The sequence below is a fragment of the Streptomyces sp. NPDC016640 genome (assembly GCF_043076215.1).
Lineage (GTDB): Bacteria > Actinomycetota > Actinomycetes > Streptomycetales > Streptomycetaceae > Streptomyces.
Map to the genome: position 1 here is coordinate 1 of NZ_JBIBRG010000004.1, position 112,316 is coordinate 112,316.

Below are 112,316 nucleotides of genomic sequence, written 5' to 3' on the forward strand. Positions count from 1 at the left end.
GGCGCCGACCGCACCGCCCCCTGGATCCGCAGCCACGTCACCGCCCCCCTGCGCGCCCTGCGCCGCCCGGCCGCCCGCGTCGGCCTGCAGGACGGCACCGACCTGGGCGCCCTGCACCGCGCGGCCGCCGACGCCGCCCGCGCCGCGGGCCTGCCCGACACCTGGATACTGCGCTCAGCCGGCACCACCCCACCCCACGACCCCACACACCCCGGCGAGGACCCCCACCACCTGGAAAACCGCCTCGCCCAGGTGTGGTGCACCGTCCTGGACCGCGACCGGGTGGACCGGGACGAGAACTTCTTCGACCTGGGCGGCAACTCCCTGCTGCTCATCACCGCCCAGAACGCCGTCAACACCGCCTTCGGCACCGACCTCACGGTCGTCGACCTGTTCGCACACCCCACCGTGCGGGACCTGGCCCGCCACCTGTCCACGCGGACCGGCCCCACGCCGGGAACCGAGCCGTCGCCGGGCCCGGCACCGGCCGGGGCACCCCCGGAGCCCACCGGACAGGGGGCCGCCGGCCCCGCGCGACGGTCCGCCGAGTCCGCGCCGAACGGCATGGACCGAGCCAAGGAACAAGCACAGCGGCAGCGCGCGGCCCGCGCCCGCCGCACCGCACGGCACGAGAGGGGCCCACGCCATGCATGACACCACCGAGCCGCAGGACGAGCAGGCACCCGCCGTCGCAGTGATCGGCATGGCGGGCCGCTTCCCCGGCGCCGACGACCTGGACGCCTTCTGGGACAACCTGGCGGCCGGCCGGGAGTCGATGCGACCGATCACCGACGAGGAGTTCCTCGCCGCGGGCGGCCACCCCCGCGACCTCGACGACCCCTCGCTCATCCGCGTGGCGTCGGTCGTCGAGGGGATGGACCGCTTCGACGCCGGCTTCTTCGGGTACAGCCCCGCCGAGGCCGCCGTCGTCGACCCGCAGCAGCGGCTGCTGCTGGAGACGGCCTACCACGCCCTGGAGGACGCCGGCTGCCTGGGCGAGTCCGGCACGAACGGCACGTTCGGCGTGTACGCGGGCAGCGGCGACAGCCGCTACTACCCCGCCCACGTGTACCCGCGCCACGCCGGGCAGCCCGGCTCGGTGGCTCTCGTCCACGCGGCCACCGCCAACTCCCTGGGCACCCTCGCCACCCGTATCTCCTACGAACTGGGCCTCACCGGCCCCAGCGTGTCCCTGCAGACGGCCTGCTCCACCGCGCTCGTCGCCGTGCACACCGCCTGCCAGGACCTGCTGGACTACCGGTGCGACACCGCGCTCGCCGCCGCCGTCTCCCTCAACCCCTCGGCCATGCTGGGCTACCGGCACGTGCCCGACGGGCCCTTCTCGCCCGACGGGCACTGCCGGGCGTTCTCGGCCGACGCCGCCGGCACCTCCTCCGGCGACGGCGTCGGGGCCGTGGTGCTCAAGCGCCTGGAGGACGCCCTCGAGGACGGCGACCACATCCGCGCCGTCATCCGCGGCAGCGCCGTCAACAACGACGGGCGGCGCAAGGTCGGCTTCAGCGCGCCCAGCGCCGCCGGGCAGACCGAGGTCATCCTCGCCGCGCAGGCCCAGGCCATGGTCGACGCCGAAACCATCGGCCTGATCGAGGCGCACGGGACCGCCACCAAGCTCGGCGACCCCATCGAAGTGGCCGCGCTGACCGAGGCGTTCCGGCAGAGCACCGGACGGCGCGGCTTCTGCGCCCTCGGCTCGGTGAAGACCAACATCGGCCACCTGGGGGCGGCCGCCGGCATCGCCGGACTCATCAAGGCGGTCCTGACCCTGGAGCACCGGCAGATCCCGCCGAGCCTCCACTTCGACCGGCCCAACCCGCTCATCGACTTCGCCTCCGGCCCGTTCCGCGTACCCACCGCACTGGAGGACTGGCCCGAGGGCGGCCACCCCCGCAGGGCCGCCGTCAGCGCCTTCGGCATCGGGGGCACCAACGCCCACGTCATCCTCGAGGAGGCACCGCCCACCGCCCCCGCGGCCCCCCGCCCGGCGGCGGAGGGCCGCCGTCTGGTGCTGCCGCTGTCCGCGCGCACGGCCGGCGCGCTGCGCGGCCAGGCCGAAGCCCTCGCCCGCCACCTCGAGCGGCGGCCGGAACTGCGCCTGGACGACGTCGCCCACTCGCTGCGCACGGACCGGCCCGCGCTGCGCCACCGCCTCACCGTCACGGCGGCCTCGCGCGAGGAGGCCCTGGACGCCCTGCGTGCCGCCGCCCCCGGTACACCGCCGGCCGACGGCGAACCCGCCCGCGTGGCGTTCCTGCTGCCGGGCGGCGGCACCCAGTACGCCGGCATGGGCGCCGAGCTCTACCGCGACCACGCCGTCTACCGGGACACCGTCGACGAGTGCGCCCGCATCCTGCGTCCCGCGCTCGGCGCCGACGTGCGCACCGCCCTCTTCGAGGAGCGACACCCCGACGACACCGCCGCGTTCCTCGGCCTGGTGGTCACCGAGTACGCCCTGGCCCGCACGCTCATGGAGGCGGGTGTACGCCCGGACGCGCTCATCGGCCACTCGCTCGGCGAGTACACGGCGGCCTGCCTGGCCGGCGTCATCGACCTGGAGGACATGCTGCCCCTGGTCACCGAACGCATCCGGCTGATCAGCTCCGCGGGCGGCGCCACCGTCGGTGTGGCCGCCCCCGCCGAGGACGTGAGCGGGCTGCTCGGCGACGACCTGTCCCTGGCCGCCGTCAACGGCCCCACCGCGTGCACCGTCGCCGGACACCTCGACGCGGTCGAGCGTCTGGAGGCCGAACTCACCCGCCGCGGCGTCCCGTTCCGCCGGCTGCGCATCCCCGTCGCCGCGCACTCCCACGTCCTGGACCCGGTCCTGGACACCTTCGAGGGCCATCTGCGCACGGTGACGCTGCGCCCGCCGCGCATCCCGTACGTCACCAACGTCACCGGCACCTGGGTCACCGACGCGCAGGCCACCTCCGTACGGCACTGGATCGACCACACCAGGAACACCGTGCGGTTCGCCGACGGCATCGCCGCGCTGTGGGAGCGCACGCGCCCCGTCCTCGTGGAGATCGGGCCGGGGGACACGCTCACCAAGCTGGCCACCGGCCGGCTCGCCGACGAGACGCCGGTGACGGTGACCACGATGCGGCACGCCAAGGCCGAGGCGTCCGACGGCTTCGTCCTCGCCGAGGCGCTCGGCCGGCTGTGGAGCGCGGGCGTGGACGCCGCCCTCCCGCCGGTGCCGGGCACGCCCGGGCGGGTCCCGCTCCCGCCGTACGCCTTCGAGCGGCACCGCCACTGGATCGACGCCCCCGGCGCCCGCACCGACCCCGCCGCGCCGGACACCCCGGCCGCCACGGCACCGGTCGCGGCCCTCGCCCCGCGGCCCCGGCTGACCACGGAGCTCGTGCCGCCGCGCACCGCACGCGAGCAGGCGGTGGCCGGCCTGTGGGAGGAGACCCTCGGCATCGGCGGCATCGGCGTGCACGACAACTTCTTCGACCTCGGCGGCGACTCGATGCGCGCCGTGCTGCTGGCCGGCCGGCTGCGCCAGGCCGGCGTCCTCGACGTACCGGCCGCGAAGCTGCTGGCCGCGCCCACGGTGGCCGGGATCCTCGCGGCGGCCGAGGCGGAGGACCCGGGAGCGCCGGGCGCCGCCCCCACCGCGCTCGGCCCGCTGCTGCCGCTGCGCGCCGAGGGCACCGCCACCCCCCTGTTCTGCGTCCACCCCGGGGCGGGCGTGTCCTGGCGCTACACGGGCCTGCTGCCCCACCTGGGCGGCGACCAGCCCGTCTACGGCATCCAGGCCGTCGGCCTCGACGGCACCCGGCCGCCCGCCGCGGACGCCGACGCCATGGTCACCGCGTACCTGGACCTGCTGCGGCAGGTGCAGCCGCACGGACCGTACCGGCTGCTGGGCTGGTCGTACGGCGGATTCGTGGCGCACGCCATGGCCTGCGCGCTGCAGGAGAACGGCGAGCGGGTCGAACTCCTCGCCATGCTCGACGCCCCCCAGCCGCACGGCACCCCGCACGACCCGGAAGCGGTCGAACGCCAGGTGGCGGCCCTGCTGTCGCGGGTGGCCGGTCTGCAGCCCGAGCCCGGGGCGGCGGACGTGGACTCCGTCCTCGACCGCATCGGCGCCCGGGTCGCCGCCGACCCCGCCTCCTCGCCGGTCACCCGCGAGGAAGCGGCCGCCATCGCCGCCGTCATGCGCAACAACCTGCGCATCGCACCGCAGTTCGCGCCCGGCGTCTTCCGCGGTGACGTGCTGTTCTTCAGCGCGGCCCAGGAGGAGGCCACGGACTTCCCGGGTGACCTGGCGGTGCTGCCGGACAAGGCCGACGCCTGGCGGCCGCACGTCGACGGCACCCTCCACGACCACCGGGTGCCCTGCGGCCACTACGAGATGACCGAACCCGAGCCGATCGCCCGCATCGGCGCGGCGGTCGCCAAGGCCCTGCGTGGACGCGTCGGCTGACCCGTCGCGGCGAACCGCCCCGTTCCGCCTCCCCCCGGCCCACCGAGTACGCCCCGACCGTTCAGGAGACGCCACGTGACCGCGACCGAGGACCTCTACGAGCTCGGCGACGCGCCCGAGCTCGGCACCGTCCCGAAGAAGATGTACGCCTCGCTCATCCGGCAGGAGCGCTACGGGCAGCCCGTCGACGCCTTCCGCACCGAGGTCGTCGACGTCCCACCGGTCGGCCGCGGACAGGTCGCCGTGAAGGTGATGGCGGCCGGCATCAACTACAACAACGTCTGGGCGGCCCTGGGTTCACCGCTCGACGTGATCGCCGCACGCCGGAAGGCGGGCGCCACCGAGGACTTCCACATCGGCGGCTCCGACCTGTCCGGCATCGTGTGGGCGGTCGGCGAGGACGTGCGCGGGGTGCGGCTCGGTGACGAGGTCGTCGTCCTCGCCAGCCGCTGGGACGAGTCGGCCGAGGACATCCGCCTCGGCGCCGACCCCGCCTTCTCCACCAGCCAGCGGGTGTGGGGCTACGAGGAGAACTACGGCTCCTTCGCGCAGTTCGCGGTCGTCGACGACTACATGCTGCACCCGAAACCGGCCCGGCTGTCCTGGGCCGAGGCGGCCTGCTACATGGCGACCGCCGCCACCGCCTACCGGCAGCTGTTCGGCTGGGAGCCGCACACGGTGCGCCCCGGGGACCCGGTGCTGATCTGGGGCGGTGCCGGCGGACTGGGCTGCATCGCCATCCAGCTCGTCCGGCACGTGGGCGGCATCCCGGTGGCGGTCGTCTCCAGCGAGGAGCGCGGCGAGTTCTGCCTCAAGCTCGGCGCCGAGGGCTGGATCGACCGCCGGGAGTTCGACCACTGGGGACGCATGCCGGACACCTCCGACGACGCGGCGATGCGCCGCTGGCTGACCGGCGCCCGGGCCTTCGGCCGGCGCTTCTGGGAGGTGCTCGGCGAGCGCCGCAGCCCGCGCATCGTGCTGGAGCACTCGGGCGCGGACACCATCCCGACCTCGATGTACCTGTGCGACAACGGCGGCATGGTCGTCATCTGCGGCGGCACCACCGGCTACAACGGCGACGTCGACCTGCGCTTCCTGTGGATGCGGCAGAAGCGACTGCAGGGCTCGCACGTCGCCTCCGCCCGCGAGGCGCGGGAGGTGACCCGGCTGATCGACCAGGGGGTCGTCGACCCGTGCCTGTCACGGACGTTCGCCTTCGACGAGATCGGCCTGGCCCACCAGCTCATCCACGACAACCGCCACCCGGCGGGCAACATGGCGGCGCTGGTCAACGCGCGGGCGTGAGCAGCGCGCGGCGGCGAAGGGGGGTGGGGCCGGGCGCCCCGCCCCCCTTCGCGCCGGGCGCCGGGAGAAAGACGGAACCGGCCGTCGCATCGGGCCGCCGGGAGAAGAAACGGAACCGGCCGGCCGCCGTGGGGACACGGCGGCCGGCCGGTTCGCGCGGGGGGCCGGCCGGCCGCCGGCCCCCCGTATCCCGCACCGCCGGGCGGCGTCAGACGCGCAGCAGCTTCTTGACGATCTTGCCGGCCGGGTTGCGCGGCACCTGCTCGATGAACTCCACCCGGCGCGGGCGCTTGTACGGCGCGAGCAGTCCCGCGACGTGCCCCAGCAGCTCCCGCGCACCCGTGTCGGTGTCCGGCTCCAGGGTGACGTACGCCAGGGGCACCTCGCCGTAGTCCTCGTCGGGCATCCCGACGACCGCGGCGTCCCGGACCGCCGGATGGCTCATCAGGGCGCGCTCGATCTCCGAGGGGTAGACGTTCTGGCCCGCCCGGATGATGACGTCCTTGGTGCGGTCCACGAGGTGGATGCGCCCCTCGTCGTCGACGAACCCCAGGTCACCCGTTCTGATCCAGCCGTCGAGGGTGATCTCGCGGGTGGCCTCCGGGTCGTTCCAGTAGCCCTGCATGACACCCGGTCCGCGCACCACGATCTCGCCGATCTCACCGCACGGCAGCTCCCGGCCGCCCTCGCCCACCGCGCGGGCGGACATGCCCGGCACCACACGCCCGCAGGGGATGCGGGCGGCGACGTCCCCGGGCGCGGGGTGTTCGTCGGGGCCGAGCGTGACGAAGGGCCCGCCGACCTCGGTCATCCCGTACACCTGGCGGAAACCGCAGCCGAGCCGCTCCACCGCCTCCGCGTACACGTCGAGCGGCATCGGGGCGGCGCCGTACAGGATCTCCCGCAGCGAGGACAGGTCGGTGCGGTGCGAGCCCTTCGCCTGGAGCATGAACCGCAGCATCTGCGGCACCATCCACAGGTGCGTCGCACGGTGCCGCTCCACCGCGGACAGCGCACGCTGCGGGGTGAAGCCCGGCATCAGCACCACCGTGGCGCCGGCCGCCATGTAGGTCAGCGACACCACCATGCTGCCGTGGTACAGCGGGCAGCAGTTGACCAGGACGATGTCGTCGGTGGGCCGGGCCATCACCAGCCAGCCCAGGGCGATGGCCCGGAACGAGCCGCTGTCGACGGTGACGCCCTTGGCCTGCCCGGTGGTCGCCGAGGTGTGCAGCACGGCGATCGGGTCGGTGTCGGCCACGCGGGGCAGCTCCCGCTCGCCGGCCGTGGTGCCGAGCGCCCGGAAGGCGGGCTTGTCCAGCGCCACCCGGGTGCGCACCGAGGCCGGCAGCTCGGGGTGCCGGTCCAGCAGTTCCGACTCGCCGAGGACGGCCACCGCCCCGACGCGCTCGACGATCCCGGCGACCTCGGGCACGGCCAGACTGTGGTTCAGCGGCACGAACAGCGCGCCGAGCCGGGCGAGCGCGAAGTAGCTCTCCATGACCTCGATGCGGTCCTTGGAGAGCACGGCGACCCGGTCACCCCGCTCGATGCCCAGCTCGGCCAGTCCCCGCGCCAGCTCGACCGTACGGTCGTGGAACTCGGCCCAGGTCACCGACCGTGCCTCGTCCACCAGCGCGGTCCGGCCGGGGAAGCACTGGCGGTTGCGCTCCAGCAGCTGGGTCAGCCACATCACGCACCACCGGTGGCACCGGCGACGGAGCGTTCGGCCACGAAGCGCTCGTAGTCGGCGATGGTGTGCAGGTGCTCCATGTCCTCGGCGCTGATCTCCACCCCGAGCCGCTGCTCCACGAGCAGGACGAGGCGCACCAGGTCGCCCGAGTCGATACCGCTGGCGGCGAGGTCGACGTCGTCGCCGACGCCGTCCGCGTACTCGGCCGTGCCGGTGAGCTCGACCAGCAACTCCCGGATGGTGCTCATGGTTTCCCCTTTCGTCCCGGCGCGTGCCGGCCGCGGTGCGGGTCTCGACTGTCACCCCACAAGAGGCGGGCGGCGCCGGTCGCACTCCCCGGGGCACCGCGTGAGCTTTGTCACGCGGACGGGCCGCCGCGGCGGGGATAGCCGGGGCCCGCGCCCGGCCTCTTACCGCAACGAGAACACCCGCTGACGAGAGGACCCGCTCCGCAGCGCCCCGCCACGAGCCGGGCGCGGACGGGCCGAAGCCGAAGGAGTGATGCGAGTGCCCAGGCATCCGGTACGGGTCCGGACAGCGGGACGCCGCCCGCTCGGCCGCACCGCCGCACGGGACACCGGTCGTACGGACGGTGCCGCGTGAGCGCACCGGCCACCACCGCCGCGCCCGCGGACGGCGACGGGCTGCTCGCGCACTTCGACGCGCTCCTCGCCGAGGGCGGGACGGTCGAACCGCGCGACTGGATGCCCGACGGGTACCGGCGCATGCTGATCCGTCAGATCGCCCAGCACGCCCACTCCGAGATCATCGGCATGCAGCCGGAGGGCGCCTGGCTCACCAGGGCCCCCTCGCTGCACCGCAAGTCGGTGCTCATCGCCAAGGTCCAGGACGAGGCCGGCCACGGCCTGTACCTGTACTCCGCCGCCGAGACCCTCGGCGTGGACCGCGCGGACCTGCTCGACGCCCTGCACCGCGGACAGCAGCGCGCCTCGGCCACCTTCAACCACCCCGCGCTGACCTGGGCGGACACCGGAGCCATCGCCTGGCTGACGGACGGCGCCGCCGTCATCAACCAGGCGCCCCTGTGCCGCACCTCCTACGGGCCGTACGCCCGCGCGATGCGCCGCGTCTGCCAGGAGGAGGCCTTCCACGTGCGGCAGGGCTACGACCTGATGCGCGCGTTGTGCGAGGGGACGCCGGAGCAGAAGGCGATGGCGCAGGACGCGGTGAACCGCTGGTGGCTGCCGGCCGTGGCGCTGATGTTCGGCCCGCCCGACACCGAGGCGGGCGGCGCCGACGCGCGGACCGCCGCGCTGGGCGCCGCGGTCTCCCGCCGCGCGATGGCCTGGGGGATCAAGCGCCACACCAACGACGAGCTGCGGCAGCGCTTCGTCGACCAGTGCGTGCCGCAGGCCGAACGCCTCGGCCTGACGCTGCCCGACCCGGCCATCCGCTGGAACGAGGAGCGCGGCCACTACGACTTCACCCCGGTCGACTGGGAGGTGTACCGCGAGGCGCTGGGCGACGAGACGCACTGGGCGCGGCAGCGGCTCGCGCACCGCCGGGCCGCGCACGAGGACGGCGCCTGGGTGCGGGCGGCGGCCACCGCGTACGCCGCCCGTGCGGACGAGGTTCCGGAGGCGGCCGCCGCGTACGCCGCGCCTGCGGACGACGCCTCGGAGGTGGCCGCGTGAGCCGGGCACGAGAGGGCGCGCCGGCGTCCTGGGAGGTGTTCCTGCGGGCCCGCCGCGGCCTGTCCCACCAGCACGTCGGTTCGGTGCGCGCGGCCGACCCGGACGGGGCGCTGGCCCTGGCCCGGGACCTGTACGCGCGCCGGGGCGATCCGCTGTCGCTGTGGGTGGTCCGCTCCGACGCCGTGCACGCGGCCTCCCCGGACGAACGCGACCCGTACTTCGCGGGCGCCCGCCACAAGCCGTACCGGTACCCGGAGCACTTCGCGCCGCTGACCGAGAAAGGCACCGAAGGTGACGACCACGAGTGACGCCCCGGCGCGCGCCGTGACGGGCGAACCGCCCGCGGCGGACGCGGCCGGCGGCGGCGCACCCGCCCCGGGCGACGCCGATCTCGCCGCCCTCCTGCTGCGCCTCGGCGACGACGCCCTCGTCCTCGGGCAGCGGCTGTGCCAGTGGATCACGCGCGCGCCGACCATCGAGGAGGACCTGGCGCTGTCCAACATCGCCCTCGACCTGATCGGCCACGCCCGCGCCCTGCTCACCCGCGGCGGTCTGCTGGACGGAACCGGCCGCACCGAGGACGACCTCGCCTTCACCCGCCCGGACCGCGAGTTCACCAACGCCCTGCTGACGGAACTGCCGAACGGTGACTTCGCGGTGACCGTCGCCCGGCAGCTCGCGTACACCCACTACGCGGTCCTCCGCTACGAGGCGCTGGCCGGCTGCGCCGACGCCGAACTCGCCGCCTTCGGCACGCGCGCCGCCAAGGAGGTCGCCTTCCACCGGCTGCACGCCGACCGCTGGACCCTGCGGCTGGGCCTCGGCACGGCGGAGAGCGCCCGCCGGATGCAGCAGGGCCTGGAGCGGGTCTGGCCGTACACCGGCGAACTGTTCGACGAGGACGACGTGGTGCGGCGCCTGGCCGCGTCGGGCACGGTGCCCTCGCCGGCCCCGCTGCGCCCGGAGTGGGAACGCCGCGTCGCCGACGTGGTGACCCGCGCCGGACTCACCGTGCCCGCCCCCTCCTGGCGGGCCCGGGGCGGTCGCGACGGCCTGCACACCGAGGAGTTCGGCCCGCTGATCGCCGAACTGCAGTCGGTGCACCGCCAGTTCCCCGGAGGCACCTGGTGACCGGGTCCACGCCGACCGCCGCCCGCCGCTCCGTGGAGGAGGTGCGGGAGCGGGTGGCGGCCGTCCCGGACCCGGAGCTGCCGGTGATCGGCCTGGGCGATCTCGGTGTGGTGCGCTCGGTCGCCGCGGGCGCCGACGGGGTCATCGAGGTGGAGATCACCCCCACCTATCTGGGCTGCCCCGGCATGGCCGCGATCACCTCGGCGGTGCGGGACGTCCTGGCCGCCTGCGGTCACCCCGACGGCCGCGTACGGCAGGTCCTGTCCCCGCCCTGGACGACGGACCGCATCACCCCCGAGGGCCGGCGCACGCTCCTCGCGCACGGCATCGCCCCGCCCGTGTCCCCGGCCCCGGACGGCCCGGTCGCCGTCGAGGTGGGCGGGGTGCCCTGCCCGCACTGCGGCTCGCGCGCCACCCGGCCGCACAGCCCCTTCGGGCCGTCCCGCTGCCAGTCGATGCTGTGGTGCACGGCGTGCCGCGAGCCCTTCCCCCACCTGACCGCGCTGTGAGGCAGACCGTGAACACCGCCGCCACCCCGCCCGCCGCCCTCCGCCCGCCGCGCACCGACCGCCCCCGGCGGACCGGCTGGCACGCGCTGGAGGTCACCGAGGTGCGCCGCCTCACCGCCGACGCCGTGGCCGTCGGCCTGGCCGTGCCCGACGCACTGCGCGAGGTCTTCACGCACCGGCCCGGCCGGCACGTCGTCGTCCGGCACCGCCGCCCCGAGGGGGAACTGCGCCGCAGCTACTCCGTGTGCCCGCCGCCGCACGACCCGACGGCGCTGCGCCTGGTGATCAAGCGCGGCGCACCCGACGGCTTCGGCGCCCACGCCACGACCTCCCTCGCGGTCGGCGACCGCCTCGAACTCTCCCCGCCCACCGGTTCGTTCGCCCTGCCGGAACTGCCCGGCGCCCACCACGTCCTGCTCGCGGGCGGCTCCGGCATCACCCCGCTCGCCGCGATGGCCGCCGACGCGCTGCGCCGGGACCCGGCCTGCCGGGTCTCCCTCGTCCACTCGGTGCCCACCTCTGCGGACGCCCTGCTGGCCGACGAACTGGCCGAGCTGAAGGACGCGTTCGTCGACCGGTTCACCATCTCGTACGTGATCACCCGGGAGGACCACGGACACGGGGACGGCCCCTTCGGCGGACGGCTCGACGCCGCGAGCCTGCCCCGCCTGCTCACCGCCCTGGACGCCCGGCCCGCACCGGACACCGCCTACGCCCTGTGCGGTCCCCCCGGTCTGGTCGCCACCGCCCGGGCGGTCCTGGCGGACGGGGGAGCCGACCCCGCGCTGGTCCGCTGGGAGCTGTTCACCTCGGCCGCCCCGCCGCAGGCGACACCGGGGGCGGCCGGACCGTCCCCGGCGCCGTCGTCACCGCCCGAGGGGACCCGCGTCACCGCGCTGCTCGCCGGGCGCCGCCGCGTCGCCACGGTCCTGCCGCAGGACCCGTCGGTCCTCGACGCGCTGCTGCGGGCCGACCCCGACGTGCCGTACGCCTGCCGCGAGGGCGTGTGCGGCAGCTGCCGCGCCAAGGTCCTGTCCGGGCAGGTGACGGCGAGCGGCCAGCACGCCCTCGACCGGCAGGACCGCGCCGCCGGCTACACCCTCGTCTGCCGCGCCCGGCCGAGCACCGCCGAACTCGCCCTCGACTTCGACGCGTGACCCGCCCCCCCCGCGGCCACGCACCCCCACGCACCCCACCCACCCACGCAGCGATCCCGCTAAGGAGACCGACGTTGAGCACCACCGCGCGCCACGAGGGGAAGACCGCCCTGGTCACCGGAGGCAGCCGAGGCATCGGCAGGGCCATCAGCCGCCGTCTCGCCCGTGAGGGCGCCCTGGTGGCCGTCCACTACGGACACAACCAGGAGGCCGCCGAACAGACGGTCAAGGAGATCGAGGCCGACGGCGGCCGCGCGTTCGCCGTCCACGCCGAACTCGGCGTGCCCGGCGACGCCGACACCCTGTGGTCGGCCTTCGACCGCGCCCTGGCCGCCGAGGGTGCGGAAGCCGGCCTGGACATCCTCGTCAACAACGCGGGCATCACCGTCCCGCGCACCATCGCCGACGTGACCGAGGCCGACTTCGACCGGGTGTTCGCCATCAACACCAAGGCGCCGTTCTTCATCATCCAGCGAGGCCTGGGCCGGCTGCGCGACGGCGGCAGGATCGTCAACATCTCCTCCGTCGCGACCCGCGTCGCCTTCCCGGCGATCGTCTCCTACACCATGACCAAGGCCGCCCTCGACTACCTCTCCCTGTCCCTGGCCCAGGAGCTGGGTCCCCGGGGCATCACGGTGAACACCGTCGCGCCCGGTTACACCGAGACGGAGATCAACCCCACGCTCGCCGTCCCGGAGATCCGCCGGAGGTACTCCGAGGCCTCCGTGTTCGGCCGGCTCGGAGCCCCGGCGGACATCGCCGACGTCGTCTCCTTCGTCGCGAGCGACGACGCCCGCTGGGTGACCGGCCAGTGGATCGACGCCTCCGGCGGTGTCCACCTCGGCGTGTGACGCCCGCCTCCCGGCCGCAGCACTAGGAGATGCGATGAACAACAGCACGTCCGCTCTCGCCGATCCGGTGACGGACGACTCCCTGACCCAGCCCTTCCAGGGCGCGAGCCCCTACGACACGTACGTGCACGCGTCCGTCCTGAACTCCCTGCAGCACCCGCTCACCGAGGCCCCGGACGAGATGGGGTTCCTCGTCACCACCCAGGTGATGGAGCTGTGGTTCACCCTGATCGTGCACGAATGGCGCACGGCACGGACGGCCTTCGTGAAGGACGAGCCGCACGCGGCGATGGACGCGCTGGTCCGCAGCCGCCGGGCGCTGACCGCGCTCAACGGCGCCTGGGCGCCCATCGCCGCGCTGACGCCCGCCCAGTTCAACGGCTTCCGCGCCGCGTTCGGCCAGGCGTCGGGGTTCCAGTCGGCGATGTACCGGCACCTGGAGTTCCTCCTCGGCGACAAGTCCGCCCGGCTCCTGCGCGGCCACCGGGGCGACCGGGCCGTCCACGAGGCCCTCGCCGAGACCTACCGCGAACCCTCCCTGTACGACGAGGTGCTGGCCTATCTGCACCGGCAGGGACTGCCCGTCCCGGAGCACGTCCGGGAACGGGACGTCACGAGCCCGTACACCTCCGACCCCGGGGTGGTGGAGGTCTGGCGGCGCGTCTACGCCGGACCGCAGCACCACCCGCACCTGGCGCTGGGCGAACTGCTCACCGACATCGCCGAACTCGTCACCCGATGGCGTTTCGAGCACGTCCTGGTGGTGCGCCGCGCCATGGGGTCCAAGCCCGGCAGCGCCGGCTCGGCGGGCCTCGCCTGGCTGGAGCAGCGGGCGGCCCGTCCGGTCTTCCCGGAACTGTGGGAGGTGCGCGGTGACGTCTAGGACCATTTCGGCCTTCGCGGCCGAGGAGGAGAAGCGCGTCCTGAGCCTGAAGCCGGTGCTGGCACCGGTGCACGGCCGCTACGGGGACCACCCCCACCAGGCCTACGACGCCTGGCCGGCCGGGGAGCCGGACGCCCCGCTGGTGATCCTGCTGCACGGCGGCTACTGGCGCTACGACCGGATGCACCTGACGCCGTTCGCGGCCTGGCTCTCCCGGCAGGGCTTCGACGTCCTGCTGCCCGGTTTCCGCCGCTCCGGCGGCGCGGGCGGCTACCCCGAGACCTTCGACGACGTCGCCCGGATCGTGGACACCCTGCCCGAGGGGCGGCCTTACGTGCTCGCGGGCCACTGCTCCGGCGGCCACCTGGCACTGTGGTGCGCCGCCCGGGCCCTGCTGCCGCCCGGCTCGCGCTGGCACACCTCCGCCCTGCCGACGGGCGTGCTGGCCCTCGCGCCGATCACCGACCTCACCGCCACCCGGCGGGACGACCTCAGCGACGGCGCTGCCCTCCAGCTCCTGGGCGGGCAGGAACCGTTCGAGCGGCGGCTGCCCGAGGTCGACCCGCTGACCCTGCTCCGCGGCGCCGGCACCACCGGGGTGCCCACCGTGCTGCTGCACGGGGCCGTCGACGAGGAGGTCCCGCTCACCCAGTTCACCGACTACGCGGCCGTCCACCGGGACCTCAGGACGGTCGTCCTGCCCGGCACCGGCCACTACACCCTGATCGAACCGGACGCGCCCGGCGCCCGCGCGGTCGCCGACACCCTGCGGGAGATGTCGGCCGCCTTCGCCCCGGCGCGGACCGGCCGTCCGGACGAGGAGACCGCGCGCCGATGACCACCGCCCCGTCCGTACGGACCGCGTACACCACGGACAGCGCGTCGACCGCACTGCGGGAACGGGCCGCACGGCTCGACGCCGACGACGCCCTGGCCCCGCTCCGGGAGAGGTTCCTGCTCCCGGAGGGCGTCGTCTACCTCGACGGCAACTCCCTCGGCCCGCTGCCCGCCGCCGTGCCCCCGGCCCTCACCGACGCGGTGCACCGCCAGTGGGGCACCGATCTGATCGGTTCGTGGAACGGCAACGGCTGGTGGGAGGCGCCCCTGCGGGTGGGCGACGCCGTCGGCGCGCTCATCGGGGCCGCGCCGGGGCAGACGGTGGCGGGGGACTCCACCAGCGTGCAGCTGTTCACCGCGCTCAGCGCCGCCGCCGCGCTCCGCCCGGACCGGCCGCTGCTGGTCACCGACCCCGGGCACTTCCCCACCGACCGGTACCTGGCCGACGCGGTCGCCGGGCAGCGGGGCCTCGAGGTGCGGCGGGTGCCGCCGGACGGCCTGACGGCGTTCCTGGAGGCCGAGGGGGACCGGGTCGCCGTCGTCAGCTACTCGCCCGTCGACTTCCGCACCGGCGAGCTGTACGACATGGAGGCGCTGACCCGGGCCGCCCACCGCGCCGGCGCCCTCGTCCTGTGGGACCTGTGCCACGCCGCCGGGGCGCTGCCCCTGCGCGTCGACGACCTCGGCGTGGACCTCGCCGTCGGCTGCGGCTACAAGTTCCTCTCCGGCGGGCCCGGCGCCCCCGCCTACCTGTACGTGGCCCGGCGCCACCACGCCTCGCTCAAGACACCGCTGACCGGCTGGAACGGCCACGCCGACCCGTTCGGCCTGAGCCGCGACTACACCCCCGCCCCCGGCATCTCCCGCGCCCGCATCGGCACCCCGCCGATCCTGTCCCTGCTCGCCCTCGAAGCGGCGCTCACCGCCTTCGACGGCGTCGACCTGACCCGGGTCCGGGCCAAGAGCCTCTCCCTGACCGCGTTCTTCCTGCGCTGTGCGGACGACCTGCTGACGCCCCTGGGCTTCACCTCGGTGACCCCGGCCGACCCGGACCGGCGCGGCAGCCAGGTCGCGCTGCGCCACCCCCATGCCCACGGACTCGCGCACGCCCTCACGGAACGCGGCGTGATCGCGGACATGCGGGCACCCGATCTCCTGCGCTTCGGCGTCAACGCCCTCTACACCACCCACCACGACGTGTTCACCGCCGCGGTGTGCCTGCGCGACATCACGCGGGACGGCGCCTACGACCCGTCACCTCCCGTCTCGGGACCGGTGACCTGAGCCGACGGCTCCGGGCGCGGCGGGCCCGGCCGCACGGCGACGGACGGGCTCCCCGCATGGGCGTGCGTGTGGACATCGCCGGGGAAACGACCCGGGAACTCGTCGACGCCTCCGGCCGGCCGCGACGGCCGTTGTGCAGGCCCGGGACTCTCAGTCCCGGGCCGTTGACAGGAGATCCGCGGCCGTGACGCGACGGAGGTGCACCAGTACGTCGAAATGGCGCCCGAGCGAGATCTGGTAGGGGTGCTCCGGCCAGGCGTTCCCGATGGAGCGGGTCGGCCGCTTCGCCATGAGCCAGTCCCGCGCCGGCCCCGGCACGGCCCGCAGATCGATGTAGTAGTCCCGGCGCGAGACCCGCTCCAGCACTTCCTCGTTGCTGCCCGCGCCCAGCGGCTCCACGGAGAAGCGGCGGTAGGGCTGCTCAGGATCCGTCAGATCCATCGCGTTGAACGAGCCCCGCCCGAAGGAGAAGCCGATGTTCACGTACTCGGCCCCGACCGCCCGGCGTATGAACTCCCCCTGGGTCTTCGGATACTGCTCAGGGTTGTCGGACTCGTAGGAGACATGGCCGTTGTGGGCCGACAACAGCATCCGGTGGCCGGTGTGCCGCTGCCACCACACAGTGTTTTCCGCCATGACGCGGTCGCGGTAGAGCATGGCCCGAGCGATCCTCTCCGGGTCGGAGAAGTCGTAGTACGAGTAGAGGGTGCCGGTCTGGGAGATGGCCCGGGCGTGCTGGAGGACCCACTCGTACGCCTGCCGGTCCCCGTCCGGTCCCTGCGTCCGGAGCAGTTCGTAGGCGCGCCGCACGTCCGCGGCCGTCCGCTTGCGCTCGGCGACGGGCCTGGCCAGGTTCTCGGCGACGGTCTCCTCCACGCTCCCCGTCGGCCGGAGCCCGCGGTAAAGGCGGTGGAACTCCGGCAGCAACTCCGGGTGGTGTGCGGACACATAGTCCGTGACCTCGTCGAAGAGCCCAGGTCCCGCGTAGCCGTTGTCCTCACCCATGAACTGCACGGGGCGGTCGGGGTGGCGGATGTTGTGGGCGCGCATCCACCTCAGCAGATCGAGGTACTCGCGGGTGTTCCATATCCGGTACGAGCTCTGGAGTTCCTCCCGCATGAGCTTCTCCGGGTCGCCCTTCCCGTACAGCACGTACTCGTTGAGGACCAGGCCGGTGGACCAGGGCGCCTCCAGCGCGAAGGTGGTGAAGCCCTTCTCCTCGACGAGGTACCGGAAGACGCGGTGCTTCATCGTGAAGAACTGCCGGGAGCTGTGCGTGGCCTCACCCAGCCCGACGATCCTCGCCGAGCCGATCATGCGGCCGAGCGGGCGCAGATCGCCGTCGAGGGCGCCGGCCCGCGTGGAGCGCAGCGGCTCCGTGACGCGCGCCAGTTCGCGCACCGGACCGGTGGTGGTCATCGCGTTCGCGTGCGCCGGCGGGGCGGCGGCCGGCAGCGTGCAGACCGCGAGCGTCAGCCCCAGCAGGAGCAGCAGTGACCGATGCGATCGATGTGATCTGTGGAATACGGGCATGGACCAAGGCTGCCGGTGGGCGGCGGGTCCCGGACAGCCTGCCCCCTTCAGTTCTCCTCCTGGGGAAAACCACAGGTCCGCCGTGGAGCAGGTGCCACTCCGGGTCCTGCCGCCTGTCCGCGCCGCCCCCTGGAGACCCGCTCCGGTCCGGGCTGGTCCCTTCCCGGCGTCACCAGTCCTCTCCAGGTGCCCCGCGTCCTGGACCCGTTCCGCGGACAGGGGGTCAATGGTCGAGGCGGGAGTGCCTGTCGGCCGCCCAGACGGCCAGCGCGCAGGCCGCGAATCCGGCCCCGAGGAGACTGGAGCCGGCCCAGCCGCAGGCGGTGAAGACCGCGGTGGTCGCGGTCGCGCCGAGGGCGGAGCCGAGTGAGTAGAAGACCATGTAGCCGCCGATGACGCTGCTGACGCGATCCGGACGCGCGGCGGTGAGCAGGTGCTGGTTGCTGACGTGGACGGCCTGGACCGCGAAGTCGAGAACCACGATTCCGGCGACGAGGAGCCACAGTGACCACGGCAGCTGCGCGATCGCCGCCCACGAGAGGACGAGCAGGGTGAGCGCGAGGCCGGTGACCGGGGCCGCCCGTCCTGTGTCCGCCCACCGTCCCGCGCGTGCCGCGCCGAGTGCGCCGGCGAGTCCGGCGAGGCCGAACAGTCCGATCAGGCTCTCGCTCAGCCGCCACGGCGTGTCCGCCAGCGGCAGGGACAGTCCGCTCCACAGGGTTCCGAACGAGGCGAACGAGAAGAACGCGATGAGCCCGCGCGTCAGGAAGACGCGCTGCCCGAACAGTCCGCCGAGTGAGACGACGACCTGTCCGTACCCCGCAGGCGGGTCGGGGCGCTCCTCCGGCGGCAGTGCCACGAGGACGAGGGCTGCGAGGGCGAGTGAGAGCACCGCGAGCACGGCGTAGACGCTCCGCCAGCCCCACACCTCGGCGAGCGTGCCGGTGACGACCCGCGCGCCCAGGATGCCGGCCACGACGCCCGAGGTCACGACGCCGATGTTCCGTCCGCGTTCGGCAGGCGGCGAGACCGAGGCGGCGTAGGCCACCGTGGTCTGCACCACGACCGCGAACACCCCGGCCGCCGCGAGCCCCACGAACGCCATCCAGGCGGCTGACGCCGAGGCCGTCAGGATCATGCCCGCTGCGGTGATCACCAGGTGCACGGCGACGAGTCGGGGCCTGTCGGCCACATCGCCGAGCGGCACCAGCAGCACCAGCCCCGCCAGATAGCCGAACTGGCCGGTCGCGACGATCCACCCCGTGAGGTCCGCCGGCACACCGAGATCGCGTCCCATCGGGCCCAGAACCGGCTGCGCGGCATAGATGCTCGCCACAGCGACACCGCACACCACCGCGAGCAGTAATCGCCGCCATGCGTCCATCGCACCCCAACCCCAATCAGTAGCAGATTGCAACCAATTCGCACCGTACGGCATGCTGGTTTCAATCCGCAACTCATCAGGAGGTGTCATGTCCCGCATCACCATGGGCGCCCCGGACCCCGACTGGACCGACCCCGACTGTCCCGTCGCCCGCACGCTCGACCTCGTCGGCGACAGGTGGAGCCTTCTCGTCGTCCGCGACGCGATGGACGGGGCACGATCGTTCACCGAGTTCCAGCGGCGCACCGGCATCGCCCGCAACATCCTCACCGACCGCCTCCGCAAGCTCACCGCTCACGGGCTCCTCGCCCAGCGCACCGCGCCATCGGGCCGCCGCCGGGAATACGTGCTCACCGACGCCGGCCGCGCCCTCTTCCCCGTCATCCTCACCCTGCGGCAGTGGGGAGAACGGCATGCCTTCGCCCCCGGCGAGACCCACTCCACCCTCGTCGACCGGCACGGCACCCCTGTGCCGGAGATGGTGCCGGCCGGCGCCGACGGCGCCCCCCTGGACGCCGGCACCACCCAGGTGCGCAAGGCCCGCCAGGGAGCAGGTCCCCGGCACGAAGGGGACTCCCGCTCGAAGGCGCCGCGCGCCGTGCGCGAGGGAACACCCTGATCTCCTTCGCAAGGAGGAGATTCCGGCCCGGGGCGTCCACTTCCCGTGGGACGCCGAGATGCTCCCCGGCGGGGATGCCCCGGGCCGCCGTGACTGATGGGGTGGGGACGTGCAACCCCGTATCCCCCGGCAGTCGGCCCAGGAGCTGCCGGAGCAGGGCATCCGCCGCGCGGACGGCGATGCCGGGCTCGGCGACGAACTGGCAGCGGTGGTCACCGGTGCCCGGCGAAGGGCGGTCCGGGACGGGGACCGCCAGATCGACACCGTCCACCTGCTGCACTCACTGCTGGAATCCGACGAGGACGTGAGGGCCGTCTTCGGTGACGGCCCGGGGCTCGCGCGCCTGCTCGGCTATCTGGTGCAGCGCAGCATCGGCTACGGCCTGCGCTGGCAGAGCACGGTCGAGGACTCCGGCAGTGTCCCCGCGGGGACGAGGGCGGCGGGTTTCTCACCGCTGGCCGCGGGCTGCATGGAGCACGCCCGCGAGCGCGCCGCCCGCCGCGGCCGCGGACCGGCCCGCGGCACCGACCTGCTCGCAGCCATCCTCGCGGACCCGCAGGCGCGCGCCGCCGAGGTGCTCGAACGGGCCGGGTTCGATCCGCGCGACCTGTTCGCCCGGCTCGGTGCCCCGGCCCGTGAGTACGCCGCCGGGCACGGCGATCCGCTCACCGGGGCACCGGTGGCGGAGGGGGGCGCCGTCCAGCCGGTGAGACAGGTGCCATAAGGGGTGACGCTCCTGTCGGCGCCTGTCATCATGTGCCGGTGCCTACCTCTGTCACTACCCGGAGCGACCGTCGCAAGGGCGTGGGTCTCGGTCTCGCGCTGCTGTCCGCGATGGCCTTCGGGGGATCCGGTGTCGCGGCGAAGCCGCTGATCGAGGCGGGTCTCGACCCGCTCCACGTCGTGTGGCTGCGCGTGGCGGGCGCCGCGCTCGTCATGCTGCCGCTGGCGGTGCGCCACCGGGGACTGCTGCGCCGCAGGCCGGGGCTGCTCGCCGGCTTCGGCCTGCTCGCCGTGGCCGGCGTCCAGGCCTGCTACTTCGCCGCGCTCTCCCGCATCCCCGTCGGGGTCGCGCTGCTGGTGGAGTACCTGGCACCCGCGCTCGTCCTCGGCTGGGTGCGGTTCGTGCAGCGGAGGCCGGTGACCCGTGCCGCCGCGGTCGGCGTGGTCCTGGCGGTCGGCGGGCTCGCCTGCGTCGTGGAGGTGTGGTCGGGCCTCGGCTTCGACGCCCTGGGACTGCTGCTCGCCCTCGGCGCCGCCTGCTGCCAGGTCGGCTACTTCGTCCTCTCCGACCAGGGCGGCGACGGCGACGAGGCGCCCGACCCGCTCGGCGTGATCGCCTACGGACTGCTGATCGGCGCCGCCGTCCTGACCGTCGTCGCCCGCCCCTGGTCCATGGACCGGACCGTGCTCACGGGCAGTGCCGAGATGGACGGCACCCCGGTCGCCGCCCTCGCCCTGCTGGCCTGGATCGTCCTCGTCGCCACGGTCGTCGCGTACGTCAGCGGGGTGATCGCGGTCCGCCGGCTCTCACCCCAGGTCGCGGGTGTCGTGGCCTGTCTCGAGGCGGTCATCGCCACCGTGCTGGCCTGGGTCCTGCTCGGCGAGCGTCTGTCGGCGCCGCAGATCGTGGGCGGCGTGGTCGTCCTGGCGGGCGCCTTCATCGCCCAGTCCTCGGCGCCGGCCAAGGGCTTGGAGGAGCCGGTGGCGAGCGGCGGCCCCGAACGGGAGCTGTCCACGCCGGGAACGGCCGCATAGGGTGCCGGTCATGCACGCGCGCGCACTCGTTCTTCCGCCTCCGGCCGCCTGAGGCGGGCCTTCCGGTCATCCGCCCGGCACGTCGCCGGGCGTAACGGTGCTGCCCGCGGACGAAGTCCGCGGCTCCCGTCGATCCGGCCCCGCCCGGGCCCGGTCCGGGGTCCCTTCCCACACTTCCGCACCCGCGCGAGCGCGCGTGGTGCGTGCATCTGCGGAGAGAACACGTGTCGAATGCCGTCTCGGCGCGGCCGTGCGGGGCCCTTCCGCGGGGAGGGGCCCCGTCACCGGCCGGTGCGCGTCCGTCACCTCGTGGCGTGGCCCGCGCGCCGCCCGCGGTGGAGCACGGCCGGCCGCCGCAGCAGGTCCTCACGGGGCGCGTTCCCGGGTCCCCGGGGGCGTACCGGCGTCACAGGGCCGCCAGATAGCCGGGGAACGCGGTGCCGGGGGCCAGGCCGGGGTCGGGGAGCGGGGCGTCGTAGCCCTTGCGCAGCGGGAGGACGCCCGCCCAGTGGGGCAGGGACAGGTCTTCGGGTTCGTCGTTGACCCCGCCGGTGCGGAGCTTGGCGGAGACCTCGTTCAGGTCGAGGCGGATCACCGCGGTGGCGGCCAGTTCCTTCTTGTCGGCCGGCCGTGAGTCGGCGGCGCGCCCCGGCACGACATGGTCGACCAGCGCGTCCAGCGCCCGCCGCTTCTCCCCGGGGTCGGTCACGTCGTACGCCGGGCCGTGCACCACCACGGAGCGGTAGTTCACCGAGTGGTGGAAGGCGGAGCGGGCCAGCACCAGCCCGTCGACGTGGGTGACGGTCAGGCAGACCGGGAGGCCCGGGGCGGCCCGGCCTGCCGCCCGCAGCGGCCGCGAGCCGGTGGAACCGTGCACGTAGAGACGCTCGCCGACCCGGCCGTACAGCGTGGGCAGCACCACCGGGGCGCCGTCCCGGACGAAGCCGAGGTGGCAGACGTAGCCCTCGTCGAGTATCGCGTGCACCAGTTCCCTGTCGTACGAGGCCCGGCCGGGGGAGCGGGTGGGGACGGTGCGCGCGGTGGGCGGGTAGGTGGCGGCGGTCCGCTGCTGCGGTGACGGGGTCCCCTGCATGGCACTCTCCATTGCACTAGTGCATAATAGGCTTTGTGCTAGGAGAGTATCGGATCAGTGGACGGCGCGCAGCGGACATTTCCGCGAGCATCGAGCGCGCGGTGGGCGAAGGGGCGCTGCGGCCGGGTGAACTGCTGCCTCCGCTGCGGGAGCTGGCGGACCGGCTCGGGGTGAACCCGAACACCGTGGCGGCCGCGTACCGGACCCTGCGCGAGCGCGGGGTCATCGAGACCGCGGGCCGGCGGGGGAGCCGGGTGCGGCCCAAACCGGCGACGACCGCACGCGAACTCGTCCGGGTCGAGGTCCCGCCGGGCGTACGGAACCTGTCCGAGGGCAATCCGGATCCGGCGCTGCTGCCCGCCCTGGCGGGCGCGTTCGCGGCGGCGGCCGGTCAGGGCGACCGGGAACCGGTCCTCTACGGGCACGCGCCCGTGGAACCGGAGCTGGCGCGCCTGGCCCGCGCCGGACTGGACGCCGACGGCGTGCCGGAGGGCCCCGTCGCCGTCACCTCGGGTGCGCTGGACGCCCTGGAACGGGTGCTCGCGGCGCATCTGAGGCCCGGGGACGCGGTCGCGGTGGAGGACCCCGGGTGGGGCAGTCTGCTGGACCTCGTCCCGGCGCTCGGCCTGCGAACCGTTCCCGTCGGTGTCGACGACGAGGGGCCGCTCCCCGACGACGTGCGCGCCGCGCTCGCGGGCGGCGCACGGGCCCTGATCGTCACGGACCGCGCGCAGAACCCGACCGGCGCCGCGCTGGGCGCCGCACGCGCGCGTGCCCTGCGGTCGGTGCTGGCCGGCCACCCGGGGACGCTGCTCATCGAGGACGACCACGGCCATCACATCGTCGACCTCCCCCTGCACCCCCTCGCCGGTTCCACCCGCAGCTGGGCCTTCGTGCGCTCGGCGGCCAAGGCGTACGGCCCCGACCTGAGACTCGCGGTGCTCACCGGTGACGCGGTCACCCTCGACCGGGTGCGCGGACGGCAGCGGCTCGGGCCGGGCTGGGTCAGCAGGATCGTCCAGCGCGCGGTGGTGCGGCTGTGGAGCGACGGCGCGGTGGACCCGTCGGCCGTGGCGGCGCGGTACGGGCGGCGCCGGGAGGCCCTGATCGGGGCGCTGGCCCGGCGCGGCATCCAGGCGCACGGGCGCAGCGGCATGAACGTGTGGGTGCCGGTCCCGGACGAGACCGGCGCCGTCGCCCGGCTGCTGCACGCCGGCTGGGCGGTGGCACCCGGCGCCCGCTTCCGGATGAGCGCGCCGCCGGGCATCCGGGTCACCGTCTCGACGCTCACGGAGGACGAGATCGAGCCCCTGGCCGAGGCGGTGGCCTCGGCCGTCGGGCCCGCGGGGGACCCGTTGCGGACGTACGTCTGAGACGCGGGGCGGCGCGGGGCGGCGCACGCGGTCGTTCCGGCAACGGCCGCGCGGGGGCCGTCGTGCCGTGCCCACCCGGCGACCGGCCTCGTGGGAGGCCCGGTGCACGGGACGGCGCGGTGGCGGAGTGCGCCGTGGCCGCCGGGTGTCATGGACTCCACCGCCGGGCGACCGCCGGCACCCCCCGCCGCCAGGAGCCGTTTCGGCGTCCCGGCGCGCCCGGTGGGGCTAGGGGGCCCGCTTCGGGCGGATCTGGGTGAGTGCCGCGCCCGCCAGCACGATCACCGCGCCCACCGGTGTCGACCAGGTCAAGGTCTCGCCGAGGAGCACGATGCCGGCCGCGGCGGCGATCACCGGGACGAAGTAGGTGACCATCTGACCGGTCGTCGGACCGACCTCGGCGACCAGGCCGTACTGGACGAGTACGGCCAGTCCGGTGCCCAGCGTGCCCAGCGCGGCGACCGCCAGCAGCGGGCCGATGGCGAAGGTGGTCGGCAGGCTGGTGAACAGCGGCGTCACGACAGCCAGTTGAACCGTGGCGAGCAGCAACTGGCCGCCGGTCAGGGACAGGTTCGAGTGGCCGCTGCCCGCCAGGGTGCGGCGGACGTAGATCCAGCCCACGGGGTAGCTCAGCGAGGCCAGCAGGGCCAGCGCGGTACCGCGGGCGTCCAGGCCCTCGAACCCCTGCCAGGCGCCCAGCACGGTCAGCACTCCGAGGAAGCCCACGCCGAGCCCGGCCACCCGGACCCGGGTCGGCCGGTCCTCGGACAGGGCCACCAGCGACAGCGCCATGCCCCACAGCGGCGAGGTCGCGTTGCAGATGCCGGCCAGCGTGGAGGGGATGGTCAGCTCCGCGAAGGCGAACAGCGAGAAGGGCAGGGCGTTCAGCAGGAACCCGGCGACCGCGAGATGGCCCCAGGTGCGCGCACCCCGCGGCAGCCCCTCCCGCCGTACCGCCATGGCGACCGCGAGGACGGCGGTCCCGAAGGCCAGCCGGCCGAGGGTGACCTGGAAGGGGGCGTAACCCTGGGTGCCGACCTTGATGAGGAGGAAGCTGAAGCCCCAGATCAGGGACAGAGCGCCGAAACGCAGGCGCCAGTCCAGGCGGGGCCGGGCGCGTTCCGGGGCGGGGGGAGCCGGACTCGGCGTGGTGGTGGGTGCGGTGACGCTGGTCATGGACGCAACACTGCTGCACAGCCATCTCGTAGCACAATCGAGATTTCGCACGCGGTATCTCGTAGCATCGCTTACATGTTGAACCTGGAGCGCCTGCGCACCCTCGACGCCCTCGCCCGGCACGGCTCGGTCAGCGGCGCGGCCGCGGGCCTGCACATCACCACCTCGGCCGTCTCGCAGCAGATGGCCAAGCTGGAGCGCGAGGTCGGGCAGCGGCTGCTCGCCAAGAACGGGCGCGGTGTCCGGCTCACGGACGCCGGCCGGCTGCTCGCCGAGCACGCCACGCGCATCCTCTCCCAGGTCGAACTCGCCCAGGCCGACCTGGAGGCACAGCGCGGCCAGGTCGCCGGCGAACTGCGCGTGTCGGCGTTCCCGACCGCGGCGCGCGGACTGTTCCCGGCCGCGCTCGGTCACCTGCGCGAGCGGCATCCCGCGCTGCGTGTGCGCTCGCGCGAGCTGGAACCGGAGCAGGGCATCCGGGGAGTGGTGCGCGGGGATCTCGACCTCGCGGTCGTGCTCGACTGGTACAACAAGCCGATGCCGCTGCCCGACGGCCTGGTCAAGGCCCCCCTGCTGGACGACCCGGCCGATGTGGCGCTTCCGGCCGGGCACCGGCTCGCCGGCCGTGACGAGGTGGGCCTCGACGAGTTGGCCGAGGAGGAGTGGATCACCTGGGGCGAGGGCGAGTTCTGCCACGAGTGGCTGATGTTCACGCTGCGGTCCAAGGGCGTCGAACCGGTCATCGGCCACCGCGCCGCCGAGAGCCACACCCAGCTCGGCCTGGTCGCCGCCGGGCTGGGCGTCTGCGTCGCGCCGCTGCTGGGCCGCAACCCGCTGCCCGACGGGGTGGTGACCGTCCCGCTCCGGCAGCGCGTACGACGGCACGTCTTCGTCGTGTGGCGCGCGGACGCCGACCGCCGCCCGTCGATCCGGGCGGCGGTGCGGGCGCTGCGGGCGGCGGGGGAGGGCGTCGGCGCGGGCGCGGCAGCCGGGGGCGGCGCCGGGGAGGGGCCCGCGGCCGCGCCCCGGTGACCCGCCGGCCGGGACAGCGCAGCCGGCTTCCCGAAGTCCCAGGAGACGGTCCTCTCCGGTGTCAGACGCGTCCAGGCGTGCCGGCCGTCGTGGGGCATCTCGTCCAGGCCGGAGTTCTCACGGGCGAACAGGGTGCCGGGGACGTCCAGTTCCGCGCGCAGCTCGCCGGTGCGCGGGACCTCGCCCACGAACTCCACCCGCCCGGACGGTTCCACACCGCGCAGTTCGCCGTACTCCTCGCCCGCCTCGACCACGATCGCCACCCGGGGTCCCGGCGCAGGTCCGCCCAGCGCTTGCTGCGCACCACGGAGTACAGCCACAGCGAGGTGCCGTCCCAGGCGGACCAGAGCGTGCTGACGTGCGGCGCGCCGTCGGCGGACACCGGGGCGACCCGGCACGTGCGCTGCTCGGTGAGGAAGTCGTCCAGCTCCCCGGGCGTCATCATGATCCCGCGGCCCCGGCGCTGTGCGGCGGTCATCCGGCCCTCTCCTCTCCCACGTCGTGCCCGGAGGGCTTTCCGGTGTCGGCCGCTCAGGCGAGGGAGATCGAGTCCCCGCTGACGGTGATCTCCACGGAGGGAAGCGGCCGGTTGGCCGGGCCGCTCTTCACGCTGCCGTCGGCGATGGAGAAATTGCTGTTGTGGCAGGGACAGTTGATGAGGCCGTCGGCGATGCTCCTCACCGCGCACCCCTGATGGGTGCAGGTCGCCGAGAACGCCTTGAACTCGCCCGCCGTCGGCTGGGTGACGACCACCTTGCGGTCGGCGAAGACCTTTCCGCCGCCCTCGGGGATGTCGGCGGTCGAGGCGAGCGCGGCACCGGCCGCCGCGCTGCCGTCACCGCCCGAACCGCCGTCGCCCGAACCCCCGTCGTCCGGCGAGCCGCCGGCGGTGCCGGTCTCCGCCGCGGAGTCCGGCGCGTCGTCGCCGGAGCCGCCGCACGCGGCCAGCGCGACGGCGAGCCCCGCCGCTCCGGCCGCCGCCACGACGGTTCGACGGGCGGGTCCTGCGAGGGCACCGCCCCGCTCGAGCGGAGCCGGGGGCTCGGGGGAGGGCTGAAGCGATGCTCCGGTCATGTGGGTGAGTCCCTTCCGGGGGATGCGTGATCTGCGGAGAGGTACGGTCAGCGGGCCCACGCTGTTCAGGTGATACCGAGAGCTTGGCCTGCCGGCGGTCGGAAGGACGTAAACCACAGCCGTCGTTCCGCTGTCGGCGCGCTCCCGCGGACCCGGACCCGCTGTCCGCGTCCCGTCCGCCGGCCGCCTCAGGGCGTCGGTGGACGGCGGCACCGCCTTCTCGGACCGCTCACCCGTTCCCTCCGGAGCCGTCGTCGGGCCCGGCGCCGGGGCGGTCGTCGCGTCGGTGGCCGCCCGGCAGCATCTCCTGGACCTTGGCCTTGACCCCCTGCCTGATCATGGAGCCGCGGTCGCTGTCACCCCGCAGGACGGCGGAGGCCGCGGCCTCGATCTGGTCCAGGGAGGCGTGCGGAGGGATCGGCGGGACGGCCGGGTCGGTGCGGAAGTCGATGACGAACGGCCGCTCCGCGGCCAGGGCCCGGTCCCAGGCCGCCCCGACGTGCTCGGGCCTTTCCACCCGCACGCCGTCCAGGCCGATGCGCTGGGCGATCTCCGCGTACGGCAGGTCCGGGATGTGCTGCGACTCCTCGAACTGCGGCACGCCGGTCATGGCCCGCATCTCCCACGTGACCTGGTTGAGGTCGCCGTTGTTCAGGACCGCCACGATCAGCCGCGGGTCCGACCACTCGTGGTGGTACTTCGCCGCCGTCACCATCTCCATCATGCCGTTCATCTGCATCGCGCCGTCCCCGACCAGGGCGATCGCCGGCCGTTCGGGATGGGCGAACTTCGCGCCGATGGCGTACGGCACGGCGGGCCCCATCGTCGCCAGGGTGCCCGACAGCGAGCCGCGCATCCGGCCGCGCAGACGCAGGTGGCGGGCGTACCAGTTGGCCGCCGAGCCGGAGTCGGCGGTGACGACGGCGTCGTCGGGCAGCCTGGCGTCCAGGGAGTGCACCACGTACTCGGGATTGACCGGGTCGGCGTCCACGGCCGCCCTGCGCCCCATGACCTCCCACCAGCGGGCGACGCCCTTCTCGATCCCCTCACGCCACGTGCGGTTCTCCTTGCGGTGCAGGCGGGGCAGCAGCCGCAGCAACGTCTCGCGGGAGTCGCCGACGAGGTTCACCTCGAACGGGTAGCGCAGCCCCACCATGTGCGGGTCGATGTCGATCTGCACCGCGCGGGCCTGGTCCAGCTCCGGCATGGACTGCGTGTACGGGAAGCTGGAACCGATCATCAGCAGCGTGTCGCACTCCCGCATCAGCTCGTACGAGGGACGGGTGCCCAGCAGACCGATGGCGCCGGTGACGTAGGGCAGGTCGTCGGGCAGGACGTCCTTGCCCAGCAGGGCCTTGGCCACCCCGGCGCCGAGCACGTCCGCCAGCCGTTCCACCTCGGCCCGCGCCCCGCGCGCCCCCTGCCCGACCAGGACGGCGACCTTCTCCCCGGCGTTCAGGACCTCCGCGGCCCGCTCGATGTCCTCGTCCGCCGGCACCGGTGCGTAGCGTCCCAGACCGAGGCTGGAGGGCACCATCTTGAAGGCGTGCGCCGGCGGGCTGTAGTCCAGCTCCTGCACGTCGGCGGGCAGGACGACCGCGGTGACGGTGCGCCTGGCGTACGCCGTGCGCATCGCCCGGTCGATCAGGTTCGGCAGCTGCTCCGGCACCGTCGCCGTCTCGCAGAAATCCGACGCCACGTCCTTGTACAGGCTCCGCAGGTCCACTTCCTGCTGGTAGGAGCCGCCCATGGCGCTGCGGTCGGTCTGCCCGACCAGCGCCACCACGGGGACGTGGTCGAGCTTGGCGTCGTAGAGCCCGTTCAGCAGGTGGATCGCCCCCGGCCCCGAGGTGGCCGCGCACACCCCCACCCTGCCGGAGAACTTCGCGTACCCCACCGCCTGGAAGGCGGACATCTCCTCGTGCCTGGACTGGATGAACCTGGGCCGGTTCCCGGCCCGTCCCCAGGCCGCCAGCAGCCCGTTGATGCCGTCACCCGGGTAGGCGAAGACGTGCTCGACACCCCACTCCCGCAGCCGCTGGAGGACGAAGTCGGACACCTTCGTGCCGGCCATGGAAACTCCCGTTCCTCGACGCTTCGTGGGGCGGTGACGGCCCTCCGCCACCCCGTGCGGGACGGCCGCCGGGAGATGCGGACGGCACACCCCGGCACGAGTAACCGCGCGGCCGCGAAGTATGCGCGAGCGCCCGGCCGCCGGGCGGGCAGGGCCCCGCAAAGGCCTGTGCCCGGTTCCCCGGCCCCGGGGGCGGCGGCCGCGGGAGGGTTCCGGATCGTACGGCCGGAAGATCGCGTAACCTGGCGCAATGCTGTCCGAGGTCACCGCCACCCGCTACATCACGCCCCTGCGCGAGGGCGGTTCGCTGCCGGGGCTGATCGAGGCCGACGACCTCGGGACGTACGTACTGAAGTTCACCGGCGCCGGACAGGGCCGCAAGACACTGGTCGCCGAAGTGGTCTGCGGGGAACTCGCCCGCCGGCTGGGGCTGAGGGTGCCGCGTCTGGTCGCCGTCGGCCTCGACCCCGTGCTCGGACTCGGTGAGCCCGACCAGGAGGTGCAGCAGCTGCTGAAGTCCAGCGCCGGCACCAACCTCGGCATGCACTTCCTCTCCGGCGCCCTCGGCTTCGACCCGCTCGCGTTCGAGGTGGACCCCGAGGAGGCGGGCCGGATCGTCTGGTTCGACGCCCTGGTGAACAACGTCGACCGCTCCTGGCGCAACCCCAACCTGCTCCACTGGCGCGGTGAACTCTGGCTCATCGACCACGGCGCGACCATGATCTGGCACCACAACTGGCCCGGCGCCGCCGCCTCCGCCGCCCGCCCCTACGACGCCTCCGACCACGCCCTGAGACCCAGCGCGCCGGACATCGCGTCCGCCGCCGCGGACCTCGCTCCGCGGGTCACCGAGGATCTGCTCGCCGAGGTCACCGCCGCGATCCCCGACGTCTGGCTGACCGGCGAGCCCGGCTTCGGCACACCGGACGAACTCCGGCAGGCCTACGCGCGTCCGCTGATCGCCCGCGCGGCCACCGTCCACCAGCGCATCCACGGCCTCGAGGAGGACCGGTGAGCGACCGGCACGTCTTCGAGTACGCGCTGCTGCGGGTCGTACCGCGCGTCGAACGCGGCGAGCGCGTCAACGCCGGGGTGCTCGTCTACTGCCGCCCCAAGTCCTTCGTCGCCGCGGGTACCCACCTCGACGAGGCGCGGCTGCTCGCCCTCGACCCGAAGGCCGACGTGCCCGGCGTACGGGCCGCGCTGCGCGCCGTCGAGGGCGTGTGCGCCGGTGGGGCCGAGGCGGGACAGGCGGCGCAGGACGACGCCGGGCGGCGCTTCCGCTGGCTGATCGCGCCCCGGTCCACCATCGTCCAGCCCGGCCCCGTGCACACCGGGCTCACCGCCGATCCGGCGGCCGAGGTGGAGCGGCTGCTCGACCTGCTGGTGCGCTGACCCGGCCGTCAGCTCCGGCGGCGCCTGACCAGAAAGCCGGTCGCGAGCGCGGCGCCCGTCACGAACGAGGCGCCGATGCCCACGTCCCACTCGCTCGGTCCGTCGTCCGAGGAGCCGCCCAGGCCGCCCCGCACGCCACGTGTCGGCGTGACGGAGGCGGGGGCCGTGGGCGTGGCGGTGGGGGACGCGGTCCGTGTCGGCGCGGTGGTCGCGGTCACGGTCCGGGTGGGTGCGGTGGCCGCGGGCGTCGCCGGCCGGGAGGGAGCCGAGGTGGCCGGCGCGGGCCTGGAGGTGGACGAGGTGAGGCCGCGCCGGGGCAGTGCCTCGCAGGCCACGCCGTCGTCCGGACCCGGGTCCTCGTCGAGCCGGTGCGGGTCGCTCCGGTCCGTGTCGAAGAAGTTCTGCGCGTCCTCCTGGTAGGTGAAGTCGCCGCAGTCCAGATCCTGGGCATGCGCGGTGTCGGCCAGCGGCACGACCGCGGCGAGCGCGATCAGTGTGCCTATGGCACCGGTGCGACGGCGCATGGAGCGCCTCCTTTCCGGCCACGGGTGGCTCGCGCTTCGACGCTAGGCGGTGCCGGGCGCGGGAGCGCGCGGCCGTGGGCCGATCGGGTGCCCGGCGCGGACGCCCCGGGTGCGGGACGGCGGCCGGACGGGCGCGGACGGCCGGGGCGCTCCCCGCGCGGGGAATGGATCACACGCGCGCGGTGTGCCGTTGACACCGGGTGCCAGGGCTTCTAGCGTCTCGTCTGCTGGAAGGTACTAAGCGGTCGCTCACCGAGGTGGGCCGACCGCGGAAGCCGTGTTCCAAGGGCGAGGAGAAGCAGCAATGTCCACCACTGAGCAGCGGGTCGCGGTCGTCACCGGCGCCGCGCGCGGCATCGGCGCCGCCACCGCCGTACGACTGGCCGCCGAGGGCCGCGCGGTCGCCGTGATCGACCTCGACGAGGCCGCCTGCGAGGACACCGTCGAGAAGATCACCGCCGCCGGTGGCAAGGCCCTCGCGGTCGGCTGCGACGTCTCCGACGAGGCGCAGGTCGAAGCCGCCGTCGCGCGGATCGCCGGGGAACTCGGCGCGCCGGTGATCCTCGTCAACAACGCGGGCGTGCTGCGCGACAACCTGCTGTTCAAGATGAGCGTCTCCGACTGGGACACCGTCATGAACGTGCACCTGCGCGGCGCCTTCCTGATGTCCCGGGCCTGCCAGAAGCACATGGTGGACGCCGGCTTCGGCCGGATCGTCAACCTGTCCTCCTCCTCCGCGCTCGGCAATCGCGGCCAGGTCAACTACTCGGCCGCCAAGGCGGGTCTGCAGGGCTTCACCAAGACCCTCGCCAAGGAGCTCGGCAAGTTCGGCGTCACCGCCAACGCCGTCGCCCCCGGCTTCATCGCCACCGAGATGACCAAGGCCACCGCCGACCGCGTCGGCATGGGCTTCGAGGACTTCAAGGCCGCCGCCGCCACCCAGATCCCGGTGCACCGCGTCGGTGAGCCCGAGGACATCGCCAACGCGATCGCCTTCTTCACCGGCGAGGCGGCCGGATTCGTCTCCGGTCAGGTCCTGTACGTCGCCGGCGGACCGCTCGACTAGGGGACACGGACATGACTGAACTCTCCGGCAAGGCCGCCCTCATCACGGGCGCCAGCCGCGGCATCGGCTACGGCATCGCCGAGGCGCTCGTCGCACGCGGCGACCGCGTCTGCATCACCGGCCGCAACGAGGACGCCCTCAAGGAGGCCGTCGAGAAGCTCGGCGCCGACCGGGCCGTGTACGCCGCCGGCAAAGCGCACGACGAGTCCCACCAGGCCGTCGCCGTCGAGCGGGCGATGGAGGCCTTCGGCCGCGTCGACTACCTGGTCAACAACGCCGGGACCAACCCGGTGTTCGGGCCGATCGCCGACCTCGACCTGAACGTCGCGCGCAAGGTGTTCGAGACCAACGTGGTCTCCGCGCTCGGCTTCGCCCAGCGCACCTGGCACGCCTGGCAGAAGGACAACGGCGGTGCGATCGTCAACATCGCCTCCGTCACGGGTCTCGCGGCCTCGCCGTTCATCGGCGCCTACGGCGTCAGCAAGGCCGCCCTGGTGAACCTGACCGTGCAGCTCGCGCACGAGTTCGCGCCCAAGGTGCGGGTCAACGCCATCGCCCCGGCGGTGGTGAAGACCAGGTTCGCCCAGGCGCTCTACGAGGGCCGGGAGGCGGAGGCCGCCGCGGGCTACCCACTGGGCCGGCTCGGCGTGCCGTCCGACATCGGCGGCGCCGCGGCGTTCCTCACCTCCGACCAGTCGGACTGGGTCACCGGCCAGACCCTGGTGGTCGACGGCGGCCTCTTCCTCACCGCCGGCGTGGCCTGAGCCCGGACCGCACGCCCGCGCGGACGCGGTGATCCCCCGCGCGGGGCGGATGAACGCCGAGACGGGCACGGTGAACGCCCGTGAGGGTGCGGAGCGTGCCCGATCGTGCCCGTCGCGCGGACATGGACACGGGCGCCGTGGACGGAAGCGGCGTCCGTGTCGGCGTGTCCGGGCCGCAACGGTCGGTGACAACGTAGTCATCGAAAAGTCGGTTTCAAGGGCCTTGCAAGGGAGGGTCAACGGGGCAAACACTGCGGTATGGTCTGCCGACTCTTGGGACGGCAGATCGAGGAGCGTGCGCGTGTTCAACCGGAACCGATGCCTGCGGCGGGGGGCGGTCATCGCGTCCATAGCGTCTCTGGTGACCGGATGCGGCATTCTGACGCCCGACGGCACGGACGACGAGGGCCCCATCGTCCTGGGGACGACCAGCTCGCCGAGCACGCTGGATCCCGCCGCCTCCTGGGACAGCTCCTGGGAGCTGTTCCGCAACATCTACCAGACCCTGCTGAGCTATCCGGTCGGCGCGAGCACCCCGCAGCCGGACGCCGCGAAGAGCTGCGAGTTCTCCGACAGTTCCAACCGGGTGTTCCGCTGCGAGCTGCGCGAGGGCCTGACGTTCTCCGACGGCGGCACGCTCGACGCCCAGGCGGTCAAGCACTCGATCGACCGGATCCGGGAGATCGACGTCAACGGCGGCCCGGCCGGTCTGCTGGGCAGCCTGGAACGGGTGCAGGCACCGACCGAACGCGAGGTCGTCTTCTACCTCGACAAGCCGGACGCCACCTTCCCGTTCGTGCTCGCCACCCCCGCGATGTCGATCGTCGACCCCGAGGCCTACCCGGCGAACGCCCTGCGCGAGGAGGGGAACGTCGTCGGCTCCGGCCCGTACACCCTCCGGTCGTACGAAGAGGGCGCGCGGGCCGAACTCGTCCGCAACGACCGCTACAAGGGCTACGCCGAGCGACGCAACAACGCGGTGACCATCCGCTACTTCCAGGACTCCGGCGCCATGGTGAAGGCGCTGCGGGACGAGCGGATCGACCTGACCTATCGCGGCCTGGCCGCCGGCGACATCATCGGCCTCCAGGACCGGACCTCCAAGGAGGAGGAGATCCAGCTCATCGACGGCACCGGGACCGACATCAGCTACCTGGTGTTCAACCCGAAGGACCCCTGGGCCGGGAAGAAGGAGGTGCGCCAGGCCGTCGCCCAGATCGTCGACCGCGCGGCGATCGCGCACAAGGTCTACAAGGACACCGTGGACCCGCTGTACTCCATGGTCCCCAAGGGCCTGACCGGACACACCACCGGCTTCTTCGACGACTACGGCGAGCCCAGCGTCGCCAAGGCCCGGAAGATCCTCACCGGGGCGGGCGTCACCGAGCCCGTCCCGCTCACCCTCTGGTACACCACCGACCGCTACGGCTCCGAGACCGCGCTGGAGTTCAAGGAGATCGAGCGGCAGCTGGAGGCGTCGAAGCTGTTCGACATCACGCTCAGGAGCCGTCCCTGGAAGACCTACGTCGAGGGCTACCAGAGGGGCGAGTACCCGGTGTTCGGGCGTGGCTGGTTCCCCGATTTCCCGGACGCGGACAACTTCATCGCCCCGTTCGTCGGCGAGCAGAACGCGCTCGGCACCCCCTACGAGACGGACAGGATCACGGACGACCTGCTGCCCAGTTCCCGCCGGGAGAACGACCGCGGCAACGTGGTCGGGCAGTTCGAGGAGGCCCAGCAGATCCTCGTCGACGACGCCCGGCTGCTCCCGCTGTGGCAGGGACGGCAGCATGTGGCCGCGAGCCGGGACATCTCGGGCGCGGAGCGGGCGCTGGACCCGTCGACGATCATGATGCTGTGGGAGCTCTCCCGGAAGACCAGCTGGTAGCTCCCCGGCGGCGTCGCCCGCCGGGCAGGATGTCAGTGGTCGCCTGTAGGTTCTGTGACCTGGAAGTGACCGCACACGTGAGGACATCGACGTGACCGACATCGCCATGCTGCCCGAATCCTGGCGCGGGGTTCTGGGCGACGAACTGCAGCAGCCCTACTTCAAGGAGCTGATCGGGTTCGTCGAGGAGGAGCGGGCGAAGGGTCCGGTCTATCCGCCCCGCGAGGAGGTCTTCGCGGCGCTGGACGCCACGCCGTACGACAAGGTGAAGGTCCTGATCCTCGGGCAGGACCCCTACCACGGCGAGGGCCAGGGCCACGGCCTGTGCTTCTCGGTCCGGCCGGGGGTGCGGATCCCGCCGTCGCTGCGGAACATCTACAAGGAGATGCACGCGGAGCTGGGCACGCCCGTCCCGGACAACGGCTATCTGATGCCGTGGGCCGAGCAGGGCGTGCTGCTGCTCAACGCGGTGCTCACGGTCCGCGCAGGCGAGGCCAACTCGCACAAGGGCCGGGGCTGGGAGAGGTTCACCGACGCGGTCATCCGCGCGGTGGCCGGCCGCCCCGACCCGGCGGTCTTCGTGCTGTGGGGGAACTACGCCCAGAAGAAGCTGCCGCTGATCGACGAGAGCCGTCACGTGGTGGTCAAGGGCGCGCACCCCTCCCCGCTGTCGGCGAAGAAGTTCTTCGGGTCGCGTCCGTTCACGCAGATCAACGAGGCGGTGGCCGCGCAGGGGCACGAACCGATCGACTGGACCGTCCCCGACCTGGGCTGACCGCCCGCCGGGTGCCCGCCCGGGTGCGGACCGGTCCACCGGATACCGCGCCCGGCGCGGTCGCGCGGGGCGCCACGGAGTGGCTCCTCCGGTATCGCGGCCCTCCGCGGTTAGCGTCGGGGACGACAGCCGGCGAGGGTGCGGAGGGCGTGGTGGCGGAGGGACAGGGGCAGGCGGCGCCGGACGCCGTGCTGACGCGGATCGGCCAGGTCGTGATGCTGCACCACGCGGGGGACCGCGAGGAGGCCCGGCACCGGCTGCTCGGCCTGTGGGCGGAGATCGGCGAGCACGGAGACCCCCTGCACCGCTGCACCCTGGCCCACTACCTCGCCGGCACCCAGGACGAGCCCGAGGACGAACTGGTGTGGGACCTGCGGGCGTTGGCGGTGGCCGAGGAGGCCGCGGGCGGCCCCGCCGAGTACGAGGGCGGCAGCGCCGTGCGCGCCCTGTATCCGTCGCTGCACCTGAACCTGGCCGCCGACTACGCCCGCCTGGGCCGCCCCGACGCCGCCCGCGCCCATCTCCGCCGGGCCGGGGACGCGGCCCGCGCCCTCGCCGACGACCGCCATGGCGAGGGTGTACGGGCCGCCATCCGGCGGCTTCGCATCCGGCTGGACGAGGACGGGACGCGCGGCGGCTGGGGACCACCGCGGCAGCGGCCGTAGCGGCGGCGGCCCACGGCCCGTGGGGGGACGGTGCCGGTCCGCCCGGTCCGCCCCGGCCGGTTCAGCGTCCGTACGTCTCCCGGCAGATGGCCGCCTCCGGGCTGTCCGCGCGCCAGCCGCCGTACTGCCGGCCCAGCGCGCAGAGATCCGGACTGCCGGAGGCATCGGGGCGCACCGGACCGGCGACGCCGGGCAGGGCCGCCGGGGGACGGCGGGGGGTGGCGCGCCCGCCCGGCTCGGGACGGCTCCGGCCGTTCCGGCCGTCGGGCGGAGTGCTCCGCTCCGGCGGGCGAGCCGTGGGGGCCGCGCCGCCCGGCGGGGACGCGGGCGTCCGAGCGGGCCGGGACGGGCCGACCATCTCCAGGGCCTCGCGCGCCGGTGCCTGCACGACCTGCGTGCCGTCCTTCCCGGCCGGACGCGGCTCCCGCTGGGACGGTGCCGTCGCCGGGCCGGGGGCGAGGGGACGCTGGACCGTCACACAGCCCGAGAGGGCGGAGACAGCCACGGTCACCAGAAGCGTTGCTGTGGTCGTCTTTCGATGCACCCGGCCAACTCTGCTGGCTCCGTCCGCCCCGGAGGGGGCGGACAGGCGCACCGTACCCCGCACGGGTGATCTCCGGCCCCGTACGGAGGCCCCCCGGGGGCGCCGCGGGTGACGTCAGTCGCCGGTGGCGCCGTCGAGCCGCTCGCGGAGCAGATCGGCGTGGCCGTTGTGGCGCGCGTACTCCTCGATCATGTGGGTGTAGATCCAGCGCAGGCTGAACGGTTCCCCGGTGGACCCGCTCCGGCCCCGGGACGGATCATCCAGGGCGAAACCGGCCGCGGTGCGCCGGGCGGCGTCGATCTCGGCCTGCCAGGCGGCGCGGGCCTCCCGCCAGGTGTCCGCCCCGGTGAGATGGAACTCGCCGTCCCGGTCGGCCTCGGTCCAGTACAGGGGGGAGACGTCCTCGCCCGCGAGCACCCTGCGGAACCAGCTCCGCTCCACCTCCGCCATGTGGCGCACCAGCCCCATCAGGGACAGCTCCGAAGGCGGCACCGACGCGGTGCGCAACTGCTCGTCGGTCAGCCCTTCGCACTTCCACGCGAGGGTGTGGCGGTGGTAGTCGAGCCATCCCTCCAGCATGGTGCGCTCGTCGGCGTTCTGGGCGGGTTCGCTGCGCTCGGTCGGCATGCCGCCATCCTCGCCCGGCCCCGCCCCCGTCCACCAGGCGTTTTCGGTACCGAGCGGCCCGGCCCGGCCGGCGGCCTCCCCGGCGGCCGTATGCTTCGCAGCGGACCACGGCAGGCAAGGGGCTAAGGAGTACGCCACGTGAAGGTCGGCTGCATCGGACTCGGTGACATCGCGCAGAAGGCCTACCTTCCGGTACTGGCCGTGCAGCCCGGAGTGGAGCTGCATCTGCAGACCCGCACCCCGGCGACGCTGGACCGGGTCGCCGACCGCCTCCACCTCCCGGCCGGCCGGCGCCACCCCGACCTCGGCTCCCTGCTCGCCCAGGACCTCGACGCCGCCTTCGTCCACGCACCGACCGAGGCCCATCCGGAGATCGTGAGCCGGCTCCTCGACGCCGGGGTACCGACGTACGTCGACAAGCCGCTCGCCTACGAACTCGCCGACTCCACGCGGCTCGTGACACTCGCCGAGGAGCGGGGCACGAGCCTCGCCGTCGGCTTCAACCGGCGCTTCGCCCCCGGCTACGCCCAGTGCGCCGACCATCCGCGCGAGCTGATCCTGATGCAGAAGAACCGGATCGGGCTGCCGGAGGAACCGCGCACGATGATCCTCGACGACTTCATCCACGTCGTGGACACCCTGCGCTTCCTGGTGCCCGGCCAGGTCGACGACGTGACCGTGCGCGCCCGCACCGAGCGCGGGCTGCTGCACCACGTGGTGCTCCAGCTCGCCGGGGACGGCTTCACCGCCCTCGGCGTGATGAACAGGCTCAGCGGTTCGGCGGAGGAGATCCTCGAGGTCTCCGGTCAGGACACCAAGCGCCAGGTGGTCAACCTCGCCGAGGTGATCGACCACAAGGGGCAGCCGACCGTGCGGCGGCGCGGCGACTGGGTGCCGGTGGCACGGCAGCGCGGCATCGAGCAGGCCGTGCTCGCCTTCCTGGACGCGGTGCGAGCGGGCAGGGTGCTCAGCGCCCGGGACGCGCTGGCGACCCATGAGCTGTGCGAACGGGTGGTACGAGCGGTGCGCGAGCGCTCCGCCTGAGGCGCAGCGCCTCGACGACGCCCCAGACCGCGAGGACCACCGGCGCCGCGTGCAGCGGCCAGTCGCCGAAGCGGACGTAGGGCGTACTGCCGTGCGCCAGCGGGACGTCGTACACCCGAGCGGCGCTGGTGTCCGTGCCGAGCCGCGGGCCGACCCGCTCGCCGCCCGGCCCGTACACGGCGGAGACACCCGTCAGGGTCGCGTGCACCATGGGGCGGCCGGTCTCGGCGGCGCGCAGCGCGGCGAGCGAGGCGTGCTGCGCGGGGGCCCAGCTCTGCTGGAACGTCGAGGTGGAGGACTGGGCGAGCAGGACGTCGGCGCCGTCCTCGGCGAGATGCCGGCTCATGTCGGGGAACGCGGACTCGAAGCACACCATCGGGCCGATCCGCAGCCCCTGGCCGGCGTCCATGACCACCTGCCGCGAGCCGCGCCTGCGGTCCTCGCCGGCCGCCTCCCCGACGGACGTCGCCCAGCCCAGCAGGGAGCGGGCGGGGACGTACTCGCCGAACGGCACCAGACGCATCTTGTCGTACCGGTCGCCGGTCGGGCCGTCGGGGCCGATCAGCACCGAACTCTTGTGGATGCCGGGCTTGTCCGAGCGCCGGGCGTCCACGTTGACCAGGATCCCGGCGCCCGTCTCGCGGGAGAGTGCCGCCAGGCGCCGTGCCAGGTCGGGCCGGGAGCCGAGGTCGAAACCGACGCTGCTCTCGCCCCAGACGACCAGGCCGACGTCCCGGCCGGCGAGTTCGCGCGTGAGCTGTTCCTGGCGGTCGAAGCGGCGGTCCGGTCCGGAGACGACACCCGGCTGCACGAGGGCGATCCGGACCCGGTCGCCGGGGTCGGGGCGGGGCGAGTAGGCCCAGGCGGCCGAGGCCGCGGCGGCCGTGGCGAGCAGTCCGGCCACGGCGGGCACGCGGGAGCGCGGGAGGGCCACCAGTACGGCCACGGCGACGTTCAGGACCACGATCAGGAAACTCGGCAGCCACATCCCGCCCACCGACGCCAGCCGCAGCGCCGCCTCCACCTCCCACTGGCTCGCGCCGAGCACGCCCCAGGGACCGCCGAGCCCCTGCCAGGAGCGGATCAGCTCGATCGCCAGCCAGCCGGACGGCACGACGACGAGCGCGGCGGCGACCCGCCGGCGCGAGGGCAGCCCGCCGAGCAGCCGCCGCACCAGCCGGCCCCACGGCGCCCACAGCGCGCCCATCAGGGCGGCGATGACGAACGTGAACACGTGCAGGTTCGGCAGCAGCCAGTGGTGCATGGCCAGCATGAGACCGAACCCGCCCCACCAGCCGTCGTGGGCCGCCCGTTTCCCCGTCGGGGCGCTGCGGACCAGCAGGATCCACGGAACCAGGGCGACGGGGGCCGACCACCACAGGGACGGAGCGGGAAAGGCCAGGACGGGCAGCGCGCCCGCGACCGCGGCGACGGTCGAGCGCCGCCAGGGGGAGGCCGGCCAGTGGCCGAGCGTCTTCATAGGCACATCCCTACCCCGTGGTGCCCCCGGTGTGCGTCCCGGAGATGATCCGAGGACAGTGCGCGCCGGCTCGGTCGATCACGGGGGGCCACGGCCGCGAGCCCCACCCGCCGCGTCATCGCCCCGGTGCCGGCCATGGCGGGCGCGGCCGAGGGGGCGCGCGCGGATATTCACTGGCTCCGGCGGGCGAGGCGGCCGAAGCTGGACGTCGTGAACGATCAACCGAGCGACCGGCCGCACGAGTTCGAGGTGCGGGCCCGCCACACCGAGTCCACCGTCACCGTCTACCAGGCCTACCGTCCGGAGATCGGCCGCGCCGCTGCACGCGACGGCCGCTTCCCGCCGTCCTGGAGCCGGGAACGCATGACCTGGATCAAGCCGTCCTTCCTGTGGATGATGTACCGCTGCGGCTGGGGCACCAAGAAGGACCAGGAGACCGTGCTGGCCGTGGAGATCAGCCGCGAGGGGTTCGTCCGGGCTCTGCGGGACGCGTGCCTGTCGCACTACGTGCCCGCCCTGCACGGTGATCCGGACGCCTGGAAGCGGAAGCTGCGGCAGGCGCCCGCGCGGGTGCAGTGGGACCCCGAGCGGGACCTGCGCCTGAACCCGTTGCCGTACCGCTCGCTCCAGCTGGGGCTCGCCGGGGAGGCGTCCGCCCGGTACGCCGACGAGTGGATCGTGGGCATCGAGGACGTGACCGGGCTCGCCACCGAGATCCACGCCCTGGTGCGGGAGGGGGAGTCGGACCGGGCGGCCCGGCTGTTGCCCGAGGAGCGGACCTGCCCCCTCGACGACGGTGTGCTCGCGCATCTGCGAGCCTGAGGATCCTCGTCCCGCGCTCTTCGCCCGGAGGTACTCATGAAGCGCTTGGTCACCGTGGTCACCGGAGGGAGCCGGGGGATCGGCGCCGCGACCTGTCTGCGGCTCGCGGCGGAGGGCCACGACGTCGTGGTGAACTACGTCCGCGACTCCGGCGCCGCGGAGGCGGTGGCGGAGGGGGTGCGGGCCGCCGGGGCACGTGCCGTCACCGTGCGCGGGGACACCTCCGCAGAGGCGGACGTCGAGCGGCTCTTCGACGTGGCGGAGCGGGAACTGGGGCCGGTCACGGGGCTGGTGAACAACGCGGCGGTGACGGGGCCGCTGGGGCGGTTCACCGAGGCCGGCACCGACATCCTGCGCCGGGTCGTCGACGTCAACCTCGTCGGGACGCTGCTGTGTGCGCGGCGGGCCGCGCAGCTCATGACGCCCCGGGGCGAGGGGGTGATCGTGAACATCTCCTCGGGGGCCGCCACGCTGGGCAGTCCCGGCGAGTACGTCCACTACGCGGCGACCAAGGCCGCCGTGGACACCCTGACCCTGGGACTGGCCAAGGAGCTCGGTCCGGACGGCATCCGCGTCAACGCGGTCGCGCCGGGGGTGATCGACACGCAGATGCATGCCGCCATGGGGGCGCCGGAGCGTGCCCGGGAGATCGCCGGGGCGGTGCCGCTGCGACGGGCGGGCCGGGCCGAGGAGATCGCGGCGGCCGTGGCGTGGCTGATGTCGCCGGACGCCTCGTACGCGACGGGGACGGTGCTGCGGGTCGCGGGCGGGCGATGAGGCACCGCGGGGAGTCGTGTGCCGGTCCGTGGGCGGGGCGAGGCGCCGCGGGGTGTTCTCCTCGGTCCGGGGGCGGGCGCCGGGGCCCGCCGCGGGGCGGTCAGGCCGCCTCGACGACCCGACCGTTGATCGCCGCCGCCCACTCGACCACCAGCAGTTCGTACTCCGCGCGTTCCTGCGCGGACAGGGACCCGCGCGCGCGGGTCCACAGCGCGCGGATCTGTTCGTTGACCTCGGCGGCGGACCGCACGGAACCATGGGTCGTTAACTCGGGGGACATGCCGACCAGCCTAGGGCCATGGACTGACTGTGCGCCACGGGACGGCTACCCGTCCCGTATGTCCTCGGTCACGTGCCCGGGTCACGTGTTCCGGGTCACGTGTTCCGGGTCACGTGTTCCGGGACTCAGCCCGCCGACTCCGCCGCGTGCGGGCTGAGACTGCCCGTGGCGACCAGGACGATGATGACGATCCCGAGCGCGATGCGGTACCAGACGAACGGCATGAAGCTCTTGGTCGAGATGAACTTCATGAACCAGGCGATCACCGCGTAGCCGGTCGCGAAGGCGATCACCGTCGCGAAGACCGTCGGCCCCCAGGAGACGTGCCCGCCCTCGGCGGCGTCCTTCAGCTCGAACGCGCCGGAGGCCAGCACCGCGGGGATGGCGAGCAGGAAGGAGTAGCGGGCCGCGGCCTCGCGCCGGTAGCCCATGAACAGGCCGCCGCTGATGGTGGCACCGGAGCGGGAGACGCCCGGGATCAGGGCCATGGCCTGGCAGAGGCCGAAGATCAGGCCGTCCTTGACGCTCAGGTCCCCGAGTTCCTTGCGCTGCTTGGCCACGCGGTGCCGGCCACCGCTCTCGTCCCGCGCCGCGAGGCGGTCGGCGACGCCGAGCACGATGCCCATGCCGATCAGCATCGCCGCGGTGAGCCGCAGATCGCGGAACGGCCCCTCGATCTGGTCCTTGAGCGTCACCCCGAGCACACCGATCGGGATCGAGCCGACGATGACGAGCCAGCCCATGCGCGCGTCCTGGTCCCGGCGCATCTCCTTGTCCGTCAGCGAGCGGGTCCAGGCCGACAGGATCCGCCCGATGTCCTTGCGGAAGTAGATCAGCACCGCGGTCTCCGTGCCGATCTGGGTGATCGCGGTGAAGGCGGCGCCCGGATCCTCCCAGCCGGAGAAGGCCGCGGTCAGCCGCAGGTGCGCGCTGGAGGACACGGGCAGGAACTCGGTCAGCCCCTGGACGAGTCCGAGGATGAGGGATTCAAACCAAGACATGAGGTAGGGAGTCCAAGTGCCGATCGTGGAACGGACGAAGGGCACACCGCACCGCCGTGTGCGGTGATCGATGATCAGGTGTGCCGAGGGGGAAGCGTAGCGCCCCCGGGTGACGGCCCCGACACAGGGGCTTCGCCGCCCGGAACCCGTCCCCGCGGTGGCGGTCCGGGCCGCCGCCGGGCTGCCCGTCCGCGGGGCCGTCCACGGTCCGCCCCGGTGCCCGCGGACGCGGCGTCAGGCCCTCGTGGCGCACCCGCTCGCCGCACGCGCCGCCGGCCGGCCCGGCGGTCGCCTCACCTGCCGCGCAACCGGTGCCGCTTGCGCCACGCCACCACCGCACCCGCCAGACCCGGGAGGGCGATGCAGGCCAGCGCGATCAGGAAGGCGGGGGACGTCGGCGTCGAGGCGCGGGCGCCGGCCACCGCGTAGGCGGCGGTGTTCGGCAGCGAGCCGAGCGCCGTCGCCAGCAGGAACGGCAGCAGACGCATACGGGAGACGGCGGCGCAGTAGTTCGACGCCGCGAACGGGATGCCCGGGAAGAGCCGGGCCGCCAGCATCGAGCGGAAGCCGTGCCGGCTCAGCTGGTCGTCCGCCGCCTTCAGCCAGCGTCCGCGCAGCAGCGGACGCAGCGCGTCCTGGCCGAGCGCCCGGCCCAGGCAGAAGGCCAGCCCGGCGCCGAGCACCGTGCCGCCCAGCGCGGCGCCCAGGCCCAGCTGTGTCCCGAACAGCGCGCCCGCGGCGAGGTTCAGCAACGGGCGCGGCACGAACGCCACCGTGCACACCCCGTAGGCCACCGCGTACGCCACGACCGCCGCGGCTCCGCCGAGCCGGTCCGGCCAGCCGTCGGTCAGCAGCCGCTGCGGCTCGAGGACCAGCATCAGCGCCGCCGCGGAGGCGAGCAGCGCGACGAGCAGGGACAGACGTGACCACGGTGACAGCAGGACCCTGGCGCAGCGGGCGGTGGGACCCGGGGCGGGGACGAGTACGGGCGCGGCCGCGGGGACGGCGGCGCCGAGGTCGGTGGCGGTGGCCCGGGGAGAGGCCGTGGCGGTGCCCCCAGAGCGGGTGGTGGCATCGAGCATCCGGTGACACTAACCGACATATGGGGGTGATCGCCGTAGTGCGCGTCTCACGGGCGTGACAAGGGACAGGACGGCGGCCCGGACGGGCCGGGACCCACCCGGACGCCGTACGGGTCTCCCCGGAGCGCGAGGGCCGGGGCACCGTGGTGACGGGCGCGGTCGAGCGCGGCACGGTCCGCGCCGGCGACCGGGTCGAGGTGCCGGGCGCCGGGGTGGGGTCCGTGGTGACCGGCCCGGAGACCTTCGGCAAGCCCATGCACGAGGCCCGGGCCGGGGACAACGTGGCGCTGCTGCTGCGCGGGGTGCCGCGCGCCGCGGTGCGCCGCGGGCACGTGGTGGCCGCGCCCGGCAGCGTGGTGCCCGGCCGGCGCTTCACGGCGCGGATGTACGTGCTGTCGGCCCGTGAGGGCGGCCGTACGACACCGGTGTCGACCGGGTACCGGCCGCAGTTCCACATCCGCACCGCGGACGTGGCCGGCGTCGTCGACCTCGGCGAGGCGGCACTCGCCCGGCCCGGGGACACGGTCACCATGACCGTGGAGCTGGAGCGGGAGGTGCCGCTGGAGTCCGGGCTCGGCTTCGCCGTCCGTGAGGCGGGCGCACGGCCGGGGCCGGCACGGTGACGGCGGTCGGCTGAGCGCCGGACGGCCGCCCGCCCCCGTCACAGGGGGCGGGCGGCCGCTCGTCCGGGCGACGGCACAATGGGACGGTGAGCGAGCCCATCCCCGTGACCCGCGTCGTCGATCACGGCACCGCCAAGCTGATGCCCGACGTCGACCGGGAGCGGGCCTGGCTGCTCACCGTCGACGGGGCGCCGCAGTCCTACGTCGACCTGGACGAGCCGACGCACCTGGAGTTCGAGTACGCCCGGCGGCTCGGGCACCTCCTCGACACCCTGGCCGAGCCCGGCCGGCCCCTGGACGCCCTGCACCTCGGCGGCGGCGCGTTGACCCTGCCCCGCTACCTGGCCGCCACCCGGCCCGGCTCCCGGCAGCACGTCGTGGAGGCCGACGGACGGCTGCTGGAGCTGGTCGCCGAGCAGCTGCCGCTCCCCGCGGACGCCCGTGTCACCCTGCACGCGGCGGACGCCCGCGCCTGGCTGGAGACGGCTCCCGACGACAGCGCGGACGTCCTCGTCGCCGACGTCTTCGGCGGATCACGGGTCCCGGCGCATCTGACCTCGGTCGCCTACGTCCGTGAGGCCGCGCGCGTGCTGCGGCCCGGCGGGGTCTACCTCGCCAACCTCGCGGACTCGGCCCCGTTCGCCTTCGTGCGCTCCCAGCTCGCCACTCTGCGTACGCGGTTCGAGGAGCTGGCGCTGATCGCCGAGCCGGGGGTGCTGCGCGGACGCCGCTTCGGCAACACGGTGCTCGCCGCCGCCCACCACCCCCTGGACATCGCCGCCCTGTCCCGCCTCGCCGCCGCCGACGCCTTCCCCGCCCGGGTCGAACACGGAGCGGCCCTGCGGGACTTCACGCGCGGAGCCCGCCCGGTGCGGGACGAGGACGCCGTGGCGTCACCCGAGCCCCCCGACGGGGCGTTCGGCATCGGGTGAGGTGCCCGCCGGCTCCGGGGCCGCGGCGGTGACGTGACGGGTGCGGCGGCGCAGGTCGCGTACGTCCGGGACGCACAGGACCGCCGCCGTGACGACCACGACCAGAACGGCGCAGCCCCACAACGCCTCCGGGCGCCCGAACGCCGTCTCCGCCGGGCCCGCCAGCGCCATCGCCGCCGGCATCAGCGCGACCGAGCCGAACCAGTCGTACGCCGAGACCCGGGACAGCTTGTCCTCCGGGATCTCCTGGTGCAGCGCGGTCATCCAGGAGACGCCGAACACCTCCAGGGACACACCGGTCGCGAACATCACCGCGCACAGCACACCGACCGGCACCGGCACGGCCAGCGCGGCGGACGGCAGGGCCAGCGGGAACACGCACAGGGTGCCGACGAACAGCAGGCGGCGCGGCTGCCATCGGGTCATCAGCAGCGCGCCCACCACGGTGCCCGCGCCGAAGAAGGCCAGGGCCACACCCCACGGCGCGGCGCCGCCCAGGTGGTCACGGGCGACGAGCGGCCCGTAGACCGCGTCGGCGGCGCCGACGACCGCGTTGGCGACGGAGAACTGCACCACGACGCCCCACAGCCAGGGCCGGCCGATGAACTCCCGCCAGCCCTCCCGCAGATCGGCGAGCATGCCGCCGCCCGGCGCGCGCGGCGGTATGTGCTTCACGTCGAGGAAGGCCCGCAGCGCCGCGGCGACCGCGAAGGCCGCCGCGTCGGCCGCCAGCACCCAGCCGGGCCCCATCGCGGCGACCATGGCCCCGCCGAGCGCGGCCCCGCCGAGGGTCGCCCCGTGCATCGCCATCCGGAACACCGCGAACGCCCGGCCGGCCTGCTCGCCGTCGACGCAGGACAGCAGCATGCCTTCGGCGGCCGGGTTGAAGAACGCCTGGCCGGTGCCGCCGAGCGCGCTGAGCAGCATCATCTGCCACAGCTGCGCCTCGCCGGCCAGGACCAGCGCCGCGAAGGCGGCCTGCGACACACAGTTCAGGGCGTTGGCCGCGACCATCACCCGGTGGCGCGGCAGCCGGTCCGCGACCGCGCCGCCGATCAGCAGGAACAGCACCAGCGGCAGGGTGCGGGCGGCGGCCACCAGACCCACGTCGCCGCCGTCGCCGCCCGCGCCCAGCACGGCGAACGCGGCGGCGATCAGCGCACCGTGGCTGCCCAGATTGGTCACCACGGCGGCGGCGGTCAGCAGGGAGTAGTTGCGGCCCGCCCAGGCGGGACGGCGGCTCAGGAGGGGGGTCGGCACCCCGTGACTATCGCCGGGGCGGGGCCGACTTGCCAAATGGATTGCCGGCCCCTCGGTCCGCCGCGCCCGCGCCGGCCCGTCACGTCTCCGCCGGTCCGCTACGACCCCGTCGGCGGTTCCTCCGTGAGACGCACCGTGCTGAGGATCTTCTGCACGGTCGCGTCCGGGATCTCGTCCTTGACGCCCTTGGCGCCGAACAGGTTCCAGGTGACGAAGTCACCGGCGCCGTTCTTGAACGCGAAGGTGATCGCCTTGCCCTCGCTGTCGCACTTGCCGTTCTGCGGCGTGTTCTCCGAGCGGGCGGTGGCGACGCTGCCCTTGATGCCGGACTTCGTGGTGTACGCCTTCGGCTTGTCGTACTTCACGCTCTTCTTGTCGGGCTGCGTGTACCCGCCGTAGATCCACCACGGCACCCTGGTCTCGGCCGCCATGTCCGCGTTCTTGGCGCCGTTCTCGCCGCGGGTTCCGGCGGTGACGAGGGCGGTGTCCTCCTCGGTGCCGTCCTTGTCGTCGTCGCTCGTGCACCACTTGGACTTCAGGTAGGCCGGAGCGGTGACGGTGGTGCGGTCCAGCTCACCGTCCTTCTCCTCCCATTCGAAGCCCACGCTGGTGCCGGGATCCTCGATCTCCCAGTCGGCGGGGACGTCGAACTCGGTGCCGAAGCGGGTGTTGACGACGACCTGCCAGCCCGGAACGGTCGCCTTCTCCCCGTCACCGCCGCGTGGGTTGTCCGCCGGGGCGGAGGTGCTCGGCTCCGCGGAGGTGTCCCGGGAAGCGGTCACGGTCGGCTCGGCGTCCTTCTTGCCGTCGGCCTCGTCGTCCCTGTCGCCGCCGAGCACCAGGAACCCGGTGACACCCGCGGCCACGACGACGGCCGTCGCCGCCACGATCGCCACCAGCTTCGTCCGGTTCCCGCCGCCCCCGCCCTGCGGCGGCTGAGGCATGCCCGCCGTGGACGGACCACCCCACTGCGGCTGCTGCTGATACGGGTTCGGCTGCTGGTAGCCGGGCTGCTGATACGGATTCGGCTGTTGGTACCCCGGCTGCTGGTACGGGTTGTTCGACTGCGGGTTCTGCTCGCCCCCGGGCGGCTGCTGTCCTGGCCACATGAGCAGCAACCCTAGCCGCGCACCGACACGATTGGGTCACCGCCCGTTGACGGGGATGTAGCAACTCGGCTGCCGTACGGCATGGCCAGCCGAGGCTACTCGTGGGTAACCTTCGGTCATGAGCGCAGACCGGATGTCCGTCGGCGACATGCTCGCCGCCACGGTGCCCATGGCCCGTACCCTCAACCTCGAGTTCCTCGAGACCACGCCCGAGCGGGCCGTGGTGGCCCTGCCGGACCAGGGCGATTACCACAACCACGTGGGCGGACCGCACGCCGGCGCGATGTTCACGCTCGGTGAGTCGGCGAGCGGCGCGATCGTGCTCGCCGCGTTCGGGGACCAGCTCGCGCGCGCCGTGCCGCTGGCCGTCCGCGCCGAGATCGCCTACCGGAAGCTGGCGATGGGCCCGGTCACCGCCACCGCGACCCTCGGCCGCCCGGCCGCCGAGGTCGTGGCGGAACTGGACGAGGGCCACCGCCCCGAGTTCCCCGTCGCGGTCGCCATCCGCCGCGAGGACGGAGCGGTCACCGGCGAGATGACCGTCGTGTGGACCCTGCGCCCCAACAGCTGACCCCGGCCGCCCGCGGCGCGGGGCGGGCCGTCCCGCACCGGCCCGACGCCCCGCGCCGTACGCGCCGCAGACGCCCGGCCGCCGTTCCGCGGCCCGGTAGGCTTCCCGCCCGTGCGCCGTGCCCGTGCGCCGTGCCCGGGCGCACGGACGCGAGCGCGGCGGCGAGCGCGGCGGCGAGCGCGGGCTCGGCGAACCGGGCGGAAGTGGCGTTGCACGTCCAGGAGTGGCTCGAGTCCGTACCCGCGGTCGCCGTGTACGTGCTGGTGGGACCGGTCATCGGACTGGAGAGCCTGGGCATCCCGCTGCCCGGCGAGATCATCCTGGTCTCCTCCGCGCTGCTCGCCTCCCGGCACGGCGACATCGACCCGGTGATCCTCGGCGCCTGCGCCACCGCCGGCGCGATCATCGGCGACTCGGTCGGCTACGCCATCGGCCGCCGGGGCGGGCGGCCGCTGCCGGCCCGGCTGGGCGCCAGGTTCCCCGGGCACTTCGGCGAGGGGAACATCGCCACCGCCGAGCGGTCGTTCCGCACGTGGGGCGTGTGGGCCGTGTTCTTCGGCCGCTTCGTGGCCCTGCCGCGGATCTTCGCCGGGCCGCTCGCGGGCGTGCTGCGGATGCCGTACGGGAAGTTCCTGACCGCCAACGTGCTCGGCGGCATCCTGTGGGCGGGCGGCACCACCGCCGTCATCTACTGCGTCGGCATCGTCGCCGAGTCCTGGCTGAAGCGGTTCTCGTGGCTCGGCCTGGTGGCGGCGGTGCTGATCGGCGTGACGTCGATGCTGGTGCTGCGGCGCAAGGCGGGGAAGGCGGTGCCCGGGCCCGCCGCCGTCACCGCCGAGTAGCACGCGGGCCGCGTGCGCGCTACGCCCCGTGCTCCTCCCGGTGCGCCTTCGCCAGTTCCGCGTACATCGCGCCGTTGAGGGTGAGCCCTTCACGCTCCTGCGGGGTCAGCTCCCGCCTGACCTTCGCCGGCACCCCCGCGACGAGCGACCCGGGCGGCACCCGCATCCCCTGCGGCACCAGCGCCTGCGCGGCCACCAGGGACCCCGCTCCGATCACGGCCCCGTTCAGCACCGTCGCCCCCATGCCGATCAGGCAGTCGTCCTCGACGGTCGCCCCGTGCACCACGGCGTTGTGCCCGACCGAGACCCGTGCGCCGACGGTCGCCGGGAAACCGGGGTCGGCGTGCACGGTGCAGTTGTCCTGGATGTTGCTGTCGGCCCCCACCGAGATCCGTTCCACGTCACCGCGCAGCACCGCCCCGTACCAGACGCTCGCGCCCGCGTGCAGCGTGACGTCCCCGATCACCGAGGCCGTGGGCGCCACGAACGCCTCCCCGTCCACCCTCGGCTCCTTGCCCCTGATGCCCGTGATCAGCGCGCGGTGCGTCATCGCCCTCTCCTCCACCGACGTCGTAGACACCAGGCACCGTAGCCCAATCCGGTGGGGTGAAGATCACAGGGAGACCGGACCGCCGGTGTCCTGCCCGGCGACTACGGTGAGCGGGTGCCGAAGCGCAAGAACACGTTCTCGTCCTGGTCGCGCCGCCTCGCCCAGCGCGCGGTCCACGCCGGCTGGGCCTGGGCGCAGCGCACGGGCTCGGTGACCGCCGAGCACCCCGGCCGCTTCCGGTTCGCGGCGATGGGAACGGGTACCAGGCTCGCCTTCCCGCTCGGCACGGTCTTCGGGGAACCCTGGATCCGGATCGGCGCGCACTGCATCGTCGGCGAGCAGGTCACCCTCACCGCCGGGCTGATGCCCGGCCTGGACCTCGGTCCCGAGCCGATCCTGCGCATCGGCGACGGGGTGGTCCTCGGCCGCGGCAGCCACGTCATCGCCGACACGGCCGTCACCATCGGCAGCGACTGCTACTTCGGACCGTACGTCTACGTCACCTCCACCAACCACTCCTACGACGATCCGCACGAGCCCATCGGCAAGCAGTGGCCGCGGATGGAGCCGGTACGGATCGGCCCCGGGTGCTGGATCGGCACCGGCGCGGTGATCCTGCCGGGGGCGCGGATCGGGCGGAACGTGGTGGTGGCCGCGGGTGCGGTGGTCCGGGGCACGGTGCCCGACCACGCCGTGGTCGCGGGCGCCCCGGCCCGGGTCGTACGCCGCTGGACTCCCGCCGACGGCTGGCAGCCGCCGCTGCGCACCCCGGCACCGGTGCCGATCCCGGAGGGCGTCACCCCGGAGCAGCTGCGGGCGCTGGCGGAACTGGACGAGGAGAGCGTGGCCCGGCTCGCCGAACTGGAACCCGGCGGCTGAGCCGCGGCGGGGCGGAGGGCGCCGCCGCGGGGGCCCCGCGGTGCGGGTGCGGTGCGGTGCGATGACCGATCGGGTGCACCCCACCGCGGCCGGAGCCGCCGAACATAATGAACTCCGTCACCCGAGACAGTGAACGGAATGGATGGGATGTGTCGGACCTCGACCTGCTGACCCGGTCCTTGGCGCGCAACGTCAAGCGCTGGCGTGCCGAGCGCGGTTTCACCCTGGACGCGCTCGCGGCGCGGGCCGGTGTCAGCCGCGGCATGCTCATCCAGATCGAGCAGGCCCGCACCAACCCGAGCATCGGCACGGTGGTCAAGATCGGTGACGCGCTCGGCGTCAGTGTCCCCACGCTGCTCGACTACGAGCGGGGCCCGAAGGTCCGGATCGTCTCCGCCGACCGGGCCGTGCGGCTCTGGCACACCGAGGGCGGCAGCTACAGCCGGCTGCTCGCGGGCGCCGAGGCCCCCGGCCCGCTGGAGATGTGGGACTGGCGGCTCATGCCGGGCGAGAGCAGCGACTCCGATCCGCACCCCGCCGGCACGGTGGAACTCGTCCACGTCACGGCCGGGGAGCTGACGCTCACCGTCGACGGGACGGAGCACCGGGTGCCGGCCGGCGCCAGCGCCTCCTTCGAGGCCGGCACGCCCCACACGTACGGCAACCGGGGCGACGTCCCGATGGAGATGATCATGGCTGTCTCGGTGCCGCCCGTGCACTGAGACACCCCCCCGGGCGGCCGTCGGGTCGCGGCCGTGCGCGCAGTCGTACGCCGTCACCCCGGCGCCCGCAGGGCGTTCTCGTGGTGGGCGAGCGGCAGGTGCGGGTCCGCCGCGCCCGCCACCGGTTCCGGGTCGGCGTGCACCAGGGCGGCGGTCAGCCGGGGGACGGCGTGCAGCAGCGCGTGCTCCGCGTCGACGGCGACGCGGTGGGCCTCGCGCACCGTGGCCTCGCCGTCCACCACGACCGCCACCTCGGCCCGCAGCCGGTGCCCGATCCAGCGCAGCCGAAGCTCGCCCACCCCGCGTACGCCCGGGACGTCCGTCAGCGCCCGTTCGGCACGCTCCACCAGCGCCGGGTCGACGGCGTCCAGCACCCGGCGGAACACCTCCCGGGCGGCGTCCCGCAGGACCAGCGCGATCGCCGCCGTGATCGCCAGCCCCACCACCGGGTCCGCGAACCGCCACCCGAGCGCGGCGCCGCCGGCGCTCAGCAGCACGGCCAGCGAGGTGAACCCGTCCGTGCGGGCGTGCAGCCCGTCGGCGACCAGCGCGGCCGAGCCGATGGCCCGTCCGACGCGGATGCGGTAGCGGGCCACCCACTCGTTGCCCGCGAACCCCACCAGTGCCGCGACGGCGACCACCGGGATGTGCTCGACGGGGCGCGGGTCCAGCAGCCGGTCGACCGCGGTCCAGCCCGCGAAGGCCGCGGACGCGGCGATCGTCAGCACGATCGCGATGCCCGCAAGGTCCTCCGCGCGCCCGTAGCCGTAGGTGAAGCGGCGGGTGGCGGCGCGCCGCCCCAGCACGAAGGCGATGCCCAGCGGTACGGCGGTCAGCGCGTCCGCCGCGTTGTGCACCGTGTCGCCGAGCAGCGCCACCGATCCGGAGACGAACACCACGACCGCCTGCGCCAGCGCCGTCGTGCCGAGTACGGCCAGTGAGACCCACAGTGCCCGCAGGCCCCGTGCCGAGGACTCCAGGGCGGAGTCGAGTCTGTCGGCGCTCCCGTGGGAGTGGGGCGTGAGGAGATGACCGATGCGGTGGAGCGGGGAGGCCCGGCGCTGCTCCCGCCCGTGACCGTGCCCATGGCTCCGCCCGTGCTGCCCGTGCCCGTGACCGTGCTCGTGGTCATGCCCGTGCCCGTCGTCATGCCCGTGCCCGTGCCCGTGGTCGTGTGTGTGCTCGTGGCCGTGGTGGTGCGGGTCGCTCACGGTCGTCCCCTTCCGGTGCGCGAGGTGGACGCGGCGGCGCCCACGCGGCCATTATGTGCGTATGAGCGCACGCATGCACCTGTCACCTGCGCACGATGCGCACCCGCGCACACCCGGCGAGGAGCACTTCGCCCTCGCGGCGGAGCTTCTCGCCCTGCTCGGCGACCGCACCCGGCTGGCCCTGCTGCACGCCCTGACCGGCGGCGAAGCCGATGTCACCACGCTCACCGGGGCGTGCGGCGCGGCCCGCCCCGCGGTCAGCCAGCATCTCGCGCGACTGCGCCTCGCCGGGCTGGTCGACACCCGCAAGGAGGGCCGCCGGGTCGTCTACTCCCTGCGTGACGGCCATCCGCGGCGACTGGTGGACGAGGCGCTGAACGTGGCCGGCCACCGGATCGGCGGGAACCCGTCCGGATGGCAGCCGAACAGGACGCAGTCGGCGGACGGCGGCGCCTCGGCGAGCCGGGCCAGCCGGCCGACGCCGTAGTCGTGCCGTGCGACCCGGGCCCGTCCCGGAGGCAGGGAGGCCCTGGTCACCCCGCGGGCCCCGTCACAGCCCGCGACGAAGTCGCAGACGACCGCCTCCCGCCGCGCCGTCTCCGGGCACCGGTACGACACCGACGGACGGTCGCCGTCCAGGTCGTGCAGCCGGACGTCGCGCACACCGAAGCGGATCCGGCCGCCGCGCACGTCCGCGTACTCCCGCACCAGGTCCGTCACCAGCAACGGCTGCGGGTGGACCCAGTGGTGACTGCCCGTCAGTTCCCGGCAGGAGAACCGGTGGCGCTCCCCGCCGAACCGGAACCCGCACGCCGTGTGCAGCTCGGCCCGCTCCAGCAGGTTCCGCGCGAGCCCCCACCGCTCCAGGCCGCGCACCGCCCATTCCTCGATCACCCCGGCCCGGGGCCGCCGCTCGATGAACTCCCGGGTTTCGGCCTCCAGGACCAGACAGTCCACCCCGGCCGCCCGCAGGATGTTGCCGACCGTCAGCCCGGCGGGTCCGGCGCCCACGACGACGACCGGACAGCGCTGCGGGGCGGGGGAGTCGGGACGGGCGGCCCTCTGGTCCACGGGGCCCTCATGGGGGCACCGGACCCCTGGGAAACCGTGCCGTGTCCTGCCGTGTCCCGCCGTGGCGGACCCGGGGACCGGGCGGACCCGGTGGGCCGTCAGTCGAGCAGGGGTATCTCGATCGCGGGGCAGCGGTCCATCACCATCTCCAGGCCCGCCGCGCGGGTGCGCCCGTAGGCCGCCTCGTCGACGACGCCGAGCTGGAACCACACCGCCTTGGCGCCCTTGGCCACCGCCTCGTCCGCGACGGCCCCGGCCAGATCGCTGTTGACGAACACATCCACGACGTCCACTTCGAAGGGGACGTCCGCGAGCGAGGCGTAGCCCCGCTCGCCGTGCACGGTCTCCGCCTTCGGATGCACCGGTACCACCCGCTTGCCGAAGCGCTGCAGCACCTGGGCGACACCGTACGCCGCGCGCCGCCGGTTCGACGACAGGCCCACCACGGCCCACGTGTCACCGGATTCGGTCAGGATCCTGCGGACCGCCGCCTCGTCGCCGTACACCGCCGGCCTCCCGGGAGTCGTGAAAAACGCCGTCACCGCACACAACGAAGCAGGGCGCGCGGTGATTCCCGCCGGGGGCGGCCCGTCGCCCCGGAGCGGACAGCCCGCCCCCGGCGACGGCCGGTGGACTGTACCGGCCCCCGGGGCACCCGGCGCCGGGAACCGCCCACGGCGACCCGAAAGGCGTGCGAGATACCTGCGTACGCCCGCTCGCGCGCCTACGCTCGCCTCGTGCTGCGCATCACCGACGCCCGAACCGGCCAGCCCGTGGACGCCGCCCCCGCACGCCGGGGGCTGACCCGTGTCGAGGCCCACACACAGGGGTTCGACCCGACGAGTCTGCGCGTGCTGCTCGTCGCCGACCTGCTCGTGCGCGCCCTGGAGCTCGGCGGCACGCCGGTGTGGGCGCTGCTCACCGGCGAACGGCAGCGGGCCGAACTCCGGGCGGCGGGCGCCGCCCTCGGCGTGCGGCCGCTGGAGGACGGCCGCGACGCCGGCACCGGTCTGGGCGAGGCCCAGGTGCTGCACGTGGTGAGGGAGGGCGGCGCCGCACCCGACGGGGTGCGGGTCGCCGTCGCTCCCGTGCGCGGGCAGGCACCCGGCTCCCCGGGCGGCGCCGACCCCTCCGTGCTGCGCCTGGCCCTGCTCACCCACCCCAGGAGCGCGCACGTGGGCATCGGCCCGGCAGCCCTCGCCGACGCCGGGGACACCCTCGACCGCTGGCGCCGCGGGGTCGCCGCCTGGGCGCACCGGCCCTCGCGGCCGATCCCCGACACCGTGCGCGCGGACCTGCGCACCGCGTGGGAGGACGACCTGGACACGCCCGGCGTGCTGAGCGTCCTGCGCGCGGTGGAGACCGACCCGGACCTGGCCGACGGCGCCCGTTTCGAGACCTACGCCTACGCCGACCGGCTGCTCGGGCTCGACCTCACGCGCGAGCTGGGATCCCCGGCATGACCGAGCGCGCCGGCGCCGGACCGCCGCGCCGCCTGGTCGTGCTGCGCCACGCCAAGTCGGCCCGCCCGGAGGGCGTCACCGACCACGAACGCCCCCTCGCCCCGCGCGGCCGCAGGGACGCGCCCGCCGCCGGACACGCGCTCGCCGAGGCGGACTGCCTGCCCGACCTCGCGCTGTGCTCCACCGCCGTCCGGGCCCGCCGGACCTGGGAGCTGGCCGCCGCGCAGTGGGGCACACCCCCGCCCGTCCGCCACGACCGGCGCCTCTACCACGGCGGCGCGGCCGAACTGCTGGCCGTGGTGCACGAGGTGCCGGCCGAGGTCGGGACGCTGCTGCTGGTCGGCCACAACCCGGGGCTCGAGGACCTCGTCCTGACGCTCGCCGGCGACGGTCCGGACGACACCCTGGACCGGGTCCGCGCCAAGTTCCCGACCTCCGCCGTCGCCGTACTGTCCTGGCGAGGCGCCGCCTGGCGCGCCCTCGCACCCGGCGGCGCCCTGCTGACGTCGCTGACCGTGCCCCGGGGCCCGCGCGGCTAGGCCCCCGTCCGTCCGTTCCCTCAGGCCCGCCGGCGCCCCGCACGCGCTCCCGTCCGCACCTGACGCGGCCGGGCCGCCCCGCGGGCGGCGAAGGGGGCCGCCGGACGGAACCCCGGCCCGCCCCCGCCTCCCGCGCGGCGGCGCATAGGCTGGCCGGATGCAGGACCAGTACCGCACCGTCGCGCGCGCGGGTGTGCACGAGACCGAGGTCAACCGCTCCCGCTTCCTGTGCGCGCTCGCCCCGGCGGCCACCGAACAGGAGGCGCAGCAGTTCGTCGCCGCCGTCCGCGAGGAGCACGCCGACGCCACCCACAACTGCTGGGCCTACGTCATCGGCGCCGACGCCTCGACCCAGCGGGCCAGCGACGACGGTGAGCCCGGCGGCACGGCCGGCGTCCCCATGCTCCAGATGCTGCTCCGCCGCGACATGCGGTACGTCGTCGCCGTCGTCACCCGCTACTACGGCGGCGTCAAGCTCGGCGCGGGCGGTCTCATCCGGGCGTACGGCGGCGCCGTCGGCGAGGCGCTGGACACCCTCGGCACGCTCACCCGGCGCCGCTTCCGGCTGGCCACGGTGACCGTCGACCACCAGCGGGCCGGCAAGGTCCACAACGACCTGCGCGCCACCGGACGCGAGGTGCGCGAGGTGCGCTACGGCGAGGAGGTCACGATCGAGATCGGCCTCCCGGACGCCGACGTGGCCGCCTTCCGCGCCTGGCTCGCCGACACGACCGCCGGGACGGCCGGCTTCGAGCTCGGCGGCGAGGCGTACGGAGACGCGTGACGAGAAAACCCCGTGCCGGTTTCCCCCGGGGAGACGGCGGACGAACCCGGACCGGGTCCCGCGCATCGACGTACTGGCCGACGACGCCGGGGCGGTCCTCGGGGACCGCCATGTCACAGCGGACGGCTTCGAGGAGACGTTCCAGGTCGACTGTCTCGCCCCGTTCCTGCTGACCCACCTGCTGCCGGACGCCCTGCCGGCTTCCACAGGCTCCCGCAGCCGGCCGATCTCGTTCGAGCAGCCCGCGGGCACGGCCTCGCCGTCAGGTGCTCCCGGCTCTCGCGCGAGCTCCGCTGCTCAACGATCCGGACCGAACTCCGACCCGCCCGGCGGGAGCGGGGGCCACGTCCCTCACCCGCCGGGGGGCGGTCGGACCACGGGGGCACCCGCGGCCCGGTGCGCTCACGGCTTCCGGGCGACGACGACTCCGTTGGCGGCCGGTGCGGCGAAGGGGCGTATCTCGACGTCGGTGAAGCCGGTCTCCAGCAGCCAGTCGCGGTACTCGGCCCCGGTGTAGTTGCGGCCGAAGGTCTCCACCAGCATGGACAGGCTCATCAGCGTGGCGTCGAGCGGACCGTCCTTGGTGTCGGCGACCAGCAGCTCGCTGATCAGCAGGCGCCCGCCGGGAGCGAGTGCCTCGTAGCAGCTGCGCAGGATGCGCTTGCACTGATCGACGTCCCAGTCGTGCAGGATCATCGAGAGCAGCACGACGTCCTGGCCGGAGGGCAGCCGGTCGGTGAAGAAGTCGCCGGCGGCAAAGGAGATGCGGTCACCGAAGCCCGCCTGCTCGACCTTCTTGCGCGTCAGGTCGCACACGAAGGGAAGGTCGAAGATCGTGGCGCGCAGGGACGGGAACGCCCGGCTCAGTTCGATCGCGTAGGCTCCTCCCCCTCCTCCCACGTCCAGCAGCGACAGGTCACCCGACAGGTCGACCGCGTCCGCCAGAGCCCGCGCCGTGGGCCTGGAGATCGCGCTCATGCCCTCCCAGAACGACTCCACGACCACGGGGTTCTCGTCGTCGAACAACGAGTCCCGGTGTTCGCTGTCCCAGGTGGTCGGGCGGTTGGTGCGCAGCGCCTCGTCCAGCCGCAGCCAGCCGGGATAGTCATGGCGGGAGACGATCTCCACCCAGCCGCCGACGTAGTCCTCACCTCCACGAAGCAGGTGCCGGTCGGTCATCGGCGTGTTGCGGTAGCCCTCGCCGTCACGCTCCAGCAGGCCCAGCCCCGCGCAAGCGGTGACCAGTTGCTCGACCGGGCGTTCCTGCAGGCCCATGTCGTCGGCCAGTTCGGCCGACGTCATGCCCGGGCGCTTGGCGAAGCGCTCGAACACGTCGTGTTCGTGCGCGGTCACGAGCGTCTGGGACACCCACAGGCCGTAGACCATGTTCATGATCGGCATGACCGATACAGGTTCTTCCTGCACGGACGTCATCGTCACCTCTCAGTTCAGTGCGGACCTCGTCGTGACCACCGACCGGTACGGCAACCGGAGAACGCGCCGGACGCACCGGTGGGCGGGAAGTGTGCGGGGGCGGGAGCCGCCCACCGTCGGCGGGCCGACCGCCGGCTGGCCCGGGTGGGGCGGGCGGTCTCAGACGGTGCGCTCGGCCACGTCCAGGCTCCATTGCTGCGCCCTCTTGTTGGCAGCGGCGCGCGTCGCTTCCGAGGGCACGATCGGGGTTGCCGCCTTACGGCCGAAGAGAACGTCCATCGGCTCCTCGATGTCCCCGGCGTAGCCCATGGCGAAGCAGCCCTGCTGGTAGCCGATCATCTTGAGGACGTCCTCGGAGAACGTGCGGGCCAGTTCCGGAGGGGCGACGAGGTACTGGTTCTCTTCCTGACGGACCCAGCCCGCGCAGTAACTGAGGATCAGACCCTGACGCACCCGGTCCGAGCGGTTGGTGCCGCCTCCGTGCACCACCTTCCCGTTGAAGATGAACACCGAGCCCTTGCTCATCTCGACGGGGATGGTGTCCTCCTCCCTCAGGTCGTCGGGGTCGATCGCATCACTGCCGGGGGCCACGCGGGTGGCCCCGTTCTCCTCGGTGAAGTCGGTGAGCGCCCAGAAGAACTGGCACATCACGTGGTGGTCCACCGCGAAGGGGAAGAAGTCCCAGACGAGTTCGTCCTTGTGGAGCTTCTGCGAGACCGAGCCCGGGTAGGCGCTGATGAGCTGGGTCTGCGAGAGCTGGAACTCGGTGGAGGACTTGAGTACCTGGCGTGCCACCGCCTTGCACAGAGGGTGCACGATCAGGTCCCGGGCGGTGGCCGAGCGGGCGACGAGACTACCCGTCCGCTTGGTCCGCTGGCCCGCGAACGCGTCCGGCCCGAACGGTGTGGCCTCGATCCAGGGCTCCATCTCGCTCAGCAGGGCGTCCACCGTCTCATGCGAAAGCACGTTCTCGACGACGGCATAGCCGTTCTCGTCGAGGCTTTGCATCACCTCGTCGATAGGTGCGTCCTTGTCGAACCGGTCGTTGACCTTCGGCTTCATTGTTCTGGATCCTCCTTTTCGCAAGGTCACGAGCCCCGGGGAAAGGCCGGGGAGGGGGAACTGGATTTCCTGCGGCGCCGGCTGTCGCATGCGACGTCGATTCCGGAGCGGCTCCGGCGCAGAACCTGCCGGGAGATACTCCGGATGCATTGTTGCCCGCCGTCGGTTCCGGGACAACAGCGCGAAGTCCGCCCTCTCATACCGAAAGGACGCCCGCCGGAATGAGGCTGGAGGGCGTTCGGGCAGGTAGGGGCGGGTGGGCCGAAGGAAAAGGAGACAATCCCACGTGTCCTTCGAGGCAGTCGAATAAGCCCTGAAGTTGGCCGGGAACGTCCATTCATTCGTATCGGTGTGCCCCAAAGTACATTCCGAAACGCCCCTGCGTCCGTACCGAAAACGATGTCCCACTGGTCGAATGGAATGGCGGCACCGATACCTGCCGGCCGGGTCTTCCGGCTGGTGCCGCCCGTCGCGCCCGCAGCCGGCCGAGTCGGCAGGCGAGACGCAGTCAGCCAACCGGTCGACCGACACGAGGAGACGTACGCCATGACCATCGACACCACCGCAGCCGTCGTCACGATCGACGGGGAGACCCTCGGCATCGACGAGGTGCGGCGCGTCGCGGAGCAGCACGTACCGTGCGCCGTGAGCCCCGAGGTGCTGAACAAGGCGGCGGCCAGCCGCAAGCAGTTCGAGGACATCATCCACCAGGGCGCCTCCGTGTACGGGGTGACCACCGGCTACGGCGAGATGATCTACATGCAGGTGGAGCCCTCCAAGGAGGTGGAGCTCCAGACGAACCTCATCCGCAGCCACAGCGCGGGCGTCGGCCCGCTGTTCGCCGAGGACGAGGCCCGCGCCATCCTGACCGCCCGGCTCAACGCCCTTTCACGCGGGTACTCCGCCGTGCGGCCCGAGGTGCTGGAGCGCCTGGCGCTCTATCTGAACGAGGGCATCATTCCCGCGATCCCCGAGATCGGTTCCCTCGGCGCCAGCGGTGACCTGGCGACCTTGTCCCACATCGCCATCACGGTGATCGGCGAGGGGTACGTACTGCGCGACGGCCGGCGCGTCCCGACCGGCGAGGTGCTGCGCGAACGGGGCATCCAGCCGCTGGAGATGCGGTTCAAGGAAGGACTCGCGCTGATCAACGGCACGTCCGGGATGACGGGCCTGGGGTCGCTGGTGGTCGGCCGCGCCCTCGACCAGCTCCACCAGGCGGAGATCGTCTCCGCCCTGCTGCTGGAGGCCCTGCGCTGCTCCACGAGCCCCTTCCTCCCCGAAGGCCACGAACTGGCCCGCCCGCACCGGGGCCAGATCGACTCGGCGGCCAACCTGCGCACGTTGCTCTCCGACAGCCGGCGGGCCGCTTCCCACTCCGAGATCCGCGAAGAGGTGGAGAGGAAGCGGTTGGGCGAGGACGTGACCCGCACCGACGTCTACCTCCAGAAGGCCTACACCTTGCGGGCCATCCCCCAGGTCCTCGGCGCCGTGCGTGACACCCTGCGGCACGCGGCGAACACACTGAGCACCGAACTCAATTCCGCGACCGACAACCCGCTGTTCTTCCCGGGCAAGGAGGTCTTCCACGGCGGCAATTACCACGGCCAGCCCGTCGCCTTCGTCATGGACTTCACCACGATCGCCCTCACGCAGCTCGGCGTGCTTTCCGAGCGCCAGAGCAACCGTATGCTCAACCGGCACCTCAGCTACGGGCTCCCGGAGTTCCTCGTCGCCGGGGAGCCGGGCCTCAACAGCGGCTTCGCCGGAGCGCAGTATCCGGCCACCGCCCTGGTCGCGGAGAACCGGACGATCGGCCCGGCCAGCACCCAGAGCGTCCCCTCCAACGGCGACAACCAGGACATCGTCAGCATGGGTCTGATCTCCGCGCGCAACGCACGCCGCGTGCTCGCCAACAACACCAAGATCCTCGCGTTGGAGTTCCTGGCGGCGGCCCAGGCCGTGGACCTGAACGACTGCTACGGACAGCTCAGCACCGCGGGTCGGGTCACCTACGACACGGTGCGCTCGATGGTTCCGACCCTCGACCACGACCGGTACATGGCCGACGACCTGGAGGTCGTGGCCGACGCGGTCGCACGCGGTGAGTTCCTGCACGCCGTCACCTCCGCGGGGATCACCCTGCGGTGACGTGGTCCGCACCCGGCAGCACGATCCCACGCGGCAGACAGGAGGCAGCATGAAGACGGCGGAGGCGCTGGCGGTCCTGGACGCTCCCCTCGATGCGGAAGTCGACCAGGACGAGTTGGTCCAGGCAGCGATGCAGTGGCACTTCTCCCCGGAAACCGGCACGCCGTTCTGGCTCGACAGGCTGGATCAGCTGGACTTCGACCCGCGCTCGGACGTCCGCACGACGGACGACCTGCACATGTTCCCGCAGTTCGTCGACGACCTGCGGCACGCGCCGGTCGAAAGCCTGCTGCCCCGGGGCTACGGCGGAACCGCCGAGGTGATCGGGGTGTTCGAGAGCGGTGGCACCACCGGTGCGCCCAAGCGGGTGCTCTACCTCGCCGACTGGATGGAACGAGAAATGGCCGGCGCCATGCGCGCCATGGACGAGCGAGGCTATCCGCGGGGGGTGAACTGGCTGTCGCTGGGCCCCAGCGGGCCGCACGACTACGCCGAACTCACCGGTCAGCATGCTCGCCGCAGGAACGGTGTGCGTTTCGCCGTCGACTTCGACCCCCGTTGGGTGCGCCGGTGTCTGCGGGAGGGGCGCGGCGAGGACGCCGAGAGGTACCTCGACCACGTACTCACCCAGGCGGCCCACGTGCTCGACACCCAGCGGATCGGGGCGATACAGGCGCCCCCGCCCTTGCTGGAGAGGCTGGCCCGGGACGAACGGCTGGTCGACGTGGTACGCGGCCAGGTCCGCGTGATCACCTGGTGCGGGACCAGCATGGATCCGGACACTCGGGACCTGCTGCGGAACGATGTCTTCCCCGGCATACCGGTGTACGGGCTCTACGGCAGCACGATGGCGCTGGGCGCCGCCTTCGAGCGGCCGGCCACCGAGGACGGCGACTCCGTGTTCGACTCGCCCTCGCGCCACGTCACGTACACGGTGGTCGACCCCGACAGCGGCAAGCCGGTCGCCGTCGGGGAGAGGGGCCAGGTCGTCATGCACCACCTCAGCAAGTCGGCCCTGCTGCCCAACAACCGTGAACGCGACGTGGCACGGCGGGTGGCCGAACCACCCGGTGCGACGGGCCACTCCGTCGCCGACGTGCGCCCGCTGGAGACCTTCACCGGGGTCCCCGTCATCGTGGGGGCCTACTGATGACGACGGCACCGACGACGGTCGCCGCCTCCCGGCCGAGCGCCGGGGCCGTCCAGCCGGCGGTCATCGACGCCCTGGTCCCCGAGGGCACCTACCGCACCACCAGGCGCGAGACGGTCCGGGACGTCACGGGGGCACCTCTGGTGGAACTGGCGCAAGTCCCCGGACTGTACGTCACCAGGACGCTGGACCGGCTACGCAGGTCTCAGGCCTCCTCGGCGGACCAGTCCCGGACCCGGCTCGTCGGCCGGCTCCGCTCGGCCGCCTCGGCTTTCGCCTCGGACACACTCGGCGGGCTGACACCGCAGGAGCATCACCGGCGCGTGGCGCGGGCGACGGGCGTGCCCGTGTCGGTGGTCCGCACCGCGACGACGACCATCGCGGAGGCGCTGGCCGACGCGGTCGACACCGCTGAACGGGCCCGCCCGCGGGCGGCGCTGCCGCGAGGCCGCCGGCATGCACCGAACAATGGCGCGGTCCTCTGGCGCCGTCGCGGACGGCTGTTCGGTGTCAACGCCTCGGGGAACCATCCAGCCGTCCACTCACTGTGGCTGGAGGCATTGGCCCTGGGGTATCGCGTCGCGGTGCGGCCCTCGCGCCGCGACCCGTTCACCCCCTACCGGCTCATCCTGGCACTGCGTTCGGCCGGCTTCGCCGACGAGGACGTGCTCCTGCTGCCGTGCGACCACGGCGTCGCCGACGCCCTGATCCACGGCAGCGACCTCGCCATGGTCTTCGGCGGGGACGAGACGGTGAACCGGTACACCGGCGGATGGGTCCGGACGCCGGTCCTGCCGCAGGGGCCCGGACGGGTCAAGATTCTCCTCACGGGGCCGTGGGAGCCGCACCTGGACGCCGTCGTCGACTCGGTGGCAGGGCTGGGCGGGGTGTCCTGTCTGAACGCCACCGCGGTGCTGGTCGAACAGGACGTCCGGGGCTTCGCCGAGGCTTTGGCGGACCGGCTCTCAGCCCTGCGGGCGCGGCCACCGGAGCAGGAGGACGCCCAGCTCCCGTGCCTGCCCCTGGCCGAGGCCCGTGCGGTCGAGGACGCCCTGCGGCACGGCGCGGCGGGCTGTGAGACCGTGCTGGGCGACGTCGTGGCGCACGACCTGGGTGACGGCAGTGCCGCACTGCAGCCGGCGGTGCACCTGCTGGACGACCCCATGGCCGGGCAACTGGGCCTGGAGCTGCCGTTCCCCTGCGTGTGGGTGGCCCCCTGGTCCAGGGACCGGGGCGCCGTGCCGCTGCGCGGCTCGCTCGTCGTCGGAGTCTCCACGAAGGACCCGGAGCTGGTGGACGCGTTGGTGGCCGAGCCGTCCATCCGCAACGTCTACGGTCTGGACCGGCCGACCTGGTGGCTGCCTCCCGGAATGCCGCACGACGGGTTCCTGGCGGAGTTCCTCATGCGCAGCACCGCGCTGGCCGGAATCTGAAGGGAGGCACGCTGTGCTGGCTGTTGTCATCCACGCTCCCGGCGACGTACGCGTCCAGGAGGTGCCCGAGCCACGCATCGAGGAGCCCACCGACGCGCTGGTGCGCGTGGTGGCGGCCGGTGTCTGTGGTTCGGACCTGTCCGTACTGCGGGGTCTGTCGCCACTGCCGCGGCCCGTCCGCAGCGGTCACGAGTTCGTCGGTGTCGTCGAGGATGTGGGCGTGGGGGTGACCACGATCCGCCCGGGGGACTTCGTCCTCGCTCCGTTCAGCACCTCGGACGGCGACTGCCCCCACTGCCGCCGAGGTGTGCCGATGGCCTGCGAGAAGGGCAGGCTGTTCGGTGAGTTCGGGCCGGACGGGTCCGTACTGGACGGAGGCCAGGCCGAGTTCGTCCGGGTACCCCTGGCCGACACGACGCTGCTGACCGTCCCGGGGACGCAGCCCGAGGAACTGGTCCCGTCGCTTCTGGCCCTGACCGACGTGATGTCCACCGGGCACGAGGCCGCCCTGCACGCCGGCGTCGGGCCGGGGGCCACGGTGGTGATCGTCGGAGACGGTGCCGTCGGCCAGTGCGCCGTGCTGGCTTGCCGGAGGCTGAAGGCGGAACGGATCGTCATCATGTCGCGCCACCCGCGGCGTCAGCAGCTCGCCCGCGCGCACGGGGCCACCGATGTGGTCACCGCCCGGGGCGAGGAGGGAACGGCGGAGGTGATCGACCTGCTCGGCGGCGGCAGCGGACACGTGATCGAGGCGGTCGGGACGCTCCAGGCGGTGCGGCAGGCGATCGGCTGCGCGCGACCCGGTGGCCAGGTCGGCTACGTGGGTCTGCCCTGGGACGTGACACTGCCGTTGTGGGAGCTGTTCGCCAAGAACCTCTCCCTCAGCGGCGGTGGGGCCAACGTGCGGGCCACGATGCCCGAGTTGCTCGATGACGTGCTCCAGGGCACCTTGCAGCCGGGCGGCGTCTTCGACGCGGAACACGCCCTGACCGACGCGCCGAGGGCGTTCGAGGACATGGACGCCCGTCGTTGCATCAAACCGATTCTGCGGCCCTGACGCCGTCTCGGCACCAGGTGCCCGTTCCCGCTCTGCGGCGTCCGCCGTCGCACCGAAGCCGATGCCCCGACAGGCTCACCGCCTGTCGGGGCATCGGCCCGCGGGAAGGGGGTTCCGGGTCGGCGCAAGGTGCCCACCTCAGGTCAACGGAATCCCCGGCCCGGAGGACTAGATGTAGCCCTCCCGCAGTGCGTAGGCCACAGCATGCGCTCGGTTGCGCAAATTCAGACGTGTGGTCAGCTTGTGCATGATGTCCTTTATCGTGCGTTCGGAGTAACCCAGTTTCGCTGCGATGTCGACCGTGCCGAACCCTTCGGCGACCAGCCGCATCACATCCACTTCACGGGGTGTCAGCGCTTGGGCTGATGAATAACCGGAGTTGCCGACGGCCGTATGGGGCGGCTTCGTTCCCATCCGGCGGATCAACCGGCCGAGCAGGTCGGCCGGGAGGTCCCCGTCACCGCGCGCGGCGGCCAGCACGGCCTGCGTCAGACGACTCGGTGTGGCCTCGTGGCGCCATACCACGGCACTGATTCCGTGACTCACGATCTCGTACAGATCCTCGTCCTGCAGCATCTCCACGACGAGAACCGCCTGCGCCCGGTCTTCGCCCACTGCCCGGCGCAGCTGAGTCAGGGTGGTCCGGCCGAGTGTGTGGTCGACGTGCAGGACCACACCACCCGGTCTCACTTTGTCGCACAACTCGATGCGTGAGTCGTCCCTCAATGCGCTGAGCACTCCTTCCCGAGAGATGGGATCTCGGGCATGGACCGCGACCGGCACCCGCGGTCCGAACGGTGCGAGTGAGTCATAAGCGATATTCCTCGGTGTCGCAAGATTCCCGGCGCCGAACGAACTGGGCATTTTTCCCTCTATGTCTCGGTATGCAGTGGATGCATGCCGTCCGGACAAACGAAGAGTGAAATGCGTGTCGGTGAGACTGGTGAATGAGGTCCGTGCCCCGCGCTCACCTTTCGTACTGCCGGCAGCACCTCGGGCAGGGCAGGTGCTGCCGGCGCCCTCCTTTTCGCGGGCGGCACCGAGCCGGGACGGCATTCGGTCGCCGGCCCCGCGAACATCGGGAACACGGAGAGGGGGCGCCCCGGCGAAACCGTCGGGGCGATGAGCGCGTCCTGCCCGGCACGGGTGGGTGCGGACCGCTCTTCGGCTAGGCGAATTCCGGCCGCCGGGCTTGCGCCGCTGTCCGGTTCCGTGCGACATGGGTCGCGGCGAACCGGCACCCTCTCGCGCACAGTTCCAGCTGGCGGGCAGCCTCGTCGAGGTGGCCGTTCATGAGCCGTATGGCCTTGGCCTGGCGAGCGATGCGCGCCGGGGCGTCCTCCACCCGGCGACCGGGAAAAGGCATGCTCTCGTCGGGGTTGGCGTGCAGCGTGCGGGCGAGGGCGTTGCTCACGAGGGACGCGGCGACGACGACCGAGGACAGGCACTTCAGGCTGGAGCGGCCGTCGATGACACCGGCGTGTGAACTGTTGTGGAGCGCGTTCAAACGCACGAGAACGACGGCGGTCAGGTCCTGCGCCTGGTGCAGGAGCGGGCCGATTTGCCGGAGTGCGTCGACCCCGGGAGTGTAGGAAAGGTCGCCTACGCGGGCCCGGAGAACTTCGAACTCCTTTGCGAGGTCGTTTAGTTGCCATTCCTGTTCATGCAGGTCGAGTGGTGCCATGACAGCATGACTCCAAAAGATCGCGGCGGCGGCAAACTGTCGTAAACGCTAATGAAAATACAGTGAGCATGCGCGCTCTTGAGAGATAAAGTTTTCGGACGCTCGCGATTCTCGACACCCGGGAACTATCGGCCTCCTCCGGCGCTGATCACCCTCCGCGATCGAATGCGCCGGAATGCCGATGAATTCCGGTCATCGTCCGCCACCATCACGCCACTTCGGACGGGTGTCCCAGGGGAGCCGACGCGCCCTCTTGCCCGTTCGGTGCCCCATCGTGCCCGCTTCCGCCTCCCGGTAAGAATTTGGCCTGAACGGCATCGATGCACCGGTGACCAGGGGTGACGTCGACCACTCGCCGATCCCGCCCGTGGGGGATTCCGCATGACCTTGCCCGTATCGGCCGTCGCGCGCTCCGGTTCACACCCCTTTCACCTCGGTCGCGGTGTGTGAGGGAACGAGCTGCCTCACTTGACCGGAAACTCCATGCGCATCGCCGTTGCCGGACTCCGGCGAGAAGGCGTTCGCCGATGCCGGCCCGGATCCGCCGTGCCCGACCGCCCTCCTGAGGGCTGTCCCGCAACGGCCGGGGATCCTGTGGCCCTGTCCTCCTGGCCCCGGACGCGGTGGCAGACTGAGGTCCGTGATGGATCAGGTGCTGACGGGCGCTAGCGTGGCCGGGACTGACCACAGGGGCGGGGTAGGGGAAAACATGCAGGTCGGAGCGGCGTCTTGAGAATTCTGCACACCTCCGACTGGCACCTCGGCCGGTCCTTCCACCGGGCCGGCATGCTCGGTGCCCAGGCCGAGTTCATCGGCCACCTCGTCACCACCGTGCGGGAGCGCGACGTGGACGCGGTGGTCGTGTCGGGAGACGTGTACGACCGCGCCGTGCCGCCGCTCGCCGCGGTCGAGCTGTTCGACGACGCCCTGCACCGCCTCGCCGGCCTCGGCGTGCCGACGGTCATGATCTCCGGGAACCACGACTCGGCCCGCCGGCTCGGAGTCGGCGCGGGGCTCATGGGGCGCGCGGGCATCCATCTGCGGACCGAGCCGTCCGCGTGCGGCACGCCCGTGGTGCTTCCCGACGGCCACGGGGACGTCGCCTTCTACGGGCTGCCGTACCTCGAACCCGCTTTGGTGCGGGACGAGTTCGCGGTGGAGAAGGCCGGGCACGAGGCGGTGCTGACCGCCGCCATGGACCGGGTCCGCGCCGACCTCGCCACCCGTTCGCCCGGCACCCGGTCCGTCGTCCTCGCGCACGCCTTCGTCACCGGCGGCGAACCCAGCGACAGCGAACGGGACATCACCGTCGGCGGCGTGGCCGCCGTGCCCGCCGGGGTCTTCGACGGCGTCGACTACGTGGCGCTCGGGCACCTGCACGGCTGCCAGACCCTCACCGAACGCGTGCGGTACTCCGGCTCCCCGCTGGCGTACTCCTTCTCCGAGGCCGGCCACCGCAAGACCATGTGGCTGGTCGACCTGGCCGCCGACGGGACGGTCACCGCCGAGCGCGTCGACTGCCCGGTGCCGCGCGCGCTGGCCCGGATCCGCGGCACCCTGGAGGAACTGCTCGCCGACCCCGGGCTGACGCGCCACGAGGAGGCGTGGGTCGAGGCGACGCTCACCGACCCGGTCCGTCCCGCCGACCCCATGGCCCGGCTCACCGAGCGCTTCCCGCACACCCTCAGCCTCGTCTTCGACCCGGCCCGGGCGGCCGGCGGGCCGGAGGTCTCCTACGCCCGCCGGCTCGCCGGCCGCGACGACCGGCAGATCGCCGAGGACTTCGTCACCCACGTACGCGGCACCGGCCCCGACGCACACGAACGGGCCGTCCTGCGGGACGCCTTCGACGCGGTCCGCGCGGACGACGCGGTACGGGAGCCGGCGCGATGAGGCTGCACCGGCTGGACGTCACCGCCTTCGGGCCCTTCGGCAGCACCCAGAGCGTCGACTTCGACGACCTGTCGGCCGCCGGACTGTTCCTGCTGCACGGCCCCACCGGCGCCGGGAAGACCTCCGTGCTGGACGCCGTCTGCTACGCGCTGTACGGCTCCGTCCCCGGCGCCCGGCAGAACGGGCAGGGCATGACGCTGCGCAGCGACCACGCCGCCCCCGGCGTCCGCACCGAGGTCACCCTCGAACTCACCGTCGCCGGACGCCGGCTGGGGATAACCCGGCAGCCGCCCTGGGAACGCCCCAAGAAACGCGGACGCGCGGGCACCACCGTGGACAAGGCCCAGACCTGGCTGCGGGAACGCGACGCGGCCTCGGGAAGCTGGAAGGACCTCAGCCGCTCGCACCAGGAGATCGGCGAGGAGATCACCCAGCTGCTCGGCATGAGCCGGGAGCAGTTCTGCCAGGTCGTCCTGCTGCCCCAGGGCGACTTCGCGCGCTTCCTGCGCGCCGACGCCGAGGCCCGGGGCAGGCTGCTGGGCCGCCTCTTCGACACCCGCCGCTTCGCCGAGGTGGAAAAACGCCTCGCCGAACTGCGGCGGGCCGCCGAGTCCCGGGTACGGGACGGCGACGCCGCCCTGCTGGCCGACGCCCACCGGATGCAGCAGGCCGCCGGCGACACCATGGAGCTGCCCGGGCTGACGCCCGGCGACCCGGGGCTGGCCGAGACCGTGCTCGCCGCGGCCGCCGTCGCCCGCAGCACCGCGCGGGAGCGGCTCACCGCCGCCCACTGCCGCCTCGCCACCGCCGAGTCCGCCCTCACCGCCGCCGACCGGGCCCTGGACGACGCCCGCGAACGGGACCGGCTGCAACGGCGTTTCGCCGAGGCGCGGGAGCGGGCGGCGCGGCTCGAGGAAGGCTCCGGCGCCCACCGGGAGGCGCGCAGGCGCATGGAGCGGGGCCGCAAGGCCGGGACCGTCGCCCCCGCCCTGGAACTGCGGGACGCCGCCGAGGCCGAGCACCGGCGGGCGGCCGGCGCCGAGCTGCGCGCGCGTGCCCTGCTCCCGGCGTCCCTCGCGGACGCGGGGGCGGCCGGACTCGCGGCCGCCGCCCGCCGGGCCGCCGAGGAACTGGGCGGGCTGGAGTCGGCCCGGCGCGCCGAGCGGCGGCTGACGGAACTCCTCGACGAGCGCGCCGGCCTGGACCGCCAGGAACGCGCCGACGAGGAGGCGCGGGAGGACGCGGAGACCTGGCTCGCCGACTGGGAGGAGACCCGCGCCGGTCTCCAGGCCCGCATCGAGTCCGCGCAGCAGGCCGCCACCCGGGCCGGTGAACTCGCCGCGCGGCGCGATCCCGCGCGGCAGCGGCTGGACGCCGCGCGGACGCGCGACCGGCTGGCCGAGGACACCGAGGCGGCCGCCGGGCAGGCCCGCGCCGCCCGGGAACGCGCGCTCGCGGCCCGGCAGCACTGGCTCGACCTCAAGGAACAGCGCCTGAACGGCATCGCCGCCGAACTGGCGGCCGGCCTCGCCGACTGCGCGCCCTGCGCGGTCTGCGGCGCCACCGAACACCCCGCCCCCGCCCGCAAGGTCGACGGCCACGTCGACCGCGAGACGGAGGAACGCGCCCTCGCCGAGTACCAGCGGGCGGACGACCGCCGTACCGAGGACGAGCGGCGGCTCGGCGCCGTACGGGAGGCGCTGGCCGCCGCGAGCGCGGAGGCCGGGGACACCGCCACCGCACGGCTCGCCGCCGCGCTCGAGGAGCTGGAGCAGGAGTACGCGCAGGCCCGGGAGGCCGCCTCCGCGCTGCACGCGGCGCAGGAGCGGCTGCGCCGCGCGGAGCGCGAACACGAGCTGCGCACCGCCGCCCAGCGCGAGGCCGCCGTCCGGGCCGCGTCCCGCGTGGGCCACCGCGAGCGGCTGGACCGGGAGCACGCCGCGCTGGAGGAGGAACTGACCACGGCGCGGGGCGGCGCGGACAGCGTGGCCGCGCGCGCCGGGCAGCTGGAACGGAGCGCCGCGCGGCTCACGGACGCCGCCGACGCCGCCCGCGCCGCCGAGCACGCGGCCCAGCGGCTCAAGGACGCAGACGCCAGGCTCGCCGACGCCGCCTTCCGCGCGGGCTTCGACACCCCGCAGGCCGCCGCCGACGCCCTCCTGGACGACGCCGGACACCGCGAACTCCAGCGCCGCCTGGACACCTGGCAGCAGGAGGAGGCCGCCGTACGGGCCGTGCTCGGCGAACCGGAGACCGCGGCCGCCGCGCAGCAGCCGCCCGCGGACCTCGCCGCCGCTCGGCGGACGGCCGAGGACGCGGCCCGCCGGATCCGCGAGGCGGCCTCCGCACGCGACGCCGCCGACCGGCGCTGCGCGGAGCTCGACCGGCTCTCCGCGCGGACCGCCGCCTCGGTCCGCGACCTGGGACCGCTGCGCGAGGAGTACGACCGCGTGGCCCGCATGGCCGGCCTCACCGCCGGCACCTCGGCGGACAACGAACGCAGGATGCGCCTGGAGTCGTACGTCCTCGCCGCGCGGCTGGAGCAGGTGGCCGCCGCCGCGACCGTACGGCTGCACCGCATGTCCTCCGGCCGGTACACCCTCGTCCACTCCGACGGCCGCACCGGCCGCGGCCGCAGCGGCCTCGGGCTGCACGTCGTCGACGCCTGGACCGGACGGGAGCGCGACACGGCGACCCTGTCGGGCGGCGAGACCTTCTTCGCCTCGCTGGCCCTCGCCCTGGGGCTCGCGGACGTCGTCACCGACGAGGCGGGCGGGGTACGGCTGGACACCCTCTTCATCGACGAGGGCTTCGGCAGCCTCGACGACCAGACCCTCGACGAGGTCCTGGACGTGCTGGACTCCCTGCGGGAACGCGACCGCAGCGTGGGCATCGTGAGCCATGTCGCCGATCTGCGGCGGCGGATCCACGCCCAGCTGGAGGTCGAGAAGGGGCGCTCGGGCTCGAAGCTGCGGCAGCGCGGCACGTGATGACGGCGCCTCACCGCCCGGGCGCCGTGCCCGGACCCGCCGACGGCACCCGTGGGCCGGGGGCCGCGGACGCCGGACCTCCGGCTCCGGTGGGGGAGCGGGCCCGGCGCACGGTGGATACGCCGGGCCGGGCACCGGCCACCCGCGCCTCGCCCCCGCACCCGGCCGCTACGCGGTCCGCGCGGCCCGGGCGCGGCCGCTTCCCCGAGCCCGCGCGGACGGCGGGGACATGGGCGTGCGGTGTCCCCGCCCGCCTCATCGCGTGGCCCGCCACGGACGAGGCGGACCGGATCACCGGTCAGGTCGTCGACGGCGGGGGCGGTTTCCGGCGCTGACGCCGCCGGCCGGGATCACAGTGCCGACAGTTCGTCCACCAGGTCGTCCAGTCCCAGGGAACCCTGGGACAGCGCCGCCATGTGCCAGGCCTTGAGGTCGAAGGCGTCGCCGTGCCGCTTGCGGGCGTTCTCCCGGCCCAGCAGCCACGCCCGCTCGCCGAGCTTGTAGCCGATGGCCTGGCCCGGGATCGTGAGATAGCGGGTCAGCTCGCTCTCCACGAAGTCCGCCGGGCGGCTGCTGTGCGCGCCGAAGAACTCCTCGGCCAGCTCCGGCGTCCAGCGCTCACCCGGGTGGAACGGCGAGTCCGCCGGGATCGTCAGCTCCAGGTGCATGCCGATGTCGACGACGACCCGGGCCGCCCGCATCATCTGCGCGTCCAGATAGCCCAGCCGCTCCTCCGCGTCCGTGAGGAACCCGAGCTCGTCCATCAGCCGCTCCGCGTACAGCGCCCAGCCCTCGGCGTTGGCGCTGACCATGCCCACCGAGGCCTGGTAGCGGGACAGGTCGTCGGCCACGTGCACCCACTGCGCGAGCTGGAGGTGGTGGCCGGGGACGCCCTCGTGGTACCAGGTGGAGACCAGGTCGTAGACCGGGAAGCGGGTCAGGCCCATCGTGGGCAGCCAGGTGCGGCCCGGCCGGGAGAAGTCCTCCGACGGGGGCGTGTAGTACGGCGCCGCCGCGCTGCCCGGCGGGGCGATCCGCGACTCCACCTTCCGCACCCGCTCGGCGAGGTCGAAGTGGGTGCCGTCCAGGGACGCGATCGCCCGGTCCATCACGCCCTGGAGCCACTCGCGGACCTCGTCGACGCCCTCGATGTGCCGGCCGTGCTCGTCGAGGTGCGCCAGCGCCACCCACGGCGTCCCGGCGCCGGGGAGGATCTTTTCGGCCTCCTTCTTCATCTCGCCGAGCAGCCGGTGGTACTCGGACCAGCCGTAGGCGTACGCCTCGTCCAGATCGAGGTCGGTGCCGTTGTAGTAGCGGGACCAGCGGGCGTAGCGCTCCCGGCCCACGGTGTTCGGGGCGCCGTCGACGGCCGGCGCGTACACGTCGCGCATCCAGTCCCGCAGCTCCACGACGGCCGCGGTCGCCGCGCGGGCGCCCTCGTCCAGCTCCGCGCGCAGCGCGTCCGGTCCCGCGGCGGCGAAGTCCTCGAACCAGCCGCGGCCCTCGCCGGTGTCCGCCCACTCGGTGAGCTGCCCGACGAACGTCTCCGTCGGGCGCGGGGCCGCGTACAGCCTGCGCTCCAGACCGAGTCCGAGGGACTCCCGGTAACCGGCCAGCGCCGACGGGACCGCGCGCAGCCGCTCGGCGATCGCCGCCCAGTCCTCGTCCGTCTCCGTGGGCGTCACGGTGAAGACCTCGCGCACCGAGTGCGCGACCGTGCCCAGGTTGCCGACCGAGCGCAGGCCCTCGCCGGCCTCGTGCACGGCCAGTTCGGCGGTGAGCCGCTCGCGCAGCAGGCGGGCGCAGCGGCGCTCGATGCCGCTGTCCGCGCCGGGCAGCCGTTCGGCCGCGTCGAGCCGCGCCAGCGTGGTGCGCTGCAGAGCGGCGAGCGCGGCCTGGCCGGCGGGCGAGAGATCGGGCAGACGGGAGGAGCTCTCCTTCACTCCGAGGAACGTTCCGGTGACCGGGTCGAGGGCGATGAGCTCGTCGACGTAGGCGTCGGCGACCTGACGGGGGAGCGCGCTGTTGGTCTGTGACATGCGGACCATCCTGGTACGCGTCCCGCCGCGCGTCACCCGCTTTGTGCCGAGGGCGAAGGCGGCAGCACCGGCCCGCAGTCCCACTGCTGGAAGATCAGCCGGGTCTCCACGCGCGCCACCTCGCGCCGGGCCGTGAACTCGTCGAGCACCAGCCGCTGCAGATCCGTCATGTCCGCGACCGCGACATGCACCAGATAGTCGTCGGGGCCGGTCAGATGGAACACGGTCAGCGACTCCGGCAGCGCCCGGATCCGCTCCACGAACGGCCCCACCAGCTCCCGCCGGTGCGGTCTGACCTGCACCGACAGCAACGCCTGGAGCCCTCGCCCCAGCTTGGCCGGATCCAGTTCCAGCCGGTGCCCGAGGATCACCCCGCAACGGCGCAGACGCGTCACCCGGTCCAGACAGGTCGACGGCGCCACCCCGACCTGCGCGGCGAGATCCCGGTACGTCGTCCGGGCGTCGTTCTGCAACAGCCGCAGCAGATGAAGGTCCACCGGATCGAGTACGACGGATTCGGCCACCGGCCGAACGTAGCACGGGCTTCAGGCCCGGCGACCCGTTCTGTGTTCACCCTTCCGTCCATGGACATGAACATGGGCATGGGCACGGGCACGCGACGCACCACGAAAGCACTCGCCACCGAGGCCGTGCACGCAGGCCGGGACGACCTCGCCGGACGGGGACTGCACGCCCCGCCGATCGACCTGTCCACCACCTACCCCTCCCACGACAGCCGCGCCGAGGCCGCCCGTATCGACGCCTTCGCCACCACCGGCGCCGAACCGGACGGCCCGCCGGTCTACGGACGGCTCGGCAACCCGACCGTCGCCCGTTTCGAGACCGCCCTGGCCCGTCTGGAGGGCACGGAGTCGGCGGTCGCGTTCGCCAGCGGCATGGCCGCGCTCAGCGCCGTCCTGCTGGTCCGCGGCTCGACGGGGCTGCGGCACGTCGTCGCCGTACGTCCCCTGTACGGGTGCAGCGACCATCTGCTGACCGCGGGACTGCTCGGCTCCGAGGTGACCTGGACCGACCCGGCCGGGGTCGCCGACGCGCTGCGTCCGGACACCGGTCTGGTGCTGGTGGAGTCCCCGGCCAACCCCACCCTCGCCGAGATCGACCTGCGGGCCGTCGCCCATGCCTGCGGCTCCGTGCCGCTGCTCGTCGACAGCACCTTCGCCACCCCGGTCCTCCAGCGCCCGGCCGAGCACGGGGCACGGCTGGTGCTGCACAGCGCCACCAAGTACCTCGGCGGGCACGGGGACGTGCTGGCGGGCGTGGTGGCCTGCGACGAGGAGTTCGCCGGACGGCTGCGCCAGGTGCGGTTCGCCACCGGCGGTGTGCTGCATCCGCTGGCCGGCTATCTGCTGCTGCGGGGCCTGTCGACCCTGCCGGTACGGGTGCGGGCCGCGTCCGCGAGCGCCGCCGACCTCGCCGGCCGGCTCGCCGCCGATCCGCGCGTGGCCCGTGTGCACTACCCGCGCATCGGCGGGGCGATGGTCTCCTTCGAGGTGCACGGGGACCCGCACGAGGTGATCGCCGGTGTCCGGCTGGTCACCCCGGCCGTCAGCCTCGGAAGCGTGGACTCGCTCATCCAGCACCCGGCGTCCATCAGCCACCGCGTCGTCGACGCCGGGGACCGCAGGGACGCCGGGGTGAGCGACCGGCTGCTGCGGCTCTCGGTCGGCCTGGAGGACGTCGAGGACCTGTGGGCCGATCTGGACGCGGCCCTGGGGGAGCGGGCCGGGACCCGCGCACGCCCTCAGTCGCTGTCCCGGGGCTGAGCCCTCGCGCACACGGCGAACGGCCCGGCGGGACGCGCCGGGCCGTGCCGTGTGCGACCGCGGTGGGCTATGGCCGGCCGATCCGCTCGCCGTGCCCTCCCCGCTCCTGCGTCCGGCGGGCCGCCGCGGCGTCCAGCCGGGCCGTGACGACCAGGGTGCCCTCCTCGACCTGGTAGTCGAGCGGCAGCCCCAGCCCGCGCATCGCGGCGACCATGCCGGTGTTGGAGGCCTGCGTCACCGCGTACACCTGGGCGCAGCCCGCCTCGGTCGCCATGGACACCAGCCGGGCGAGGAGCGCGCCGCCGATGCCCCGGCGCTGCCAGGCGTCCTCCACGATCAGCGCCACCTCGGTCTCGTCGCCGTCCCACAGCAGATGACCGAGGCCGACGATGCGGCCCGAGGCGGTCTGCACCGCGAGCGTGCGGCCGAAGCGGGGGCTGAGCAGGTGGTTCAGATAGCGGTCCGCGTCACCGGCCGGTCCGTGGTAGCGCATCCGCAGGGTCTGGGGGGAGCACCGCTCGTGCATCGCCCGCGCGGCGGCCAGGTCGCCGCTGTCCGCCCGGCGCACGCAGACGTCGTCGCGCTCGGGCAGCCTGAGCACGTCCCGGCCGCGCGGGATCCGCGGGCCGAGGCGGGCGTCCAGTTCCACCAGCGCCCGGGCGCGGGCGAACTCGGTGGGCGTGAACGGCAGATACGGCCGCTCCACGGTGATCACGCCGCCCTCCGGGGCGCGCAGCCGGATCACGGTGTCCTGCAGGGAGCCCTCCGCCGGCACGGACTCGGGGGAGCCGCCGGCCGGCGCGGCGGGCCGGGAGCGGATCGTGCACCGTCCCAGCAGCTGACGCAGTGCCAGCGGCAGCTCGGCCGCGTCCTGGGCGGTGCGGGCGGCCAGCCGCAGTACCCGGGTGGGGGCGTCCACCAGGTCGTGGGCGTCGGCCCGTTCGGCCCAGGTGTCCGCGCCCCCGGCGAGCGACACCGCGGTGGTGAGGTCCGTACCGGCCGGTGCCCGCAGCAGGAACTCGTCGACGGTGGAATCGCCCAGCGGGTGCGTCTGCAGGGTCAGGATGTCGACCCGCAGCCCGGCCAGCGCCGTGCACAGCGCCGCCAGCGCGCCCGGCTCGTCCTTCACCGTCGTCCGCATCCGCCACAGCTCGCTGTCCCCGGCCGCGGCGGAGGGCGGCGGGGCACCGCCGGTATCGTGCGCCGGCGGTGCGCTGCCGTGGCGCCGTGCCCACCACGCGTGGAGGGCGGCCGTGCACCGCGCGGCGGGTCCGGCCGCCCTCCACCGGCGGTGCGTGGGGCCCCCGTGGGGGGTGTTCGTCGCTTCAGGCATGTCTCGGCTCATGCAGCCACTGTGAAGGAATCGTGTTTCCTGATCACGAACGCACTGTGACTGACGGGTAAAGCAAGCTTCTGCCCGTTTTGAAGGGTTACTGGCCGACCAGGCCCGGCTGCAGCGTCTTCGTGAACAGCACCGTGCCGTCCTGCTCCCGCATCCGCACCGTCAGTTCGCCGCTGCCGCCGTCGATGTCGACCTCACCGAAGAACTGGTAGCCGCCGGCCGGCGAGACGTTGGAGGCTGTCGGCGCCTTCACCCACACCCGTTCCGGACCGAAGGTGCCGTCGAGCGCGCTGGCCGGGAAGGCACCGGCGTTCAGCGGACCGGAGACGAACTCCCAGAACGGCTCGAAGTCACCGAACGCGGCCCGCGAGGGCTGGTAGTGCTGGGCCGAGGTGTGGTGCACGTCGGCCGTCAGCCACACCGTGCCGGTGATCCGCCGGTGCTTGACGAACCTCAGCAGTTCCGCGATCTGCAGCTCCCGCCCCAGCGGCGCGCCCGGGTCGCCCTGGGCCACCGCCTCGACGTTCGCACGGCCCTCGGTGGTGTCCGGTACGACCAGCCCGATCGGCATGTCGGCGGCGATCACCTTCCACACCGCCCGCGACCGCACCAGTTCCCGCTTCAGCCACTCCAGTTGCTCGCGCCCGAGGATGCCCTGCGGGTCCACGGTCTGGTCACCGGAGGAGTTGGCGTTGCGGTACGTCCGCATGTCCAGCACGAACACGTCGAGCAGCGGCCCCTGCCGCAGCACCCGGTACACCCGGCCCTCCCGGTCGCCCGGCCGCAGCGTCGACATCGGGAAGTACTCGCCGAACGCCCGCCGTGCCCGGGCCGCGAGCACATCGACGCTCTTCTCCGTGTACCGGGTGTCCGTGTCGGCGATCCGCTGGCCGGGGTACCAGTTGTTGCGCACCTCGTGGTCGTCCCACTGCACGATGGAGGGGACCCGGGCGTTGAACCGGCGCAGGTTCTCGTCGAGCAGGTTGTAGCGGAAATTGCCCCGGAACTCGGCGAGGGTCTCGGCGACCTTGGACTTCTCCTCGGTGGTGATGTTCCGCCAGGTGCTGCCGTCCGGCAGGGCGGCGGTCGCGGCGATGGGGCCGTCCGCGTAGACGGTGTCACCGCTGAACAGGAAGAAGTCGGGGTCGAGCCGGGCCATCGCGTCGAAGATGCGGTAGCCGCCGATGCCGGGGTTGATGCCCCAGCCCTGTCCGGCCAGATCGCCCGACCACAGGAACCGCACGCCGTCCCGGCGCCGGGCCGGCACCGTGCGGAAGGTGCCGGTGACCGGCTCGCCGGTGCGGCGCGGGTCGTCGGGGTCGGCGAGCAGCACGCGGTAGTGGATCTGCTCGCCGGGCGGCAGCCCGCGCAGCCGGGTGGTGCCGGTGAAGTCGGTGTCCGCGCCGAGCAGCGGGCCGTGCAGACGGCGCGGGTTGCGGAACGACTCGGTCGCCGACGTCTCGACGATCATCCGGGCCGGCCGGTCGGAGCGCACCCACACCAGCCCTGAGTCACGGGTCACGTCGCCCGTCTGCACGCCCCACTTCGCCAGCGGACGCCCCGACCGGGCGAACGCGGGCGCCGCACCGAGCGCGGTGGGCAGGGTGAGGGCCGCCGAGGCCGCGAGCGAGCCGCGCAGAACGGCGCGACGGCCCGGGAACGAACGGTGTGACATGGATGCGCCTCCAGGGACGGGATCCGGCCAGTGTGCGCAGCCAGGACTACTCGGGCGGCGCGGCCCGTACGCAAACCCCGGGTGAACAACTGATCGGACGAGCGCGCGGCACCGTTCTCACCGGCCTCCGCCACGCGCGTGAGGAAAGGCTCCCGGCGGCGCCGGAGCCGGGCCAGGCCGCTGGCCGGCCGTGTGGACCCGCTCGCCGTCCCGTACCGCCCCGCCGTCTCGATCAGCGGCTGCCGTCGAGGAGGACGCGTGCGACGAGCGCCGGGTCGTCGTTCATCGGGACGTGGCCGCAGCCGGGCAGCCGCACCAGCCGGGCCCGGGGGATCAGCCGCTTGGCGCGGACGCCCTGCCGGGGGATGAGCAGCCGGTCCCGGGCGCCCCAGGCGACGGTCACGGGGATGCCCGGCACGTCCTCGGTGAACCGTACGGCGGTGCCCGCCCGGAGGGTCTCGGCGAAGCCCGTGGCGCCGGCCAGCGCGAGCGTCTCGGCGACCACGGCCTCGGGTGAACGGCGCCCGGGGCGGGCGTAGACGGTGCCGGTCAGCGCCGCCCGGCCGGCCGCGGAGCGAGCGAGGCGCTCGACCAGCGGCAGCGGCATCCGCTCCGCGATCCGCCGCATGCCGGCCAGCACGGCGAAGGCGTACCGGCGCTCGGCCCGGGTCCAGAAACCGGCGGGGGACAGGGCGGTGACGGACCGTACGAACTGCCCGCGGCCCAGCTCCAGGGCCAGCAGACCGCCGAGCGAGTTGCCCGCGACATGCGGCCGGTCCAGTTCCAGCGCCTCGCACAGGGCGGCGAGCGCGGTGCTCATGGTCGGCAGGTCGTGGGCGAGGCCGCCGGGCAGCGACGGGGAGGCGCCGAAGCCGGGCAGGTCCACGGCGATCACCTCGCGCTCGGTCGCGAGGATGTCCACGACCGGGTCCCAGGCCTGGCGGTGATGGCCGATGCCGTGCAGCAGGAGCAGCGGTTCCCCGCGGCCCACGCGCGCGTAGGACACGGTCACGGTCTGCGGGCCGAGGGGAGAGGTGATCTCGAAGGAGACGGTCGCGGACATGGGGGTGCTCCTCGTCTGGGACTCGCGGAAACGGACGCCGCCCGACGTCGTGGACAGCTTGTCAGCAGTTGCTACCGGCGGGTAGCCCCCGGCTCCGCCCTTCTCGCCGCGCTCCCGGCGGCCCGGACCGCCTGGACACGACCGCGCGGGTCGGCTGGGATGGGGCCGTGACCACCGACACCCTGACCGACGTCTTCGAAGAGCACCGTCCCGTTCTCCTGGGAGTCGCCTACCGCATGCTGGGCCGGGTGGCCGACGCGGAGGACGTGGTCCAGGACGCGTGGCTGCGCTGGTCCGGCGGCGACCGCTCGGAGGTGCGCGAGCCGCGCGGCTACCTGGTGCGCGTCACCGCCCGCCTCGCCATCGACCGGCTGCGCCGGATCAAGGCGCGCGGTGAGACCTATGTCGGGCCCTGGCTGCCGGAGCCGTACGTCACCGACTTCGGCGACACCGTCCCGGACGCCGCCGATCGGGCGGTGCTCGCCGACTCCGTCTCCCTCGCCGTCCTCGTCGTGCTGGAGTCACTGTCGCCGCTGGAGCGCGCGGTCTTCGTGCTGCGGGAGGCGTTCGGCTACCCGTACGCCGACATCGCGGCCATGCTCGACCGCGGCGAGGCGGCGGTACGCCAACTCGCCGGGCGCGCCCGCGGGCACGTCGAGGAGCGGCGCCCGCGCTACGAGGTGGACCCCGTCCGGCGCCGTGAACTCACCGAGCGCTTCCTGGCCGCGGCGGCCGGCGGCGATCTGGCGGGACTCATGGAACTGCTCGCGCCGGACGTGCGTCTCGTCGGCGACAGCGGCGGCAAGTCGCGCGCCCCGCTGCGGGTGCTGGAGAGCGCCGACCACGTCGGGCGCTTCGTCATCGGCGTCGCCGGCAAGGGGGTGCCCGACCTCGGCGTCCGCTTCCTGGAGCTCAACGGCGGCCCCGCGGTGCTCGTCCTGTCCGGCCGCGAGCCCGACTCCGTCCTCCAGCTCGACGTCGCCGACGGGCGCGTCCAGGCGGTGTACATCATCCGCAACCCCGACAAGCTGCGCTCCCTGCCCGCCGTTCCGTAGGAGCGGCACGCACCCTCACCGGACGAGGCCCCCGCCGCGACGGGGGCCTCGTCCCGTCGTGCGGATTGGTCTTGACCAAGGGGGTGGGCCGCCTTATGGTCACAGATAAGTGAAACAACCTTTCATAAACAAGGGCGCTGAAAACGGCGCCGGACACGGCGAACGTGGAGGACAGGGTGGGGACCACGCAGCTGGAAACGGTGCCGGAACCGAAGTACTGGCATCTCAGGACCGTGCTCAGCGAGGCGCTGGACTCGGAGTTCGCCGTGGGCGAGATCCTGCCCAACGAGCGTGACCTCGCCGCCCGCTTCGGCGTCGCCCGCGCCACGCTTCGGCAGGCGCTGGAACAGCTCGAACTCGAAGGCAGGCTGCAGCGCCGCCGCGGGGTGGGCACGACCGTCGCCCCGCCGCGCATGGGCGTGTCCGTCGGCACGGCGCAGCACGCCTGGCCGGGCGGCCCGGACGACGCCTGGCAGGCCCTCGACTGCGTGCTCGAGGTGCCGCCCGCCGCCGTCGCCGAGACCCTGGTGACCGGCCGCGACGAGCCCTTGCACGTCGTGCGGCGCTCCCGCGTCTCCCACGGCCAGCCCGTCGCCGCCGAACTGCTGTACCTTCCGGTGGACTCGGTGCCGGACCTGTCCGGCATCGACGCGCCGTCCGGTACGGCCCGCGCGCGTGCGGTGCTGCGTGAACTGCGGCGCCTGGAGCTGGAGCGGCAGGAGAGCGCGGTCGAACTCGGTTCCGCCCGCGCCGACGACGCCAGGGAGCTGGACCGCCTGCCGGGCGCCCCCGTCCTCGTCGTCACCACCCGCTTCATCGCCCGCGGGCGCATCGCCGCGCTCTCCGTGGCCACCTACCGCGCCGACACCTGCCGGCTGACGTTCGGCGACTTCGGCGGCGTGGAGATCCACCACGGCCCGGAGCGCCACGCCTCCTGAGACCCCCGGCCGCCGTGCCCGGGGCGCTCCCGGCACGGGCGCCGCGACGGGTCGCACCGCCCCGGTGCGGTGCACCCGCACCACCCACGGGGCTGCGCCGGAAGGACCGTCGGGTGCCCCGCGGGCGCGCGGCACCCGACCGTGACGGTCCTCAGCGGCGCGCCGTCACCGTGCCCTCCACCGCGAAGAGCTGCCCCTCCACATGGTCGAGGGCGAGCCGCACCGCGCCGGTGGCGACCGCGGCCTCACCCAGGTGGGACAGGGTGACCTCCGGCGGGCGCAGGCAGTAGCGGGCCAGTTCGCGGCGCAGCGGCGCCAGGACCCCGTCCAGGCCCGCCGCCCAGCCGCCGATCACGACCAGTTCCGGATCGAGGGCGAGCACCAGCGCCGCCACGTCGTGCACCAGTCGGCGGATGAAGCGGTCCACGGCGGCGAGCGCCCGCCGGTCGCCCTCGCGGGCCTGGGCGAAGACCTCGGCGACCGCCTGCTCGTCGAGCGGGTGCAACGGCTCGTCCGTGGTGGACAGCAGCGTCTCCGGGGTCGCCTCCCGGCCCAGCAGGTGCAGCGCCCCGATCTCGCCGGCCGCCCCGCCGTAGCCCCGGTGCAGCCGTCCGCCGATCAACGACCCAGCGCCCGGGCTCAGTCCGGCCAGCACGAACACCACGTCGTCGGTCTCCCTGGCGGCGCCCTTCCAGTGCTCCGCCACGACCGCCGCGTTGGCGTCGTTCTCCACCAGCACCGGGCACTTGAAGGACCGGCTCAGCCGCTCACCGAGGCCGAGACCCGTCCAGCCGGGCAGCGCCGTGCCCAGCCGCACCGTGCCGTCCGCCTCGACGATCCCGGGTGTGCCGACGCCCACGGCCCGCAGCGAGCCGCGCGGCACGCCGGCCCGGCGCAGCAGCTCCGCGACGGCCGCGCGCAGCCGGTCCAGCCGCTCGTCGGCGTCGACCGTCCCGTCCACGTCCCTGGCCTGTGCGCCGATCACCCGGCCGTCCAGATCGGCCAGCAGCGCGGCCACCCGGTGCACGCCGATCTCCAGGCCGAGCAGATGCCCGGCCTCCGCCCGGAACCGGAACCGCCGCGCCGGCCGTCCCTGGCGGCGCGCGGCACCCTCCTGGGCCGCCGTCTCCACGACGAGGCCCGCCTCGATGAGTCCCTCCACGACGCCCTCGACGGTCGGCCGGGACAGCCCCGTCACCCGGGTCACCTCGGTCAGCGTCGCGCAGTCCGTGGCCCGCAACGCGTGCAGCACCACCGCGGAGTTGATCCTTCGCAGCAGCGAGGGGTCCCCGCCGGTCAGCCGAGCCACCGTCCGTCCCTCCCGCTCGTGCGCGTGTTGGGCGGATCGTACTCGGCACGGCGGGCCCCGGCGACCTCCGGGTACGGGCGCCCCGCGGCGCCCGGCGCTCGCGGCGCGCCCCGGAACCCGCGGACGGTTCCGCTGCGCACCGGACGGGAGGACGTACCGCGGCCCGCACGTGGCCCGGCCGGGGGAGGTCCGGGGAACCGGCCGCCGGGCCGCGGTGGCGGTCGCCGGCCGGGACGCGAGCGACGGGACCCGGCTGCCGGCGGTGGCCACCGGGACGGCCCCGCCACGACCACCGGCCGACGCTACTCCGCCGCGGCCTCCCGCAGCCGCCCGAACTCCTCGGCCAGCGTCGCCGGCGTCCAGTGCGCGTTCAGCCCGCTCGGGTTGGGCAGCACCCACACCCGTGTGTCGCCGATGGTCCGCTCCTGCGGTCCCACCCGCGCCGTGCGGTCGTCGAACGCCGCCCGGTACGCGGTGATCCCCACCACGGCCAGCCACCGCGGACGGAGCCGTGCCACCTTCCGGGTCAGCAGCCGCCCGCCCTCCCGGTACTCCTCGGCGCTCAGCTCGTCGGCCCGCGCGGTCGCCCTCGCCACCACGTTGGTGATGCCGAGTCCGTACGACAGCAACTCCCGCTGCTCCGACGGCAGCAGCTGCCGGGGCGTGAAGCCGGAGCGGTGCAGCGCCGGCCAGAAGCGGTTCCCCGGGCGGGCGAAGTGGTGGCCCGTCGCGGCCGTCATCAGCCCCGGGTTGATACCGCAGAACAGCACGCGCAGGCCGTCCGCGACCACGTCCGGCACCAGCCGGTCGCGGGCGGCCTCCAGCTCCTGACGGGTGAAGCGCGTCAGAGGATCGCCCCGGGGGTGTACCCGGCGGCCTCCGGGCGCCGCCTCACGATGTCCTCGACGCGGCCGACGACGGTGGCGACCTGGTCGCTCGCGGCACCGGTGAAGGACAGCTTGTCCGCCATCAGCTCCTCCAGCCCGGCGCGGTCCAGCGGCAGCCGCTCGTCGGCGGCGAGCTTGTCGAGCAGGTCGTTGCGCTCGGCGCCCCGCTCGCGCATCGCCAGGGCCGTGGCGACCGCGTTCTCCTTGATCGCCTCGTGCGCGACCTCGCGGCCGACGCCCGCGCGCACCGCGCCCATCAGCACCTTGGTGGTGGCGAGGAACGGCAGGTAGCGGTCCAGCTCCCGGGCGACGACGGCCGGGAAGGCCCCGAACTCGTCGAGCACCGTCAGGAACGTCTCCAGCAGACCGTCGAGCGCGAAGAACGCGTCCGGCAGCGCGACCCGGCGCACCACCGAGCAGGAGACGTCGCCCTCGTTCCACTGGTCGCCCGCCAGCTCGCCGGTCATCGAGGCGTAGCCGCGCAGGATCACCATCAGGCCGTTGACGCGCTCGCAGGAGCGGGTGTTCATCTTGTGCGGCATCGCCGAGGAGCCGACCTGACCCGGCTTGAAGCCCTCGGTGACCAGCTCGTGCCCGGCCATCAGCCGGATGGTCTTCGCCAGCGACGACGGCGCGGCGGCCAGCTGCACCAGCGCGGTGACGACCTCGTAGTCCAGCGAGCGCGGGTAGACCTGGCCGACCGAGGTGAACACCTCGGAGAAGCCCAGGTGCCCGGCGATCCGCCGCTCCAGCTCCGCCAGCTTGGCGGCGTCCCCGCCGAGCAGGTCCAGCATGTCCTGCGCCGTGCCCACCGGGCCCTTGACGCCGCGCAGCGGGTAGCGGCCCAGCAGGTCCTCCACCCGGCCGTACGCGACGAGCAGCTCGTCGGCGGCGGTCGCGAACCGCTTGCCGAGGGTGGTGGCCTGCGCGGCCACGTTGTGCGAACGGCCGGCCACGACCAGTTCGCCGTACTCGCCGGCCAGCCTGCCCAGACGCGCCAGCACGGCCACCGTGCGGTCGCGCACCAGCTCCAGCGAGAGCCGGATCTGCAGCTGCTCGACGTTCTCGGTGAGGTCGCGGGAGGTCATGCCCTTGTGCACGTGCTCGTGCCCGGCGAGGTCGTTGAACTCCTCGATCCGCGCCTTCACGTCGTGCCGGGTGACCTTCTCGCGCTCGGCGATCGAGGCCAGGTCGACCTGGCCGAGGACACGCTCGTAGTCGGCGATCGCCGCGTCCGGCACCTCGATCCCGAGGTCCTTCTGGGCCCGCAGCACGGCGATCCAGAGCTGCCGCTCCAGTCTCACCTTCTGCTCGGGGGACCAGAGCGTGGCGAGCTCGGCGGAGGCGTAGCGTCCGGCGAGGACGTTCGGGATACGGGGCTTGGCGGGCGCAGCAGTCACGTACAGGGATTCTACTGGCGATTCGTGCAGGCCGGTGCCACGGGGTGGTTCGGAGGAAGCCACGAGGGGCCGGGAGCGCCGGCGGATCCCGGACGGCAGCGGCTCGGGGCGCCCGGGCGGCCTCCGGACGGGCACGGTGCCCCGATCCGATCCGATCCGATCCGTCGTCGACGACACGCCCCGCCCCGTCGCGGTCCACGACACGGCCACCGGTGACCTGGAGACCGCTGACCAGCCCGGGGAGGGAGGGCCGGCGCCCCGCGTCCGATCGGTGCGCGGCGGCCGGGCGGGACTCCGGCTCAGGGCCCCACCCGTCGCCAGTCCGTCACGGGGCCGGGCTTCGCGGGGTCCGCAGGGGTGACCCAGAAGGCTCTGCCCAGCTCGGCGTTGAACTGGGCGCCTGCCCGGCCGTCCCCCGAGGAACGGCCCGTGAGCCGGCGGCCGATCCAGGGCAGCAGGTGCCGCCGGGCGAACCGGGCGTCCTCGACCCGACGTGCCGTCCAGCGCGGCGGCAGCGTCGCCCGGGGCGGCAGGTGCCACTCGGGGTCCTCCGGCGGGTAGCCGAGGGCCTGCCACACCGCCTCCGCCACCCTGCGGTGCCCGTCGGCGGTCAGATGCAGCCGGTCCACGTCCCACAGCCGGGGATCACTGAGCGAGGGCGCCCCGTACAGGTCGACGACGAGGGCGCCGTGCCGCTCGGCCAGCTCGTCGACACAGGCGAACAGCGCCTCCATGCGCGGCCGGAAGCGCTCCAGGACCGGCCCCTGGCGGCCGGGACTGCGCATCAGCACCAGCTGCTCGCAGTGCGGGGCCAGCCGCTCCACGGCCTCGGTCAGCAGATCCCGCACCCGCGCCATGTCGCACTTGGGCCGCAGGGTGTCGTTGAGCCCGCCGACCAGGGTGACGACGTCGGGCCGCAGGGCAGCGGCGACCTCGACCTGCTCGTCGACGATCTGCCGGATCAGCTTGCCGCGCACGGCCAGGTTGGCGTAGCGGAAACCGGAGGAGGCGGCCGCCATCCGTCCGGCGAGGAGATCGGCCCAGCCGCGGTACGTGCCGTCCGGAAGGAGGTCCGACATGCCCTCGGTGAAGGAATCGCCGAGGGCGACAAGGCTGTTGTGGGAGGGATGCGTCTGCATGGCGACAGAGATGGTATCCCGTGGCACATACCCATCGGTCGGTCCCCCCCCGGATGCTCAGGTCCGCCGCCCGAACAGCTCCCGCAGGACGTCCTCCATCGTCACCAGTCCCGCCAGCCGCCCGTCGGCGCCGAGCACGGCCGCCAGATGCGTACGGCTGCGCCGCATGGCGGTGAGGACGTCGTCCATCGGCGTGCTCTCCCGCACCCGGGCCACGGACCGCATGTCCCGCAGCCGGAACGGCAGGTCCCGCGGCGAGGCGTCCAAGGCGTCCTTCACGTGCAGATAACCCACGATCCGCCGCTGCTCGTCCACCACGGGGAAGCGGGAGAAGCCGGACTGCGCCGACAGCCGCTCCAGTTCCTCCGGGGTGACGCCCACGCGGGCGTAGACCACGCGCTCCAGTGGCACCACCACGTCCCGCACCGGCCGCCGGCCCAATTCCAGCGCGTCGCGCAGCCGTTCCTGCGCCCGGTCGTCGATCAGACCCGCCTCGCCGGAGTCCTTCACCATCTGGACCAGCTCCGCGTCCGAGAAGGAGGCGACGACCTCGTTGCGCACCTCGACCCGCAGCAGCCGCAGCAGGGCGTTGGCGAAGGCGTTGACCGTGAAGATCACCGGGCGCAGGGCCCGGGACAGCGCCACCAGCGGCGGCCCCAGCGCCAGCGCGCTGCGGACCGGCTCGGCCAGCGCGATGTTCTTGGGCACCATCTCGCCGAGCAGCATGTGCAGATACGTCGCGAGCGCCAGCGCGATCACGAACGACACCGCGTGACCGGCGCCCTCCGGCATGCCCACCGCGTGGAACACCGGCTCCAGCAGGTGGGCGATGGCCGGTTCGGCGACGACGCCGAGGACCAGGGTGCACAGCGTGATGCCGAGCTGCGCGGCCGCCATCAGCGCGGACACGTGCTCCAGCCCCCACAGCACGCTCCTGGCGCGCCGGTCGCCCTCATCGGCGTACGGCTCGATCTGGCTGCGGCGGACCGAGATCAGGGCGAACTCGGCGCCGACGAAGAAGGCGTTGGCGACCAGGGTCGCCAGACCGATCACCAGCTGTACGACGGTCACCGCCGCGCCCCCTCGCCGTCCGTGTCCGTCCGCCGTTCCGCCGGGTGCGGGCCGCCGCGCGGTGCGTGCAGCAGGACGCGTGCCGCGCGGCGGCCGGTCGCGTCCAGCACCTCCAGCCGCCAGCCGGTGACCTCGAGGGTGTCGCCGACGGCCGGGATCCGGCCCAGCTCGGCCGCCACGAGCCCGGCGAGGGTCTCGTACGGCCCCTCCGGCGCGCGCAGGCCGACCCGGGCGAGCTGGTCCACCCGTGCCGAGCCGTCGGCCGAGAACAGCTCGCGGCCCTCCGCGTCGGCGCCGGAGCGGGCCAGGTCGGGGGTCTCGTGCGGGTCGTGCTCGTCGCGGACCTCGCCGACGACCTCCTCGACGATGTCCTCCAGCGTGGCCACGCCCGCGGTGCCGCCGTACTCGTCGATCACCACGGCCATGGTCCGCCGGCCGGAGAGCCGGTCCAGCAGGCGGTCGACGGTGAGCGATTCGGGGACCAGCAGCGGGTCGCGCATCACCTCCGACACCGGGACGCGGGCGCGGTGCCCGGCGGACATCGCCAGAACGTCCTTGACGTGCGCGGTGCCGACGACCGCGTCCAGGGTGTCGCGGTAGACGGGGAACCGGGACAGCCCGGTGGCCCGGGTCACGTTCGCCACGTCCTCGCAGGTCGCGGAGGCCTCCAGGGCGACGACCTGGACGCGCGGTGTCATCACGTTCTCCGCGGTGAGGTCGGCGAGGTTCAGCGTGCGGACGAACAGTTCGGCGGTGTCCGGCTCCAGGGCGCCCTGCCGGGCGGAGTGCCGGGCGAGCGCCGCGAGCTCCTGGGGGCCGCGCGCGGACTCCAGTTCCTCGGCGGGCTCGACGCCGATGCGGCGCACGATGCGGTTGGCCGTGTTGTTGAGGTGCGTGATGAAGGGACGGAAGGCGGCACTGAACCAGCGCTGCGCGTTGCCCACCCGCTTGGCCACGGCCAGCGGCGAGGAGATCGCCCAGTTCTTGGGCACCAGCTCGCCGACCACCATCAGGAACACGGTCGACAGGGCCGTGCCGATCACCAGGGCCGAGGAGTGCGCCACCGCGTCGGAGGCGCCGGCGTCCTTCAGCGGGCCCGCGATCAGCGCCGCGATCGACGGCTCGGCGAGCATGCCGACCACCAGGTTGGTGACCGTGATGCCGAGCTGGGCGCCGGAGAGCTGGAAGGTCAGTTTCCGAACGGCCTCGAGCGCGCCGGCGGCGCCGCGCTCGCCGCGCTCGGCCGCCCGCTCCAGATCGCCGCGCTCGACCGTGGTGAGGGAGAACTCGGCCGCGACGAACGCGCCGCAGGCGAGCGAGAGCAGGATGGCCGTCAGGAGGAGGAGCACTTCGGTCATCGGGTCACCTCCGTCCCATGGTCGGACAGGACGGGGACGGATGCGCGATGTCCCGGACCGGGACGCTCGCCCATGGCGGACGCACACAACCTTTCATGGAGGAGCGAGTGGCCCGCCGGGGGTAAAAGATCGGCAAAGAAGCCCGTCGGCCCGCAGATCACCCGGTCAGGGGTGTCACCCGGCACCGCCCCCACCGCGTGAGGGGCGAATCCGGCCGGTGGACGCGCTTGCCCCGCTAGCATTCCGGCGCTAGCTTCACGGTATGGCGAAGACCCAGCTGAACGTGCGCGTCGACGAGGGCACCGCCCGCGCGGCACGCGAGCGCGCCCTGGCCCGCGGGATGAGCGTCAACCGCTACATCGAGGAACTGGTCCGGCAGGACACCGGAGAGGCGGGCCGCGCCTTCGTCGAGGCGGCCGCCGACTTCATGAAGCAGTACGAGAGCGTCTTCGCCGAGGAATTCGGCAAGGACGGCGAGGGCACGCGCGAAGGTCGCCGCTGAACCGTTGGACAACCTGCGCATCGACCTCGCGTGGCTGCTCATGCTCGCCGAGCAGCAGACCCCGGGAGACCCCCAGGTGACCGACTGGGGTGCCCTCGTGGCCGCCGTCGCACGCCACGAGGCCCGGATCTTCGACGTCCCCGTCTACGACAGCCCCCAGGACCGCGCCGCCGCGCTGCTCCAGCTGCTGATCCACCTCCCCGCGCTGGAACGCTCCAACGCCCTGTTCGCCTCCGCCGTCGCGTACGCCTATCTCGTCGCCAGCGGTCTGAAGGTCGTCACCTCGCCGGAGCGGGTGCGCGACCTGGCCCGGCTGGTCAAGAGCGGTGAGGCGGGCGTGGCCGACATCGCCGCCGAGCTGCGCCGCTGGAGCGAGTGATCAGCCCGCGGGGGCCGAGGCGTCGCTCACCGGTCGCCACGCGGTGCCGACGACGCAGTACGAGGTGGGCAGCGCCGGCCCCTTCTCCGGCATCAGCGTCCGCCGGTAGGGCCCGAGTTCGAACCCCGCCTCCCGCAGCGCGCCGACCGGGTCCCGCGCCACGTGGCAGCCGCCGGCCAGCGACGGCCACACCGTGCGGTCCAGCGCGCGCTGGGCGAGGTTCATGACCCGGCCGCCGCCCCGGCCGTGCTCCAGGAACCGCACCTCGCCGCCGGGCCGCAGCACCCGCCTGAGCTCCGCGAGCGCCCGCGGCACGTCCCGCACACTGCACAGCACCAACGAGAGCACCGCCGCGTCGAACGCCTCGCTCTGGACCGGAAGCGCCTCCGCCACCCCCGGCGCCACGTCCACCGGCACCCGGGCGCGCAGGGCGGCCTCCACGGCCAGGGTGCGCAGCGCACGCTCCGGTTCGATCGCGACGATCCCCGAGACGGTGCCCGGGTAGTGCGCGAAGTTCAGACCGTTGCCCGCGCCGACCTCGATCACCCGCCCCGACAGCCCGCCGAGCAGCCTGCGGCGCACCCCGGCCATCCCCGCCCGGGTCTCGGCGGTGACACTGAGCCGGGCGTAGCAGCGGGCGAACAGCGGGTGGTGCACGGGCTCCCGCGCCGCCTTCGCGGAGCGGCCGGACCGTGGCTGCATGTGGACCTCCCCGGGACGGGCCTACGGCGATTCTCCCCCGGTCGGGCCGCCCGCACCCCCGCTGTCGTCAGGCGCTGTCGTCAGGGCGCCTCGCGCACCCGGAACACCTCCGCGTCCCAGGTTCCCTCCAGCCGGGGCGCCAGCCACTGCGGCGCCGCGGCCCGGAAGCGGGCCGGGGCGAGGGAGCCCGCCCCGGCCGGCACGGCGCCCAGCAGCGGGGCCCCGGTCACGTCGGGCAGGTCCAGCAGATTGCAGCGCGCCGCCAGATCGGGCCCGGCCGGCCAGCTGCCGATCACCACACCCGCCGGCTCCAGCCCCCGCCCGCGCAGTTCGCGGACCGTCAGCTCCGAGGCGTTGAGGGTGCCGAGTCCCGCCGGCGCCACCACCAGCACCGGAGCGGACAGCAGCCCGGCAGCGTCCGCCAGCGTCCCGCCGGCCGCGTCGAACCGCACCAGCAGCCCGCCCGCGCCCTCCACCAGCACCAGATCGTGCTCGGTGGCCAGCTTGGCGGCCCGCTCCGCGACCTCGTGCGGATGCACCGGTGCCCGCCCGGCCCGGCGGGAGGCCGTGGCCGGCGCCAGCGGATCGGGATAGCGGGCGAGTTCGTCCGTCGTCACCGCACCGGCGAGCCGCGCGACCTCCTCGGCGTCCCCGGGCTCGCCCGGCCTTACGCCCGTCTGCGCCGCCTTCAGCACGGCCACCGACCGGCCGGCCGCCAGCGCCGTCGCGGCGACCGCGGCCGTCACCACCGTCTTGCCGACCTCGGTGCCCGTGCCCGTGATCACCATCACCGGCATGTCATCCCTCCTTCGCCGCCGCGCACACCGCGCGCGCGACGAGCGCCACGTCGGCGTCGCCCGTCACGTACGGCGGCATGGTGTAGATCAGATCGCGGAACGGCCGCAGCCACACCCCTTCGCGCACGGCGGCCTCCGTGGCCGCCGCCATGTCCACCGCGTGATCGAGCTGCACGACCCCGATGGCGCCCAGCACCCGCACGTCCCGCACCCCCGGCAGCCGCGCGGTCGGCGCCAGCCCTTCCCGCAGGCCCGCCTCGATCCGCCCGACCTCCGCGCGCCAGTCCTGCCCCAGCAGCAGTTCGACGGAGGCGCAGGCCACGGCCGCCGCCAGCGGATTGCCCATGAACGTCGGACCGTGCGCCAGCACCGGCACCTCACCGCGCGCGATGCCCTCGGCCACCCGCGCGGTGCACAGCGTCGCCGCCATGGTCAGATAGCCTCCGGTCAGCGCCTTGCCCACGCACATGACGTCCGGCGCCACCGCCGCGTGCTCCGCCGCGAACAACGCCCCGGTGCGCCCGAATCCGGTCGCGATCTCGTCGAACACCAGCAGCACGTCGTGCGCGTCGCACGCCTCCCGGAGCACCCGCAGATACGCGGGGGAGTGGAACCGCATGCCGCCCGCGCCCTGCACCACCGGCTCCACGATCACCGCGGCCAGCTCACCGGCGTGCCGCTCGACCAGCTCCCGCAGGTGATCGGCGTACGACTCCTCGTACCGCTCGGGCGGGGCGTCGGCGAACACCTGACGGGGCAGCACCCCGGACCACAGCCGGTGCATGCCGCCGTCGGGGTCGCACACCGACATCGGCTGCCAGGTGTCGCCGTGGTAGCCGCCCCGCCAGGTCAGCAGCCGCCGCTTCGCCGGCCGCCCCAGCGAACGCCAGTACTGCAGGCACATCTTCACCGCGACCTCGACCGACACCGATCCGGAGTCGGCCAGGAAGACGTGTTCCAGCCCTTCCGGTGACATGTCGACAAGGAGCTTCGCCAGCCGTACGGCGGGCTCGTGCGTGAGCCCGCCGAACATCACATGACTCATCCGGGCGAGCTGCTCGCCGGCCGCCTCGTTGAGCACCGGGTGGTTGTAGCCGTGGATCGCCGACCACCAGGACGACATCCCGTCGACCAGTTCGCCCGAGCCGTCGGCGAGCCGCAGCCGCACCCCGCTCGCCGACTCCACGACGAGCGGTTCCCGACGGCCCGGCATGGGCCCGTACGGATGCCAGACGTGCCGCCGGTCGAGCTCCAGCAGTTCGGCGACGGACCGCTCAGGCATTGGGCGCGAGGTCCGTTCCGGCGCCCCGGCGGCGCACGGCGACCAGATCGGTGCGCGGCCCGTCGGCACCTCGTGCGGCCCCGTCACCGGCGTCCGCACCGGCGGGCGCCGCACCGGTCGGCGCCGCACCGCAGGCGCCGCCGCTCCCGTGGGAGCCGCAGGCGCCGCCGCCCGCCCGGTGCTCGGGCAGTGTCACCTGGTCGGTGCCCTCCACCTCGAACCCGGCGTCCGCGATCATCTCCAGGTCCGCCCTGCCCGCCTGGCCCTCGCTGGTGAGGTAGTCGCCGAGGAAGACCGAGTTGGCCAGGTGCAGCGCGAGCGGCTGCATCGTGCGCAGGTGCACCTCACGGCCGCCGGCGATCCGCACCTCGACGTCCGGGCAGACGAACCGGACCATCGCCAGGATCCTCAGGCACCGCTGCGGGGTCAGGTTCCATTCCTTGGCGAGCGGCGTGCCCTCGAACGGGATCAGGAAGTTGACGGGCACCGAGTCCGGGTCCAGCGCGCGCAGCGAGAAGACCACGTCGACCAGGTCCTCGTCGCTCTCGCCCATGCCGGCGATCAGCCCGGAGCAGGCGGAGAGACCCGCCGCGTGCGCCTTCCGCACCGTGTCGACACGGTCGGCGTAGGTGTGCGTGGTGGTGATGTCCCCGTACGTCGACTCCGACGTGTTGAGGTTGTGGTTGTAGGCGTCGGCGCCCGCCTCGCGCAGCCGCTCCGCCTGCCCCTCGGAGAGCAGTCCGAGGCAGGCGCATACCTCGACGCCCTCGTTCCGGTCCTTGATGGCCCTGATGGTGTCGGAGACGCGGTCCACGTCGCGGTCGGTCGGACCCCGCCCGCTGGCCACCAGGCACACCCGCTTGGCGCCGCCCGCGAGCCCCGCGGCGGCCGCCCGCGACGCCTCGTCGGGCTTGAGCCAGGTGTACTTCAGGATGTCGGCCCCGGAACCGAGCCGCTGGGAGCAGTAGGAGCAGTCCTCCGGGCACAGGCCGGACTTGAGGTTGACGAGATAGTTGAGCTTCACCCGCCGGCCGAACCAGTGCCGGCGCACCTTCCCGGCCGCGGCCACCACATCGAGCAGGTCGTCGTCGGACGTCGCGAGGACGGCCAGTGCTTCCCCACGGGTCGGCGTCTCGCGCCGAAGCCCCTTGTCCACCAGCGTGTTCAGCAGGTCCATGAGAGCCGATCCTGTCCTACCCGGCCCACTCGGGCCAAGGAGAGTTCGTACAACAGAGGCACTTCGAGGTGTGGGTATTGCCACACAGAGGTCCGCAGGTCCACCCACTAGTGTCTGTGCACTGCCTACAAAATCCCCGGAGGACCCATGGCGTTCGGCTGGATCGACGAGCAGGCGGACCGGCGCCGCCGGGCCGGACTCGTGCGCACCCTGCGGCCCCGGGCCGCCGGTTCACCGCTCCTGGATCTGGCCGGCAACGACTACCTGGGTCTCGCCCGGCACCCGGAGGTCACCGAGGGCGCGGCCCGTGCCGCGCGGACCTGGGGCGGCGGATCGACCGGCTCCCGGCTCGTCACCGGCACCACCGAACTCCACACCGAGCTGGAACGCGAACTGGCCGCCTTCTGCGGCTTCGAGGCGGCCCTGGTCTTCTCCTCCGGCTACGCGGCCAATCTCGCCGCCGTCACCGCGCTGGCCCCGCACGGCTCGCTCATCGTCTCCGACGCGGGCAACCACGCCTCGCTGATCGACGGCTGCCGGCTGGCCCGCGGCACGACCCGGGTCGCCGCGCACGCCGACCCCGACGCCCTCCGCAAGGCACTGGGTTCGCACGGGGGACCGGCCGTCGCGGTGTCCGACACGGTGTTCTCGGTGGACGGCGACGCAGCCCCGCTCGGCGCGCTGGCCGAGGCGTGCCGGGAACACGGTGCGGGCCTGGTGCTCGACGACGCGCACGGCCTCGGCGTACTGGGCGAGGGCGGCCGAGGGGCCCCGCACGCGGCGGGCATCGCGGGCGCCGACGACGTCGTCGTGACGGTGACGCTGTCCAAGTCGCTGGGCAGTCAGGGCGGAGCCGTGCTCGGCCCGGCCCGGGTGATCGAGCACCTGGTCAACGCGGCGCGGACGTTCATCTTCGACACGGGGCTCGCCCCGGCGGCGGCGGGCGCGGCCCTGGCGGCGCTGCGGCTGCTGCGCCGCGAGCCCGAACGCGCGGCGCGGGCGGGTGCGGTGGCGCGGGAACTGCACGCCCGGTTGACGGCCGAGGGTCTGGAGGCGGCGCGTCCGGACGCCGCGGTCGTCTCCGTGCGCGCCCCTTCCCCGGAGCAGGCCGTGCGATGGGCGGCCGACTGCCGGGCGGCCGGCCTGTCCGTGGGCTGCTTCCGTCCTCCTTCCGTACCCGACGGCATCTCACGGCTCAGACTGACCGCCCGCGCGGACCTGTCCGGGGCGGAGATCGAACGCGCTGTACGGGTGATCGGCGAGACGCGGCCATGAGTCGGCGGGGCACGGTCGTGCGTCGCACGATGACGGGTGGAACGGCCGGGTCAGCGGATGCGGGGCCGCATCAGCGGACCGCGGTCACGAACCCCGCCCAGCTCTCGGGGGAGAAGAGCAGCGCGGGTCCGGCCGGGGTCTTGGAGTCGCGCACGGCGAGCAGTCCGGCCAGGGGGCCGGTGGCCGGCCGGGCCGTCTCGACGCAGTTGTTCGCCCCCGTGCTGTAGCTGCTGCGCAGCCACCGCGCACCGTGCAGTGCGAGGCTGGAAGGAATGGTCCGAGGCGGTGTGGGCATCGTGCCTCCTTACGCGCCGGCTGCTGCGCCGGCGATGAAATCCAACGAGTCCTCTGGCGAAAGGGCGTGGACCGAAAGGGCGTTGAAGGCTTCCACGTAGGTCCTGAGGTCTTCTTTCCGCTCCAGATGGAGGCTACTCGTCAAGTGGTCGAGAACAACCACATCCAGATCGGAAGTGCGCGAAAATGAAAAGATTACGAAAGGGCCGGTAACCCCGATGTGTGCCCCCGCGGTGAACGGCAGGACCTGCAGCCGCACCTGGGGAAGCCGGGCCGCCTCGACCAGCCGGGTCAGCTGCCGGGCCATCACGCCGGGACCACCGACCTGGCGGCGCAGCACCGCCTCGTCCAGGACCGCGCTCAGCTCCAGCGGCGGGTCCGCCCGCAGCACGTCCTGCCGGGCCAGCCGTACCTCCACCAGGGCGTCCAGTCGTTCCTCCGACGTGCCCTCCAGGGCGGCCTCGGTCACCGCCCGCGCGTACTCCGGGGTCTGCAGCAGCCCGGGGATCACCGTGGTCTCCAGGGTGCGCATCGCGCTCGCCTGCGACTCCAGGCTGATGAAGTCGCGGTAGGTGGGCGGCAGCACACCGCGGTAGGCGTGCCACCAGTGGTGCCGGCCGGCGCCGTCGCCGGTGCCCGACAGCACCAGCAGCAGCTCCCGCAGCTGCGGATCGGACACGCCGTAGACATCGAGCAGTAAGCGCACATCGGCCGGCTTCACCCCGCTCGTGCCGGTCTCGATCCGGCTCACCTTCGACTGGTGCCAGCCCGCCAGCCGGGCCGCCTCACCACTGGTGAGCCCCGTCGAGGCGCGCAGCGCGCGCAGCTCCGCGCCGAGTTTCCGGCGGCGCACCGCGGGGCCGTACTGCATGGACCTCTCCCTACTCCTTCCGAGCCGCCCGGATACGGTCTCCCGTCGCAGAGTTCACCGCTTTGAGCGACAGATATATGCATATCTTGGGGGATCGTCGCCCTATGCCGTGCGGGGGTGGCAGTCTGGCGACGAAGCACCAGTGCGGGACCGTACTCGAACCAACCGCTCCGTGTCGGACTGCGGTCCCGTGGGAAAGGGACGACGTCGCCATGGCAGATCACCTGGAAGCATCCGTCACTCTGCCGAGCGATCCCGCCTCGGTCCCGGCCGCCCGTGCGCATGTGGTGGGCACACTGCTGGAATGGGGCATGCCGGCGGATGCGGAACTGTCCGACACCGTCCGGCTGATCGTCTCCGAACTCGCCACCAACGCGGTGCAGCACACGCTGGGGCAGTCGCCCACGTTCACGGTGGACGTCGTCCTGGTCCGCGACGAACAGCTGCACATCGGTGTGACGGACAGTCATCCCCGGCTTCCCAAGCGGCTGCCCGCCGCGGTCCAGCAGGACAACGGCCGGGGGCTGGTCATCATCCGCTGGCTGACCGCGGAGTGCGGCGGCAGGCTCAGAATCCGCCCCACGCGTGAGGGCGGCAAGACCGTCTCGGTGGCGCTCCCGTGGACCGTCCGGTCCGCCGGAGCGGTCACGGCGGCGGGGCGGCAGGAGCCGTAGGAGGTGGGCCCGCCGGTCACGGTGGCGGGGCGGCGGCGTGTCGGGCCGCCGCCCCGCGGATCACTTCACCCGGCCGTACCAGACGCTGCGGGACCAGATCTTCTGCAGACGCACCACGTCCCCGGTCTTCGGGGCGTGCCAGATCTTGCCCTGCCCCGCGTAGATGCCGACGTGGTACACGTAACTGCCCGAATGGAAGAAGACCAGGTCTCCCGCCCGGCGGCTGCCGGCGGAGATGTGGCGGGTCTTGTTGTACTGCTGGGCGGCGGTGCGCGGCAGTTTCTTGCCCGCCTTCTTGAACGAGTACAGCGTCAGACCCGAGCAGTCGAACCTGTGCGGTCCCACGGCGCCCCACTGGTACGGCGAGCCCTTCTTGGCGGCGGCGATGCGCAGGGCCTTGGTGGCCGGGGTCGCGGCCGCCGCCTCCGAGGCGACGCCGGGGACCGCGATGGAGCCGCCCACGGCGGCCAGGGTGAGGGCCGAGGCCGTGCCGGCCCGGGCCATGAGAGACGGGACACGATTGAGCGCAGTCATGCGCAACCCTTCGTCAGCCGCCTGTGAAGGATGACCTGTCGGATTCGGGCTGGCGAAGTTGCCCGGCCGCACGAGTGCGGCTTCACCCCAAGGACTGCTCGGAACTGACGTCCCGGCGGCCCGTCGTGCTCGGGTCCTCCACTCCTGCCGATCCACTCCTGTCGACCGGTCATCCGGGTGGCGGCAGGACTCGGCGTCCACCCGGATCGCCCCGCCGCGGCGGCGGGGTCTTGTCGTCAGTCAGGGATCTTGGCCCATGAAGGGATCGAAAACCCAACGGAACGGGGGGTTTGTGTTGTTACTCACCACTCCACCGTTCGGATGGACACCTGCCCGTCCGGGTCGCCGTCCAGGGCGCCGGTGAGCCCCGGACCAGCGAAGAAAAGCCCGATTCCGCCTTCGGGCGCGCGCGTTGCGCAACTTCGGCGCCCCGAAAACAGCAGCCTCGTCTACGCCGGATGGAGGTACGCCGTTCGGTCCGTTTCAACTCCGGACGGGACGCGCCGTCGTCGGGGGTGCCGTGCGCATCGGCCCGGGCGTCAACTGCCCGGGTCCGGCGGGAGGGTGACCCGGGCCGCGCGCCGTTCCCCGTCCAGCACCCGCAGCGCGCGGGCCAGGGTGGCGGCGTGCAGTTCGCTCTCACCGCGCCGGTGCATCAGGGTCAGCGCGTCGCGCAGTGCGACGGCCGTGCCGACCAGCGCCCGGGCCGCGCGCAGCCCGCGGTAGGTGTCACCGCCCAGGGCCGGATTGACACGGCCGAGCAGATCGACGACCTCGGGGCAACGGCCGGTCGATTCGGCCTCGGCGCGGGTCGACGCGGGCAGCGGCGGCAGTTCCGGTGGCAGCGTCCGCGGCTCACTTCGCGTCCGGGGCGGGGTACGCGCTCCGGCGGGCGGGCACGATCCGGTCCGCCGGTCCGTAGTCCACCGCCGCCCGCGCGTCGAGGACCGTGTCCCGCTCGACGTCCGCCCGGACCCGTTCCGCGGTACGGCCCGTGTGCCGGACCAGCATCTCCTCCATGCGGGACCGGACGCGGGTCGGCTCCTCGGCCCGGACCGCCGGATCGTCGGTCCGGCCCTGGACGGGTTCCTCGACCGGGGCAGGCGGAGCAGCAGGCGCGAGCCGGGCAGCACCGCTCGCCTGCCCGGGGTGCCGGCGGCCGGCAGCACCGCGGCCGTCCCCTCCGCCCGGCCCGGACAGACCGTCTCCACGTCGCAGGTGACGTAACACAGCGTGTCGTAGAACGCGGACATGGCGTGGAAGGAGCCGCCGGGGGGAGAGGGCCGGCCGCCTCCCAGGGCGCCGGCCGTGCGGTCCGATCAGCCGACGGGGGCCGGGCCGCGTCCGGACGCGGGCCCGGGCTTCCCCGTACGTTCCTTCAGCGGCCCGGCGAGGAGCACGGCGCCCAGCCCCAGAGCGGCCCACCAGGTCAGCGTCAGGGCCGGGCCCGCCGCGGCCGCGCCGTCGAAGAAGGACACCGAGCGCAGCAGCGACACGCCCGCCCCCGGGGGCAGCCACTGGCCGATCGCACCGGCCGGTTCGGGCAGCATCTCCGGTGCCGAGGCCGCCCCCGAGAACGGGTTGCCGAACAGCATGATCACGAAGGCGCCGAGCCCGATACCGGCCTGCCCGAGGAGCCCCGCGAGTCCGGCGACCGTCGCGCCCATGGCCAGTGCGGCCAGCCCGAACGTCGCGGCCACGGCCCACCAGTTCCCGGGGACCGCGTCCAGCCAGCTGTGCGCCAGTGCCGCGGCCACCGCGCCCACCAGGACGGCGGAGCCGGCCAGCGCGGCGAGCGCGCGGGCGCCGCGCAGCCCCAGCAGTGTCACCGCGGCGCCGCCCGCGATCCCGGCCAGGGCCAGGGGCAGCACGCTGGTGTTCATCACCGCGCCCCGCGGATCCCGTTCGGCGGCGGGTACGACGTCCACGGTGGTGACCGGCGTGCCGGAGGCGGCCGCCGGCTGCGCCACCGCCTCCTGCAGCAGCTGGGCCACGGCCGGGCTCGCGGCGGACGCGGTGAGCAGCCTCGGGCCCCGCTCCGTGACGACGACCGCGCCGTACACCTCGCGCTTCTCCACGGCCTCGCGGGCGGCGGCCTCGTCGGCGTAGCGGTGCAGCTCGAAGGCGCCCTCCTGCCGCTCCAGCCGCTGCTCCACCGGTGCCGTGGCGGCGGCGGGGCCGGCCACGCCCAGCGGCAGGTCGTGGGGTGCCGTGCGGGCCGCCGGCCAGGCGAAGGCCCACAGGGCCAGCGCCACCAGGGCGGGGATCAGCACCACCACGGCGGCGACCCGGCGGTGCGGAGACAACGAGGAAGGGGACATGAAGACTCCCGCATCAAAAAGAAGGATCGTTCGTTTTAGTTCTTCCCCACCGTCCCGCTCCGCTGTTTCCTTGTCAAGAAGGAATGTTCGTTTTAGATTGCCGCCATGGCCCGTGTATCCCAGGAACACCTCGACGCCCGCCGCCGCCAGATCCTCGACGGCGCCACGCTCTGCTTCGCCCGCAACGGCTTCCACGCCACCTCGATGCAGGACGTGCTCAAGGAGGTGGACCTCTCCGCCGGAGCCGTCTACCGGTACTTCAGCGGGAAGGACGAGCTGATCGCCGCGATCGTGACGGAGGTGCTCGGCACGGTGCGCGACATCTACGAGCAGGCCGCGCGGGAGAGCCCGCCGGCCACCCCGGACGTGCTCATTCCGCGCACCCTGGCCCGGATGCGGGAGCTGCGCCCGGCGACGCTGGACGGCGAGTGGATGTTCCCCCGGCTGATGATCCAGGTGTGGACCGAGACCAACCGCAGTCCGGAGCTGGCGGCCGCGCTGGTCGAGGGGTACCAGCTGGTCCGCGCGGCCTGGGGGAGGGTCGTCGAGGGCTACAAGGACGCCGGACTGATGTCCCCGGACGCCGACACCGACGCCATGGCCCGGGTGCTGATCGCGCTCGTCCAGGGTTTCGCGGCCCAGACGGCCCTGTTCGGCGGGACCTTCGAGGAGGCGCTGGGCGACGGCCTGCGGGCGCTGATGACGGTGCGCCCGCCCGCGGTGGGCGACTGACGCGGCGGACGCGGGGGAGCGGTGCCGAAGCGCACGTCACGCCGGCCGGCGCCATGAGCGGCCCGCTCGGCGGGGACCACCTCACGGTGCGGGCCGACGCGCAGCCGGGCGCCCGGCTGCGCGTCGGCCCGGCCGCCGCCCTCGCCCTGCCGGGTCCGCACCGGGGGCGGGGCGCGCTACGAGGTACGGCTCACCGTCGCGGCCGGGGGCGAGCCGCACTGGCTGCCCGAGCAGTTGATCTCCGCCGAAGGGAGCGACCTGACGTCGCCGCACGGGCCGGCCCCGCCCGCGGCGCGCGGCTCGTGCTGCGCGAGGAGCAGGTGCTCGGGCGGGCCCCGGGGAACGGCCGGGACGGCTCACCTCCCGTCTGACCGTGCGGATCGCGGGACGTACCGTCCTCGACCAGGAACTCGCCTGCGGCCCCGGGCGGCCGGGACGGTCCCGCCGTGCTCGGCGGACATCGGGCCGTCGGGCAGCTGCTGGTCGTGGCAACCGGGTTCGAGGAAAGGCCGGTCGCCGCGGAAGCACCGGGTGAGGGGGCCGCCGTCCTGCCGCTCGCCGGCCCCGCCGCACCGGTGACCGCCGTGGCCCCCGACGCGCTGCGGCTGCGGCGCCTCCTGGACGAGGCCCCGGCTTCCCTCACCGGGCGGACCGGTCCGGCAGGACGCGGGCGCCGGCGCCGCGGGCCCGGGCGGTCAGCTCAGCGGCATGCGCGGGAACCGGCGCCTGTCCTCCGCCCCGCGCTCGGCTTCCTCGGCCTTGGCGACGGCCGCGTACTGGTCGACGTACTCCTGCCCGGACAGGTTGAGGACGGCGTACATGATCTCGTCGGTGACGGCGCGCAGGATCGCCTTCTCGTTCTCCATGCCCGCGTAGCGCGAGAAGTCCAGCGGTGCGCCGAAACGGATCGCCACGGGGCGGATGCGGGGGATCTTCCTGCCGGGCGGCTGCGCCTCGAAGGTGCCGATCATCGCGCACGGGACCACCGGGACACCCGCCTTGAGCGCCATCACCGCGACACCGACCTTGCCCTTGTAGAGGCGGCCGTCGTGCGAGCGCGTGCCCTCCGGGTAGATGCCGAGCAGTTCCCCCTTGCCGAGCACCCCCAGGCCCTCCCGGATGGCGGCCTGTCCGGCGTCCTTGCCGGAGCGGTCGACCGGGATCTGCCCCGCGCTGTGGAAGAAGAACGCCGTCAGCCGGCCCTTGAGTCCGGGCCCGGTGAAGTACTCGGCCTTGGCCAGGAAGGTGATGCGCCGTCGGAGCACCGCGGGCATCAGGAAGTGGTCCGAGAAGGACAGGTGGTTGCCGGCGACGATGGCGGCGCCGGACGGGGGCACGTGCTCCAGGCCCTCGATCCGGGGCCGGAAGAGCAGTCTCAGCAACGGGCCGAGCAGCACGTACTTGAGCAGGTGGTAGAACACGGTCGCTCCTCATTCACCAGGTCCGCTTCGAACCGGGGTCTCCCGGGCCGGGCCGGGATCGCGGCACTTGGTTCACGTGTACCCGTTGTCACTGTGACCCTGTTCGGTCGAGCGCGTGCCGACCTGATGCTGACATCCCTGACTCGCAGTCAGCCCCATGGTGCCAGTGAATCCCCGGGGAGCACAGCGGCCGGTCACCGACGCCGAGGCGGGGGAGCGGGACGGCGCCGGCCGGAAGCCGGTGCGCGGTGCCGGTCCAAGGTCCACGCGACCGCGCCGGCCGCTCCGCCGCACCCTGCCCCGCGGTCACCACACCGTCCTCCACGGGAACGGCGCGGACCCCGGCGCGGGGGAGCGCCAACTGCTCACCGCCGCCCGCGCCTTCCCCGTCCGGTCGCGTCCGCACGTCTGTACGCGGCCCGCTCGCGCGGGCCGCGACGCGGCCGGCGGAACGGCGGCGGGTCCTGGGGCGAGAGAGGCCTTCGTGCCCTGGGAGGCTCCGTGCCCCGTGCGGAGGTCATGCTCCCGGCCGCGACCGCATGCCGTCGGCCGGCCGGCCGAGTAGGCTCCGGAGCATGCGGATCTCCGTCTCCTCCGACATGGACGAACCCGTCGCCCGCGCCCTGGTCGCCGAACTGCGCGAGCGCGGCCACGAGGTACGCGCGCACGGCGCCCTGAGCCCCGGGGACGACGCGCAGTGGGCCTTCTGCTCGGAGGCGGCGGCCCTCGAGGTCGCCGACGGGACGGCGGACCAGGCGGTGGTGTGCTGCTGGACCGGCACCGGCGCCTCGATCGCCGCGAACAAGGTCCCCGGGGTCCGGGCCGCCCTGTGCACGGACGCCTGCACGGCGGACGGCGCGCGCCGCTGGAACGACGCCAACGTGCTGGCGCTCAGCCTGCGGCTGACGTCCGTTCCGCTGCTGAAGGAGATCCTCGACGCCTGGTTCGCGGGCGCGCCCAGCGAGGACCCGGAGGACCGGCGCAACGTGGACCGCACGGCACGGCTCGACCGGGCGCGCACCGGCTCCTGAAGCGCGCTCCCCTCACGGGCCGGTCACAGCCGCACGACGACCAGCGCCGTGTCGTCGGTGGCACCGCCGGGCGGCAGCAGCTCCAGCAGCACGGTGTCCGCGAGGGTCTCCGGATCCTGCGCCCGGTGGCGGCGCAGGGCGTCGGCCAGCCGGAGCAGGCCGGTGTCGATGTCCTCCCGGCGCCGTTCGACCAGTCCGTCGGTGTAGAGCACCAGGGTCGCCCCCGGCTCGAACGCCGTCGCCGCCTCGGGCCTCGGCGTCGGATCGGGGCGGGCGTCGAGCGGCGGGTCGGTGGCCCGGTCGAGGAACTCCACGCGCCCGTCGCGGTGGAGCAGCACGGGCGGGGGATGGCCGGCACTGCTGTAGGTGATGGTGTGCCGGTCGAAGTCGATGAAGGTCGCCACCGCGGTCGCCGACTCGGCACCGTCCACCACGTGGGCGTAGCGGCCCACGACGTTCAGCGCCTGGGCGGGACCGTCCGCCACCCGGGAGGCGGCGCTGAGCGCGCTGCGCAGCTGGCCCATGACACCGGCCGCCGCCAGACCGTGCCCCACCACATCGCCCACGGACACCCCGATGCGGTGCCCGCCCACCAGGTCGACCAGGTCGTACCAGTCCCCGCAGACGTTGAGCGCGCCCACCGCGGGCCGGTAGCGCACGGCGGCCCGGTGGTGGCCGACCTGCCGGCGGGCGGGCAGCATCGCCTCCTGCAGCGCCAGGGCCACCTCGCGCTCCCGGGCGTGCGCCTGGCGCAGCCGGTTGTTGAGTTCCTGCAGCTCACGGGCGCGGGCGTACAGCTCGGCCTCCAGCATCCGTCCCTCGCCGCCGCCCGCGCGGCCCCGGGCCCGGATCAGCTCGGTGACCTCCTCGACCCGGTGCACGATCAGCGCGACCCTCCCGTCGGGGCCGAGCACCGGGGTGTTCACCGGGCTCCAGTAGCGCTCCTCCCACCCCCCGGGCCGCTCGAGGCTCTCCACGTCGTAGCGCTGCAGGGCCATGGTGTCGCGCTCGCCGGTGGACAGCACCCGGAGCAGTGACGCCCGCAGGTTCCGCGCGCCCATGGACTCCGGGTCGTCCGGATGGTCCGGGAAGACGTCGAAGAGGAAGCGGCCCACCATGGCCTCGCGGGAGCGGCCGGTCCCGCGGACGTACGCGTCGTTGACGTCCGCGTACACCAGATCGGGGGTCAGCAGGGCCACCATGCCGGGCAGGGCCCGGTAGACCGCCGTGTAGTCGATCGACGCCTCCGCCACGGGCCACCACCTCACACCGACGGTCCGGTCAGGGACTGTTCCGCCCAGATGATCTTCCCCTGGGGAACGAACCGGGTTCCCCACCGCTGGGCCAGCTGGGAGACCAGCAGCAGCCCGCGCCCGCCCTCGTCCATCGCGCGGGGATGACGCAGATGGGGCGCGGTGGCCCCGCCGTCGAAGACCTCGCACACCAGCGCGCGCCCACGGATCAGCCGCAGCCGGACGGGCCCGCTGGCATGCCGGATGGCGTTGGTGACCAGCTCGCTGACGACCAGCTCCGTGGTGAAGACCAGCTCGTCCAGCCCCCAGTGGTCCAGCTGCCGGGTGGCGGTCTTGCGGGCCTCGGCCACCATGGCCGGATCCGCCGGCAGGTCCCAGGCCGCGACCTGGCCCGGATCGAGGCGCCGGGTGCGGGCCATCAGCAGGGCCACGTCGTCGTACGGGCGGGCCGGGACCAGGGCGTCGACCACCGCCCGGCAGCCCTGCTCGAGCGCGGTGGTGGCCCCCTCCAGCGCCCGCCGCAGCCGGTCCCGGCCCGTCGCGACGGGCCGGGCCTCCCCGTGGGCCAGCAGTCCGTCCGTGTGCAGGGCGAGCGTGCTGCCCTCGGTGAGGGACAGCTCCACCGCCTCGAACGGCGGTCCGCCCACGCCGAGCGCCGGGCCCTGGGGAAGGTCCACGAAGGTGACCGTGCCGTCGGGCGTCACCACGGCGGGCGCGGGATGGCCGGCGGCGGCCATCGCGCACCGCCCGTCCACCGGGTCGTAGACGACGTACAGGCACCCGGCCCCCACGGGCCCCTCGGGGGTGTCCCCGGACTCCCGCCCGTCGCCCTCCTCCCGCGCCGACCGGGCCGTCAGGTCGTCCAGATGGGCCAGTACCTCCTCGGGCGGCAGATCGATGGCGGCCAGGGTCCGTACCGCGGTCCGCAGCCGCCCCATGGCCGCGGCGGCGTCGATGCCGTGGCCCGGTACCTCGCCGACGACCAGGGCGACGCGGGCACCGGACAGCGGGATGAGGTCGTACCAGTCGCCGCCCAGCCCGGTCAGCTCGTCGGCCGGTCGGTAGCACGCCGACACCTCGACGGCGTCCTGCTCGGGCAGCCGGCGCGGTAGCAGACTGCGCTGCAGGACGAGCGCGGCGTCCCGCTCGCGGGTGTAGCGCCGGGCGTTGTCCACGCAGACGGCGGCGCGGGAGACGAGGTCCTCGGCCAGGTTGAGGTCGTCCGCGTCGAAGGGGTTCTGGTGGCGGCGCCGGAAGAACGTGGTGACCCCGAGGGTGACGCCCCGGGCCCGGACCGGGACGATCATCACGCTCTGCAGGCCCAGTTCCAGGAAGGTGGACTCCCGGCCGCCCGGCGTCCCCGCGGCCCACTCCAGGGCCAGCGGGTCGAGCTGCTCCTGACGCCAGGCCCGGCCCGTGCTCAGACAGCGCACCGGCGGGGACCCCGCCAGGTAGGCCACGGCCGCGCCGGTCTCCACGACCGTCCGCGGCAGGTCCTCGTAGAGCGACCGGTGGCCCGCGCGGCGCAGTTGCACCCGCTCGGAGTCGGTGAGCGGCCCGGGCGGCAGCTCGGCGCCCCGCAGCACCGTCTCCAGCAGATCCACGACGACGAAGTCCGCGAGCCCCGGCACGGCGACGTCCGCCAGTTCCTGCGCGGTGACCATGACGTCCAGGGTGCGGCCGATGCGCTCGCCGGCCCGGTCGAGCAGGGCCAGGCGCTGCCGGGCCCGGTGCCGCTCGGTGACGTCCACGACGGTGTAGTACACGCCCATCGGGCGGCCCCGGTTGTCGTCGAGGCGGGTGAACGACAGCACGTGCGCGGTCTCGCGCAGCGGGGCCGAGCGGACGCTGCCGACGTGCTCGTAGCCGACCACCTGCTCCCCGGTGGTCAGCACGTGCCGCATCTGCGCCTCGACGGCCTCGGCGTCCAGACCCGGCTGGACGTCCGCGAACCGCAGGCCCAGGCGCCGCGCGGCCGGACCGCCGCCGAACTGCTCCAGCGCGGCGTTGGACCAGACGTAGCGCAGATCGGTGTCCACGACGGCGATGCCGATCGGCGAGCCGGCGACCATCTGCTCCAGCGTGCCGCGGCTCATGTCCCAGCCGGCGGAGCCGGCCAGTTCGGACAGCAGGACCAGCAGCGAGGAACGGCCCCGGGACGCCACGGTCGGCGTGGCCCGCACCACCACGGGCACCGGCCGCCCCTGCCGGTGCCGGGCCGTCATCGGCCCCGCCCAGTCACCGTCCGACCGGCAGCGCTCGACCAGGTCCGGCAGCCGCTCGGCGTCCTCGGGGGCCAGCAGATCGGCGAACTTCCGGCCCACCACCTCGGCCGCCTGGTACCCCAGCAGCCGCTCGGCCCGGGCCGTCCAGCCCGACACCATGCCGTGCGCATCGAGCAGCAGGGGAACGGCGTCGGCCACGTCGAACCCCCGCCGGGCCACGTCCCGCTCCTTGTCTGCGCCCACGGAGCCGACCTCTCTGTCGCTGAGAGCGGTCTTCCACCTCCTGACCCAATCTTCACCCTTGGAGCCCGCCGAAGGCTCCCTGGGCGTGCGCCACCGGTGGACGGCCGGGACGGCACCGCGCCGCCGCCCCGGCCGGGGCGGCGGCGGCCCGGCTCAGGCGGCGGGCCGGGGGATCAGCCCCGCCGGCCGAGCACCTTCTCCAGGGTCCGCAGGGCGCCCCCGAGCTCCTCCGCGGTGATGGTCAGGGGCGGCGCCAGGCGGATGGTGGAGCCATGGGTGTCCTTGGCCAGGATGCCCTCGCGCATCAGGTGCTCGCTGATCTCCCGGCCCGTGCCCAGTGCCGGGTCGACGTCCACGCCCGCCCACAGGCCGCGGGAACGGAAGCCGACGACGCCCTTGCCGACGAGCGTCTCGAGGCCCTCGCGCAGGACCTCGCCCAGTTCCGCCGCCCGGCGCTGGAACTCGCCCGTCTCCAGCAGCCCCACCACGGCCGTGCCGACCGCCGCGGCCAGCGGATTGCCGCCGAAGGTCGACCCGTGCTCCCCGGGGTGCAGCACCCGCAGCACCTCGCGCCGGGCGACCACCGCCGACACCGGGACGATGCCGCCGCCCAGCGCCTTGCCGAGCAGGACCACGTCCGGGACGACCGACTCGTGCTCCACGGCCAGCGTCCGGCCCGTACGGCCCAGGCCCGACTGGATCTCGTCCGCGATGAACAGGCAGTTCCCGCGGCGCGTCAGCTCACGCACCCCGGCCAGATAGCCGTCGTCCGGGACGATCACGCCCGCCTCGCCCTGGACCGGTTCGATCAGCACCGCCGCCGTCGTCCCGTCGACCGCCGCCTCGAGCGCCGCGAGATCGTTGTAGGGGACCACGCGGAAGCCCGGCGTGAACGGGCCGAACCCGGCGCGCGCGGTCCCGTCCGTGGAGAAGCTGACGATCGTCGTCGTCCGGCCGTGGAAGTTGTCCGCCGCGACCACGATCGTCGCCCGGCCGTCCGGGACGCCCTTCACGTCGTAGGCCCACTTGCGGGCCACCTTCACCGCGCTCTCCACCGCCTCCGCGCCGGTGTTCATGGGCAGCACCATGTCCAGCCCGGTCAGCGCGGCCAGCCGCTCCGCGAACTCCGCGAGCCGGTCGTTGTGGAACGCGCGCGAGGTCAGCGTGAGCCGGTCCAGCTGGCGGTGCGCCGCCTCGATCAGCGCGGGGTGCCGGTGGCCGAAGTTCAGCGCCGAGTAGCCGGCCAGCATGTCGAGGTAACGCCGGCCCTCGACGTCCTCCACCCAGGCGCCCTGCGCGCGGGCGACGACCACGGGCAGCGGGTGGTAGTTGTGCGCGAGGACCGGCTCCTCCGCGCCGATCAGCTCGGCGGACGAACGCGCGGGGACGACAGCGGGGACGACAGAGGTCATGAGCGGATCTCCTGAGTGCAGCACTTGATGCCCCCGCCCGCCTTGTGGAACTCGGACAGGTCGACGGGGACGGGAACGTAACCGCGGTCGGCGAGCTGGGCGACGAGGGCCGTGGCCTCCGGCGGGACGAACACATGGCGCCCGTCGGAGACGGAGTTCAGGCCGAACGCCATCGCGTCCTCGCGCGTGGCGAGCAGCGCGTCCGGATACAGGCGGGCGAGCACCTCGCGGCTGCCCGGCGAGAACGCCTCCGGGTAGTACGCGACGTTCTCCTCGTCCAGCACGAACAGCGCCGTGTCCAGGTGGTAGAAGTACGGATCCACCAGCGTCAGGCCGATCACCGGCACCCCGAAGAACTCCTGCACCTCGCGGTGCGCCTCCCGGGTGGTGCGGAAACCGGTCCCGGCGAGGATCCAGCGCCCGGCCGGCACCAGGTCGCCCTCGCCCTCGCACACCGACCCGGGGTGCTGGACCTCGTACCCCTCGGCCTTGAACCAGGCCTCGTACGGCACGGACTCCGGGCGCCGCTCGGGCGCGAGGAACAGGGAGCCGAAGACGCGGCCCCCGACGACGACCGCCGCGTTCGCGGCGAACACCATGTCGGGCAGTCCGGGCTCCGGCTTCACGTTCTCCACGGTATGACCGTGCTCACGGTAGGTGTCGACCAGCGTGCGCCACTGGCGCCGGGCGAGCGCCACGTCGACGGGCCGGTCGGGATGCATCCAGGGATTGATCGCGTACCGCACGGCGAAGTGTCTGGGTTCGCAGACGAGGTATCGCCGCCGGGACGCCACACGGGAGTCGGGCACAGAGGGGTTCCTCCGCTTCCACGCGGTGTCGACAGGGGTGCCTTCACGGTAGGAACCGACCCGGACGGGCGACAAGGAACGGGAGCTGCGTGTCGGCGCAGGATCGCTGCGCGTCGACGCCGCTCAGCGCACGTCTGATGCGCCCTGGGGCGCGGGCTGGCTCACTCCGGCCTCAGGACTGTCCGGCAGCAGATGGGACAGCACCATCACGCTGATCGTCTTGCGGATGAACGGTTCCTGGCGGATGCGCTCCAGCACCTCCTCGAAGTGCTCCACGTCCCGCGCCCGCACGTGCAGCAGCGCGTCCGCGCCCCCGGTCACCGTCATCGCCGCCGCGATCTCCGGATGGTTGCGCACCACCTGTGCCAGCCGCCGGGGCGGCGCCGCCCCCTCGCAGTACACCTCCACGTACGCCTCCGTGCGCCAGCCCAGCGCCGCCGGCCGCACCGTCGCCGTGAACCCGGTGATCACCCCGGTCTCGCGCAGCCGGTCCACCCGGCGCTTGACCGCCGTCGACGACAGCCCGACGGCCGTGCCGATCTCGGCGAAGGAGGTTCTGGCATTCGCCATCAGAGCCGTGACGATCTTCCGGTCGAGCTCGTCGAACGACGCGGGCCTGCTGTTCATGCGGGCACTGTATCCAGCGCCCGGCCGGCGTCGTCCACACCGGCCGCCCGCCCCCCGCCCGGCGGGAACGCCCATGTCCGGCACGTGTCCAGACGCGGAAATCACCCCTACACTCCACCTTCATGCTGCGCGCCCTCGCCGTCGACGACGAACGTCCCTCCCTGGAGGAACTGCTGTACCTGCTCAACGCGGACCCGCGCGTCGCCGGCGCCGAGGGCGCCGGCGACGCCACCGAGGCGCTGCGCCGCATCAACCGCGCCCTGGAGTCCGGACCCGACGGGCCCGAGGCCATCGACGTCGTCTTCCTGGACATCCAGATGCCCGGCCTGGACGGCCTCGACCTCGCCCGGCTGCTCACCGGATTCGCCCGGCCCCCGCTCGTCGTCTTCGTCACCGCCCACGAGGACTTCGCCGTCCAGGCCTTCGACCTCGAGGCCGTCGACTACGTGCTCAAACCCGTCCGCAGGGAGCGGCTGGCGGAGGCGGTCCGCCGCGCCGCCGACCTGCGCGCCGCCGCACAGCGGGACACCGCCCCGCGCATCCCCGTGCACGAACCCGACCCCGACCACATCCCCGTCGAACTCGGCGGGGTGACCCGCTTCGTCGCCGTCGACGGCATCACCCACGTCGAGGCCCACGGCGACTACGCCCGCCTGCACACCGACCGCGGCAGCCACCTGGTACGGATCCCCCTGTCCACCCTGGAGGAACGCTGGCGTTCCCGCGGCTTCGTCCGCATCCACCGCCGGCATCTGGTCGCCCTGCGCCACATCGGCGAACTCCGGCTGGACGCGGGCACCGTCAGCGTCCGGATCGGCTCGGAGGAACTCCAGGTCAGCAGGCGGCACGCGCGCGAACTGCGGGACCTGCTGATGCGCCGGACCACGAGCTAGGGGGGAGCACCCATGCCCCAGGACCCGGCCGAACGCCGCGTGGTCGTCACCGGACCGCCCCGTCGCACCGTCCCCCACGCCCGGCTCCGCTCGCGCGGGCGGCACCCCCATTCCACCGGCTCCTACCGGCCGCGCACCGAGATCGACGAGCAGACCACCCTCGGCCACACCTACGTCCGCTCCCTGATGCGCATCCAGCTGCGCACCGGACTCACCGTGTTCGCCGTCCTCGCGCTGCTCGTCGGACCGCTCCCGCTGGTCTTCGCCGCCGCCCCGGACGCCCGCCTGGAGTGGGTGGTCCTCGGCTTCGGTCCGTACCCCCCGCTGGTCCTGCTCGCCCGCTGGTACGTGCGCCGCGCCGAACGCAACGAACGCGACTTCGTGCGGCTCGTCGAGGACCGCTGAGACCGGGACCCGAAGCGCCGTGAACTACGCCTACGCCGTGCCCGCCGTCGCGCTGGTCGTCCTCGCGACCGTCCTCGTCGGCGCCTTCGGCCTGCGCATCTCCCGCACCACCTCCGACTTCTACGTCGCCTCCCGCACCGTCGGCCCCCGCCTCAACGCCGCCGCCATCAGCGGCGAGTACCTCTCCGCCGCCTCGTTCCTGGGGATCGCGGGACTCGTCCTGGTCCAGGGCCCGGACATGCTCTGGTACCCGGTCGGCTACACCGCCGGCCACCTGGTCCTGCTGGTCCTGGTCGCCGCCCCGCTGCGCCGCTCCGGCGCCTACACCCTGCCCGACTTCGCCGAGGCGCGGCTCGCCTCGCACGCGGTGCGGCGGCTCGCGGGCGCCTTCGTCCTCGGCGTCGGCTGGCTGTACCTGCTGCCCCAGCTCCAGGGCGCCGGCCTGACCCTGACGGTGCTCACCGGCGCACCCGACTGGCTCGGCGGGGTGATCGTCGCCGTCGTGGTGACCGCCATCGTCGCCGCGGGCGGCATGCGCAGCATCACCTTCGTGCAGGCCTTCCAGTACTGGCTGAAACTCACCGCCCTGCTCGTCCCGGCCCTCTTCCTGGTCCTCGCCTGGCAGAGCGACGGAGCGCCCCGGCACGCCTTCGACGAACCGGCCGCCTTCCGCGAACAGCGGGTGGTCGTCGTCGACGACACCCTCGACCTGCGGCTCGACAGCCCGCTCACGGTGACGGTGGACGGCACCGTCGACGGCCGCGCGCACGACGGCGCCACGCTCGGCCTGCCCGCGGGCACCCACCGCATCGACGGCGGCACCCGGCTGACCTTCGCAGAGGGCACCGAGGTCCCCGCCGCCGGGCGCGGCGCCGACGACGTCCTGTCGCCCTCCCGGGCCGAGTCCCGCGAGGAGCGCCCGCTGTACGCCACGTACGGGCTGATCCTCGCCACCTTCTTCGGCACCATGGGCCTGCCGCACGTCGTGGTGCGCTTCTACACCAGCCCGCACGGTGTCGCCGCCCGCCGCACCACCGTCGCGGTCCTCGGTCTGGTCGGCGCCTTCTACCTGCTCCCGCCCGTCTACGGCGCCCTGGGCCGGCTGTACGCCCCCGAGCTCACCCTCACCGGCGACGCGGACGCCGCCGTCCTGCTCCTGCCCGGCCGCATGATCGGGGGAACGGGCGGCGACCTCCTCGGCGCCCTGGTCGCGGGCGGTGCCTTCGCGGCGTTCCTCTCGACGGCCTCCGGGCTCACCATGGCCGTGGCCGGCGTGCTCACCCAGGACGTGCTCCCCGCGCGCGGCGTACGGCACTTCCGGCTCGGCACCGTGCTGGCGACGGCCGTGCCGCTCGGGGCGAGCGTCCTGGTCGGGGGACTGCCGGTGGCCGACGCCGTGGGGCTCGCGTTCGCCGTGTCGGCCTCCTCGTTCTGCCCGCTGCTCGTCCTCGGCATCTGGTGGCGCCGGCTGACCCCGCCGGGCGCGGCGGCCGGCATGCTGGTCGGCGGCGGCTCCGCCTTCGTCGCCGTCGCCGCGACCATGGCCGGCTACCCGGGCGGGGGCCCGCTGCACGCGCTGCTCGCCTGGCCCGCGCTGTGGTCGGTGCCGCTGGGCTTCCTCACCATGATCCTGGTGTCGCTGGCCACCCCCGGCCGGGTGCCGCCCTCGACGGCCGCGGTACTGGCCCGTTTCCATCTGCCGGAGGAACTGCGTACGGAGGTGTCCGCGTGAGCGGTTTCCTCGCCGGTCTGCTCGTCGCCGTACTGCCCCTGCTGGCCGCCGGGTTCTGGCTGGGCCGGCGGACCGCCCGGCCCGCCGGACTCGCCGGACTCGGCACCCCCGTCGAGCACGCCACGTTCGAGACCCTGCACACCGCCTCCCTGGCCACGCCCCCGCTCCGGGCCGGCCTGACGGAGGAGACCGCGGGCAGGTCGGCCCGCAAACTGCGCTCCCTGCTGGGCACGGACGCCCTGTGCCTCACCGACCGCGAACAGGTCCTGGTCTGGGACGGTGCCGGTGCCCACCACCGCACCGAGATCATGGAACGTCTGGCGGGGCCCCTCGGCACCGGCCGCGGCGAGGCCTTCCCGCTGACCTGCGACACCCCCGACTGTTCGGTGCGCTGGGCCGTGGTCACCCCGCTCACCGTGGACGACCGGGTGCACGGCGCGCTCGTCGCCTGCGCGCCCCGCGAGTCGGCGGTGCTGGTCCGGGCCGCCGGGGAGGTCGCCCGCTGGGTCTCCGTCCAGCTCGAACTCGCCGACCTCGACCAGTCCCGCACCCGTCTCATCGAGGCCGAGATCAGGGCGCTGCGCGCGCAGATCTCCCCGCACTTCATCTTCAACTCGCTCGCCGTGATCGCCTCGTTCGTGCGC

At 73.9% G+C, this 112,316-nt stretch carries 105 protein-coding genes, 6 pseudogenes and 1 riboswitch (1 of these 112 running past the window's edge); of the genes and pseudogenes, 57 read left to right on the forward strand and 54 right to left on the reverse strand.

Annotation, left to right across the window (positions count from 1 at the left end; genetic code table 11):
- From ACF07S_RS09320 to ccrA, 3 genes are all read left to right on the forward strand, one after another.
- The coding region (locus tag ACF07S_RS09320; RefSeq protein ID WP_391973823.1) for an acyl carrier protein at positions 1 to 654 on the forward strand (654 nt) is incomplete at its 5' end.
- On the forward strand, positions 647 to 4,456 hold the full coding sequence (locus ACF07S_RS09325) for a type I polyketide synthase (protein ID WP_391973824.1): 3,810 nt from the start codon (positions 647 to 649) through the stop codon (positions 4,454 to 4,456). The genes ACF07S_RS09320 and ACF07S_RS09325, both read left to right, overlap by 8 nt.
- Positions 4,457 to 4,531: 75 nt before the next feature.
- A complete protein-coding gene (ccrA, locus tag ACF07S_RS09330; protein ID WP_391964319.1) occupies positions 4,532 to 5,761 on the forward strand; it encodes a crotonyl-CoA carboxylase/reductase in 1,230 nt (409 codons plus the stop codon).
- Between the two features lie 208 nt (positions 5,762 to 5,969).
- Here ccrA and ACF07S_RS09335 read toward each other — a convergent pair whose 3' ends face one another.
- Together ACF07S_RS09335 and ACF07S_RS09340 are read right to left on the reverse strand one after the other, a co-directional pair.
- Positions 5,970 to 7,454, reverse strand: a complete 1,485-nt coding sequence (locus ACF07S_RS09335) for a class I adenylate-forming enzyme family protein (protein WP_391964318.1) — start codon at positions 7,452 to 7,454, stop codon at positions 5,970 to 5,972.
- On the reverse strand, positions 7,454 to 7,702 hold the full coding sequence (locus ACF07S_RS09340) for an acyl carrier protein (protein WP_391964317.1): 249 nt from the start codon (positions 7,700 to 7,702) through the stop codon (positions 7,454 to 7,456). The genes ACF07S_RS09335 and ACF07S_RS09340 overlap by 1 nt, the downstream gene beginning before the upstream one ends.
- 351 nt (positions 7,703 to 8,053) lie before the next feature.
- On the opposite strand from ACF07S_RS09340, the gene paaA reads away from it, so the two are divergent.
- The 9 genes from paaA to ACF07S_RS09385 all read left to right on the forward strand — a co-directional run bounded on the left by paaA (position 8,054) and on the right by ACF07S_RS09385 (position 15,761).
- Positions 8,054 to 9,109, forward strand: coding sequence for a 1,2-phenylacetyl-CoA epoxidase subunit PaaA (gene paaA / locus ACF07S_RS09345; RefSeq protein WP_391973825.1), 1,056 nt, complete (start codon positions 8,054 to 8,056; stop codon positions 9,107 to 9,109).
- A complete protein-coding gene (gene paaB / locus ACF07S_RS09350; protein ID WP_391964315.1) occupies positions 9,106 to 9,417 on the forward strand; it encodes a 1,2-phenylacetyl-CoA epoxidase subunit PaaB in 312 nt (103 codons plus the stop codon). The genes paaA and paaB overlap by 4 nt, the downstream gene beginning before the upstream one ends.
- A complete protein-coding gene (gene paaC, locus ACF07S_RS09355; RefSeq protein ID WP_391964314.1) occupies positions 9,401 to 10,240 on the forward strand; it encodes a 1,2-phenylacetyl-CoA epoxidase subunit PaaC in 840 nt (279 codons plus the stop codon). The genes paaB and paaC overlap by 17 nt, the downstream gene beginning before the upstream one ends.
- Positions 10,237 to 10,749, forward strand: coding sequence for a 1,2-phenylacetyl-CoA epoxidase subunit PaaD (gene paaD / locus ACF07S_RS09360; RefSeq protein WP_391964313.1), 513 nt, complete (start codon positions 10,237 to 10,239; stop codon positions 10,747 to 10,749). Before paaC ends, paaD begins: the two co-directional genes overlap by 4 nt.
- Before the next feature lie 8 nt (positions 10,750 to 10,757).
- Entirely contained in the window at positions 10,758 to 11,906 is a 1,149-nt protein-coding gene (locus tag ACF07S_RS09365; RefSeq protein ID WP_391973826.1) for a 2Fe-2S iron-sulfur cluster-binding protein, read from the forward strand.
- 74 nt (positions 11,907 to 11,980) lie between these two features.
- A complete protein-coding gene (locus ACF07S_RS09370; protein WP_391964311.1) occupies positions 11,981 to 12,757 on the forward strand; it encodes an SDR family oxidoreductase in 777 nt (258 codons plus the stop codon).
- 34 nt (positions 12,758 to 12,791) lie between these two features.
- Positions 12,792 to 13,640, forward strand: coding sequence for a tryptophan 2,3-dioxygenase (locus ACF07S_RS09375; RefSeq protein ID WP_391964310.1), 849 nt, complete (start codon positions 12,792 to 12,794; stop codon positions 13,638 to 13,640).
- Entirely contained in the window at positions 13,630 to 14,478 is an 849-nt protein-coding gene (locus ACF07S_RS09380) for an alpha/beta hydrolase family protein (protein WP_391964309.1), read from the forward strand. The genes ACF07S_RS09375 and ACF07S_RS09380 overlap by 11 nt, the downstream gene beginning before the upstream one ends.
- A complete protein-coding gene (locus ACF07S_RS09385) occupies positions 14,475 to 15,761 on the forward strand; it encodes a kynureninase (protein WP_391964308.1) in 1,287 nt (428 codons plus the stop codon). Before ACF07S_RS09380 ends, ACF07S_RS09385 begins: the two co-directional genes overlap by 4 nt.
- A 150-nt stretch (positions 15,762 to 15,911) precedes the next feature.
- On the opposite strand, the gene ACF07S_RS09390 is transcribed toward ACF07S_RS09385, so the two are convergent.
- Both ACF07S_RS09390 and ACF07S_RS09395 read right to left on the reverse strand, forming a co-directional pair.
- Entirely contained in the window at positions 15,912 to 17,294 is a 1,383-nt protein-coding gene (locus ACF07S_RS09390; protein ID WP_391973827.1) for an erythromycin esterase family protein, read from the reverse strand.
- Positions 17,295 to 17,517: 223 nt separating this feature from the next.
- Positions 17,518 to 18,678 carry an MFS transporter gene (locus tag ACF07S_RS09395; protein WP_391973828.1) on the reverse strand — a complete coding sequence of 387 codons (1,161 nt, stop codon included), beginning with the start codon at positions 18,676 to 18,678 and terminating at the stop codon, positions 17,518 to 17,520.
- A gap of 88 nt (positions 18,679 to 18,766) precedes the next feature.
- Between ACF07S_RS09395 and ACF07S_RS09400 the strand changes: the two genes are divergently transcribed.
- From ACF07S_RS09400 to ACF07S_RS09410, 3 genes are all read left to right on the forward strand, one after another.
- Entirely contained in the window at positions 18,767 to 19,297 is a 531-nt protein-coding gene (locus ACF07S_RS09400) for a winged helix-turn-helix transcriptional regulator (RefSeq protein ID WP_391964305.1), read from the forward strand.
- Positions 19,298 to 19,406: 109 nt separating this feature from the next.
- On the forward strand, positions 19,407 to 20,021 hold the full coding sequence (locus ACF07S_RS09405; protein WP_391973829.1) for a Clp protease N-terminal domain-containing protein: 615 nt from the start codon (positions 19,407 to 19,409) through the stop codon (positions 20,019 to 20,021).
- 32 nt (positions 20,022 to 20,053) lie between these two features.
- Complete coding sequence (locus ACF07S_RS09410) at positions 20,054 to 21,055, forward strand: DMT family transporter (RefSeq protein WP_391964303.1); 1,002 nt, start codon at positions 20,054 to 20,056, stop codon at positions 21,053 to 21,055.
- A 406-nt stretch (positions 21,056 to 21,461) separates the two neighbouring features.
- On the opposite strand, the gene ACF07S_RS09415 is transcribed toward ACF07S_RS09410, so the two are convergent.
- On the reverse strand, positions 21,462 to 22,148 hold the full coding sequence (locus ACF07S_RS09415; protein WP_391964302.1) for a pyridoxamine 5'-phosphate oxidase family protein: 687 nt from the start codon (positions 22,146 to 22,148) through the stop codon (positions 21,462 to 21,464).
- Between the two features lie 35 nt (positions 22,149 to 22,183).
- Between ACF07S_RS09415 and ACF07S_RS09420 the strand changes: the two genes are divergently transcribed.
- Positions 22,184 to 23,521 (forward strand): aminotransferase class I/II-fold pyridoxal phosphate-dependent enzyme, encoded by a 1,338-nt coding sequence (locus ACF07S_RS09420; RefSeq protein ID WP_391964301.1) that lies wholly within the window; start codon positions 22,184 to 22,186, stop codon positions 23,519 to 23,521.
- Between the two features lie 228 nt (positions 23,522 to 23,749).
- Here the strand turns inward: ACF07S_RS09420 and ACF07S_RS09425 are convergent, their stop codons facing one another.
- Complete coding sequence (locus ACF07S_RS09425; RefSeq protein WP_391973830.1) at positions 23,750 to 24,697, reverse strand: DMT family transporter; 948 nt, start codon at positions 24,695 to 24,697, stop codon at positions 23,750 to 23,752.
- A gap of 75 nt (positions 24,698 to 24,772) precedes the next feature.
- Between ACF07S_RS09425 and ACF07S_RS09430 the strand changes: the two genes are divergently transcribed.
- Positions 24,773 to 25,729: a LysR family transcriptional regulator gene (locus ACF07S_RS09430; RefSeq protein ID WP_391964299.1), complete on the forward strand. Its 957-nt coding sequence runs from the start codon at positions 24,773 to 24,775 to the stop codon at positions 25,727 to 25,729.
- Positions 25,730 to 25,746: 17 nt separating this feature from the next.
- Here the strand turns inward: ACF07S_RS09430 and ACF07S_RS09435 are convergent.
- From ACF07S_RS09435 to ACF07S_RS09445, 3 genes and pseudogenes are all read right to left on the reverse strand, one after another.
- A pseudogene (locus ACF07S_RS09435) lies at positions 25,747 to 26,207 on the reverse strand (pyridoxamine 5'-phosphate oxidase family protein); the annotation flags it as partial.
- A gap of 53 nt (positions 26,208 to 26,260) precedes the next feature.
- Positions 26,261 to 26,803: a Rieske (2Fe-2S) protein gene (locus ACF07S_RS09440; protein ID WP_391973831.1), complete on the reverse strand. Its 543-nt coding sequence runs from the start codon at positions 26,801 to 26,803 to the stop codon at positions 26,261 to 26,263.
- A 229-nt stretch (positions 26,804 to 27,032) separates the two neighbouring features.
- Positions 27,033 to 28,877, reverse strand: coding sequence for a thiamine pyrophosphate-requiring protein (locus ACF07S_RS09445; protein ID WP_391964297.1), 1,845 nt, complete (start codon positions 28,875 to 28,877; stop codon positions 27,033 to 27,035).
- 250 nt (positions 28,878 to 29,127) lie between these two features.
- Between ACF07S_RS09445 and ACF07S_RS09450 the strand changes: the two genes are divergently transcribed.
- Both ACF07S_RS09450 and ACF07S_RS09455 read left to right on the forward strand, forming a co-directional pair.
- A complete protein-coding gene (locus tag ACF07S_RS09450; protein WP_391964296.1) occupies positions 29,128 to 29,892 on the forward strand; it encodes a HipA family kinase in 765 nt (254 codons plus the stop codon).
- Entirely contained in the window at positions 29,889 to 30,272 is a 384-nt protein-coding gene (locus ACF07S_RS09455; protein ID WP_391964295.1) for a DUF3037 domain-containing protein, read from the forward strand. Before ACF07S_RS09450 ends, ACF07S_RS09455 begins: the two co-directional genes overlap by 4 nt.
- 8 nt (positions 30,273 to 30,280) lie before the next feature.
- Here the strand turns inward: ACF07S_RS09455 and ACF07S_RS09460 are convergent, their stop codons facing one another.
- Positions 30,281 to 30,796: an excalibur calcium-binding protein gene (locus ACF07S_RS09460; RefSeq protein ID WP_391973832.1), complete on the reverse strand. Its 516-nt coding sequence runs from the start codon at positions 30,794 to 30,796 to the stop codon at positions 30,281 to 30,283.
- Positions 30,797 to 31,100: 304 nt separating this feature from the next.
- On the opposite strand from ACF07S_RS09460, the gene fabG reads away from it, so the two are divergent.
- From fabG to ACF07S_RS09485, 5 genes are all read left to right on the forward strand, one after another.
- Positions 31,101 to 31,862, forward strand: a complete 762-nt coding sequence (fabG, locus tag ACF07S_RS09465) for a 3-oxoacyl-ACP reductase FabG (protein ID WP_391964293.1) — start codon at positions 31,101 to 31,103, stop codon at positions 31,860 to 31,862.
- Positions 31,863 to 31,873: 11 nt separating this feature from the next.
- The gene (locus ACF07S_RS09470) at positions 31,874 to 32,626 is read left to right on the forward strand and encodes an SDR family oxidoreductase (RefSeq protein WP_391964292.1); all 753 of its coding nucleotides are present in this window, start codon (positions 31,874 to 31,876) and stop codon (positions 32,624 to 32,626) included.
- Between the two features lie 301 nt (positions 32,627 to 32,927).
- Positions 32,928 to 34,514, forward strand: coding sequence for an ABC transporter substrate-binding protein (locus tag ACF07S_RS09475; RefSeq protein ID WP_391964291.1), 1,587 nt, complete (start codon positions 32,928 to 32,930; stop codon positions 34,512 to 34,514).
- Between the two features lie 91 nt (positions 34,515 to 34,605).
- The gene (gene ung / locus ACF07S_RS09480; protein WP_391964290.1) at positions 34,606 to 35,289 is read left to right on the forward strand and encodes a uracil-DNA glycosylase; all 684 of its coding nucleotides are present in this window, start codon (positions 34,606 to 34,608) and stop codon (positions 35,287 to 35,289) included.
- A gap of 152 nt (positions 35,290 to 35,441) precedes the next feature.
- Positions 35,442 to 35,954 carry a hypothetical protein gene (locus tag ACF07S_RS09485; protein WP_391973833.1) on the forward strand — a complete coding sequence of 171 codons (513 nt, stop codon included), beginning with the start codon at positions 35,442 to 35,444 and terminating at the stop codon, positions 35,952 to 35,954.
- 61 nt (positions 35,955 to 36,015) lie between these two features.
- Here the strand turns inward: ACF07S_RS09485 and ACF07S_RS09490 are convergent, their stop codons facing one another.
- Positions 36,016 to 36,498 (reverse strand): hypothetical protein, encoded by a 483-nt coding sequence (locus tag ACF07S_RS09490; protein WP_391973834.1) that lies wholly within the window; start codon positions 36,496 to 36,498, stop codon positions 36,016 to 36,018.
- Positions 36,499 to 36,612: 114 nt separating this feature from the next.
- Positions 36,613 to 37,125, reverse strand: coding sequence for a DinB family protein (locus ACF07S_RS09495; RefSeq protein ID WP_391973835.1), 513 nt, complete (start codon positions 37,123 to 37,125; stop codon positions 36,613 to 36,615).
- Positions 37,126 to 37,263: 138 nt separating this feature from the next.
- Between ACF07S_RS09495 and ACF07S_RS09500 the strand changes: the two genes are divergently transcribed.
- Positions 37,264 to 38,169, forward strand: coding sequence for a Gfo/Idh/MocA family protein (locus tag ACF07S_RS09500; RefSeq protein WP_391964287.1), 906 nt, complete (start codon positions 37,264 to 37,266; stop codon positions 38,167 to 38,169).
- On the opposite strand, the gene lnt is transcribed toward ACF07S_RS09500, so the two are convergent.
- Positions 38,093 to 39,649, reverse strand: coding sequence for an apolipoprotein N-acyltransferase (gene lnt, locus ACF07S_RS09505; RefSeq protein WP_391973836.1), 1,557 nt, complete (start codon positions 39,647 to 39,649; stop codon positions 38,093 to 38,095). The genes ACF07S_RS09500 and lnt overlap by 77 nt on opposite strands.
- 210 nt (positions 39,650 to 39,859) lie before the next feature.
- Here lnt and ACF07S_RS09510 point away from each other — a divergent pair, with 210 nt between their 5' ends.
- Both ACF07S_RS09510 and ACF07S_RS09515 read left to right on the forward strand, forming a co-directional pair.
- On the forward strand, positions 39,860 to 40,471 hold the full coding sequence (locus ACF07S_RS09510; RefSeq protein ID WP_391973837.1) for a DUF4291 domain-containing protein: 612 nt from the start codon (positions 39,860 to 39,862) through the stop codon (positions 40,469 to 40,471).
- Positions 40,472 to 40,507: 36 nt separating this feature from the next.
- Entirely contained in the window at positions 40,508 to 41,248 is a 741-nt protein-coding gene (locus ACF07S_RS09515) for an SDR family NAD(P)-dependent oxidoreductase (RefSeq protein WP_391973838.1), read from the forward strand.
- Between the two features lie 100 nt (positions 41,249 to 41,348).
- On the opposite strand, the gene ACF07S_RS09520 is transcribed toward ACF07S_RS09515, so the two are convergent.
- The 3 genes from ACF07S_RS09520 to ACF07S_RS09530 form a co-directional block, all read right to left on the reverse strand.
- The gene (locus ACF07S_RS09520; protein ID WP_391964281.1) at positions 41,349 to 41,528 is read right to left on the reverse strand and encodes a hypothetical protein; all 180 of its coding nucleotides are present in this window, start codon (positions 41,526 to 41,528) and stop codon (positions 41,349 to 41,351) included.
- A gap of 125 nt (positions 41,529 to 41,653) precedes the next feature.
- Positions 41,654 to 42,529, reverse strand: coding sequence for an undecaprenyl-diphosphate phosphatase (locus ACF07S_RS09525; RefSeq protein WP_391964280.1), 876 nt, complete (start codon positions 42,527 to 42,529; stop codon positions 41,654 to 41,656).
- 293 nt (positions 42,530 to 42,822) lie between these two features.
- Positions 42,823 to 43,611 (reverse strand): TVP38/TMEM64 family protein, encoded by a 789-nt coding sequence (locus tag ACF07S_RS09530; protein ID WP_391964279.1) that lies wholly within the window; start codon positions 43,609 to 43,611, stop codon positions 42,823 to 42,825.
- A gap of 131 nt (positions 43,612 to 43,742) precedes the next feature.
- Between ACF07S_RS09530 and ACF07S_RS09535 the strand changes: the two are divergent.
- Positions 43,743 to 44,248, forward strand: a pseudogene (locus ACF07S_RS09535) (EF-Tu/IF-2/RF-3 family GTPase); the annotation flags it as partial.
- Positions 44,249 to 44,320: 72 nt separating this feature from the next.
- Positions 44,321 to 45,166: a spermidine synthase gene (locus ACF07S_RS09540; RefSeq protein ID WP_391973839.1), complete on the forward strand. Its 846-nt coding sequence runs from the start codon at positions 44,321 to 44,323 to the stop codon at positions 45,164 to 45,166.
- Here the strand turns inward: ACF07S_RS09540 and ACF07S_RS09545 are convergent.
- Both ACF07S_RS09545 and ACF07S_RS09550 read right to left on the reverse strand, forming a co-directional pair.
- Positions 45,128 to 46,426 (reverse strand): MFS transporter, encoded by a 1,299-nt coding sequence (locus tag ACF07S_RS09545; protein ID WP_391973840.1) that lies wholly within the window; start codon positions 46,424 to 46,426, stop codon positions 45,128 to 45,130. The two genes, ACF07S_RS09540 and ACF07S_RS09545, sit on opposite strands and share 39 nt — an antisense overlap.
- Before the next feature lie 98 nt (positions 46,427 to 46,524).
- Positions 46,525 to 47,535, reverse strand: a complete 1,011-nt coding sequence (locus ACF07S_RS09550) for a hypothetical protein (protein ID WP_391973841.1) — start codon at positions 47,533 to 47,535, stop codon at positions 46,525 to 46,527.
- A gap of 133 nt (positions 47,536 to 47,668) precedes the next feature.
- Between ACF07S_RS09550 and ACF07S_RS09555 the strand changes: the two genes are divergently transcribed.
- Entirely contained in the window at positions 47,669 to 48,106 is a 438-nt protein-coding gene (locus ACF07S_RS09555) for a DUF4442 domain-containing protein (RefSeq protein WP_391964345.1), read from the forward strand.
- 209 nt (positions 48,107 to 48,315) lie between these two features.
- Positions 48,316 to 48,948, forward strand: coding sequence for a DedA family protein (locus tag ACF07S_RS09560; RefSeq protein ID WP_391974107.1), 633 nt, complete (start codon positions 48,316 to 48,318; stop codon positions 48,946 to 48,948).
- Positions 48,949 to 48,967: 19 nt separating this feature from the next.
- On the opposite strand, the gene ACF07S_RS09565 is transcribed toward ACF07S_RS09560, so the two are convergent.
- Positions 48,968 to 49,498, reverse strand: a complete 531-nt coding sequence (locus ACF07S_RS09565; RefSeq protein ID WP_391964275.1) for a gamma carbonic anhydrase family protein — start codon at positions 49,496 to 49,498, stop codon at positions 48,968 to 48,970.
- A 114-nt stretch (positions 49,499 to 49,612) separates the two neighbouring features.
- On the opposite strand from ACF07S_RS09565, the gene ACF07S_RS09570 reads away from it, so the two are divergent.
- Together ACF07S_RS09570 and ACF07S_RS09575 are read left to right on the forward strand one after the other, a co-directional pair.
- Entirely contained in the window at positions 49,613 to 50,377 is a 765-nt protein-coding gene (locus ACF07S_RS09570) for an acyltransferase (protein ID WP_391964274.1), read from the forward strand.
- A 149-nt stretch (positions 50,378 to 50,526) separates the two neighbouring features.
- Entirely contained in the window at positions 50,527 to 51,099 is a 573-nt protein-coding gene (locus ACF07S_RS09575; RefSeq protein WP_391964273.1) for a helix-turn-helix domain-containing protein, read from the forward strand.
- 53 nt (positions 51,100 to 51,152) lie between these two features.
- Here the strand turns inward: ACF07S_RS09575 and ACF07S_RS09580 are convergent, their stop codons facing one another.
- A complete protein-coding gene (locus ACF07S_RS09580; protein WP_391973842.1) occupies positions 51,153 to 52,310 on the reverse strand; it encodes a cation diffusion facilitator family transporter in 1,158 nt (385 codons plus the stop codon).
- 61 nt (positions 52,311 to 52,371) lie between these two features.
- Here ACF07S_RS09580 and ACF07S_RS09585 point away from each other — a divergent pair.
- Positions 52,372 to 52,719, forward strand: a pseudogene (locus tag ACF07S_RS09585) (ArsR/SmtB family transcription factor); the annotation flags it as partial.
- On the opposite strand, the pseudogene ACF07S_RS09590 reads toward ACF07S_RS09585, so the two are convergent.
- Positions 52,713 to 53,381: pseudogene (locus ACF07S_RS09590) on the reverse strand (FAD-dependent monooxygenase); the annotation flags it as partial. The pseudogenes ACF07S_RS09585 and ACF07S_RS09590 sit on opposite strands and share 7 nt — an antisense overlap.
- 98 nt (positions 53,382 to 53,479) lie before the next feature.
- A complete protein-coding gene (locus ACF07S_RS09595; protein WP_391973843.1) occupies positions 53,480 to 53,887 on the reverse strand; it encodes a CoA-binding protein in 408 nt (135 codons plus the stop codon).
- A 231-nt stretch (positions 53,888 to 54,118) separates the two neighbouring features.
- On the opposite strand from ACF07S_RS09595, the gene ACF07S_RS09600 reads away from it, so the two are divergent.
- The 3 genes from ACF07S_RS09600 (at position 54,119) to ACF07S_RS09610 (ending at position 56,167) form a co-directional block, all read left to right on the forward strand.
- The gene (locus ACF07S_RS09600; RefSeq protein WP_391973844.1) at positions 54,119 to 54,844 is read left to right on the forward strand and encodes a hypothetical protein; all 726 of its coding nucleotides are present in this window, start codon (positions 54,119 to 54,121) and stop codon (positions 54,842 to 54,844) included.
- Positions 54,841 to 55,383 carry a SixA phosphatase family protein gene (locus ACF07S_RS09605; RefSeq protein WP_391964269.1) on the forward strand — a complete coding sequence of 181 codons (543 nt, stop codon included), beginning with the start codon at positions 54,841 to 54,843 and terminating at the stop codon, positions 55,381 to 55,383. Before ACF07S_RS09600 ends, ACF07S_RS09605 begins: the two co-directional genes overlap by 4 nt.
- Positions 55,384 to 55,540: 157 nt before the next feature.
- Positions 55,541 to 56,167 (forward strand): YigZ family protein, encoded by a 627-nt coding sequence (locus tag ACF07S_RS09610; RefSeq protein WP_391973845.1) that lies wholly within the window; start codon positions 55,541 to 55,543, stop codon positions 56,165 to 56,167.
- Between the two features lie 402 nt (positions 56,168 to 56,569).
- On the opposite strand, the gene ACF07S_RS09615 is transcribed toward ACF07S_RS09610, so the two are convergent.
- Together ACF07S_RS09615 and ACF07S_RS09620 are read right to left on the reverse strand one after the other, a co-directional pair.
- Complete coding sequence (locus ACF07S_RS09615) at positions 56,570 to 57,592, reverse strand: methyltransferase (RefSeq protein WP_391973846.1); 1,023 nt, start codon at positions 57,590 to 57,592, stop codon at positions 56,570 to 56,572.
- A gap of 168 nt (positions 57,593 to 57,760) precedes the next feature.
- The gene (locus ACF07S_RS09620; protein ID WP_391964266.1) at positions 57,761 to 58,663 is read right to left on the reverse strand and encodes a phytanoyl-CoA dioxygenase family protein; all 903 of its coding nucleotides are present in this window, start codon (positions 58,661 to 58,663) and stop codon (positions 57,761 to 57,763) included.
- A gap of 546 nt (positions 58,664 to 59,209) precedes the next feature.
- Between ACF07S_RS09620 and cmdF the strand changes: the two genes are divergently transcribed.
- Genes cmdF through ACF07S_RS09640 form a run of 4 tightly spaced genes read left to right on the forward strand, consistent with a single transcriptional unit; the run spans position 59,210 to position 64,454 of the window.
- Positions 59,210 to 60,814 (forward strand): tyrosine 2,3-aminomutase, encoded by a 1,605-nt coding sequence (gene cmdF / locus ACF07S_RS09625; RefSeq protein WP_391973847.1) that lies wholly within the window; start codon positions 59,210 to 59,212, stop codon positions 60,812 to 60,814.
- 49 nt (positions 60,815 to 60,863) lie between these two features.
- Positions 60,864 to 61,964 carry an AMP-binding protein gene (locus tag ACF07S_RS09630; protein WP_391964264.1) on the forward strand — a complete coding sequence of 367 codons (1,101 nt, stop codon included), beginning with the start codon at positions 60,864 to 60,866 and terminating at the stop codon, positions 61,962 to 61,964.
- Complete coding sequence (locus tag ACF07S_RS09635; protein WP_391973848.1) at positions 61,964 to 63,397, forward strand: aldehyde dehydrogenase family protein; 1,434 nt, start codon at positions 61,964 to 61,966, stop codon at positions 63,395 to 63,397. The genes ACF07S_RS09630 and ACF07S_RS09635 overlap by 1 nt, the downstream gene beginning before the upstream one ends.
- 13 nt (positions 63,398 to 63,410) lie before the next feature.
- Positions 63,411 to 64,454 (forward strand): alcohol dehydrogenase catalytic domain-containing protein, encoded by a 1,044-nt coding sequence (locus ACF07S_RS09640; RefSeq protein ID WP_391964262.1) that lies wholly within the window; start codon positions 63,411 to 63,413, stop codon positions 64,452 to 64,454.
- Between the two features lie 168 nt (positions 64,455 to 64,622).
- On the opposite strand, the gene ACF07S_RS09645 is transcribed toward ACF07S_RS09640, so the two are convergent.
- Together ACF07S_RS09645 and ACF07S_RS09650 are read right to left on the reverse strand one after the other, a co-directional pair.
- Positions 64,623 to 65,318, reverse strand: coding sequence for a response regulator transcription factor (locus ACF07S_RS09645; protein WP_391964261.1), 696 nt, complete (start codon positions 65,316 to 65,318; stop codon positions 64,623 to 64,625).
- Positions 65,319 to 65,622: 304 nt separating this feature from the next.
- On the reverse strand, positions 65,623 to 66,138 hold the full coding sequence (locus tag ACF07S_RS09650; protein WP_391964260.1) for a hypothetical protein: 516 nt from the start codon (positions 66,136 to 66,138) through the stop codon (positions 65,623 to 65,625).
- A gap of 729 nt (positions 66,139 to 66,867) precedes the next feature.
- Between ACF07S_RS09650 and ACF07S_RS09655 the strand changes: the two genes are divergently transcribed.
- Positions 66,868 to 68,031, forward strand: coding sequence for an exonuclease SbcCD subunit D (locus ACF07S_RS09655; protein WP_391964259.1), 1,164 nt, complete (start codon positions 66,868 to 66,870; stop codon positions 68,029 to 68,031).
- Positions 68,028 to 71,021: an AAA family ATPase gene (locus tag ACF07S_RS09660; RefSeq protein WP_391973849.1), complete on the forward strand. Its 2,994-nt coding sequence runs from the start codon at positions 68,028 to 68,030 to the stop codon at positions 71,019 to 71,021. Before ACF07S_RS09655 ends, ACF07S_RS09660 begins: the two co-directional genes overlap by 4 nt.
- Before the next feature lie 350 nt (positions 71,022 to 71,371).
- Here the strand turns inward: ACF07S_RS09660 and ACF07S_RS09665 are convergent, their stop codons facing one another.
- Together ACF07S_RS09665 and ACF07S_RS09670 are read right to left on the reverse strand one after the other, a co-directional pair.
- Positions 71,372 to 73,060, reverse strand: coding sequence for a DUF885 domain-containing protein (locus ACF07S_RS09665; RefSeq protein ID WP_391964257.1), 1,689 nt, complete (start codon positions 73,058 to 73,060; stop codon positions 71,372 to 71,374).
- A gap of 32 nt (positions 73,061 to 73,092) precedes the next feature.
- On the reverse strand, positions 73,093 to 73,584 hold the full coding sequence (locus ACF07S_RS09670) for an Lrp/AsnC family transcriptional regulator (protein ID WP_391964256.1): 492 nt from the start codon (positions 73,582 to 73,584) through the stop codon (positions 73,093 to 73,095).
- Positions 73,585 to 73,644: 60 nt separating this feature from the next.
- On the opposite strand from ACF07S_RS09670, the gene ACF07S_RS09675 reads away from it, so the two are divergent.
- Positions 73,645 to 74,844, forward strand: coding sequence for a trans-sulfuration enzyme family protein (locus ACF07S_RS09675; protein WP_391973850.1), 1,200 nt, complete (start codon positions 73,645 to 73,647; stop codon positions 74,842 to 74,844).
- 67 nt (positions 74,845 to 74,911) lie between these two features.
- Here ACF07S_RS09675 and ACF07S_RS09680 read toward each other — a convergent pair whose 3' ends face one another.
- The 3 genes from ACF07S_RS09680 to ACF07S_RS09690 all read right to left on the reverse strand — a co-directional run bounded on the left by ACF07S_RS09680 (position 74,912) and on the right by ACF07S_RS09690 (position 78,924).
- The gene (locus ACF07S_RS09680; RefSeq protein WP_391964254.1) at positions 74,912 to 76,189 is read right to left on the reverse strand and encodes a GNAT family N-acetyltransferase; all 1,278 of its coding nucleotides are present in this window, start codon (positions 76,187 to 76,189) and stop codon (positions 74,912 to 74,914) included.
- 85 nt (positions 76,190 to 76,274) lie between these two features.
- The gene (locus ACF07S_RS09685; protein ID WP_391973851.1) at positions 76,275 to 77,861 is read right to left on the reverse strand and encodes an alkaline phosphatase D family protein; all 1,587 of its coding nucleotides are present in this window, start codon (positions 77,859 to 77,861) and stop codon (positions 76,275 to 76,277) included.
- Positions 77,862 to 78,093: 232 nt separating this feature from the next.
- Positions 78,094 to 78,924: an alpha/beta fold hydrolase gene (locus ACF07S_RS09690; RefSeq protein ID WP_391973852.1), complete on the reverse strand. Its 831-nt coding sequence runs from the start codon at positions 78,922 to 78,924 to the stop codon at positions 78,094 to 78,096.
- Between the two features lie 167 nt (positions 78,925 to 79,091).
- On the opposite strand from ACF07S_RS09690, the gene sigJ reads away from it, so the two are divergent.
- Positions 79,092 to 79,979, forward strand: coding sequence for an RNA polymerase sigma factor SigJ (gene sigJ / locus ACF07S_RS09695; protein WP_391964251.1), 888 nt, complete (start codon positions 79,092 to 79,094; stop codon positions 79,977 to 79,979).
- Positions 79,980 to 80,155: 176 nt separating this feature from the next.
- Positions 80,156 to 80,917 carry a GntR family transcriptional regulator gene (locus ACF07S_RS09700; RefSeq protein WP_391964250.1) on the forward strand — a complete coding sequence of 254 codons (762 nt, stop codon included), beginning with the start codon at positions 80,156 to 80,158 and terminating at the stop codon, positions 80,915 to 80,917.
- A 151-nt stretch (positions 80,918 to 81,068) separates the two neighbouring features.
- Here ACF07S_RS09700 and ACF07S_RS09705 read toward each other — a convergent pair whose 3' ends face one another.
- The 6 genes from ACF07S_RS09705 to ACF07S_RS09730 all read right to left on the reverse strand — a co-directional run bounded on the left by ACF07S_RS09705 (position 81,069) and on the right by ACF07S_RS09730 (position 88,081).
- A complete protein-coding gene (locus tag ACF07S_RS09705; protein ID WP_391973853.1) occupies positions 81,069 to 82,226 on the reverse strand; it encodes an ROK family transcriptional regulator in 1,158 nt (385 codons plus the stop codon).
- A 302-nt stretch (positions 82,227 to 82,528) separates the two neighbouring features.
- On the reverse strand, positions 82,529 to 83,026 hold the full coding sequence (gene mug, locus ACF07S_RS09710) for a G/U mismatch-specific DNA glycosylase (protein ID WP_391973854.1): 498 nt from the start codon (positions 83,024 to 83,026) through the stop codon (positions 82,529 to 82,531).
- Between the two features lie 44 nt (positions 83,027 to 83,070).
- Entirely contained in the window at positions 83,071 to 84,513 is a 1,443-nt protein-coding gene (gene purB / locus ACF07S_RS09715) for an adenylosuccinate lyase (protein ID WP_391973855.1), read from the reverse strand.
- A gap of 299 nt (positions 84,514 to 84,812) precedes the next feature.
- Positions 84,813 to 85,652, reverse strand: coding sequence for an SGNH/GDSL hydrolase family protein (locus ACF07S_RS09720; RefSeq protein WP_391973856.1), 840 nt, complete (start codon positions 85,650 to 85,652; stop codon positions 84,813 to 84,815).
- A gap of 57 nt (positions 85,653 to 85,709) precedes the next feature.
- Positions 85,710 to 86,723, reverse strand: coding sequence for a hemolysin family protein (locus ACF07S_RS09725; RefSeq protein WP_391964245.1), 1,014 nt, complete (start codon positions 86,721 to 86,723; stop codon positions 85,710 to 85,712).
- On the reverse strand, positions 86,720 to 88,081 hold the full coding sequence (locus ACF07S_RS09730; RefSeq protein ID WP_391964244.1) for a hemolysin family protein: 1,362 nt from the start codon (positions 88,079 to 88,081) through the stop codon (positions 86,720 to 86,722). The genes ACF07S_RS09725 and ACF07S_RS09730 overlap by 4 nt, the downstream gene beginning before the upstream one ends.
- Before the next feature lie 262 nt (positions 88,082 to 88,343).
- Between ACF07S_RS09730 and ACF07S_RS09735 the strand changes: the two genes are divergently transcribed.
- Together ACF07S_RS09735 and ACF07S_RS09740 are read left to right on the forward strand one after the other, a co-directional pair.
- Positions 88,344 to 88,583 (forward strand): toxin-antitoxin system HicB family antitoxin, encoded by a 240-nt coding sequence (locus ACF07S_RS09735; RefSeq protein ID WP_391964243.1) that lies wholly within the window; start codon positions 88,344 to 88,346, stop codon positions 88,581 to 88,583.
- A 4-nt stretch (positions 88,584 to 88,587) separates the two neighbouring features.
- Positions 88,588 to 88,962 (forward strand): fic family toxin-antitoxin system, toxin component, encoded by a 375-nt coding sequence (locus ACF07S_RS09740; RefSeq protein WP_391964242.1) that lies wholly within the window; start codon positions 88,588 to 88,590, stop codon positions 88,960 to 88,962.
- On the opposite strand, the gene ACF07S_RS09745 is transcribed toward ACF07S_RS09740, so the two are convergent.
- The 4 genes from ACF07S_RS09745 to bioB form a co-directional block, all read right to left on the reverse strand.
- Positions 88,963 to 89,664, reverse strand: coding sequence for a class I SAM-dependent methyltransferase (locus ACF07S_RS09745; protein ID WP_391964241.1), 702 nt, complete (start codon positions 89,662 to 89,664; stop codon positions 88,963 to 88,965).
- An 80-nt stretch (positions 89,665 to 89,744) separates the two neighbouring features.
- Positions 89,745 to 90,461 carry a dethiobiotin synthase gene (gene bioD / locus ACF07S_RS09750; RefSeq protein WP_391964240.1) on the reverse strand — a complete coding sequence of 239 codons (717 nt, stop codon included), beginning with the start codon at positions 90,459 to 90,461 and terminating at the stop codon, positions 89,745 to 89,747.
- A gap of 1 nt (position 90,462) precedes the next feature.
- Entirely contained in the window at positions 90,463 to 91,743 is a 1,281-nt protein-coding gene (locus ACF07S_RS09755; protein WP_391973857.1) for an adenosylmethionine--8-amino-7-oxononanoate transaminase, read from the reverse strand.
- Positions 91,736 to 92,920, reverse strand: coding sequence for a biotin synthase BioB (gene bioB / locus ACF07S_RS09760; RefSeq protein ID WP_391973858.1), 1,185 nt, complete (start codon positions 92,918 to 92,920; stop codon positions 91,736 to 91,738). Before bioB ends, ACF07S_RS09755 begins: the two co-directional genes overlap by 8 nt.
- A 147-nt stretch (positions 92,921 to 93,067) precedes the next feature.
- Here bioB and ACF07S_RS09765 point away from each other — a divergent pair, with 147 nt between their 5' ends.
- The gene (locus tag ACF07S_RS09765; protein WP_391973859.1) at positions 93,068 to 94,195 is read left to right on the forward strand and encodes an 8-amino-7-oxononanoate synthase; all 1,128 of its coding nucleotides are present in this window, start codon (positions 93,068 to 93,070) and stop codon (positions 94,193 to 94,195) included.
- A gap of 70 nt (positions 94,196 to 94,265) precedes the next feature.
- On the opposite strand, the gene ACF07S_RS09770 is transcribed toward ACF07S_RS09765, so the two are convergent.
- Positions 94,266 to 94,490, reverse strand: coding sequence for a DUF397 domain-containing protein (locus tag ACF07S_RS09770; protein WP_391964236.1), 225 nt, complete (start codon positions 94,488 to 94,490; stop codon positions 94,266 to 94,268).
- A gap of 9 nt (positions 94,491 to 94,499) precedes the next feature.
- Positions 94,500 to 95,360 carry a helix-turn-helix domain-containing protein gene (locus tag ACF07S_RS09775; RefSeq protein ID WP_391964235.1) on the reverse strand — a complete coding sequence of 287 codons (861 nt, stop codon included), beginning with the start codon at positions 95,358 to 95,360 and terminating at the stop codon, positions 94,500 to 94,502.
- Positions 95,361 to 95,572: 212 nt separating this feature from the next.
- On the opposite strand from ACF07S_RS09775, the gene ACF07S_RS09780 reads away from it, so the two are divergent.
- Complete coding sequence (locus ACF07S_RS09780) at positions 95,573 to 96,034, forward strand: ATP-binding protein (RefSeq protein WP_391973860.1); 462 nt, start codon at positions 95,573 to 95,575, stop codon at positions 96,032 to 96,034.
- A 60-nt stretch (positions 96,035 to 96,094) separates the two neighbouring features.
- Here ACF07S_RS09780 and ACF07S_RS09785 read toward each other — a convergent pair whose 3' ends face one another.
- The 5 genes and pseudogenes from ACF07S_RS09785 to ACF07S_RS09805 form a co-directional block, all read right to left on the reverse strand.
- Positions 96,095 to 96,568, reverse strand: coding sequence for a C40 family peptidase (locus tag ACF07S_RS09785; protein ID WP_391964233.1), 474 nt, complete (start codon positions 96,566 to 96,568; stop codon positions 96,095 to 96,097).
- Between the two features lie 3 nt (positions 96,569 to 96,571).
- Positions 96,572 to 96,774: riboswitch (cyclic di-AMP (ydaO/yuaA leader) on the reverse strand.
- A 333-nt stretch (positions 96,775 to 97,107) separates the two neighbouring features.
- A complete protein-coding gene (locus tag ACF07S_RS09790; RefSeq protein ID WP_391974108.1) occupies positions 97,108 to 97,413 on the reverse strand; it encodes a hypothetical protein in 306 nt (101 codons plus the stop codon).
- 10 nt (positions 97,414 to 97,423) lie between these two features.
- Entirely contained in the window at positions 97,424 to 97,768 is a 345-nt protein-coding gene (locus ACF07S_RS09795) for an ATP-dependent Clp protease proteolytic subunit (protein ID WP_391964342.1), read from the reverse strand.
- Positions 97,720 to 97,821 (reverse strand): annotated as a pseudogene (locus ACF07S_RS09800) (ATP-dependent Clp protease proteolytic subunit); the annotation flags it as partial. The pseudogene ACF07S_RS09800 and the gene ACF07S_RS09795, both read right to left, overlap by 49 nt.
- Before the next feature lie 66 nt (positions 97,822 to 97,887).
- The gene (locus tag ACF07S_RS09805) at positions 97,888 to 98,889 is read right to left on the reverse strand and encodes an ABC transporter permease (RefSeq protein ID WP_391964232.1); all 1,002 of its coding nucleotides are present in this window, start codon (positions 98,887 to 98,889) and stop codon (positions 97,888 to 97,890) included.
- Positions 98,890 to 98,994: 105 nt separating this feature from the next.
- Here ACF07S_RS09805 and ACF07S_RS09810 point away from each other — a divergent pair, with 105 nt between their 5' ends.
- Both ACF07S_RS09810 and ACF07S_RS09815 read left to right on the forward strand, forming a co-directional pair.
- Positions 98,995 to 99,621, forward strand: coding sequence for a TetR/AcrR family transcriptional regulator (locus ACF07S_RS09810; RefSeq protein WP_391964231.1), 627 nt, complete (start codon positions 98,995 to 98,997; stop codon positions 99,619 to 99,621).
- Positions 99,609 to 100,262, forward strand: a pseudogene (locus tag ACF07S_RS09815) (urease accessory protein UreD); the annotation flags it as partial. The gene ACF07S_RS09810 and the pseudogene ACF07S_RS09815, both read left to right, overlap by 13 nt.
- 54 nt (positions 100,263 to 100,316) lie before the next feature.
- On the opposite strand, the gene ACF07S_RS09820 reads toward ACF07S_RS09815, so the two are convergent.
- Positions 100,317 to 101,042: a lysophospholipid acyltransferase family protein gene (locus ACF07S_RS09820; RefSeq protein ID WP_391964230.1), complete on the reverse strand. Its 726-nt coding sequence runs from the start codon at positions 101,040 to 101,042 to the stop codon at positions 100,317 to 100,319.
- A gap of 575 nt (positions 101,043 to 101,617) precedes the next feature.
- On the opposite strand from ACF07S_RS09820, the gene ACF07S_RS09825 reads away from it, so the two are divergent.
- Positions 101,618 to 102,073 carry an RpiB/LacA/LacB family sugar-phosphate isomerase gene (locus ACF07S_RS09825; protein ID WP_391964229.1) on the forward strand — a complete coding sequence of 152 codons (456 nt, stop codon included), beginning with the start codon at positions 101,618 to 101,620 and terminating at the stop codon, positions 102,071 to 102,073.
- 23 nt (positions 102,074 to 102,096) lie between these two features.
- Here ACF07S_RS09825 and ACF07S_RS09830 read toward each other — a convergent pair whose 3' ends face one another.
- The 5 genes from ACF07S_RS09830 to ACF07S_RS09850 all read right to left on the reverse strand — a co-directional run bounded on the left by ACF07S_RS09830 (position 102,097) and on the right by ACF07S_RS09850 (position 108,642).
- Positions 102,097 to 103,326 carry a PP2C family protein-serine/threonine phosphatase gene (locus ACF07S_RS09830; protein WP_391964228.1) on the reverse strand — a complete coding sequence of 410 codons (1,230 nt, stop codon included), beginning with the start codon at positions 103,324 to 103,326 and terminating at the stop codon, positions 102,097 to 102,099.
- Positions 103,327 to 103,337: 11 nt separating this feature from the next.
- On the reverse strand, positions 103,338 to 105,794 hold the full coding sequence (locus ACF07S_RS09835) for a SpoIIE family protein phosphatase (RefSeq protein WP_391973861.1): 2,457 nt from the start codon (positions 105,792 to 105,794) through the stop codon (positions 103,338 to 103,340).
- A gap of 173 nt (positions 105,795 to 105,967) precedes the next feature.
- Positions 105,968 to 107,206, reverse strand: coding sequence for an ornithine--oxo-acid transaminase (rocD, locus tag ACF07S_RS09840; protein ID WP_391964226.1), 1,239 nt, complete (start codon positions 107,204 to 107,206; stop codon positions 105,968 to 105,970).
- Positions 107,203 to 108,015 carry a dimethylargininase gene (gene ddaH, locus ACF07S_RS09845; protein WP_391964225.1) on the reverse strand — a complete coding sequence of 271 codons (813 nt, stop codon included), beginning with the start codon at positions 108,013 to 108,015 and terminating at the stop codon, positions 107,203 to 107,205. Before ddaH ends, rocD begins: the two co-directional genes overlap by 4 nt.
- Positions 108,016 to 108,138: 123 nt before the next feature.
- Complete coding sequence (locus ACF07S_RS09850; protein WP_391964224.1) at positions 108,139 to 108,642, reverse strand: Lrp/AsnC family transcriptional regulator; 504 nt, start codon at positions 108,640 to 108,642, stop codon at positions 108,139 to 108,141.
- Positions 108,643 to 108,764: 122 nt separating this feature from the next.
- Here ACF07S_RS09850 and ACF07S_RS09855 point away from each other — a divergent pair, with 122 nt between their 5' ends.
- The 4 genes in view from ACF07S_RS09855 to ACF07S_RS09870 are tightly spaced (at most 19 nt apart) and all read left to right on the forward strand, a layout consistent with a single transcriptional unit that may run on beyond the window.
- On the forward strand, positions 108,765 to 109,535 hold the full coding sequence (locus tag ACF07S_RS09855; RefSeq protein ID WP_391964223.1) for a LytR/AlgR family response regulator transcription factor: 771 nt from the start codon (positions 108,765 to 108,767) through the stop codon (positions 109,533 to 109,535).
- Positions 109,536 to 109,547: 12 nt separating this feature from the next.
- The gene (locus ACF07S_RS09860) at positions 109,548 to 109,940 is read left to right on the forward strand and encodes a hypothetical protein (RefSeq protein WP_391973862.1); all 393 of its coding nucleotides are present in this window, start codon (positions 109,548 to 109,550) and stop codon (positions 109,938 to 109,940) included.
- Positions 109,941 to 109,959: 19 nt separating this feature from the next.
- The gene (locus tag ACF07S_RS09865; protein ID WP_391973863.1) at positions 109,960 to 111,672 is read left to right on the forward strand and encodes a cation acetate symporter; all 1,713 of its coding nucleotides are present in this window, start codon (positions 109,960 to 109,962) and stop codon (positions 111,670 to 111,672) included.
- On the forward strand, positions 111,669 to 112,316 hold the 5' portion of the coding sequence (locus ACF07S_RS09870; RefSeq protein ID WP_391964220.1) for a sensor histidine kinase. It continues 558 nt past the right edge of the window; 648 of the gene's 1,206 nt are visible here — the first part of the coding sequence; it begins with the start codon at positions 111,669 to 111,671; its stop codon lies beyond the right edge, outside the window. Before ACF07S_RS09865 ends, ACF07S_RS09870 begins: the two co-directional genes overlap by 4 nt.

Coding starts and splice junctions, on each gene's coding strand:
- bioD (WP_391964240.1), bottom strand. CDS start 90,461: ATGCCGGTGATGGTGATCACGGGCACGGGCACCGAGGTCGGCAAGACG.
- ACF07S_RS09660 (WP_391973849.1), top strand. CDS start 68,028: ATGAGGCTGCACCGGCTGGACGTCACCGCCTTCGGGCCCTTCGGCAGC.
- ACF07S_RS09765 (WP_391973859.1), top strand. CDS start 93,068: ATGGCGTTCGGCTGGATCGACGAGCAGGCGGACCGGCGCCGCCGGGCC.
- ACF07S_RS09690 (WP_391973852.1), bottom strand. CDS start 78,924: ATGTCCGCGACCGTCTCCTTCGAGATCACCTCTCCCCTCGGCCCGCAG.
- bioB (WP_391973858.1), bottom strand. CDS start 92,920: ATGGACCTGCTGAACACGCTGGTGGACAAGGGGCTTCGGCGCGAGACG.
- ACF07S_RS09860 (WP_391973862.1), top strand. CDS start 109,548: ATGCCCCAGGACCCGGCCGAACGCCGCGTGGTCGTCACCGGACCGCCC.
- ACF07S_RS09325 (WP_391973824.1), top strand. CDS start 647: ATGCATGACACCACCGAGCCGCAGGACGAGCAGGCACCCGCCGTCGCA.
- ACF07S_RS09515 (WP_391973838.1), top strand. CDS start 40,508: ATGAAGCGCTTGGTCACCGTGGTCACCGGAGGGAGCCGGGGGATCGGC.
- ACF07S_RS09430 (WP_391964299.1), top strand. CDS start 24,773: ATGTTGAACCTGGAGCGCCTGCGCACCCTCGACGCCCTCGCCCGGCAC.
- ACF07S_RS09450 (WP_391964296.1), top strand. CDS start 29,128: ATGCTGTCCGAGGTCACCGCCACCCGCTACATCACGCCCCTGCGCGAG.
- ACF07S_RS09745 (WP_391964241.1), bottom strand. CDS start 89,664: ATGCAGCCACGGTCCGGCCGCTCCGCGAAGGCGGCGCGGGAGCCCGTG.
- ACF07S_RS09375 (WP_391964310.1), top strand. CDS start 12,792: ATGAACAACAGCACGTCCGCTCTCGCCGATCCGGTGACGGACGACTCC.
- ACF07S_RS09630 (WP_391964264.1), top strand. CDS start 60,864: ATGAAGACGGCGGAGGCGCTGGCGGTCCTGGACGCTCCCCTCGATGCG.
- ACF07S_RS09385 (WP_391964308.1), top strand. CDS start 14,475: ATGACCACCGCCCCGTCCGTACGGACCGCGTACACCACGGACAGCGCG.
- ACF07S_RS09730 (WP_391964244.1), bottom strand. CDS start 88,081: ATGACCGAAGTGCTCCTCCTCCTGACGGCCATCCTGCTCTCGCTCGCC.
- rocD (WP_391964226.1), bottom strand. CDS start 107,206: ATGACCTCTGTCGTCCCCGCTGTCGTCCCCGCGCGTTCGTCCGCCGAG.
- ACF07S_RS09770 (WP_391964236.1), bottom strand. CDS start 94,490: ATGCCCACACCGCCTCGGACCATTCCTTCCAGCCTCGCACTGCACGGT.
- ACF07S_RS09520 (WP_391964281.1), bottom strand. CDS start 41,528: ATGTCCCCCGAGTTAACGACCCATGGTTCCGTGCGGTCCGCCGCCGAG.
- ACF07S_RS09530 (WP_391964279.1), bottom strand. CDS start 43,611: ATGCTCGATGCCACCACCCGCTCTGGGGGCACCGCCACGGCCTCTCCC.
- ACF07S_RS09785 (WP_391964233.1), bottom strand. CDS start 96,568: ATGACTGCGCTCAATCGTGTCCCGTCTCTCATGGCCCGGGCCGGCACG.
- ACF07S_RS09390 (WP_391973827.1), bottom strand. CDS start 17,294: ATGCCCGTATTCCACAGATCACATCGATCGCATCGGTCACTGCTGCTC.
- ACF07S_RS09415 (WP_391964302.1), bottom strand. CDS start 22,148: ATGCAGGGGACCCCGTCACCGCAGCAGCGGACCGCCGCCACCTACCCG.
- ACF07S_RS09340 (WP_391964317.1), bottom strand. CDS start 7,702: ATGAGCACCATCCGGGAGTTGCTGGTCGAGCTCACCGGCACGGCCGAG.
- ACF07S_RS09605 (WP_391964269.1), top strand. CDS start 54,841: ATGACCGAGCGCGCCGGCGCCGGACCGCCGCGCCGCCTGGTCGTGCTG.
- ACF07S_RS09400 (WP_391964305.1), top strand. CDS start 18,767: ATGTCCCGCATCACCATGGGCGCCCCGGACCCCGACTGGACCGACCCC.
- lnt (WP_391973836.1), bottom strand. CDS start 39,649: ATGAAGACGCTCGGCCACTGGCCGGCCTCCCCCTGGCGGCGCTCGACC.
- ACF07S_RS09665 (WP_391964257.1), bottom strand. CDS start 73,060: ATGTCACAGACCAACAGCGCGCTCCCCCGTCAGGTCGCCGACGCCTAC.
- ACF07S_RS09645 (WP_391964261.1), bottom strand. CDS start 65,318: ATGCCCAGTTCGTTCGGCGCCGGGAATCTTGCGACACCGAGGAATATC.
- fabG (WP_391964293.1), top strand. CDS start 31,101: ATGTCCACCACTGAGCAGCGGGTCGCGGTCGTCACCGGCGCCGCGCGC.
- ACF07S_RS09720 (WP_391973856.1), bottom strand. CDS start 85,652: ATGCAGACGCATCCCTCCCACAACAGCCTTGTCGCCCTCGGCGATTCC.
- ACF07S_RS09460 (WP_391973832.1), bottom strand. CDS start 30,796: ATGCGCCGTCGCACCGGTGCCATAGGCACACTGATCGCGCTCGCCGCG.
- ACF07S_RS09635 (WP_391973848.1), top strand. CDS start 61,964: ATGACGACGGCACCGACGACGGTCGCCGCCTCCCGGCCGAGCGCCGGG.
- ACF07S_RS09395 (WP_391973828.1), bottom strand. CDS start 18,678: ATGGACGCATGGCGGCGATTACTGCTCGCGGTGGTGTGCGGTGTCGCT.
- ACF07S_RS09850 (WP_391964224.1), bottom strand. CDS start 108,642: ATGAACAGCAGGCCCGCGTCGTTCGACGAGCTCGACCGGAAGATCGTC.
- ACF07S_RS09610 (WP_391973845.1), top strand. CDS start 55,541: ATGCAGGACCAGTACCGCACCGTCGCGCGCGCGGGTGTGCACGAGACC.
- ACF07S_RS09440 (WP_391973831.1), bottom strand. CDS start 26,803: ATGACCGGAGCATCGCTTCAGCCCTCCCCCGAGCCCCCGGCTCCGCTC.
- ACF07S_RS09805 (WP_391964232.1), bottom strand. CDS start 98,889: ATGTCCCCTTCCTCGTTGTCTCCGCACCGCCGGGTCGCCGCCGTGGTG.
- ACF07S_RS09855 (WP_391964223.1), top strand. CDS start 108,765: ATGCTGCGCGCCCTCGCCGTCGACGACGAACGTCCCTCCCTGGAGGAA.
- ACF07S_RS09675 (WP_391973850.1), top strand. CDS start 73,645: ATGGACATGAACATGGGCATGGGCACGGGCACGCGACGCACCACGAAA.
- cmdF (WP_391973847.1), top strand. CDS start 59,210: ATGACCATCGACACCACCGCAGCCGTCGTCACGATCGACGGGGAGACC.
- ACF07S_RS09755 (WP_391973857.1), bottom strand. CDS start 91,743: ATGCCTGAGCGGTCCGTCGCCGAACTGCTGGAGCTCGACCGGCGGCAC.
- ACF07S_RS09555 (WP_391964345.1), top strand. CDS start 47,669: ATGTCCGTCGGCGACATGCTCGCCGCCACGGTGCCCATGGCCCGTACC.
- ACF07S_RS09335 (WP_391964318.1), bottom strand. CDS start 7,454: ATGTGGCTGACCCAGCTGCTGGAGCGCAACCGCCAGTGCTTCCCCGGC.
- ACF07S_RS09565 (WP_391964275.1), bottom strand. CDS start 49,498: ATGACGCACCGCGCGCTGATCACGGGCATCAGGGGCAAGGAGCCGAGG.
- ACF07S_RS09780 (WP_391973860.1), top strand. CDS start 95,573: ATGGCAGATCACCTGGAAGCATCCGTCACTCTGCCGAGCGATCCCGCC.
- ACF07S_RS09650 (WP_391964260.1), bottom strand. CDS start 66,138: ATGGCACCACTCGACCTGCATGAACAGGAATGGCAACTAAACGACCTC.
- ACF07S_RS09825 (WP_391964229.1), top strand. CDS start 101,618: ATGCGGATCTCCGTCTCCTCCGACATGGACGAACCCGTCGCCCGCGCC.
- ACF07S_RS09550 (WP_391973841.1), bottom strand. CDS start 47,535: ATGTGGCCAGGACAGCAGCCGCCCGGGGGCGAGCAGAACCCGCAGTCG.
- ACF07S_RS09685 (WP_391973851.1), bottom strand. CDS start 77,861: ATGTCACACCGTTCGTTCCCGGGCCGTCGCGCCGTTCTGCGCGGCTCG.
- ACF07S_RS09445 (WP_391964297.1), bottom strand. CDS start 28,877: ATGGCCGGCACGAAGGTGTCCGACTTCGTCCTCCAGCGGCTGCGGGAG.
- ACF07S_RS09470 (WP_391964292.1), top strand. CDS start 31,874: ATGACTGAACTCTCCGGCAAGGCCGCCCTCATCACGGGCGCCAGCCGC.
- ACF07S_RS09525 (WP_391964280.1), bottom strand. CDS start 42,529: ATGTCTTGGTTTGAATCCCTCATCCTCGGACTCGTCCAGGGGCTGACC.
- ACF07S_RS09775 (WP_391964235.1), bottom strand. CDS start 95,360: ATGCAGTACGGCCCCGCGGTGCGCCGCCGGAAACTCGGCGCGGAGCTG.
- ACF07S_RS09620 (WP_391964266.1), bottom strand. CDS start 58,663: ATGAAGCCGAAGGTCAACGACCGGTTCGACAAGGACGCACCTATCGAC.
- ACF07S_RS09495 (WP_391973835.1), bottom strand. CDS start 37,125: ATGCCGACCGAGCGCAGCGAACCCGCCCAGAACGCCGACGAGCGCACC.
- ACF07S_RS09425 (WP_391973830.1), bottom strand. CDS start 24,697: ATGACCAGCGTCACCGCACCCACCACCACGCCGAGTCCGGCTCCCCCC.
- ACF07S_RS09680 (WP_391964254.1), bottom strand. CDS start 76,189: ATGAGCCGAGACATGCCTGAAGCGACGAACACCCCCCACGGGGGCCCC.
- ACF07S_RS09735 (WP_391964243.1), top strand. CDS start 88,344: ATGGCGAAGACCCAGCTGAACGTGCGCGTCGACGAGGGCACCGCCCGC.
- ACF07S_RS09810 (WP_391964231.1), top strand. CDS start 98,995: ATGGCCCGTGTATCCCAGGAACACCTCGACGCCCGCCGCCGCCAGATC.